The 115,343-nt window shown below is 44.4% G+C and carries 77 protein-coding genes and 4 pseudogenes (2 of these 81 only partly in view); 44 read left to right on the forward strand and 37 right to left on the reverse strand.

Annotation, left to right across the window (positions count from 1 at the left end):
- Both secD and secF read left to right on the forward strand, forming a co-directional pair.
- On the forward strand, positions 1-295 hold the 3' end of the coding sequence (secD, locus tag P4S59_RS18905) for a protein translocase subunit SecD (protein ID WP_006741154.1). Its footprint begins 1,544 nt before the window's first position; only the last 295 of its 1,839 coding nucleotides appear in the window; its start codon lies beyond the left edge, outside the window; its stop codon occupies positions 293-295.
- A gap of 2 nt (positions 296-297) precedes the next feature.
- A complete protein-coding gene (gene secF, locus P4S59_RS18910; protein ID WP_005397711.1) occupies positions 298-1,200 on the forward strand; it encodes a protein translocase subunit SecF in 903 nt (300 codons plus the stop codon).
- 62 nt (positions 1,201-1,262) lie between these two features.
- Here the strand turns inward: secF and P4S59_RS18915 are convergent, their stop codons facing one another.
- Both P4S59_RS18915 and P4S59_RS18920 read right to left on the reverse strand, forming a co-directional pair.
- Positions 1,263-1,529 carry a hypothetical protein gene (locus P4S59_RS18915; protein ID WP_048625155.1) on the reverse strand — a complete coding sequence of 89 codons (267 nt, stop codon included), beginning with the start codon at positions 1,527-1,529 and terminating at the stop codon, positions 1,263-1,265.
- 16 nt (positions 1,530-1,545) lie between these two features.
- A complete protein-coding gene (locus P4S59_RS18920; RefSeq protein ID WP_048624835.1) occupies positions 1,546-2,166 on the reverse strand; it encodes a LysE family translocator in 621 nt (206 codons plus the stop codon).
- A gap of 1,006 nt (positions 2,167-3,172) precedes the next feature.
- On the opposite strand from P4S59_RS18920, the gene P4S59_RS18925 reads away from it, so the two are divergent.
- The 4 genes from P4S59_RS18925 (at position 3,173) to phaC (ending at position 7,382) form a co-directional block, all read left to right on the forward strand.
- A complete protein-coding gene (locus P4S59_RS18925) occupies positions 3,173-3,913 on the forward strand; it encodes an SDR family oxidoreductase (RefSeq protein ID WP_046875888.1) in 741 nt (246 codons plus the stop codon).
- A gap of 12 nt (positions 3,914-3,925) precedes the next feature.
- Positions 3,926-5,134: an acetyl-CoA C-acetyltransferase gene (locus tag P4S59_RS18930; protein ID WP_237284959.1), complete on the forward strand. Its 1,209-nt coding sequence runs from the start codon at positions 3,926-3,928 to the stop codon at positions 5,132-5,134.
- A 44-nt stretch (positions 5,135-5,178) separates the two neighbouring features.
- Complete coding sequence (locus P4S59_RS18935) at positions 5,179-5,526, forward strand: phasin family protein (RefSeq protein WP_005398278.1); 348 nt, start codon at positions 5,179-5,181, stop codon at positions 5,524-5,526.
- 80 nt (positions 5,527-5,606) lie between these two features.
- A complete protein-coding gene (phaC, locus tag P4S59_RS18940; protein WP_005398277.1) occupies positions 5,607-7,382 on the forward strand; it encodes a class I poly(R)-hydroxyalkanoic acid synthase in 1,776 nt (591 codons plus the stop codon).
- Between the two features lie 203 nt (positions 7,383-7,585).
- Here the strand turns inward: phaC and P4S59_RS18945 are convergent, their stop codons facing one another.
- The 6 genes from P4S59_RS18945 to napF all read right to left on the reverse strand — a co-directional run bounded on the left by P4S59_RS18945 (position 7,586) and on the right by napF (position 12,195).
- Positions 7,586-7,720, reverse strand: coding sequence for a TIGR02808 family protein (locus P4S59_RS18945; protein ID WP_005373546.1), 135 nt, complete (start codon positions 7,718-7,720; stop codon positions 7,586-7,588).
- An 11-nt stretch (positions 7,721-7,731) separates the two neighbouring features.
- Positions 7,732-8,310, reverse strand: coding sequence for a NapC/NirT family cytochrome c (locus P4S59_RS18950; protein WP_005398274.1), 579 nt, complete (start codon positions 8,308-8,310; stop codon positions 7,732-7,734).
- A gap of 28 nt (positions 8,311-8,338) precedes the next feature.
- Positions 8,339-8,794, reverse strand: coding sequence for a nitrate reductase cytochrome c-type subunit (locus tag P4S59_RS18955; protein ID WP_031780699.1), 456 nt, complete (start codon positions 8,792-8,794; stop codon positions 8,339-8,341).
- A gap of 78 nt (positions 8,795-8,872) precedes the next feature.
- The gene (napA, locus tag P4S59_RS18960) at positions 8,873-11,362 is read right to left on the reverse strand and encodes a periplasmic nitrate reductase subunit alpha (RefSeq protein WP_006741149.1); all 2,490 of its coding nucleotides are present in this window, start codon (positions 11,360-11,362) and stop codon (positions 8,873-8,875) included.
- Positions 11,359-11,667 carry a chaperone NapD gene (locus P4S59_RS18965; protein WP_005398456.1) on the reverse strand — a complete coding sequence of 103 codons (309 nt, stop codon included), beginning with the start codon at positions 11,665-11,667 and terminating at the stop codon, positions 11,359-11,361. Before P4S59_RS18965 ends, napA begins: the two co-directional genes overlap by 4 nt.
- 42 nt (positions 11,668-11,709) lie before the next feature.
- Complete coding sequence (gene napF, locus P4S59_RS18970; RefSeq protein ID WP_005398455.1) at positions 11,710-12,195, reverse strand: ferredoxin-type protein NapF; 486 nt, start codon at positions 12,193-12,195, stop codon at positions 11,710-11,712.
- A gap of 247 nt (positions 12,196-12,442) precedes the next feature.
- Between napF and narQ the strand changes: the two genes are divergently transcribed.
- Both narQ and P4S59_RS18980 read left to right on the forward strand, forming a co-directional pair.
- Positions 12,443-14,179 carry a nitrate/nitrite two-component system sensor histidine kinase NarQ gene (narQ, locus tag P4S59_RS18975; protein WP_337168857.1) on the forward strand — a complete coding sequence of 579 codons (1,737 nt, stop codon included), beginning with the start codon at positions 12,443-12,445 and terminating at the stop codon, positions 14,177-14,179.
- Positions 14,166-14,798 carry a response regulator gene (locus P4S59_RS18980; RefSeq protein ID WP_005398453.1) on the forward strand — a complete coding sequence of 211 codons (633 nt, stop codon included), beginning with the start codon at positions 14,166-14,168 and terminating at the stop codon, positions 14,796-14,798. Before narQ ends, P4S59_RS18980 begins: the two co-directional genes overlap by 14 nt.
- Before the next feature lie 89 nt (positions 14,799-14,887).
- Here P4S59_RS18980 and P4S59_RS18985 read toward each other — a convergent pair whose 3' ends face one another.
- Entirely contained in the window at positions 14,888-15,061 is a 174-nt protein-coding gene (locus tag P4S59_RS18985; protein ID WP_005373524.1) for a hypothetical protein, read from the reverse strand.
- 262 nt (positions 15,062-15,323) lie between these two features.
- Here P4S59_RS18985 and P4S59_RS18990 point away from each other — a divergent pair, with 262 nt between their 5' ends.
- Together P4S59_RS18990 and pepT are read left to right on the forward strand one after the other, a co-directional pair.
- Complete coding sequence (locus P4S59_RS18990; RefSeq protein WP_337168858.1) at positions 15,324-16,187, forward strand: DUF6279 family lipoprotein; 864 nt, start codon at positions 15,324-15,326, stop codon at positions 16,185-16,187.
- Between the two features lie 170 nt (positions 16,188-16,357).
- Positions 16,358-17,596, forward strand: coding sequence for a peptidase T (gene pepT, locus P4S59_RS18995; protein WP_253651003.1), 1,239 nt, complete (start codon positions 16,358-16,360; stop codon positions 17,594-17,596).
- A 79-nt stretch (positions 17,597-17,675) separates the two neighbouring features.
- Here the strand turns inward: pepT and P4S59_RS19000 are convergent.
- Positions 17,676-18,139 (reverse strand): annotated as a pseudogene (locus tag P4S59_RS19000) (dCMP deaminase family protein).
- Between the two features lie 417 nt (positions 18,140-18,556).
- Here P4S59_RS19000 and vmeY point away from each other — a divergent pair.
- Both vmeY and vmeZ read left to right on the forward strand, forming a co-directional pair.
- Positions 18,557-19,684 carry a multidrug efflux RND transporter periplasmic adaptor subunit VmeY gene (vmeY, locus tag P4S59_RS19005; RefSeq protein ID WP_134645504.1) on the forward strand — a complete coding sequence of 376 codons (1,128 nt, stop codon included), beginning with the start codon at positions 18,557-18,559 and terminating at the stop codon, positions 19,682-19,684.
- A gap of 8 nt (positions 19,685-19,692) precedes the next feature.
- On the forward strand, positions 19,693-22,845 hold the full coding sequence (gene vmeZ / locus P4S59_RS19010) for a multidrug efflux RND transporter permease subunit VmeZ (RefSeq protein ID WP_046875892.1): 3,153 nt from the start codon (positions 19,693-19,695) through the stop codon (positions 22,843-22,845).
- Positions 22,846-22,935: 90 nt separating this feature from the next.
- On the opposite strand, the gene P4S59_RS19015 is transcribed toward vmeZ, so the two are convergent.
- Positions 22,936-24,705, reverse strand: a complete 1,770-nt coding sequence (locus tag P4S59_RS19015) for a methyl-accepting chemotaxis protein (protein ID WP_337168859.1) — start codon at positions 24,703-24,705, stop codon at positions 22,936-22,938.
- 101 nt (positions 24,706-24,806) lie between these two features.
- Complete coding sequence (arfB, locus tag P4S59_RS19020; RefSeq protein WP_005396137.1) at positions 24,807-25,220, reverse strand: alternative ribosome rescue aminoacyl-tRNA hydrolase ArfB; 414 nt, start codon at positions 25,218-25,220, stop codon at positions 24,807-24,809.
- 76 nt (positions 25,221-25,296) lie between these two features.
- Between arfB and P4S59_RS19025 the strand changes: the two genes are divergently transcribed.
- Positions 25,297-25,899 carry a beta-phosphoglucomutase family hydrolase gene (locus P4S59_RS19025; RefSeq protein ID WP_031780520.1) on the forward strand — a complete coding sequence of 201 codons (603 nt, stop codon included), beginning with the start codon at positions 25,297-25,299 and terminating at the stop codon, positions 25,897-25,899.
- Between the two features lie 87 nt (positions 25,900-25,986).
- Here the strand turns inward: P4S59_RS19025 and P4S59_RS19030 are convergent, their stop codons facing one another.
- A complete protein-coding gene (locus P4S59_RS19030) occupies positions 25,987-26,979 on the reverse strand; it encodes an OmpA family protein (protein WP_005396135.1) in 993 nt (330 codons plus the stop codon).
- Between the two features lie 460 nt (positions 26,980-27,439).
- Here P4S59_RS19030 and aroG point away from each other — a divergent pair, with 460 nt between their 5' ends.
- The 3 genes from aroG (at position 27,440) to P4S59_RS19045 (ending at position 31,587) form a co-directional block, all read left to right on the forward strand.
- The gene (aroG, locus tag P4S59_RS19035; protein ID WP_012842357.1) at positions 27,440-28,492 is read left to right on the forward strand and encodes a 3-deoxy-7-phosphoheptulonate synthase AroG; all 1,053 of its coding nucleotides are present in this window, start codon (positions 27,440-27,442) and stop codon (positions 28,490-28,492) included.
- A 142-nt stretch (positions 28,493-28,634) separates the two neighbouring features.
- Positions 28,635-29,807: an MFS transporter gene (locus P4S59_RS19040; RefSeq protein ID WP_046875894.1), complete on the forward strand. Its 1,173-nt coding sequence runs from the start codon at positions 28,635-28,637 to the stop codon at positions 29,805-29,807.
- A 211-nt stretch (positions 29,808-30,018) separates the two neighbouring features.
- Positions 30,019-31,587: a methyl-accepting chemotaxis protein gene (locus P4S59_RS19045; protein ID WP_337168860.1), complete on the forward strand. Its 1,569-nt coding sequence runs from the start codon at positions 30,019-30,021 to the stop codon at positions 31,585-31,587.
- 126 nt (positions 31,588-31,713) lie between these two features.
- Here P4S59_RS19045 and tkt read toward each other — a convergent pair whose 3' ends face one another.
- Together tkt and tal are read right to left on the reverse strand one after the other, a co-directional pair.
- Positions 31,714-33,705: a transketolase gene (gene tkt / locus P4S59_RS19050; protein WP_337168861.1), complete on the reverse strand. Its 1,992-nt coding sequence runs from the start codon at positions 33,703-33,705 to the stop codon at positions 31,714-31,716.
- Positions 33,706-33,828: 123 nt separating this feature from the next.
- Positions 33,829-34,779 (reverse strand): transaldolase, encoded by a 951-nt coding sequence (gene tal, locus P4S59_RS19055; protein ID WP_005396118.1) that lies wholly within the window; start codon positions 34,777-34,779, stop codon positions 33,829-33,831.
- A 465-nt stretch (positions 34,780-35,244) separates the two neighbouring features.
- Here tal and P4S59_RS19060 point away from each other — a divergent pair, with 465 nt between their 5' ends.
- Both P4S59_RS19060 and P4S59_RS19065 read left to right on the forward strand, forming a co-directional pair.
- Positions 35,245-36,246, forward strand: coding sequence for a sugar-binding transcriptional regulator (locus tag P4S59_RS19060; protein ID WP_337168862.1), 1,002 nt, complete (start codon positions 35,245-35,247; stop codon positions 36,244-36,246).
- Between the two features lie 131 nt (positions 36,247-36,377).
- On the forward strand, positions 36,378-37,670 hold the full coding sequence (locus P4S59_RS19065; protein ID WP_337168863.1) for a glycoside hydrolase family 18 protein: 1,293 nt from the start codon (positions 36,378-36,380) through the stop codon (positions 37,668-37,670).
- 25 nt (positions 37,671-37,695) lie between these two features.
- Here the strand turns inward: P4S59_RS19065 and P4S59_RS19070 are convergent, their stop codons facing one another.
- From P4S59_RS19070 to moeA, 7 genes are all read right to left on the reverse strand, one after another.
- Complete coding sequence (locus P4S59_RS19070) at positions 37,696-39,987, reverse strand: bifunctional diguanylate cyclase/phosphodiesterase (RefSeq protein ID WP_258587286.1); 2,292 nt, start codon at positions 39,985-39,987, stop codon at positions 37,696-37,698.
- A 21-nt stretch (positions 39,988-40,008) separates the two neighbouring features.
- Positions 40,009-40,839, reverse strand: a complete 831-nt coding sequence (locus tag P4S59_RS19075; protein ID WP_193448345.1) for a sulfurtransferase — start codon at positions 40,837-40,839, stop codon at positions 40,009-40,011.
- A 39-nt stretch (positions 40,840-40,878) separates the two neighbouring features.
- On the reverse strand, positions 40,879-41,175 hold the full coding sequence (locus P4S59_RS19080) for a hypothetical protein (RefSeq protein WP_005396101.1): 297 nt from the start codon (positions 41,173-41,175) through the stop codon (positions 40,879-40,881).
- A 140-nt stretch (positions 41,176-41,315) separates the two neighbouring features.
- A complete protein-coding gene (locus tag P4S59_RS19085) occupies positions 41,316-41,771 on the reverse strand; it encodes a hypothetical protein (RefSeq protein WP_074190498.1) in 456 nt (151 codons plus the stop codon).
- A gap of 10 nt (positions 41,772-41,781) precedes the next feature.
- Complete coding sequence (locus tag P4S59_RS19090) at positions 41,782-43,893, reverse strand: LruC domain-containing protein (RefSeq protein WP_337168864.1); 2,112 nt, start codon at positions 43,891-43,893, stop codon at positions 41,782-41,784.
- A gap of 185 nt (positions 43,894-44,078) precedes the next feature.
- Positions 44,079-44,828, reverse strand: coding sequence for a molybdopterin-synthase adenylyltransferase MoeB (gene moeB, locus P4S59_RS19095; RefSeq protein WP_006741129.1), 750 nt, complete (start codon positions 44,826-44,828; stop codon positions 44,079-44,081).
- A gap of 9 nt (positions 44,829-44,837) precedes the next feature.
- Complete coding sequence (moeA, locus tag P4S59_RS19100) at positions 44,838-46,073, reverse strand: molybdopterin molybdotransferase MoeA (protein WP_337168865.1); 1,236 nt, start codon at positions 46,071-46,073, stop codon at positions 44,838-44,840.
- A 287-nt stretch (positions 46,074-46,360) separates the two neighbouring features.
- On the opposite strand from moeA, the gene folE reads away from it, so the two are divergent.
- On the forward strand, positions 46,361-47,014 hold the full coding sequence (gene folE, locus P4S59_RS19105) for a GTP cyclohydrolase I FolE (protein WP_006741127.1): 654 nt from the start codon (positions 46,361-46,363) through the stop codon (positions 47,012-47,014).
- A gap of 275 nt (positions 47,015-47,289) precedes the next feature.
- Positions 47,290-48,528, forward strand: coding sequence for an NRAMP family divalent metal transporter (locus P4S59_RS19110; RefSeq protein ID WP_337168866.1), 1,239 nt, complete (start codon positions 47,290-47,292; stop codon positions 48,526-48,528).
- A 47-nt stretch (positions 48,529-48,575) separates the two neighbouring features.
- Here the strand turns inward: P4S59_RS19110 and P4S59_RS19115 are convergent.
- Positions 48,576-49,522 (reverse strand): annotated as a pseudogene (locus P4S59_RS19115) (TDT family transporter).
- 261 nt (positions 49,523-49,783) lie between these two features.
- Positions 49,784-51,187, reverse strand: a complete 1,404-nt coding sequence (gene clcA, locus P4S59_RS19120; protein WP_005396086.1) for a H(+)/Cl(-) exchange transporter ClcA — start codon at positions 51,185-51,187, stop codon at positions 49,784-49,786.
- A 491-nt stretch (positions 51,188-51,678) separates the two neighbouring features.
- Between clcA and P4S59_RS19125 the strand changes: the two genes are divergently transcribed.
- A complete protein-coding gene (locus P4S59_RS19125) occupies positions 51,679-52,257 on the forward strand; it encodes a hypothetical protein (protein WP_337168867.1) in 579 nt (192 codons plus the stop codon).
- On the opposite strand, the gene P4S59_RS19130 is transcribed toward P4S59_RS19125, so the two are convergent.
- Positions 52,238-52,651 (reverse strand): helix-turn-helix domain-containing protein, encoded by a 414-nt coding sequence (locus P4S59_RS19130; RefSeq protein WP_005396084.1) that lies wholly within the window; start codon positions 52,649-52,651, stop codon positions 52,238-52,240. The two genes, P4S59_RS19125 and P4S59_RS19130, sit on opposite strands and share 20 nt — an antisense overlap.
- A gap of 95 nt (positions 52,652-52,746) precedes the next feature.
- Here P4S59_RS19130 and P4S59_RS19135 point away from each other — a divergent pair, with 95 nt between their 5' ends.
- From P4S59_RS19135 to P4S59_RS19155, 5 genes are all read left to right on the forward strand, one after another.
- Positions 52,747-53,655 (forward strand): aldo/keto reductase, encoded by a 909-nt coding sequence (locus P4S59_RS19135; RefSeq protein WP_047008144.1) that lies wholly within the window; start codon positions 52,747-52,749, stop codon positions 53,653-53,655.
- A gap of 367 nt (positions 53,656-54,022) precedes the next feature.
- Positions 54,023-55,027 (forward strand): response regulator, encoded by a 1,005-nt coding sequence (locus tag P4S59_RS19140; protein WP_006741121.1) that lies wholly within the window; start codon positions 54,023-54,025, stop codon positions 55,025-55,027.
- The gene (locus P4S59_RS19145) at positions 55,027-55,464 is read left to right on the forward strand and encodes a PAS domain-containing protein (protein ID WP_005396081.1); all 438 of its coding nucleotides are present in this window, start codon (positions 55,027-55,029) and stop codon (positions 55,462-55,464) included. Before P4S59_RS19140 ends, P4S59_RS19145 begins: the two co-directional genes overlap by 1 nt.
- Before the next feature lie 86 nt (positions 55,465-55,550).
- A complete protein-coding gene (locus P4S59_RS19150; protein ID WP_337168868.1) occupies positions 55,551-57,092 on the forward strand; it encodes an NAD(P)H-hydrate dehydratase in 1,542 nt (513 codons plus the stop codon).
- Between the two features lie 434 nt (positions 57,093-57,526).
- Positions 57,527-58,570 carry a GMP reductase gene (locus P4S59_RS19155; RefSeq protein ID WP_005396079.1) on the forward strand — a complete coding sequence of 348 codons (1,044 nt, stop codon included), beginning with the start codon at positions 57,527-57,529 and terminating at the stop codon, positions 58,568-58,570.
- A 134-nt stretch (positions 58,571-58,704) separates the two neighbouring features.
- On the opposite strand, the gene P4S59_RS19160 is transcribed toward P4S59_RS19155, so the two are convergent.
- The 4 genes from P4S59_RS19160 to P4S59_RS19175 form a co-directional block, all read right to left on the reverse strand.
- The gene (locus P4S59_RS19160; protein ID WP_233059819.1) at positions 58,705-59,118 is read right to left on the reverse strand and encodes a hypothetical protein; all 414 of its coding nucleotides are present in this window, start codon (positions 59,116-59,118) and stop codon (positions 58,705-58,707) included.
- Entirely contained in the window at positions 59,118-59,987 is an 870-nt protein-coding gene (locus P4S59_RS19165; protein WP_337168869.1) for a linear amide C-N hydrolase, read from the reverse strand. Before P4S59_RS19165 ends, P4S59_RS19160 begins: the two co-directional genes overlap by 1 nt.
- Positions 59,988-60,452: 465 nt before the next feature.
- Entirely contained in the window at positions 60,453-60,779 is a 327-nt protein-coding gene (locus P4S59_RS19170) for a hypothetical protein (protein WP_170901855.1), read from the reverse strand.
- 88 nt (positions 60,780-60,867) lie between these two features.
- Entirely contained in the window at positions 60,868-62,559 is a 1,692-nt protein-coding gene (locus P4S59_RS19175) for an FAD-binding oxidoreductase (protein ID WP_258430598.1), read from the reverse strand.
- 283 nt (positions 62,560-62,842) lie between these two features.
- Here P4S59_RS19175 and P4S59_RS19180 point away from each other — a divergent pair, with 283 nt between their 5' ends.
- Positions 62,843-63,316, forward strand: a complete 474-nt coding sequence (locus P4S59_RS19180) for a DUF1842 domain-containing protein (protein WP_337168870.1) — start codon at positions 62,843-62,845, stop codon at positions 63,314-63,316.
- Positions 63,317-63,450: 134 nt separating this feature from the next.
- On the opposite strand, the gene P4S59_RS19185 is transcribed toward P4S59_RS19180, so the two are convergent.
- On the reverse strand, positions 63,451-66,132 hold the full coding sequence (locus P4S59_RS19185) for an ATP-binding protein (RefSeq protein ID WP_337168871.1): 2,682 nt from the start codon (positions 66,130-66,132) through the stop codon (positions 63,451-63,453).
- 1,304 nt (positions 66,133-67,436) lie between these two features.
- Between P4S59_RS19185 and P4S59_RS19190 the strand changes: the two genes are divergently transcribed.
- From P4S59_RS19190 to P4S59_RS19225, 8 genes and pseudogenes are all read left to right on the forward strand, one after another.
- Positions 67,437-68,393, forward strand: a complete 957-nt coding sequence (locus P4S59_RS19190; protein ID WP_033906599.1) for an IS110 family transposase — start codon at positions 67,437-67,439, stop codon at positions 68,391-68,393.
- Positions 68,394-68,678: 285 nt separating this feature from the next.
- Positions 68,679-69,977 (forward strand): hypothetical protein, encoded by a 1,299-nt coding sequence (locus P4S59_RS19195; protein ID WP_337168872.1) that lies wholly within the window; start codon positions 68,679-68,681, stop codon positions 69,975-69,977.
- Between the two features lie 7 nt (positions 69,978-69,984).
- Entirely contained in the window at positions 69,985-70,932 is a 948-nt protein-coding gene (locus P4S59_RS19200) for a formyltransferase family protein (RefSeq protein ID WP_337168873.1), read from the forward strand.
- A 146-nt stretch (positions 70,933-71,078) separates the two neighbouring features.
- Positions 71,079-71,693: a phage tail protein gene (locus P4S59_RS19205; protein ID WP_337168874.1), complete on the forward strand. Its 615-nt coding sequence runs from the start codon at positions 71,079-71,081 to the stop codon at positions 71,691-71,693.
- An 85-nt stretch (positions 71,694-71,778) separates the two neighbouring features.
- Positions 71,779-75,936, forward strand: a complete 4,158-nt coding sequence (locus tag P4S59_RS19210; protein WP_337168875.1) for a beta strand repeat-containing protein — start codon at positions 71,779-71,781, stop codon at positions 75,934-75,936.
- Between the two features lie 20 nt (positions 75,937-75,956).
- A pseudogene (locus P4S59_RS19215) lies at positions 75,957-77,195 on the forward strand (tandem-95 repeat protein); the annotation flags it as partial.
- 30 nt (positions 77,196-77,225) lie between these two features.
- Positions 77,226-80,525, forward strand: coding sequence for an Ig-like domain-containing protein (locus tag P4S59_RS19220; protein WP_337169201.1), 3,300 nt, complete (start codon positions 77,226-77,228; stop codon positions 80,523-80,525).
- Between the two features lie 246 nt (positions 80,526-80,771).
- Positions 80,772-80,933, forward strand: coding sequence for a hypothetical protein (locus P4S59_RS19225; RefSeq protein WP_256965049.1), 162 nt, complete (start codon positions 80,772-80,774; stop codon positions 80,931-80,933).
- 198 nt (positions 80,934-81,131) lie between these two features.
- Here the strand turns inward: P4S59_RS19225 and pdxR are convergent, their stop codons facing one another.
- Complete coding sequence (pdxR, locus tag P4S59_RS19230) at positions 81,132-82,535, reverse strand: MocR-like pyridoxine biosynthesis transcription factor PdxR (RefSeq protein ID WP_337168876.1); 1,404 nt, start codon at positions 82,533-82,535, stop codon at positions 81,132-81,134.
- 359 nt (positions 82,536-82,894) lie between these two features.
- Here pdxR and ampC point away from each other — a divergent pair, with 359 nt between their 5' ends.
- Positions 82,895-84,046: a class C beta-lactamase gene (gene ampC / locus P4S59_RS19235; RefSeq protein WP_337168877.1), complete on the forward strand. Its 1,152-nt coding sequence runs from the start codon at positions 82,895-82,897 to the stop codon at positions 84,044-84,046.
- A 94-nt stretch (positions 84,047-84,140) separates the two neighbouring features.
- Positions 84,141-84,784, forward strand: a pseudogene (locus tag P4S59_RS19240) (CatB-related O-acetyltransferase).
- 183 nt (positions 84,785-84,967) lie between these two features.
- On the opposite strand, the gene P4S59_RS19245 reads toward P4S59_RS19240, so the two are convergent.
- The 3 genes from P4S59_RS19245 to P4S59_RS19255 all read right to left on the reverse strand — a co-directional run bounded on the left by P4S59_RS19245 (position 84,968) and on the right by P4S59_RS19255 (position 87,796).
- A complete protein-coding gene (locus P4S59_RS19245; RefSeq protein ID WP_085343961.1) occupies positions 84,968-85,966 on the reverse strand; it encodes a 2-oxoacid:ferredoxin oxidoreductase subunit beta in 999 nt (332 codons plus the stop codon).
- Complete coding sequence (locus P4S59_RS19250) at positions 85,956-86,267, reverse strand: hypothetical protein (RefSeq protein ID WP_337168878.1); 312 nt, start codon at positions 86,265-86,267, stop codon at positions 85,956-85,958. Before P4S59_RS19250 ends, P4S59_RS19245 begins: the two co-directional genes overlap by 11 nt.
- Positions 86,268-86,329: 62 nt before the next feature.
- A complete protein-coding gene (locus P4S59_RS19255; RefSeq protein ID WP_337168879.1) occupies positions 86,330-87,796 on the reverse strand; it encodes a 2-oxoacid:acceptor oxidoreductase subunit alpha in 1,467 nt (488 codons plus the stop codon).
- Between the two features lie 266 nt (positions 87,797-88,062).
- Between P4S59_RS19255 and P4S59_RS19260 the strand changes: the two genes are divergently transcribed.
- Entirely contained in the window at positions 88,063-88,992 is a 930-nt protein-coding gene (locus tag P4S59_RS19260; protein WP_337168880.1) for a LysR family transcriptional regulator, read from the forward strand.
- Positions 88,993-89,240: 248 nt separating this feature from the next.
- Here the strand turns inward: P4S59_RS19260 and P4S59_RS19265 are convergent, their stop codons facing one another.
- Positions 89,241-90,218: a M23 family metallopeptidase gene (locus P4S59_RS19265; RefSeq protein ID WP_337168881.1), complete on the reverse strand. Its 978-nt coding sequence runs from the start codon at positions 90,216-90,218 to the stop codon at positions 89,241-89,243.
- Positions 90,219-90,599: 381 nt separating this feature from the next.
- On the opposite strand from P4S59_RS19265, the gene P4S59_RS19270 reads away from it, so the two are divergent.
- The 4 genes from P4S59_RS19270 (at position 90,600) to P4S59_RS19285 (ending at position 109,467) form a co-directional block, all read left to right on the forward strand.
- Positions 90,600-101,012 carry a tandem large repeat gene (locus tag P4S59_RS19270; protein WP_337168882.1) on the forward strand — a complete coding sequence of 3,471 codons (10,413 nt, stop codon included), beginning with the start codon at positions 90,600-90,602 and terminating at the stop codon, positions 101,010-101,012.
- A gap of 767 nt (positions 101,013-101,779) precedes the next feature.
- Entirely contained in the window at positions 101,780-103,531 is a 1,752-nt protein-coding gene (locus P4S59_RS19275; protein WP_337168883.1) for a hypothetical protein, read from the forward strand.
- Positions 103,532-103,603: 72 nt separating this feature from the next.
- Complete coding sequence (locus tag P4S59_RS19280; RefSeq protein ID WP_151515697.1) at positions 103,604-104,728, forward strand: Tricorn protease domain-containing protein; 1,125 nt, start codon at positions 103,604-103,606, stop codon at positions 104,726-104,728.
- A complete protein-coding gene (locus P4S59_RS19285) occupies positions 104,725-109,467 on the forward strand; it encodes an OmpA family protein (protein WP_337168884.1) in 4,743 nt (1,580 codons plus the stop codon). The genes P4S59_RS19280 and P4S59_RS19285 overlap by 4 nt, the downstream gene beginning before the upstream one ends.
- An 81-nt stretch (positions 109,468-109,548) precedes the next feature.
- Here P4S59_RS19285 and P4S59_RS19290 read toward each other — a convergent pair whose 3' ends face one another.
- Together P4S59_RS19290 and tssH are read right to left on the reverse strand one after the other, a co-directional pair.
- Entirely contained in the window at positions 109,549-111,180 is a 1,632-nt protein-coding gene (locus P4S59_RS19290; RefSeq protein ID WP_337168885.1) for a sigma-54-dependent Fis family transcriptional regulator, read from the reverse strand.
- Positions 111,167-113,845 (reverse strand): type VI secretion system ATPase TssH, encoded by a 2,679-nt coding sequence (gene tssH, locus P4S59_RS19295; protein WP_337169202.1) that lies wholly within the window; start codon positions 113,843-113,845, stop codon positions 111,167-111,169. Before tssH ends, P4S59_RS19290 begins: the two co-directional genes overlap by 14 nt.
- Positions 113,846-114,301: 456 nt before the next feature.
- Between tssH and P4S59_RS19300 the strand changes: the two genes are divergently transcribed.
- Positions 114,302-114,820 (forward strand): Hcp family type VI secretion system effector, encoded by a 519-nt coding sequence (locus P4S59_RS19300; RefSeq protein ID WP_005373415.1) that lies wholly within the window; start codon positions 114,302-114,304, stop codon positions 114,818-114,820.
- 72 nt (positions 114,821-114,892) lie between these two features.
- Positions 114,893-115,343 carry the 5' portion of a type VI secretion system Vgr family protein gene (tssI, locus tag P4S59_RS19305; RefSeq protein ID WP_337168886.1) on the forward strand. It continues 1,628 nt past the right edge of the window, so the window shows 451 of its 2,079 coding nt (coding positions 1-451); its start codon is at positions 114,893-114,895; its stop codon lies off the right edge, out of view.

Here is a 115,343-nt window from a genome sequence, read left to right on the forward strand (position 1 = left end):
GGACACCAACGTTATTATCTTCGAACGTATTAAGGACAAAATGCGTGAAGGCCGCAGTTTCGCTCAAGCGATTGATCTGGGCTTTGATAGCGCGTTCTCGACCATTCTTGATGCCAACATTACTACCATGATCACCGCCGTGATTTTATACGCCATCGGTAACGGTCCAATCCAAGGCTTTGCTTTAACACTCGGATTAGGTTTGTTAACCAGTATGTTTACAGGCGTATTTGCCTCTCGAGCAATGATCAATTTAATTTGGGGCCGAGATGCCCGTCGTGATGTGAGGGTTTAATCATGGTCGAAATGCTAAAACAAAATATTCGTAAAATTCGCCACTTTACTACGCTAGTTTCTATCGTTTTGACGGTGATCGCACTTGGTGCTCTGGGCTTTAAAGGGTTGAATCTTGGCTTGGATTTCACTGGTGGTATGGTGACAGAAGTGAAAGTCGATAAGTCGTTAACCAACCACGATCTGCTTGATGCACTGCAACCAAAACTTGGTGAATCAACCTCTGTCACCCGCACAGGTGAAGATGGTCGTTGGCTTATTCGCTACTCCGCCCCTGAAGAAGGGCAAACTCTGCCAAGTGTGGAAGAGGTATTAAAGCCAGTTTCACATCAAGTTGATGTCGTCAGCAACAGTATTGTTGGTGCTCAAGTTGGCCAGGATTTGTTTGACCAAGGCGGTTTAGCACTATTGATTTGTGTGCTGAGCATCCTTGGTTACTTGTGTTTCCGTTTTGAATGGCGCTTAGCGAGTGGCTCTGTATTTGCTCTGGCTCATGACGTAATTGTCGTCCTCGGCTTCTTCGCCGTTACCCAAATGGAATTCAACTTAACGGTTTTTGCTGCCGTATTGGCAATTTTAGGCTACTCATTGAATGATTCGATCATCATTTCAGATCGAATTCGTGAGCTACTGATCGCGAAACAAAGTTGGAAAATGGAAGACATCAATGACCAGGCTGTCATCGCGACGTTCTCTAGAACGATGGTGACTTCAGGCACAACACTGATTACTGTTGGTGCACTATGGATTATGGGGGGAGCACCGCTAGCGGGTTTCTCAACAGCGATGTTTATTGGTGTGCTATCAGGTACATGGTCTTCCATTTCCATTGGTACCGTATTACCTGAACTGTTCAAGCTCGAACCGAAGCATTACTTGCCTGTTGAGATTGATACCGCGCCGTAATACGAGGTGCTGAAGGTAAAAAGTGCTCGCGCCACTCTGTTTGAGTGGCGTTTTACTTTGTGCTATTTCACACGCATCAGGCGGTGTTTGACGTGACCTAAGTCGAACTCAATGATTTGAGAGCGCTTCATCGATTCAACCAGGCGCAGCATGGATGTGTGATAACCTTTCTTTTTCATCCATTGCAATGGCTCGGAAAAGCTGTCTTCGTTTACAACGTAAGATTCGCCTTTGTGTTCTCCAGCATAAACGTTTACGACCCAAACCCGGGCCTGAAAATCTAATACTGCACTTATGTTTCGCGTAATTTTTCTTAGGATATTTTTCATCATTTCCAGCGTTGCTTTAGCTCAGTAATAGCCAAACACCAACCCCCATCATTAAAGTGCCCGCGATACGGTTCATCAGGCGCACATTCTTTGATTGACCCAACACGCGTTTCAGTCCTTTACCACCCGTGGCATACAGAGACATACAAATGAACTCAAAAAGAAGGATGATGGAGACAAGCACGATCAGCTGTGGAGCAAGAGCCGCATTTTGATCGATAAAAGGCGGCAGCAGAGAAATCATAAATGCCCAGCCTTTTGGGTTTGCGATAGCGGTAACGAAGCCTTGCATGATGAGCGCGACGTTGCCACTTCTGGGTTTTTCTAAATTATCGACATTTATTGCTAACTTACCTCGAGATCGCCACATTTCTACACCAAGATAGAGTAAGTAGCCGCCACCAATAAACTTGAGTGCGATAAACATCCAAGGATAGTTGAGCATGATCGCTGCGATCCCTAGTACTGCCGAGACTGAAACCAGCGCGACACCGACGAGTTCACCAATCATCATCCATAATGTGCGGCGATAACCGATACTCATTCCTAGCGTTAAGGCGAGCGTCATGCACATTCCTGGTGTAATTGAGACAAAAAAGAAGGTAGGGATGAACATACTGAGTAATGCAAGATTCATGTTTGTTGATAACTAAGTGATTTGATAGAAGCCACAAAGATAGTGCAAATTGATAAAGGATACTATCCCCAAATATCCCCAAATAACCTCAAGGTGCTTAGGTTCAGCGAGAATGACTTGGCTCACAGGCACGGCAACGATTTGAAGATCTAGTGGTTCTAAATCAAAAATCGTTAACAAAGGCTGTGGGATAAGGAAACTCGCCCTGCGGAGCATGTCACTGACACGATTTCTGCATCTTGACGTCATTTGGGTATAACATCAATTTACTGGGTTAAAGAATCTAGATGATTGCTTTAGGAGATGGCACCATCGAATATTGCACCGTACCGGTACTTCAATAGATAAAAAGTGATTCGATACGTTAAATGCTAGTTAATTGATGTTATTTGGATATTTAAAATAAAACTGAAATTATTTTTTAATTGCTGCGTCATAATAGTGCGAACTGCACCAAAATGAGACGTTTTCTTCTATTGTTTACATTCTAAATATACCACTTTTCATAAGCGAAACTATAAATATAAAATTAAGTTTATACTGTCTTAAATATCATTTAAGTTAGTAATTAAATGATATTACTGACAATTGCTTATATTGATATTTGAATTATTATTCTAATCGTATTTATAGAGAACAACTCTGAGCATGAGAGTGGTATCTGAAATCATGAGATGATGTAACGTCCACTGTTCGGTATGTAACTTATTGATAAATAATGATTAAATTTATGTTCTGATAAGCTTGTGTTTAACTTTATTTTATTTAAAACAATGACTTATAAATAGTTAACCATTTTATAACATTTCATGTTTAATGAGATCTAAATCAATCTTATGCAAATGGATTAGTTTTTTATTTGAAATGTAATATTTCTGGTTTAACTTAAAATAAAAGGCATCACAGGATTGATAGCCAAAAGAATAAATAAACACGTCAGTTGGTGATTTATTTTATCAGTGTATTTAGTTTGCTTTTTTAAATGCCGTTAAGAATGGAGTCTTCGATGAAGAAAGTCGCTTTGATCACCGGATCAAAAGGCGGAATTGGTTCTGCTATTTCCTCTCAATTAGTGAATGATGGTTACCGTGTAATCGCTACTTATTTCACAGGAAACTATGAATGTGCGTTGGAGTGGTTCAACAGTAAAGGGTTTACCAAAGATCAGGTTCGCCTTTTTGAGTTGGACGTAACAAACACTGCAGAGTGTGCAGAAAAGTTAGCGCAATTGCTTGAGGAAGAAGGGACCATTGATGTCGTTATCAACAACGCAGGTATCACACGTGATGGCGTGTTTAAAAAGATGACTGCGCAAGCTTGGAATGACGTCATTAATACCAACCTCAATAGTCTATTCAACGTTACGCAACCTCTGTTCGCTGCGATGTGCGAAAAAGGCGGTGGTCGTGTCATTAACATCTCTTCAGTCAATGGCCTAAAAGGGCAGTTTGGTCAAGCAAACTACTCGGCGGCGAAAGCTGGGATGATAGGTTTCTCTAAAGCCTTGGCGTATGAAGGTGCTCGTTCGGGTGTGACAGTAAATGTTATTGCGCCAGGTTACACAGGTACACCAATGGTTGAGCAAATGAAGCCAGAAGTATTGGAATCCATCACGAATCAAATCCCAATGAAACGCCTTGCTACACCAGAAGAAATTGCAGCATCAGTGAGCTTCTTGGTCAGCGATGCAGGGGCCTATATCACCGGTGAGACTTTGTCGGTGAATGGCGGCCTATACATGCACTAAGGAGAGAAGATGATGGAAAAAGTGTTTATCGTAGCAGCGAAGCGCACTCCAATTGGCGCCTTTGGTGGCAGTCTTAAAAATACCTCTGCTGGCAATTTGGCAGCAGTAGCGATTAAGGGCGCATTGGAAGCGGCGAAGTTGAATGGCGACAAGATTGATGAGGTGATTGTTGGCAACGTTGTCGGCGCAGGCCAAGGCATGGGGGTTGGTCGTCAGGCGGCATTGTTCGCTGGGATTCCGGACGCGGTTCCTGCGTATGGCGTAAACATGGTTTGCGGCAGTGGCATGAAAACCGTCATGGATGCGGTTTCACATATCCGTAGTGGCGATACAGAGATTGTTGTTGCAGCAGGTGTTGAGGTCATGTCTCAGATTCCGTTTGCCGCGCCAAGTAGTATTCGTGATGGCAACAAAATGGGCAACCTAGAGCTGAAAGACCTGCTCGTAGCGGACGGTTTAACCGACGTTTACAACCAATATCACATGGGTGTGACGGCAGAAAACGTTGCAAAAGAAATCGGACTAACCCGTCAACAGCAAGACGAGTATGCGCTGTCTAGCCAACAGAAAGCGGTGGCGGCAATCGAAGCGGGCAAATTCAAAGACGAAATTGTGCCTGTAGAAGTAAAGCAACGCCGTGAAACGGTGCTATTCGATACCGACGAATACCCAAAGGCTAATGCGACTATGGAAGCGTTAAGCAAGCTGCGCCCTGCTTTTGACCGTGAAGGCACTGTGACTGCGGGGAATGCATCAGGAATTAACGATGGTGCGAGTGCAATTATCGTCGCGTCTGAGAGCGCAGTTAAAGCACATGGACTCACGCCTATTGCTGAGATCGTAAGCTATGCGCAATCGGGGCTTGATCCGAAAATCATGGGTCTAGGTCCAGTGGAGTCAGTCAATAAAGCATTAGCAAAAGCGGAATTAACGGTAAACGACATTGACGTTTACGAGTTGAACGAAGCATTTGCTGCGCAAGCACTTGGCGTGATTCATCAGTTGGCGGAAACCAACCAAGTTCCCGTTAACGCGATTCAAGATAAAGCGAACTTTAATGGTGGTGCTATCGCGCTAGGTCACCCACTTGGTGCATCGGGCAACCGAATCTTAGTGACGCTTGTTCACGAGCTTCATAAGCAAAATGGTCAATATGGTGTCGCATCACTTTGTGTGGGCGGCGGCATGGGGACGGCTGTGGTTATAAAAGCAGTTAAGTAATTATTTAAACGGACATTTTTAATTCTTTCTCTAGGAGATAAACCATGTACACAGATTTCTTCAAAACCTTTAGCGATCAAACTGAAAAAAATCTAGAACCTTACTTGAAGTTCAACAAGCTAGTGACAAAAAACGTAGAAGTGTTGACTGAGCTTCAACTGAACGCAATTCGTACTTACAGCGAAGTGGGTCTGAACCAAATGAAAGCGGCATCAGAAATCAAAGACGTAACGTCATTGACTGCTTTCAACAGCCAGCAACTAAGCGTTCTTACTAAGCTTTCTCAACAAATGATGGACGACAGCAACAAGCTTCAAGCTATTGCAAAAGAGTTCAAAGAAGACGTTGAGAAAATGACTTCGGAAAATCTAAAGACTGTTACTCCAGCGTAATTTGTCCGATTCTCGCCGCCTTAGGGTCTCTAGACCCTAATTTGGGCGGCGTTGTTTTTTCCGAATATAGGAGTAAGACTATGTTTCAGCACTTCTTTTCGGACTATCTTGTACAGCTTCAACAAACCAATCAACAGTGGTGGCATGATTTCGAAGTGAACAAGGCAGTCGTGAACTCTCCTTTAAATAAGGCCATGCAAGAAGTGAACTTGGAAGACACTGCCAAACTCTTCGAACAAGCTGTAAATCAACCTGCTGCGATCTTAAAACTGCAAGCAGAATGGTGGGAACAGCAGCTACAAATTTGGCAGAATGTCGCGTTGGCGGGTAACCAAAAACAGGTCATTGAAGCAGAAAAAGGGGACAAGCGTTTTTCTAATGAAGCGTGGCAAAATGAGGTGATGTATAGCTTCATTAAGCAATCCTACCTGTTATTCAGCAAGACTTATTTAGATACAATTGAGTCACTCGAAGGTTTGGATGAAAAATCTAAAGAGCGAATACTTTTCTTTTCCCGTCAAGCCATCAATGCACTTTCCCCTTCGAATTTCATCGCGACGAATCCAGAACTCTTGAAACTGACACTTGAGCAAAACGGTCAAAACCTTCTGGCTGGCTTAGAGCAGTTAAAAGAAGACGTTGAGTCCAGCGCGGACATTTTGAAAATTCGTATGACGAATAACAATGCATTCCGCGTGGGTGATGACGTGGCGACCACTCCGGGCGATGTGGTTTTTCAAAACGAATTGTTTGAGTTGATTCAATATCGACCTCTAACAGAGAAAGTGAACGCGACGCCACTGCTCATCGTTCCTCCTTTCATTAATAAATACTACATCCTTGACTTAACAGCGAAGAACTCAATGGTTCGATGGTTGCTAGAGCAGGGACATAGCGTATTTATGATGTCTTGGCGCAACCCAGGCAAGGCGCAAGCGCATGTAGAGTTTGGTGACTATGTGACAGAAGGCGTCGTCAAAGCTGTCGCGGCAATTGAAGATATAACGGGCCAAGAGCAAATCAACGCGGCTGGTTACTGTATCGGTGGTACGGTTCTGGCGAGCACGGTTGCGTACTATGCGGCAAAACGTATGAAGAAGCGTATTAAATCAGCGACTTTCTTCACCACATTGCTCGACTTTTCTCAGCCAGGCGAAGTTGGCGCGTACATCAATGACACCATTGTGAGTGCAATTGAGGCGCAAAACAACGCAAAAGGGTATATGGACGGTCGTTCATTAAGCGTCACATTCAGCTTACTGCGTGAAAACAGCCTGTACTGGAACTACTATGTCGACAACTACTTGAAGGGCAACAGCCCAGTCGATTTTGACTTGTTGTACTGGAATAGTGACAGTACCAACGTGAGTGCTGCCTCCCATAACTTCTTGCTTCGTGAGCTCTATTTAGAGAATAAGCTAGTGCAAGACAAAGGCGTCAAAATTGGTGGGGTATGGATTGACCTAAACAAGATCAAAATTCCTAGCTATTTTGTATCAACGAAAGAAGACCATATAGCGTTATGGCAGGGAACTTATCGTGGTGCCCTGAACACTGGTGGCAACAAAACGTTTGTTCTCGGTGAGTCGGGTCATATTGCGGGTATCGTGAACCCTCCAGCGAAAAATAAGTATGGTTATTGGTTGAACGATACTTTGGATGATTCGGCTGACGAGTGGTTGAATAATGCCGAGCACAAAGAGGGATCGTGGTGGACACATTGGAATGAATGGCTACTTCAATTCAATCCAAAAGAGCAAGTCGAACCATTCCCTATTGGCTCGGAAGACCACCCAGCAATCGATGAAGCTCCAGGGCAATACGTCAAGCAGGTTCTGCCAGTAAAAGAGTCTTAAACAACTCCCTATAGCAGTAAATTTTAGCGACCTTTATGGTCGCTTTTTTTGGTCGTTACTGGCCACCTCATTATACCGATTGAATATATGTATCGGTTGAGGACATTTTGGGCCGAAAGTGACGGTGAATAAAAAAGCGCCGAGTAGATACTCAGCGCTTAGTGTCAACAAATAGGCAAGTTGACGGGTAGAGGTGCGTTACGTTACACCTCTTTATCCTTACCAAATGACAGCAGCCAGAGAGAGATTGCTGCTACTGCCACAAAGCCGGAAAGAATAATCACAGGCATGGCGCTATAGCCAAGGATATGCCAAATTACAGATTCTAAAGTACTCATGGGAAGTCTCCTTAGTGCCAGCCTTCAACGCCGCTCATGTCCGGTAGTTTGTGCGCGATGCCTTTGTGACAATCTACGCAGGTTTTCTCTCCAGAAGCTAGCGCAGTAGAGTGCTGCTCCGCTGCTCGTGAGCCTTGTTGAGAGTAATCCATGTAATCAAACTCGTGACAGTTACGACACTCAAGAGAGTCATTCTTTTTCATTCGCGCCCACTCTCGCTCAGCAAGGTGTCCTCGACGCTCTTGGAACTTCTCTGGTGTATCGATAGTACGCAGAACATAGTGAGCGAATAGCTCTTTGGATGCTTGTACTTTACGAACGATCTTATCTGTCCATTCATGAGGAACGTGACAGTCTGAGCAGATGGCACGAACACCAGAACGGTTAGAGTAGTGAATTGTTTCTTGAATTTCAGCAACGATTGGTGCGTGACAGCCAGAACAGAACTCTTCTGTGTTGGTTGCCTCCATACCTGTGTTGAATGCGCCCCAAAATAAAAGACCGCCTGCAAAACCTAAGAACAAAACCACACCAGCGGCAGCTTTACTTGGGTTCTTCAGTCTTTTCCAAAACGCTTTAAGTATTTTCATAAATAACCTCTTCGTACTCGCGTTTCAATTACTGAAGCGAATCAACTGCCTCGAACTTGTTTTCCACTAGTGGCTTAGCATTAGTTTGTGGCACGTGGCATTGCAAACAGAAGTAACGACGAGGAGACATATCCGCCAATACAGCATCTTCTCGGTTTACATAGTGCGTTACGCTAATTTTAGTCGCGCCTGACTCTTTTGCATTTTTCCAGCTGTGGCACGCAAGACACTTGTTAGCATTTAACGATACTTCGTAGTGACGGATGCTGTGTGGGATCAACGGTGGTTGATAAACAAAGCTATCTTCAACAATCTGGTCTTTAGGGAAGTCCTTGAACTCATCTGCTGGGCGTGTGTCTTCCAATTGAGACATTCCACGTAGAGACTCTAGACCACCAATGCCACCTGGATTATCTAACTCAGCTTGCGCAATGCCTGTCACTAAAGCACCTACAGATAAAAGTGCGACAAGTAATTTTTTCATCATTTCATCTCCGCCTTTATGGCTTAAATTCTTTATTAGGCCGCCATAGTGACGGCCGTAGCATTCGGTATCTGAAGGTTAAGCAATCTTAGTGATTTTGACTGGACACTTCTTAAAGTCTGTCTGTTTAGACAGTGGGTCAGTCGCATCTAGGATGAGCTTGTTAATCAAAATACGTGCATCAAAGAACGGTACGAATACCAAACCTTTTGGCGGACGGTTACGACCGCGAGTTTCAACACGAACGCGTACTTCGCCGCGTTTGTTTGCCATGAGTACTTCTTCACCACGACGAACGTTACGCGCTTTTGCGTCCTCAGGGTGCATGTAACACACTGCGTCTGGTACTGCTTTGTATAGCTCAGGTACACGACGAGTCATGGTGCCTGTGTGCCAATGTTCAAGAACACGGCCAGTACATAGCCACATATCAAACTCATCGTTTGGCACTTCTGGTGGCGCTTCATATGGTGCAGAGATAATCTTCGCCTTGCCGTCAGCATTGCCGTAGAAATCCCAACCAGAACCTTCTTTTGCGTATGGATCAGAACCTTCTTTAAAGCGCCATTGTGTTTCCTTACCATCAACAACTGGCCAACGTAGACCACGCACTTCATGGTAACGGTCGTATGGTGCTAAATCATGCCCGTGACCACGGCCAAACGTTGCGTATTCCTCAAACAGACCTTTTTGAACATAGAAACCGAAGTGGTGGGCATCGTCATTCAATTCGCGAGCTTCTTCGATAGGGAACTTGTCGACATTACCATTGCGGTATAGTACATCGTACATGGTTTTACCACGGTACTGAGGCGCTTTCGCTAGAAGCTCTTCAGGCCACACTTCTTCCATTTTGAAGCGTTTCGAGAACTCCATTAGCTGCCACAGGTCGGATTTTGCCTGACCGACCGTGCCCACTTGTTGGTACCAAGCTTGAGTACGACGCTCTGCGTTACCGTAAGCACCTTCTTTCTCAATCCACATTGCTGTTGGAAGAATAAGGTCTGCTGCTTGCGCTGTTGCCGTCGGGTATGGGTCAGACACAACGATGAAGTTTTCTGGGTTGCGGTAACCTGGAAGACGTTCTGTGTTGATGTTTGGACCTGCTTGCATGTTGTTGTTACATTGAACCCAGTAACAGTTCAGAACGCCGTCATTCAGCATACGGTCTTGCAATACGGCGTGGAAGCCAGGTTTTGGTGGAATCGTCCCTTCTGGCAGTTTCCAGATGTCTTCCGCAATCTTACGGTGTTTCGGGTTAGCTACTACCATGTCTGCAGGTAGACGGTGAGCGAAAGTACCAACCTCACGAGCGGTACCACACGCAGATGGTTGACCCGTTAGTGAGAATGGGCTGTTACCCGGAGTCGAGATCTTACCGGTTAGTAGGTGGATGTTGTAAACCAAGTTATTCATCCACACGCCACGAGTATGTTGGTTCATACCCATCGTCCATAGAGACATCACTTTCGTATTTGGATTGGCGTATTGCTTCGCAAGCTCGATAAGCTTCTCTTTTTCAACACCAGAGATTTCAGAGGCTTTCTCAGCTGTGTAAGGTGCAACAGACTTTTTGTACTCTTCGAAAGAGATAGACGTTAGTTTGCCTGAGTTAGGATTCTTCGCTGCTTTTTGTAGCGGATCATCGTCACGTAGGCCGTAACCGATGTCGGTATCTGCTTGAGTGAAGTTAGTGTGCTTGTTCACGAAGTCCCAGTTTACCGCATCGTTTTCGATGATGTAGTTCGCGATGAAGTTAGCAATCGCTAGGTCAGACTGTGGATTAAAAATGTAGCCGTGATCTGCCAACTCAAATGAACGGTGGTAGTAAGTAGAAAGCACGTTCACTTTAACGTGAGGGTGACTTAGGCGACGGTCAGTAATACGAGTCCATAGAACAGGGTGCATCTCTGCCATGTTCGAGCCCCATAGAACGAATGCGTCTGCGTTCTCAAAGTCATCGTAACAACCCATCGGCTCATCGATACCGAATGCGCGCATAAAGCCAACTACAGCAGAAGCCATACAGTGACGAGCGTTTGGATCAATGTTGTTTGAACGGAAGCCCGCTTTCATTAGCTTTGACGCAGCGTAGCCTTCCATTACTGTCCATTGGCCTGAGCCAAACATACCTACGCTTGTTGGACCTTTTTTCTCGAGGGAAGCTTTCCATTTCTCAGCCATGATGTCGAAAGCGTCATCCCAAGAGATAGGTGTAAATTCACCGTCTTTGTGGAATTTGCCATCTTTCATTCTCAGCATCGGCTGGGTCAGACGGTCTTGACCGTACATGATCTTAGAAAGGAAGTAGCCTTTAATACAGTTTAGGCCTTTGTTTACTGGTGCTTCTGGGTCACCCTGTGTTGCTACCACTTTACCATTTTGAGTACCAACAAGAACAGAGCAGCCTGTACCACAGAAACGACAAGGTGCTTTGTCCCATGTGATTTTGGTTTGATCAGAGCTTGCAATCAGGTTGGCTGCAGATGCTGGTAGTGTCACACCTGCGACAGCAGCAGCTGATGCAGCCGCGTTTGCTTTCACAAACGCACGTCTTGTCATTTTCATACTTCACCCTCGATTTGGGAATGTTGTGTTCCAGTGTCTTCTTCATCCGTTTCTTCAAGCCCAGTTTCGATTTGGTGATAAACCAATACCGTGCTCAAGACATTCGGTAAATTGTTGATGGCATCGATAGTGTCTGTGATAAAACCTTGGTTTTCGGTTTCAAGCACGACGATAATCTTGCCTTCTGGACTGTCACCATAGATTTCCGCATTTTCATGTGCTTCGATCTGTTGTTTGATTTCGTCCAGATGTTCTGGCAGTACGTGTACTACCAAACTTGAAATATGCACTTCATTTAGTGACATATAGCTCTCTCATTTATTGCCTTTTGGCCGACGACATACGGCTTAGGCTGTTATATTGCTCACATTGATGGATGAAGTCGGGCACACTGAAACACAGGCGCCGCAGCCGTTACACTCATCAAGGTCTAAATTGGGTTGTGCTACTTTCCCCAGCTCTAATTTGAACTGAATTGCCATCGGGTCGCACATATCCCCACAGCTTCGGCATTCGACATTTTGTTTTGCTAAGCAGCTATCGTTGATGCTTGCTTTCGCTTGCCAAGGTTGCTCTGTTTTTGGCAAGAAAAGGGGCTCAGGACAGGCGTCTGCACACTGATAACAAAATGTGCATTCATCAATAGAAAAATCGACCGAAGGGAATCCGCCATCACTTTTAGTTATAATCTTTGTTTCGCAGGCCTCAATGCATTTACCGCAGCGAGTGCAATCGTCCGTAAACTGTTCTGGCTTGGTTAACCAAGGCAAACGTACGGCGTTGTCGGGGTGCGCTTTTCTTGCAAAGAGTCTTCTTCTGGAAAGGTCTACCACTTAGTCACCTCGAAACTTGGAACCCAAACTAAGCATAGTCCACAATTTTCATTAATAAACTGTCATTTAAACTAACGAAATTGTAGTTTTTGACATATTTGTATAAATACCTCTTAGGAGGTAAATGGGATGCAATATTGTTTTGGATCAATAAATTCCGTCGCAGGTGATCACATATTGATAAAGTTGAAAGGTAATGGGTTCATTGCACGTACAAATAGGGTTGTTAATGGGCGAGGAACTCAGATTGTTTAAAAATGTGAAAAAGTCAGTGACGCGCACGATTGCGTCCGCGATGCTTCTTATTTTGCTGCTTTCAGTTGCTACGACTGGTTTTGCAATTTTTACGTTAGCGTCAAGCTTGAATGATGCAGAAGCCGTCAATGTTGCTGGCTCAATGCGAATGCAAAGTTATCGTTTGGCACATGATATTCAGATTAAATCTGTTGATTACTCTTCACATATTGACGCATTTGAACATTCGATATACTCACCTTCCATGAAAGCACTCCAGCATTGGTCAGTGCCAGAAGACATTACTCATGATTACTACCGTCTTATTATGAGATGGCATGAGCTCAAGTCGGTGTTGAGAGGAGACAACCCGGCGGAGTACCAACTCCTAGTGGCTGGTTTTGTAAAGCAGATCGATGAGTTTGTATTTAAGCTGCAAAGCTTTTCGGAGCAAAAGCTGATTAACTTAGCTTGGATTGGCGGGTTAGGGTTAGGCGGTATCCTTTGTGTCAGTATGTTTGTTGTCCATTTTGTGCGCCTCGAAGTTGTACGGCCTTTGCGTGCTTTAGTTTTTGCTAGCGAGCAAATTAAGAATCGCTCATTTAATATATCGCTTGATGTATCCAGCGATAATGAAATGGGGATCCTGACTCGAACCTTTAATCGGATGGCGACGGACCTTGGTAAGTTATATCGAGGGCTAGAACAAGCGGTTGATGAAAAAACGCGTAAATTACAGCATGCGAATCAGTCTTTAGAAGTATTGTATGACTCGTCGAAAGAGTTAACGGCTTCGCGTATTAATCAGGATAACTTCCAAGCCATATTGCAACATATTGCAAGTCTTGAAGGCATTAAAGCGGTCAAACTTGAAATAGAGCAATTGGGAGAACCGAGTTGGATATTGATGGAAGGGGAAGAGTGCTGCCACGACTGTGATGAAGATTGCCATAGTAAGGCTCTAACGTTAGACGGTGAGCACTTAGGCTATTTGTATTGGAAGGCCGGGTTACCTTGTCCGAATGAGGCACTGATTGACAACTTTGTGCAGATTTTATCGCGTGCCGTGTATTACAATCGAGCCCAACGCCAAGCAGAACAAATCCTACTGATGGAAGAGCGAGCCACCATTGCTCGGGAACTGCATGATTCATTAGCTCAAGCACTCTCTTATTTAAAAATTCAGGTCGCTTTATTAAAGAGAAGCGTAAAGAATTTGCCTGATGAAAAAGCGATAGCTCAGGCGAATCAAGTCATTGCCGAGTTGGATACGGGCTTATCTGCTGCTTATACTCAACTACGTGAATTACTGACGACGTTTCGTCTTACGATTAAAGAGGGCAGTTTTGGCCAAGCATTGCAAGAGATGGTCGAAACGCTCAACGAACAAACCGTCGCTGACATTACGTTAAAAAATAGACTTTCTTCAACTGAACTGGATGCACACCAGCAGGTTCATTTACTACAGTTGATAAGAGAAGCGGCAATTAATGCCATCAAGCATGCGCAAGCAGATAATATTCACATTCAATGTCTTGATAATGATGGAAAAGTCACAGTAACCGTTACCGATGATGGAATAGGCTTTGAACATCAAGACGAAAAATTAAATCATTACGGTATGAGTATCATGCAAGAGCGAGCCGCTAGGCTGCATGCCGATCTTCACATTGAAGCATCGATCAACAAAGGCTGTACCGTAAAACTAGAATTCCAACATAGTAAGGAAGTAAACAGTGACAGTGTGTAAAGTAATGCTGGTGGATGATCATCCACTCATGCGACGAGGTATTCACCAACTTTTAAGCTTTGAGCCTGAGTTTGAAGTCGTTGCAGAAGCAAGTAATGGCGCAGATGCGGTAGCAAAAGCGCATGAGCTGGAACTGGATCTTGTACTTCTTGATCTCAATATGAAAGGCATGTCAGGCCTCGATACCTTACAAGCGCTACGTGCTGATGGTTGTGAAGCTCGAATTGTTATCTTAACCGTATCGGATAGTCCTGCTGACATAGAAGCAATAGTTCGAAGTGGCGCAGATGGCTATTTATTGAAAGATACTGAGCCTGATGAGCTGGTTGAGTTGCTAAAACAAGCGCATCAAGGCGACAAAGCTTACAGCCAAGAAGTTTCTAAGTATTTGAGTGAGCGTTCAGGACAAGAGGACGTTTTTGATACGCTGACGGATCGCGAAACGCAGATCTTAAGAGAGGTGGCAAGAGGTTTCCGCAACAAGCAGATTGCCGATCGTCTTTTTATTTCTGAATCAACGGTTAAAGTGCATATGAAGAGTTTACTTAAAAAGCTTCAAGTTCCTTCTCGTACCGCGGCAACGGTTCTTTATCTTGAGCGCTTTGGCGACATCAAATAATACAGTTGAAGAACAGTTAAAAACTACTAATAGAATCAATTGTTTAGCGTGATTTTAATAATAAAAAAACCGCCTTTAAGGCGGTTTTTTTATTTGTCTGGGCGAATAGAGTACAAGTCACTATTGTGCTTACCGCACTCTAAATAGTACTGATAAGCCACTTTTTTGCTTTCAGCAATGACTCTCATGCAGTGCATTTTCCCCTGTTCAAAATATCGAATCTCATATTCTACACTGGTATCAAGTTGCTCAGCGGCTGCCATACTTCGCCTCCATAAACCATCCAAAAAACATCCATGCAAATTATATGCCGTTATAGGGAGCGTCGTTCGGTGCATTTTTTTAGCCGATAATTGCGCCCTAACTCACTTTTTTGCGGATAGCTGTGATCAAAAAGTTAATTTCAAACTCTATATATTATTAAGGTGGCAATCAATATTTGTCACACTGGTGTAAGTTTGCCGCAATATTAAGTGATACAAGTTGAGTATAGAACTTAATCAATAGAAAAGGGAATACGAATAAGTGACTAAATTACAGGGTGTATCTAATAAGGTGCTTGGTTATGGCCTTCTATTTTGTTTCGTATTTCTTCTTGCCGGATGTACGAAGAAGTTTCTATACAGCAATATCGATTGGTTCGTTATCGATTACATAGAGGATTATGTTTCTCTGCAAGGTGAACAAGAAGTCCTAGTGGAAGAACGCTTATTATTGTTAGCAGAATGGCATAAGAAAGAAGAATTACCGTTATATATCGATCATTTAAAAGAGCTTGAGAGATTAAAAGTGAGCGATATCACCCTAAATTATTTGCAGGAAAATCGAGATAGAGTGCGAGCGCATTACGATAGAGTAGTAAGCAAAGCGGCACCAGACCTTTTTGCTTTGAGTTTACAGTTAACGAAAGATCAAGAACGGGAATTTCTGAGTAATGTACAAGAGCATTATCAAGAGCGAAACGCAAAATATGCGGATAAAACGGAAGATGAAATACGTGAAATTATTCTAGATAACACAGAAGAATGGATGGAAGAGTGGTTGGGAAGTCTATCAGAAAGTCAGCGCCAATTAGCTCAAACGTTTTCTCAACAAGTCACTCTTAACAGTCCTTTATGGAGAGGTTATCGAGCAACGATATATCAAGAGCTCGAATATCTGTTCGACAACAAGTCCAATGCTGTCACTTATCAGGATATATTTATGCGCCTGTTGTTCGAGCCAGAGAGCTATTACAGTGAGCAGCTTTCTAAAAATATTGATTCTAACTTTGTGCTGGTCGATCAACTGACATTAGATATTTCTCAATCTATGACCGATAAACAATGGCGTCATTTTCGCGGTAAGGTAAAAGAGTGGCGAGTACTAGCTGAGGAATTATTAGATTAGATTCATGCTTCAATTGACGAGGGGATGTGCCGTAGCCTTTCTTATGAAAAAATGATTCAAAGCAAATTCTTATTGAGCTAAGAGCGTAACATAGCTTGAGGTTTGATGAGGTAAGGTCAGCTTATTGATGGTTGATAAAGCCTCATCGTATAAAAACAATGAGAATAAATATGAAACATTTAGTTGAAAGATTTCTTCGCTACGTCACGTTCGATACCCAATCAAATCCACATGTTACGCTTTGCCCAAGCTCGCCTGGTCAGCTTGTGTTTGCTGAGTTGCTTAAGAAAGAGATGATCGAACTTGGCTTAAGTGATGTGACATTAGATAAAAATGGCTACTTGATGGCTAGACTGCCAGCTAACGTTGATTATGAGGTGCCGCCTATAGGCTTTATTGCCCATATGGATACCGCGCCTGACGCCTCAGGAAAAAACGTAAAACCGCAATTTATTGAAGATTACCAAGGCGGCGATATTGCGCTAGGGTTGGGGGATGAAGTGTTATCTCCGGTGCAATATCCAGATTTACATCATCTACATGGCCACAATCTTATCACTACCGATGGCACTACATTACTTGGCGCGGATAACAAAGCTGGTATTGCTGAGATTCTCTCTGCAGTCGCGCTGTTACTAGAAAATCCAGACATTCCACACGGCGACATTTGTATCGGCTTTACACCAGATGAAGAGATTGGCCGGGGCGCAGATTTATTTGATGTTGAAAAGTTTGGCGCGAAATGGGCATACACTATTGATGGTGGCCCGCAAGGTGAACTGGAATACGAAAACTTTAATGCGGCAAACGCCGATGTGATTTTTCATGGTGTTAGCGTTCATCCAGGTACCGCAAAAGGCAAAATGGTCAATGCGATGAACTTGGCTGCGAAATTTCAAGTTCAAATGCCCCAAGATCAAACTCCGGAAACAACCGAAGGCTACGAAGGGTTCTTCCATTTAAAATCGGCAGAAATGGGCGTGGCGCGAAGCGAGCTTGGTTACATTATCCGAGACTTTGATCGTCAGGGCCTTGAAGAGCGAAAAGCCTTTATGCAGAAACTCGTTGATGACATGAACGCGGGCTTACGTCATGGTTCTGTAGAACTGAAAATAACAGACAGCTATTACAATATGAGAGAAATGGTTGAGCCTTACCCGCATATCATTGAGTTAGCGAAGCAAGCGATGGAAGCGTGTGATGTTGAACCGATTATAAAACCTATTCGTGGTGGTACAGATGGCGCACGTTTATCTTTTATGGGGTTGCCGTGCCCGAATATCTTCACTGGTGGTTTTAACTTCCATGGGATTCATGAGTTTATTTCGGTTGAAATGATGGAGAAGTCAGTGCTTGTCATCGTCAAAATTGCTGAACTCACCGCGAAAAAAACACGGTTAACAGACTAGGTCGAGCGGTTCTTGTCGATTGAATGGGGGAAAATAGCCCAGAGTCATCTGGGCTATTTTTAAATTCAAAAACGAAACATTAACGTACGTCTTTGTCTTCAATTTCAATGTCTTCTAGTGGTAGCCAGTCGACTTTCACACCCGCTTGATCGAACATGTCTTGGCTGACTTGGATTTTATCTCCCAGCGAGATAGAAAGTCTTCAGATTGCTCAGGGCAGTGCACGTGTGAGATCCCTGTTTGAATGATCTTTGCCGCGCAGTTAGGACATGGAAAATGCGTCACCCAAATATCACATCCGTCTAAGTCACGTTTTGAGAACAAAATTGCGTTCTCTTCTGCATGTAGTGTTTTTAGATATTTCAACTCGCGTTCATCGGTATCGACACTGTCAGAAACACCGTGCGGGTAGCCATTAAATCCAACAGATACAATGCGATTCTGTTTAGTGATAACTGCACCGACTTGTGTTGATGGGTCCTTACTCCATGACGCCACTAGTTCTGCCATCTGGTAAAAGCGTTTTGCCCATTTAGAAATCATAGTCATCCTCTCTGTCGAAGGCGTTGAATTAATTGAATGATAACCCATTTATATTAAAAAAATAGTCAAAATCGGGGTCTTGAGTATGAAGGCGTCATTTTTTGTCTTTTTAACCATAAAACGTTCTTATCTTGAGCACCGAATCTCACTTTCCGTCTTTATACGATATCTCACTTAGTGTTTCCTGGCGCCTCTAAATGCACGATGCCTGAGAGTGTATATCAAATAGTTATGATTGAGCTGCTTGTGTATTGTTCGTTAAATATCACTGTTAACTAAATTACTTTATTTTCTTTTTGTTTCTCATGTTTACATTTAGAAACATTTTGGGGGCTTTTGAGTGAAGTTTTCAGTTGCAGCAAGGAGTAAGGTTGATGGGAATTCAACAATATCCTGTTCTATAAAGACGGTAAATACATGCAAAAGAAACCACTTGTCGCACTAATGGCGGCTACAGCAATCCTCGCTGGATGCGGGGAAGCTAATAATGCCCAAAGGGAAGGCCAAGCGCCTCTCGTAGTGACTCAGGATGTCACGGTTATCGACTACCAACCGAGCAAGTCTTATATCGGTCGCATTGAAGCAGTAGAAGATACCAATATTACCGCGCAGATTTCTGGCTATTTAAAAGCTCGTCACTTTGAAGAGGGGCAAATGGTAGAAAAAGGACAGCTTCTTTATTCTATCGAGCCATCTTCTTTTGAAGCACAAGTCGCGAGCGCTAAAGCGGCACTTGCACAAGCAAAAGCCGCGCTAAAAAAAGCGGAACTAGACCACACCCGAGGTAAAAACTTGTTGCCTCGCGGTAGTATCTCTCAATCTGAGTTTGACGCCTTAACTGCGGCACTTCTTGGTGCGAAAGCCGAGCTAGAAGCAGCAAACGCTCAGCTTAAGCTTGCTGAAGTTAACCTTTCTTATACTCAAATCCGAGCTCCGTTCAGCGGTCGTATTAGCGATACCAAAGTGAGTACCGGTGATCTTGTCTCCCCTTCATCTGGCGTGCTGACGACATTGGTGAGTTTAGACCCAGTGCATACTTCATTTAGTGTGAGTGAGCGCGAGCGCTTAGCCATGGGTATGGATCAAGTCAAAGGCGACGGCTCAGCAGAATCAAACAGAGTTGAAGTTCAGCTTGAGCTGGAAAATGGTCAGTTTTTTGAGCATCTCGGTAAGCTCGATTTCTTAGGTAATCGTATTGACACCAAAACTGGTACGATTGCAATGCGTGCGCTAGTGCCAAACCCAGAGCAGAAGTTACTTCCGGGTCAGCACATCAAAGTGAACTTGAGAGATAAGAACACGAAAGACGTTATTGTTATCCCACGACGTGCCGTACAGACTGACTTAGAAGGTGACTTTGTGATGGTGATGGCTGAGGGAAGTGTGGCAGAGCGTCGTAACGTCGAGCTTGGACCTCAGGTTGAACAAGGCATTATCATTCGAGAAGGCCTCGATCAGGAAGATACGGTTATTACACAGGGCCTACAGCGTGTGCGTAATGGTGTAGAAGTGCGCATTCAAACACCTGCTGAAGATAAGCAGTAGGGGGCACTATGTTAAGTCGTTTCTTTATTCAGAGACCTAAATTCGCGCTGGTTATTTCGATCATATTAACGCTAGCAGGCGCGATCTCACTAGCGATTTTGCCAGTGGCGGAGTACCCACAGATAAGTCCGCCATCAGTCAGTGTTTCGGCATACTACACCGGTGCGAGTGCGGAAGTTGTCGAGCAGGCCATTGCGGACCCCATAGAGACGTCGGTCAATGGCGTTGAGGACATGATCTACATGTCTTCAAAGAGCGCGAACGATGGCTCATACAGCCTAAATGTCACGTTCGATGTCGGAACCGATCCAGACATGGCGCAAGTAAACGTGCAAAACCGTGTGTCACAGATCGAGTCAAAACTGCCTCAAGAAGTGCGCATGGTTGGTGTGACGGTGAAAAAACGCTCACCTGACTTGCTGATGGTCCTTAACTTCTATTCGCCTGATGGCAAATACGACGATCAGTTCTTGATTAACTACATTAACTTGAATGTAAAAGATCAGCTGGCTCGTGCGAAAGGCATCAGTGAAGTTAACGTGATTGGTGGTGGCGAATACGCAATGCGTGTTTGGTTAGATCCGGAAAAAATGGCCAACCTTAAGCTAACCACGTCAGACGTATACGCCGCTTTGGCTGAACAAAACGTTCAAGTTGCGGCAGGGCGTGTTGGTGCAGCACCATACAACAATCCTCAAGAAGTTCAGTTTAACCTTGTGACCAAAGGTCGCTTGGAAAGCGTGAGCGAGTTTGAGAACGTTGTCCTTCGAGCTAATCCAAATGGTTCCACGGTTTATCTGAAAGATGTCGCTCGTGTCGAACTAGGTAAAAAGTTCTACGATGGTAACGGTAAATTCCGTGGTCAGGACGCGTCAATTGTTGCATTGTCTCTTCAATCGGATGCGAACGCGTTAGAAAGTGGTCAGGCCGTCATGGAGCTGCTTGAGGACTTGAGTAAAAACTTCCCTGAGGGCATGGCGTATGAGACCAGCTACGATACAACCGTGTTCGTATCTGAATCGATCAAAGGGGTAGTCAAAACACTGATTGAAGCGATTCTATTGGTGATTGCTGTAACTTACTTGTTTTTGGGGAGTGCGCGCGCAACTTTGATTCCTGTTGTTGCGATCCCCGTTTCTCTGATTGGTACGTTTGCCATCATGCAGGCGACGGGCTTCACCATCAATACGGTCACTTTGTTTGGCTTGATCCTCGCGATTGGTATCGTGGTGGACGATGCGATTCTGGTTATCGAAAACGTCGATACCACCATGGCGAAAGACCCAACCATTTCACCGCGTAAAGCGACATTGCTAGCGATGAAAGAAGTAACGGGCCCAATCATCACGTCGACCTTGGTTTTACTTGCGGTATTCATACCAGTCGCGATGCTGCCGGGTATCACCGGTATCATGTATCGCCAGTTCGCTTTGACCATCTGTATTTCGGTTGTGATCTCATCCATCAACGCATTGACGCTGTCTCCAGCACTTTGTTCTTTGGTATTGAAGCAGGGTGGGGGCAACACTGCTAACTGGTTCCAGGCTTTCAACCGCGGCTTAGAGCGTATCACAACGCGTTATGGTCAGGTCGCTGGTTTCTTGGTGAAGAAATCTTTGCTACTCGTGACGTTCTTTATAGTCGCTATCGCGGCGGTCACTTTCTTTGCGAAAACCACCTCAACAGCGTTTGTTCCTCAAGAAGATAAAGGCATTTTGCTGGTTAACGTTCAGCTACCAGATTCAGCATCTTTATCTCGTACTGAAGAAGTCACCAATGATTTAATGAACATGATTGGTGAAGAGCCTGGTGTGGATGGCGTGACGGTTGCGAACGGTTACTCGTTTATGACAGGCGCAGCAGCATCAAACGGTGCATCTGTGTTTATCAAACTGCATGACTGGGATACTCGTAACTCGTTGCAAGGGGAACACTCTGCCAATGCCATCGCGGCGCGTATTAATGGCCGAGCGGCGACAGAGTTGCCTCAAGCGGTTGTGTTTGCGATGGGACCTCCGGCGGTTCCTGGTATGGGCGCTGCGTCTGGTTTTGAGTTTGTGCTTGAAGATACGCTAGGGCGAAGCCGTACCGATTTGTCGATGGTCATGGGAGAAATGATCCAAGCGGCCAACCAAGCCCCTGAAATTGCCTACACGTTTAGTACGTTCCGCGCGAATGTCCCGCACTACTACGTTGATATCGACCGTGAGAAAGCACAGCAGTTGGGTATTTCACTGTCGTCTATTTTCCAAACCTTGCAAGGCAACTTAGGTTCGCTTTATGTGAATGACTTCACCATGTTTGGTAAGAACTTCCGCGTAACCATGCAAGCTGATAGCCAGCACCGTAGCAGCATGGAAGATCTAGAGCGTTTCCATGTTCGTTCTTCGAACGGTGATATGGTTCCGCTAAGTACGCTAGTGAGCTACGAGCAAGTGTTTGAGCCTGATGTGGCATGGCGTTACAACATGTACCGCAGTGCTATCATTCAAGGCCAACCAGCTCCGGGCTACTCTAGTGGTGATGCGATTGCCGCAATGGAACGCGTTGCTGCAGAGGTTCTTCCGCAGGGCTACACGTACGAATGGACAGGTATGGCTTACCAGGAAGTACTTGCGGGTAACCAAGCCATTTATGCGTTTGCACTGGCTTTGATCTTCATTTACTTGTTCATGGTGGCACAATATGAGAGCTGGAGTATTCCATTAGCCATCATTTTGGTGGTGCCAGTAGCAACGTTAGGCTCCTTCTTAGCGTTGAACCTGACTGGGACACCACTTAACTTGTATGCGCAAATTGGCCTTGTCTTGCTCATAGCCTTGGCGGCGAAAAACGCAATTTTGATTGTGGAGTTCGCCAAGCAAGAACGTGAAGAAAAAGATGCTGATATCGATAGTGCAGCGGTTAAAGGAGGCACGTTACGTTTCCGCGCTGTGAATATGACATCTTGGTCGTTTATCCTGGGTATCTTCCCGCTGATCTTCGCCGCAGGTGCAGGGCACGTGAGCCAAAACTCGCTCGGCGTGTCGCTGATTGGTGGTCTATTGTGTGTGCTTCTAGCAGGTACATTCTTGATCCCTGGCTTCTACGCTCTGGTGCAAAGACAGCGTGAGAAAGTTCATGGCGGCAACACCAAGCTGGTTCCTCTTGATGATGAGTAATCACACCCGCTGTGTACAGTAGAGCACGAAGTTAAAGTCGAAAAAAGCCCGAAGCAATGATTGCCTCGGGCTTTTTATTTGTAGGGAAGGTTATTTTAGCGCGGTTTTAAATTGTGCAACTGCTTCGTCCATATCATGAGCTTGAGCAGAAACAGAGTTCACTTCGTGCAAGCATTCCTGAGCGGATTGCATGTTGTTTTCAGATATCGCGTTAAGCTCGGTGATTGAGCCACTAACCTGGTTCATCACGATACCTTGCTCTTCAATCGCAGAAGCAATGCGCTCCGAATTGCCCTGAATTGCATGCATGTCAGTGATGATCTGCTGCAGGCTAGAATCAAGTTTTTCAGAGGCATTAAGCGTTTGTTGTCCTTGATCGTTACATTGATCAATATCCGCCACGACCGTCGACATTTGAGCTTGAATATCAACAACAACTCGCGTGATTTCCTCGGTAGATTGATGAGTTCGGCTAGCTAGGGCTCGTACTTCATCGGCAACAACGGCGAAGCCACGACCTTGTTCGCCCGCTCGCGCGGCTTCAATTGCTGCATTGAGAGCCAGTAAGTTAGTTTGTTCCGCAATTTCTTGGATGATGTTCACCGCACCACCAATTTTATCTACATGCTGGTTCAACGAGCCAATCGACTGCTGACTGTTCGATAAAATACTGGTCAATTGACCAATGTTGGTTACAGTAGTTTCAACAACACTTCGGCCTTGTTCGGCATTATTCGCGGCTTGATGTACACCCTCTACCGCAACCGACGTGCTTTCCGATATTTCACCTATCGTTGCCACCATTTGCTGAACCGCAGTAGCCATCGATGCAGTGTGGTCAGTTTGAGTATGGAACTGCTCCATAACCCCTTCTAGCTCACGATGCATATTATCGGTACTGGCCGTTAACTGCGCCGATTTTTCTTGGGTGCCACTAATTAACTGCTCAAGCTTATCCAACAGATCATTGAGGTGGTGGCTGATATCAAATAGCTCATCTTTGCCTTTCAAGTCAGAGCGCAGTCCCATGTTGTTTGTTTCGCTAATGCTTCGAATGGTGCCAAGCAAGCTGTTTACTCGTGTATTGATTGAGCGAGAGATCTGCCAAATCAATGCGAAAATAACACCTAAGATCAGAGCAGTAATGACCTGGTTGATGGTCGACATTTGCTCATTACGCTTTGCAGCAGCAGAGCTAAGGGCTGTCGAAAAGGTTTCAAATTGCTCTTCTACTGCATGAGATAATGCGCGAGTTTCACCAAGTAGGCCTTGGTCGTAAGCTACCCCTACAACTTGTTTTTGTGCCGCTACTAGCTTACCTGTTTTGATGAGCTCCGGAGCATATAGCCCAACAAGCAAATCACTATTGAATTGACCTGATTTGACCGCAGAGTCAAAACGAACCAACGCCAGCAATTGCTGGTGGTCGGAGCGTTGCTTGGCTTCTAACAGTGCTTGCTCGTAACCAGCAAGAAGGCCACTCTTTGCATCAAGTCCGTAGCGTTGGTAAGCACTGACCAGATTCTGAAAGCCCTTTTGGTATGCAAGGAGGTCTTGCTTGAATCGCTGACTAGAAGGTAATTCATTGCTCGTGAGTATGCTCGCAAGCTCTTTTTCGGTATTTAGAAACTTATCAACATTCGCATCAAATTTGTTTAAGTATTTGTCATTACTACGCAGTAAGAAATCTTTCTCGTTTCTGCGTAAGTTGAGTAAACGTATTTCTAGATCGCCAACGAGTTTGATGGCGTGGTTAAGTTCATTGCTCTTATTGGCGAAATGGGATGACGTACCCAAAAGGGCCACGATGCCTAAAATGGCGATAACTCCGAGGAAGTAGAGTTTTTGCCTAATAGTCATATTGTTGTTTCCTGAATAAGTAACTAAAAAGAGAAATCCAATGAGATTTCCCAAGGGCTAGCAAACGTTGTTCAACTAACATGTCGAGAAAACGACATGCATTAATACAGCACTTTCTTACGTTGCTGCTTTTTCGCTCCATGCTTGTTCTTGGTATCAAGTCTTCGGCGTTGAGAAGCGCGGGTTGGTTTCGTTTTAATACGCTTCTTCTCCTGTAAGGCGGCAGCTTTAATTAAAGCTTGAAGCCGATTCAGGGCGTCTTCCTTATTTTGTTCTTGCGTGCGAAATTGTTGCGCTTTGATGATGATCACGCCATCTTTAGTTATACGACTGTCAGAAAGAGCAAGTAATCGTTCTTTGTAGAAGTCAGGTAAGCTGGAATGTCGGATATCAAAGCGTAAATGTATAGCGGACGCTACCTTGTTAACGTTCTGGCCACCATTTCCTTGAGCTCTAATTGGGGATAATTGAATTTCCCACTCTTGAATTGTGACGGAGTTCGAAATTTTGAGCATGATAAGTAAATGCCGGTAAGGACGATTGAAAGAGCTGATAAATTAACATCACAGATGTACAAATAGAAGAAAAGACATGAGCACGATTGATTTTAGGCCCTATGAGGGATTCATATTTGATATGGATGGTACTTTAATAGATACCATGCCAGCCCATTTGGCTGCTTGGCAAGCAACCGCAGATCGCTTTGATTTTCCGTTTTGTCAGGAGTGGTTTCACAGTTTAGGGGGCATGCCGAGCTTTAAAATTGTTGAGGAGCTAAACCGTGTGCATGAGCTTTCATTAGACCCTAAAACCGTCGCTACATTTAAAATGGAAACGTTCGCTGCTATGGAGCTGCACGGGGACGTTATTCCGTGCACTAATATCGTGTTAGAAGAATATTTGGGCCACAAGAAAATAGCGGTCGGAACTGGCAGTCAACGAGAAAGTGCCATGCGCTTGTTGAGCCACTCCGGTTTATTGGACAAGTTGGATGTTGTGGTAACAGCAAGTGATGTAGAGAACCATAAGCCTTTTCCGGATACTTTTTTGGTGGCGGCCGAGCATCTTGGGTTGGAAGCGTCACAATGTCTTGTATTCGAGGATACCGAGCTAGGTAAACGAGCGGCGCATGCAGCGGGTATGGATTGCGTTATGGTGCAAGATAACGAGTTAATCTTTTTTCCAAAACCATAGTAAAAAGAGCGATAAAGCGAGATCAAAATGGGGTGCAAACGCACCCCATTAACTTTTACAACATCATAGATAAAGTATCATAAATGTTTATTCAGGTTGAACTAGCTCTTGGTATTCAAACGAAGGAACCACAACCTCTACGCGACGGTTTTTCTCACGACCTTCACGAGTGCTGTTGTCAGCAACTGGGTTTTCTTCACCCATGCCTTTCACAGTTAAACGATCTGAGTCAATGCCTGCAGCAGTTAGGTAATCCGCAACAGATTGAGCACGACGCTCAGACAGTTTTTGGTTGTAAGTCGCAGGACCAGAGCTATCCGTGTAGCCAGTGATCTCTACTTGAGCTTGAGGGTATTCGTTCAAGAATGATACGAAGTTGTCTAGACGCTCCGAAACAGAGTCTGTTAGCTTAGCACTGTCGAATTCAAACGTACCTGTACCGTACTCTTCTTTGTGCACTTTGCTCATCATCACTGGTTCTGGATCTGGCTCAACCACTTCTTCTGTTACAACTGCCGCAACCACTGGCGCAGCCGCAAATTTGTAGTTAAAGCCGATACCGAAGAAGTTAGCGTCCATGTCGTCCCATACGTCATCAGACAGGTCTTGATAGCGTTGATATTCTGCGCGTACGCTCCAGTTTCTGTCGATAGTGTATTCAGCACCTAGCGAGCCAGTTGGAACGAAATCTTTTTCGTCATCAGACATCATGTAAGCACCACCGATCTTAGCGAATAAGTTCCAAGATTCGTTCAAGTGCCAGTTAAATTTAGGTGCGAGAGTTAAAGCCGTTAAATTGCCGTCGATCGTATTAACTGTATTAGCCCCTGACTTAAAGTTAGCTTTGTAATCGCCTAAGAAGTCGACACCATACTCTAGCCCGATGATATCGGTGAAGTCATAACCGATATGTAGTCCAGCACCAAAAGCTTCATCATCACAAGGGCTATTTAGATAGCAAGCATCGTCAAGTGTAGTCATGCCTACTTTGCCCCCGATATACATTTCAGCCTGAGCAGAGTTTAAAAGCGCGCTACTACCAGCTACCACTGCTGCTACTGCAATTGCTACTTTGTTCATAATGTTTCCTTGTATTGATTGCATATTAACTTCTACTTCGTTTTATCAAAAAATTAGAAAAAACCAGCGTTTATAAGAAATTAGTTTAATATTCTAATCATTTCATATCAAGCAACAATATCTTTGAACTTGATCAACATTTAATAACCAATAACACCTCACAAACTTCTGATATTTCTTACATTGTAGTAAAGATTTTTGGGGTCATAAGAAAATTGATGATTATTTTGAACTTTTTTCGTAAAGTTTATTTTACATTGTGCGCGGTAGTTAACAGGTGGTTTTTATTTGCATTTATTTGCAAAAACTGATTGCAAGTCTACGCCTAAGCCGATAAGTTACTTAAACGCTAGACAGAAAATGACCAGAGCCCTTGATGCTGCTCGCTTTGTGAACAATGTTGCAATGAGTTCAGTTGGCAAAAAATTGGGTCGGAAATAAAAACCAGGAAGTAGAAGTAATGTTTCAAACTGATGATGTAAGAATAAATAGAGTAAAAGAGTTATTGCCACCTGTAGCAGTATTAGAGAAGTTCCCAGCGACTGAAACCGCTTCTTCGACCACTTTTGATTGCCGTAATGCCATTCACAATATTCTTGAAGGAAAAGATGACCGATTACTTGTAATTGTTGGCCCGTGTTCCATTCACGATCCTGCTGCTGCGGTTGAATATGGTAAAAAGCTAAAAGTATTACGTGATGAACTTGGTGAACAACTAGAAGTTGTGATGCGAGTTTATTTTGAGAAACCGCGTACAACGGTAGGATGGAAAGGTCTGATCAACGATCCTTACCTGAATGATACCTACAAGCTGAATGATGGTCTGCGTATTGGACGTAAGCTTCTTCTTGATCTTACCGATATGGGCTTGCCAACCGCGAGTGAATTCCTAGATATGATTACGCCTCAGTACGTGGCGGATCTGATCAGTTGGGGTGCTATCGGTGCTCGTACGACAGAATCTCAGGTTCACCGTGAGCTTGCTTCTGGTCTTTCTTGTCCTGTTGGGTTTAAAAATGGTACAGACGGGAACATTAAGATCGCGAGCGATGCGATTCGTTCTGCAAGTGCTTCTCACCACTTCTTATCAGTAACAAAATACGGTCATTCTGCGATCGTAGAAACCGCTGGCAATCCTGATTGCCATATCATTCTCCGTGGTGGTAAAGAGCCAAACTACAGTGCAGCGCATGTTGCTCAAATTAAAAACGAGTTAGACGGCGCAGGGCTACCGAAAAAAGTGATGATTGATTTTAGCCACGCTAACAGCTCGAAGCAGTTCAAACGTCAAATGTTGGTATCTGATGACGTATCAGAGCAAATCGCTGGTGGCGAAGAAGCAATTTTTGGTGTGATGATTGAGTCTCATTTAGTTGAAGGTCGCCAAGACCTAGTAGATGGCAAAGCGGCCACTTATGGTCAGTCGATTACCGATGCATGTATCGGTTGGGAAGATACGGAAACCGTACTTCGTCAGCTTTCAGATGCAGTAAAAGCGCGCCGTAACAAATAAGCTCAACAGAAAGAACTTTTTTAAAGAGCCAGAGGCATTGTGCTTCTGGCTCTTTTTTATTGAGAATTACTCGCATCTCTTTCTATTGTTTCTGCTTTCCTATATGTTATCTGTATGCGCTGTAACCAAAAGGAATTTGGAATTGAATCGTAATGTATGGCTATTATCCCTTTGCCAAGCCCTATTAATGACAGGGAATATTTTACTCATATCTGTTATTGCCCTTATTGGCAAAACACTTGCGCCGTCATCAAGTTTTATTACGTTGCCCGTTGCGCTGCAATTTTTAGGACTGATGGCTGCGACGATCCCAGCATCACTAATTATGGGCAAGTTGGGACGTCGACTTGGGTTTAGTCTCGGTAATGTTATTGGCATTTTGGGTGCCAGCCTAGCGACGTATGCGTTAAGTCAACAGAACTTCTATCTATTCTGTGTTTCTACCTTTTTGCTCGGTGTTGGTATTGGCTTCGGTACGCTATACAGATTTGCTGCTATTGAAGTGTGTGAAGAGTCGGCAAGACACAGGGCGATTTCGATATCTATGGCGGGAGGGGTACTCGCGGCGATACTTGGCCCTAATTTGGCGGTGTATTCACAGCAATGGTCAGATGATGGTTTGTACATTAGTGCTTTTGCCGTGCTTATTGGACTTTATATAACTGCGTTGATCGTGCTGCAAACGATTCGTTTTCCACCAGCACACACGCAAGTTCTACATACTAAAGCGGATAAAGTGGGGCATATTATCCGTCGACCTAATTTCATGCTAGCGGTTATCGCCGCAATGGTCGCGTATGCGGTGATGAACATTTTAATGACAGCAACGCCTCTGGCGATGATTGGTTGTGGCTTTGATTTTGACAAAGCGGCAGGAGTGATCGAATGGCATGTGCTGGGCATGTTTGCACCGGCGTTTGTCACGGGACGCTTGATAGAGCGGTTTGGTGCGAAGAATATGATTTTAGCCGGTGGATTGCTATTTGTTGCTTGTATTGGAATTAACATACACGGAGTGTCCATTTGGCACTTTAGTCTTGCTCTAGTTCTGTTAGGCGTTGGTTGGAACTTTATGTTTATCGCGGCAACTGGGTTATTTAGTCAAAGCTATGAAGCGAAAAACAGGAGCAAGGCTCAAGCGTTTAATGAATTCTTCGTGTTCAGTTGTGTCACTATCACTGCATTACTATCTGGCTGGCTTGAATCCACCGTAGGTTGGCAAAACCTTAATTTGTACGTTCTTCCTTTTGTGTTACTCGTCATCGTGATGTTTGCTTTGAAAACGAACAAAGAAACGGAATCCCAAACTGCTTGATTAGATCTTCTATACATAGCCCGGCATAACGTGTCGGGTTTTGTTTATTAGCTCAACTCCACAACTTCTTCTTTATATTTTTATTGATAATGTGAATTCCCACACTAAAAATGTCGATTTGATAAGACTTTTTATCTAACTTTTTGTAATAAAAATAAAAATCCTGTATATATCTTGCCGAAAATCAATAAAAACTACAGAAGTTTCGTCTATGTTAGCCAATATTTCTCATAAAGCTCAAGAAACTCTCGTGAGGGAGTCTGAGGAACTCGTCTCAACAACGAACCTACAAGGTGTTATTACGTATTGTAACGAAGCCTTTTGCCGTGTTGCTGAGTACACTCACGAAGAACTCGTCGGTCAGAACCACAATATCGTTCGCCACAATGACATGCCTAAAGCCGCTTTCGGCGATATGTGGGCACGTCTTAAGCAAGGCAAAGCCTGGCGCGGCATGGTTAAGAATGCCACTAAGTCGGGTGGTTACTATTGGGTTGATGCCTATGTCACCCCTATTTATGAAAATAACCACGTTGTTGGTTATCAATCTGTGCGCGTGAAGCCAAAGCGAGAGTGGGTTGATATAGCCACGAAAGCCTACAAGAGTATGCGCGCCGCCGAGAAGTCAGGTCGTACTTGGTCGTTGAAACTCAATGAAACCATTCGCTATGCGATTCTACTTGGCGCATTGACCGCACCTGCAGCCGCATATGCATTGTCTATTGAAGGTCCATTGGCTTGGCTTGCAAGTGCACTACCTGCGAGTGTTCTAGCGTTGTTATTCCGCCAAGAATTAATTGATACGCCTCAACAACTGAAAAAGTTACAAAAGCAATACGACAGCGTAAGTCGCTTGATCTATTCCGGTAATACGGCATTTTCGATTGCCGATTTCCATATCAAAATGCTGTCCGCAAGAATTCGAACCGTGTTGGGAAGAATGACAGACTCCGCACTGCCGTTGCAGCATTGCGCCGAAGAACTCAGTCAAACCACAGCAGAAGTTTCGGCTGCATTAAATCAGCAAAACACCGATATTCATCGCGTACGTGATGCGACTCAAGAGGTGGAGTCTTCGGCGAATTCAGTCTCTTCTAGCACCAATGATGCCCATATGCTAATTGATGACACATTGAAGTCATGCTTGATGGCGAAGGAAACCATCGATCAAACGCACACCAATCTAACGCAGTTGAGCCTTCAAGCTGAAAAAGCGACGGAAACGACGTATCAACTGAGTGATCAGGCGCAGAAAGTGAATCATTTGATGGAAGAGATTGGTGGGATCGCAGAACAAACCAATTTACTGGCACTTAACGCGGCAATTGAAGCGGCGAGGGCGGGTGAGCAAGGTCGTGGTTTTGCTGTTGTTGCCGATGAGGTGCGCGCGCTCTCTGGTCGCACATCCAATGCAACTGAACAAATCCAAGCGTCTATCTCTGCTATGTTGGCGACGATACAAAGTTGGCAAAAAGACATTCTGGCAAACAAAGAGCAAACGGATACATGTTCTCAGGTTGCAGAGCAAAGCGCGCTTCGCTTATCTGAGGTTGAACAGATGATGCAAAGCATGAGTGGGTTGATGGTCGATGTGGCGGAAGCGGCGAATAACCAGCTGAAGCTATCCAGCGATGTAAATCAGCATATTCACTCTATTGCTTCTACGGCAGAGCAAAACTTAGCAGCTACGCATTCTGTTGAGCAAAACAGCCGTCAGTTGAAAGAACAAGTACAGGATTTCTATCAGCTTGCGATTCGATTTGAAGATAAGCAGTCGTAAAGCTGCCTTTTAGCGACGCTAAACATCTCAAACAAACTAGAGATAAAATAAAGCCCCGCCATTTCTGGCGGGGCTTTTCAGTTTTCAAATTCGCAATAGAGAAAACTGATTATCTTTTTACTGCAATTACGCTAGTAGTTCTTTTGCTGTATTTACTACGTTTTCCGTAGTGAAACCGAACATTTTGAACAGTTCACCAGCAGGTGCAGATTCACCGAATGAAGTCATACCGATGTTGCGACCGTCGAAGCCTACGTACTTGTACCAGAAGTCAGCAATACCTGCTTCGATAGCGATACGAGCTGTTACGTCTGATGGTAGAACGGCTTCACGGTAAGCGGCGTCTTGTTTGTCGAATGCATCTGTTGATGGCATTGAAACAACGCGTACTTTCTTACCTTCAGCAGTTAGCTGTGCTGCTGCTTCTACTGCTAGCTCAACTTCTGAACCTGTTGCGATAAGGATTAGCTCTGGCTTGCCTTCGCAATCTTTCAGGATGTAACCACCTTTCGCGATGTCCGCAACTTGCTCAGCATCACGCTCTTGTTGCGCTAGGTTCTGACGAGAGAAGATAAGCGCAGTTGGTGCATCTTTACGTTCAATCGCTAGTTTCCAAGCCACTGCTGATTCAACTTGGTCACATGGACGCCATGTGCTCATGTTTGGCGTTAGACGTAGCGATGCCATTTGCTCAACCGGTTGGTGAGTTGGGCCATCTTCGCCAAGACCGATAGAATCGTGCGTGTATACTTGGATGTTCTGAATCTTCATCAGAGCCGCCATACGCATAGCGTTACGAGCGTATTCCATGAACATTAGGAATGTTGCGCCGTAAGGAACGAAACCACCGTGTAGCGCGATACCGTTCATGATCGCTGTCATACCGAATTCACGTACGCCGTAGTGGATGTAGTTACCAGAGAAGTCGCTTGCCTCTAGAGACTTAGAACCAGACCACATGGTTAGGTTAGAAGGTGCTAGGTCAGCAGAGCCACCCATGAACTCTGGTAGTAGAGCACCAAATGCTTCTAGAGCATTTTGAGACGCTTTACGTGATGCAATGTTTGCTGGGTTAGCTTGAAGATCAGCAATGATTTGGCTTGCTTTCTCTTCCCACTGTGCAGGAAGCTCACCGTTTACGCGGCGTTTAAATTCAGCTGCCAGCTCAGGGTACGCTGCTTCATAAGCTGCAAATTTCTCGTTCCACGCTGCTTCCTTAGCTGCGCCTGTTTCTTTCGCTGACCATTCTGCGTAGACTTCTTGCGGAATTTCAAAAGGACCGTGCTCCCAACCTAGTTCTTTGCGTGTTGCTGCGATTTCTTCTGCACCTAGTGGTGCACCGTGACAATCGTGTGAACCAGACTTGTTTGGTGAACCAAAACCGATGATTGTCTTAGTACAGATAAGTGTAGGGCGAGGATCCGCTTTCGCCGCTTCGATTGCTGCGTTGATCGCTTCAGAATCGTGACCGTCTACTGCTGGGATTACGTGCCAGCCGTAAGCTTCAAAACGCTTAGGCGTGTCGTCAGAGAACCAACCTTCAACGTGACCATCGATAGAGATGCCGTTGTCATCCCAGAATGCGATCAGTTTGCCTAGACCTAGTGTACCAGCTAGAGAACATGCCTCGTGCGAGATACCTTCCATTAGACAGCCGTCGCCCATGAACACGTAAGTGAAGTGGTCAACGATGTCGTGGCCTTCTTTGTTGAACTGTGCTGCTAGCGCTTTCTCAGCTAGAGCCATACCAACCGCGTTAGTGATGCCTTGACCTAGAGGACCCGTTGTTGTCTCGATACCAGGCGCGTAGCCGTACTCTGGGTGACCTGGAGTCTTAGAGTGAAGCTGACGGAAGTTTTTCAGATCATCGATAGATAGCTCGTAACCGCTCAAGTGCAGTAGAGAGTAAATTAGCATTGAGCCGTGGCCGTTAGACAGTACGAAACGGTCGCGGTCTGCCCACTCAGGGTTTGATGGGTTGTGGTTTAGGTGAGAGCGCCAAAGAACTTCAGCGATATCAGCCATGCCCATAGGTGCACCTGGGTGACCAGAGTTAGCTTGTTGAACACCATCCATGCTTAGTGCACGGATTGCATTTGCTAGGTATTTACGATCCATAGTGATTACTTCTCGATAAGGGTTTAAATAGAGGGAACTCGTCGAAACAAGTTCAAATAGAAAATCTTGAATAAGCGCTGATGGTAAAAGCGAGTAGACGGGCTACTCGCTTTTGGTAAGCAATTAAAGCTTAGCTTCGATCATCGCTTCTAGTTTACCTTGGTCAACGGCGAAGTTGCGGATGCCTTCAGCCAGTTTCTCAACCGCCATTGGGTCTTGATTGTGTTCCCATAGGAACTCAGAGTGAGTCATTGGTGCAGGACGCTCAGCTGCGCCTTTAGAATCAACTAGCTTCTCAACCACTTCACCTTCTGCAGCTTCTAGCTCAGCAAGTAGAGCAGGAGCGATAGTTAGACGGTCACAGCCAGCCAGTTCTAGGATCTCACCGATGTTACGGAAGCTTGCGCCCATTACGACAGTTTTGTAGCCGTACTCTTTGTAGTAGTTGTAGATCTTAGTTACAGACAGTACGCCTGGATCTTCTGAAGCTTCGAAGTCACGGCCTTCTTTCGCTTTGTACCAGTCCATAATACGGCCAACGAATGGAGAGATTAGGAATACGCCAGCTTCTGCACAAGCACGCGCTTGAGCGAATGAGAATAGAAGCGTTAGGTTACAGTTGATGCCTTCTTTCTCTAGGATTTCTGCTGCGCGGATACCTTCCCAAGTAGAGGCTAGTTTGATAAGGATGCGGTCGTTAGTGATGCCTGCATCGTTGTACATTTTTACTAGTTGACGTGCTTTCGCTACGCTTCCTTCCATATCGTAAGATAGGCGTGCGTCAACTTCTGTAGAGATACGACCTGGAATAGTTTTTAGGATTTCTTTACCGATGTTTACTGCAAGCATGTCACAAGTGTCTTGAACTTGTTGAGCTTTGTCGTTGCTCTGTGCTTTAGCATATTCGATTGAAGCATCGATTAGAGGTGCGTACTCTGCGATTTGAGCGGCTTTCAGGATAAGAGAAGGGTTAGTTGTTGCGTCTTCTGGTTGATACTTTTTGATTGCATCAATTTCGCCAGTGTCTGCTACTACAGTCGTTAGTTTACGAAGTTGCTCTAACTTGTTGCTCATAATCGATCATCCTATTTAAATGGGCTTAAGCGTGATTTTTTTATCACAGCTTGTGCATTTGCAAGCGAGTTAGCTAATCGTCTCATCGCATTTAATGAGACACCTGCTCAGCCAACTACGGAAAATTTCGTTACCGAACAAATGCAATGAACATTTGATCGATAGCTGAGTAAATGATGTGTCCATATTTATCCTATCTATGCTGAAAGTCAATCGCTGAAATCGACTTATAGTGAACTTTATCAACGTTTTTTTACTGTGTGTTTAGTGGTTAACCCAAATAAACGTTTGCCCTTATTGTTCAAAGCTTGAGCGTTGTACGCTAGGGTAAAAAATTGTAGTGAGAAAATGTTATTGCGATGAGCAAATGTAGCGTTTAAATTGATAAAGAACATATGCTAAGTCAATGAGCATATGCTCACTTATTGCATACAATATCGATCCTCTTAAAGGGCGAGAGAAACCATGAGCAGTTCTAATCAAGATATTTCCATTGAAAACACGGATTTGTTGACAGAGATTTCCGTCGCGTATTATCAAGACGGTGCGACTCAGGAAGAGATATCGAGAAAATTTGCCATATCACGCGCAAAGGTCGGGCGAATGCTCAAGCAGGCGCGTGATGAAGGCATCGTTGAAATCACCGTTAAATACCACCCGGTGTTTAGCGCTAAGATTGAGCAACGTTTGATCGAGCGATTCGGCGTTAAGCGTGCGCTTGTCGCTCTTGATCAGCCAAATGAAGAGGCACAGCGACTACAGGTGTCGGGATTGGTGTCCAATTATCTCACCAGCACGCTTAAAAACGGCATGGTGGTGACCGTTGGACAAGGGCGTAACGTATCTTCCGTCGCTCACCATATTGGTGTTATTACGCCGCGTGACTGTAAATTTGTATGTGGTATCGGCGGTATTCACCCACGTGGTGGTATGTATAACGCCGATCACATTTGTCGTCAGTTAGCGAAAAAGTACGGTGGAACGTCCGAAACTCTCTATGCGCCGGCTTATGCAGAGAACAGAGAACAGAAGTTGGCTTTCATGCAAAATGCAACCGTGAAACAAACGCTCGACCTAGCACGTAAAGCTGATGTCGCTTTGGTCGGTATTGGTGACATGAGCGAAAACAGCTACATGGTGGACTTAGGTTGGTTTACGCCTGATGAAGTGGTTCAGTCGAGACTTCAACAAGGCGTGGTCGGGGACTTTGCAGGTTATGATTTCTTTGATATTCACGGTAATGTTGCCAACACCGTAATGAGTGACCGAGTGATTGGCCTTGGTATTGAAGAGTTTCGCCCAATATCGGAAGTCATCGCGATTGCAGCGGAGAACAGCAAGCCGCTCGCCTTACTTGGAGCATTAAGAACCGGAGCGATAGACGTGATCGCCACGAGCGTCAGCAACGCATTAACGGTACTCAACTTAGATGAGCAAATGCACGGCAACTCGGCATCTGAGAGTTAGCACAAATAATATGCAACTTATGTAATCAGGCTGCGAGGAGTTATAAATGACTCGCAGCCTGATTTCGTTTTCAAGTTAAAAATATTCTCTAGGAGTAGCTTTAAATTTGTACATCTACTCTGGAGAACACAATGAAAAAGACACTTCTTGCTGCACTGATTATGGGGCTAACTGGTGCGGCGCATGCCGAGCAAAAAGTCGTAGCGGGTTACTTTGCGGATTGGCAGTACGCAAATGCAGAAAACCCATACATGGTGAACGATATTCCCGCCGATAAGCTGACGCATGTGATTTACGCGTTTCTTAGTATGTGCGGTCCTCATACCGGTGCCTCTGAAACGGTACAAAAACTGGTTGCCGAACAATGTGAAGGAAAAGATCCGTATACGGCGATCATTGTCGATACCGAAGCAGCATTAGAAAAGGACTTTGGCGATGTCTCCGTTAACGTGCCATACAAAGGCCACTTCGCTCAACTTACTGAAATGAAGAAACAACATCCTGATCTCAAAATTCTCCCTTCTTTTGGTGGTTGGACAATGTCCGAACCGTTCCATGCTATGGCGAAAAGCAAACAAGCGATGGATCAATTCTCAAAAACTGCCGTTAAGTTGATTGCTCAATATGATTTCTTTGATGGTATTGATCTGGATTGGGAATACCCAGGTGGTGGCGGTTTAACAACGTCGCCTTGGAACCCTGACACCAAGCTTTCTGATGAACAAAAAGCATCTGAGCGTGAGGCCTTTACCTATTTGGTAAAAACCATGCGTGCAGAGTTAGATGAACTCACAAATCAAACCAAACGTGAATACGAGCTCTCTACAGCGGTAGGCGTTGGCCCAAAAGCAGCAGGTATCGATTGGAAAGCCGCGGAGCCGTACCTAACTAACATGTTTGCAATGACGTATGACTTCCTTGGTGGTTGGGGGCAGCAAACCGGGCATACTACCAACTTGCATGCGACTGAGCGAAGCTGGTGGGGCATGGGCGCAGACGTGTTCATCAACCAGATGATCGAGCTCGGTATTCCAAGTGAGAAACTGGTGATTGGCGCTGCGTTTTACGGGCGTGGCTGGCAAGGCACCAAAGACTTCTCGGGTGGCTTACCAACGCAAGATCTTGTATCCGAGCAAGGAGCGCAGTTTGGTACGGGTGAGAACGGCTATTTCATGTTTTGGGATTTGGTGAAGAACTATGGAGCGGAGCAGGGCTACGAGTACAAGTATGATGAGCAATCTCAAGCGCCTTACTTGTGGCATCCTGTAAAGAAAGTCTTTATCTCTTACGAAGATCAACGCTCGATCAAAGCCAAAGCAAATTGGGCTAAACAGGCGAACTTAGGTGGCATTTTTACCTGGGAATTATCAGGCGACCCGAAAGGCGAGTTGGTGGAGGTGATGTACCAAGAAATGAATAAATAAAACCTTCTAAGCAAAGCGATCGTAATTATTCAACTACGGTTTCTTTGCTTTGGTTCTGCTTCGTAAAAGCGATCAAGTTTTCAAGCGATAAAGGTTTAGAGTAGAAGTAGCCCTGAATCAAATCACAACCGCAAGCTTTTAACTCATTCAGTTGTTGCAGCGTCTCTACTCCTTCAGCTAGTACTTTCATTTCAAAGTTTTTGCCGATAGAAATGATATTCTTAACCATATTCAGCGCTTTTTTGTCATGCTCAATGTGATCGACAAAGCTCTTGTCAATCTTCACCTCGTCAATAGGTAGCGTACGCAACATGCTTAATGAAGAGTAGCCAGTCCCGAAATCATCGAGCGAGATTTTAAAGCCAAGAGCATGCAAGCGCTCGCAAATTGGTGCGAACTTTTCAAGATCTTCAATAAACAGGTTTTCGGTGATCTCTAGGGTAATCTTTGAACATTCGATGCCGCGTTTCTCAATAGCATTCATAAGATTAGTAATGAATTTGGCGTGAACAAACTGTTTGACCGAGATGTTAATAGACATCTGGATAGATGTATCAATATTACCAGTCAGTTTAGCCATATCTGTCAGGCTATTTTCAATGATTTGTTCACCAATACGAACCATCAACCCAGTGCTTTCTGCGACGGGAATAAATTCACTTGGTGGGACTAAGCCGAGCTCATCATCACTCCAACGAATAAGCGCTTCGACACCATAAATATCGCCTTCTAGGTTTAACTGAGGTTGATAAACCATATGAAGCGCTTGCTTATCTATCGCGAGCCTCAGGCGTTGCTCAATTTTCATTTTACGCAGGTGTGTAGCTTGCATCTGCTGATTGAACAGGCTGTATACGTTGCGTTGTTTTTTCGCTTGATACATCGCAATATCGGCTGAAAGGAGCAGTTCATCTAATGTTTCACCATGGTGTGGATAGCAGGCAATACCAATACTGCAACTGAGCAGGAACTGACTGTCATTGACTTCGTAGGGTTCTGATAGCGCCGTTATTAAGTCACTCGCTAGTCTTTTAACGCTTACTTCATCAATTCGATTTGTTAGAAAAATAAACTCGTCACTGGCTTCACGGATGATTAATCGGCCATCGTTAACAAAGGTGTTTAAGCGGATAGATATTTGTTTTAGAACTTCGTCGCCAAAGTCATGACCATGTGTGTCGTTGACTGATTTGAAATTATCAATATCGATAAACATCAAAGAAAAAGGATTCCCTTTCCCTGAAAGCCAATGTCGAATGTTTGCGCGTAGGTACTCTCGGTTTGGTAATCCAGTGAGATGATCGTGGTTCGCTTGATAGAGCAAACGCAGTTTTGTTTTATGTTCATTGTTCGCAATGGAGCGGAATAAAGCGTAAAAAGCACCTTGGACGATAAGAAAAACAATCGAGTACAGTGCAAACTGTTCGTAAAATCCGCGCTTAATAAAATTCAAATCTGTCGAGGAAGAGGCCCAAAGATGATAATCAGGAAGGTATCTCAATGTGATTAACTCACTCAGGCGAGAATTGTCGACAACAATATTTAGCGCTCGTGTGAGCTCTTTTAGTTGCGCCATATCCCAGCCTGAATCTTTTGTGATTTGAGCCATAACGGCTTTTATATCTAAATCATTGGCAGGTTTTAGGTAATCTTCTAGGGTTGTATCTTCTGACGAGCTAAAAGTAAGGTAGCCATCACTGCGGATCAATGTGACCCGGTTGTGCTCATTGGCATGGATGTCGTTACGAAAAACCGAAGATGAATTCATATTAAAGCCAGCCGTCATCACTGCTTGTACAACACCATCTTTATTTGGAATTGCTTTTCGGATCGGAATCACAAGTGAATCTTGAGCTGGCATAAAATACGTTCGACCTATAATCATTCGGTCGGAGTTGAGCGCTGCCAAAAAGGTATCACGAGTCAGTGGATCTTGTTTTAGATTATGCAGCTTTGCCAAGATCAAATTGGAGCTTACGGCGATGTAGTCTCCATCGGGGTTAGTTAGGCCGAACCCAATAATCGCCGGATGGATACTGAGCAGTTTGTCCAGCATTGGGCGAGTTTGAACTGCTGCTGTACGAGTAAAGTCATTTCTCTCGACCAACTGATGACCAATGACTTCAAGTAACGATTCTTGTCCTTTCAGAAGTGATTCGACAGAAGAGGCAAACAGCTCCAATTGTAGGAGCTGCTTATCTTTGTACTTATTCAGGGTTGACTCATAATGGTAGCGGCCAAACAACACGAACAACACGGCGCTTATTGTAAGTAGCGCCATGTATAGTGTCCAAATGTTCTTCTTTAACCTGACCATGCCGCTTCGATAGCTCCTAGATTAGCGAGTAATGGGTAATGAGTGGTCTGCGCCCCATTCTGTCCATGACCCGTCATAGACCGATAAATCACGCCAACCTAACTGGTATGCTGCTAGCAGCAAAATACAGGCCGTTACACCTGAGCCACAACTGAAAATGATTGATTTATCATTATATAACGTTAGTGCACTAAATGCTTGTTTCAATTCCGAGTCTGCCTTTATAAAGCCATTACTCAACAATGTTTGGAAAGGGAGGCAAACAGAATTAGGAATATGACCAGAACGCAGTCCCTCCCTTGGCTCTGGTACCTCGCCTAAAAAACGTGCACGTGAGCGAGCATCAACAATGTTTGCACTGCAATTGTTTGAGTACTCTAATATTGCATTTGCGTCCAAAAAAGCATGTTTATTTAATTTCCCGGTAAAGTTTCCAAGCTGCTTAGCTTCTGACAATGCATCCGTGACAGGCAGTCCAGCCTCAATCCAAGCCGGGAGGCCACCATTAAGCACTTTGACATTATTGTGTCCCATTGCCTTAAACATCCACCATGCGCGCGGAGAGGCGAGTGTTCCTGAGTTGTCATAAACAACAATAAGGTCTTCGTTGTTCAGGCCAAGTTTCTGAGCGCTGTGATTAAACCCTTCTTCTGTTGGCATCATATGAGGGAGATTGGTATCTGGCAGACAAAAGTCATTGTCGTAGTCGAAACGCAATGAGCCTGGAATCCACTTATTGGTGATCTTTTTCCCTTCGGAAGGAATTTGAAAACGAATACTCGCGTCTAGAAGTTTTACATTTGGTTGGTCTAATAAAGCATGAAGTTCTTTGGCATCGATCAATGCTTGCATGGTTAAATCCTTCTGATTTGGGAAGTCCGCACAGTATCTTTACTCACAGCGAATGAATGAAAGGGATGAGTCAAAACTTGAGCGGGATGCTTGGTGGAACAACGCAATAGAGCCCACTGGACAAGATGCGGACACTGGAACCGTCACTCGTTGTTGCTCTATCTCAGGTGAATTAATAGTGAGGTACCGACGTTGACCATCAAGGGACTGAGTTAAAGTGTTGCTAATGACGGTGGCTGAAACCGTGTTCTCATCCGTCTGCTTAATGAGCAACAAGAGCACAAGTAGGGCAATGAAACCGCTGAAGACCAACATATAGGTTTTGGGATTATCCAATTTGCGCTCCATTGCTATTGTTTCAAGTAATCATTTTGTTTTACAACAAAAAAATCGCATGTTCAAAGAACGATGCGATTTTGTCTTAAAACCTGTGGCTGGCGCCAGTCCCGAGTATCAATGCTCACCAATAGAGCATCTTACATGCGCCATGTCGTATTTCCGGTTGAGACGACTTTTTGCAGAGGTTCTGAGCCATCGTAGAACCAAATTTCGATTAACAGGTTACCTTGGCTATCCGAGGTGGAGAAGTCTAAGTTAGCTTTCCCACTCGTCAGCGCAGCAGAAGCAACATTGCTCGAATATTTCGCTTGGTAGGTTCCAGACGCATCTTCACGGTACTCCTTATAAATGCTCAGATGTGCGCGCTGTAAAGAGTAACCACTAATATCTACCGCAAGTGAGCTTTCTAACCTTGGGTCATAATCGAACCCATCTGGTACGTCTAAATTTTGCATGCTTGGCTCTTCAACAATAACGGTAGTTTGAGCTGGAGGTGGAGTAGCGTTATCGTTGCTTTTGTCGCCACCGCCGCCACCGCCACCACCGCAGGCTGTTAACGCTAATCCCATGATGATTGTGATTAAGTTTTTCATGATGCTTCTCCTATGGAATGTAACGTTTGTTTGCTTTAGGTTGGGTATGCCAGTTTGCTCCTTCTCGCCCACCAGACTCGGCGTAGGTGGCAAACTCTGGGTAAGCGTCAACTAAGTCAACTTTCTCTAGCGGCCAATTCCACTCTTCGACGATAAGCAATGCCCAAGGGAGATTGTTCGCTGTTTTGAAGTACACGCCTCGAGCCGGGTCACTTGCGTCTACGCCCACGCCATATAGGTTTGCGTCATCAAACTGCTCAGTTGGTGCTTGGTCTGGCAAATGTACTTCCCATTTTCTACCTGGTTGAAAGGTGATGCCATCGCCGTGATATGTATTGGGTGTGGCAAAGATAAATGGGTCATAAGGCATGGCCTGTAGCGCTGAGCGGTCGGCTCCTTCCTTAAAGTAGATGGTCAGTGTGAAAGACAACGCGACGTTATCATTGCAACCCGTTTGGGTTCGAAAATACGCACATTGACTTTGCGCATACTGACTGAGGTCGTCACTGATAATGAAGATGGCTTCTTCTGATATCGCTTCTAGACCGTTGGTCGGTTGTTCTTTGCCATTAAACGTTAGCTTTGTTAAGCCGTTTTCAATGCTCGCTTTCGAAACGCCAGGTAGACGAATAGCAAAGCCATTTTTATAGCCAGCCCCATAGGCGGCCAGATCTCCGCTAATTTGGATATTTTCCACCGTGCCGTCCATACGTGTTTCAGTCATACGGAACTTAATGACTACGTCATTCATGTCGTAGTCAGCGGTGTAAGGCCAGTTGTCTTCATACGCGACCGTTGCGTAGGAATCGGCACTTGGGAAGTGCTGTACGGATACGCCGTTTTCAGTGATTGTGATTGGGTAATCTTCTACTTCACCTGATGTTGATCCGCCATCAAAGTTCAGACCAGTTTGTTGGCTAAAGCGGAATCGGCTCCAGCTAGGACCTGCGGTTGCCAGTTCAGAGACGACAAATGGAAGCGTATTGCTGCCTGCAGAGAGTAACTCATCGGTGAATACTTGCTCACCTTCGTCAGCAAAGTCACCATCTCGGTTCCAGTCAAACCAAGCTGACAAGTAGCCGGATGTTGATGCAGTTACGCTCACTAGTGAACTTAACCCTGGGTCGAGTGCGGCAACAAAGCCGACGCCATCTTCATCTGCTGTACCAACTTTGTTATCTCCAGACGGAGCCACTTGTCCATCGGCATCACCATCTGGCGCAATTGTGCCAAGCCAAGTTACACCATCAACAGCGTGGCGTGGTCCGTTAGAAGAGAGCAAGGTAGCGTAAGTGTCAGGTGCATCACCAAAGTCAATTGGCTCGTCTTCGTCAATAACAGGAGCGTTCGCGCATCGGGCACCGTCATTTTGGCTGGAACTTGGACCGTTAGACACAAACTCTACAGCAGGAACAATGCCCGCAGCGATATTGGCGGCATTATTTTCTGATAAGTCGACGCGATAAATTTTACCGTCCTGGTTACGCGATACGTAGTAGTTTCCGTTTACATCAAAGTAGCCTGCACCAAAGGTACCCGTTTCCCCTGTATTGCCGATCGCGGTTGCTTGGCCTGTTTTTGTATCGAATTTATACAATATGCCAGACCCATTATCGATACCATAGAGCGCACCGTCGCCAGGGTGGAACGCAAAATCGGTTAAACTCACGCTTGCATTTGATGTGATTTTATTCAGGATTAAGGTAGCATTTGGGTCCGTATCTAACGGCGACAGATCAATGGAAAATAGTCCTTTACCTTTGCGATACAAGTAGTATACGTGGTTGTATACGTCGCCGACAAAAAACGTATGGCTAGGAAGCCCTTGTACGTTGAGAGTTTCTGCTTGAAAGTCCTGGCCTAAACGTACGATTTTCAAGTTGGTTGTATCGTAACCATAGATGTATCGATCAGTGAAGTTGAAACCGACGCCGTTAATACCAGATGCTAAGCCCACATCGTCGGTCAGTAACTTGGTTGATCCGGTAACCAGATTAACGCCGTAAACTTGCACTGGGGTCGATTGGAATAAATATGCTTTGCTCGGACAAGTGTCGAATGGCGCTGCGCTTACGTATGCGCTTGCGAACAGAGATCCAAGTAATAGTGATGTCCTTTTCATGATTCGCCCTCTCATTGGTTTGTATGATATGTAATGAAAGGAATGTGCCAGTTTTTAACTTACTGTTTATAATGAATTTTATGTCGGTAAGTTATTTGGTTCGAAATATGAATCTCAGAATAAGAAAAAGCTCAACGTTACGTTGAGCTTTTTGAGAATCTTCATTGATAAGCTGACAGCGTTACTTAGCCACAAACAGGGCAGGTCGGCATTTTCATCAAATTCATTTCCCGCCAGGACATGCTAAACGCATCGAGAATGAGGATCTTCCCTTTTTTGGGTTGGCCGTAATTTGCAATCACCTTGATGGTTTCCATCGCTTGTACAGCGCCAACAATACCCACAACAGGCGCCATTACGCCAGCTTCAACGCAACTTAATGCACTGCTGCCGAATAGCGCGCTCAAACACTGATAGCACGGTTGAGTTGGGTCGTCGTACGTAAACACACTCACTTGGCCTTCCATACGAATGGCTGCACCAGAAATAAGCGGTGTTTTTGTTGCAAAGCAGAGTCGGTTGAGTTGATTGCGAGTGTCGACGTTATCTGAAGCATCGACCACCACAGTGTGTTGTTCAATCAAAGCCTGAAGCTGAATGTCGTCAAGGCGTTTAGCAACGGTATTTACTTCGATATGAGGATTAAGTTCCCGCAACGCATCCGCCGCGGAGTCAACCTTTTTACGGCCAATATCGGCGTCGTGGTGCAATACTTGGCGTTGTAAATTGGAGAGTTCAACAATATCGTCATCGATAAACGTAATATTGCCAACACCAGCCGTGGCAAGGTATTGGCTAGAAGCGCAACCCAAACCGCCAGCACCCAAAATAAGCACCGAGCTTTGTTTGAGTGCTTCTTGCCCTTCGAAATCGAACTGACGAAGAATGATCTGGCGGTTATAGCGCAGCATCTCCTGATCGGAAAGGATATCCACGGTACGTTCCTAGTATAACGTTGAGTTAAACAGTTGGATTTGAACCGTTTCGCCAACTTCCACACGGCCACGCTCACGTTCCAACACAACAAAGCAGTTTGCCAAACTCATTGAGCGAAAGGCTCCTGAACTTTGGTTGCCAGTGGTTTCAACGACAAATTTACCGTTTTCTAGAGTATAGATACCGCGTTGGTAGTCTGTACGTCCCGGCGCTTTCTTAAATGCGGTTTTAGTCGTAGCAGGGATAGACTCAGGCGCTTTCCATTCAGTGTGGCCTGCCAATTTAGCCAACATTGGTTGAACAAGTACGTACATGGTTAGCACCGCAGATACAGGGTTACCTGGTAGCCCACAGAACCAAGCAGTACTTAACTTGCCAAATGCGAAAGGTTTACCCGGCTTGATTGCCAGTTTCCAGAAACCGATTTCGCCAAGTTCTTCAAGAATGTCTTTGGTGTAATCTGCTTCACCAACGCTGACACCGCCAGACGTTACAACTACATCCGCGAGCGTTTGTGCTTTTTCGAATGTTGCTTTTAGTGTTTCTGGGCAGTCAGGGATAATGCCAAGATCAATCGCTTCACAACCAAAGTTTTCAATCAGCGGCTTAATACCGTAACGATTACTGTCGTAGATTTGACCCGCCTTGAGTGGCTCACCCAATGGTTTAAGTTCATCACCTGTGGAGAAAAATGCCACCTTTGGCTTACGCACGACGGTGACATGGCTGACACCAAGAGAGGCAATCATTGGAATATCGCGCGGTGTCAGGCGCGTGCCTTTTGCCAATACAATATCGCCTTGCTTGATGTCGTCACCCGTAGGGCGGATGTTATTTTGCGGCTTCACATCCGTTTGGTTGAACTGAATACCAGCGTCGGTCACTTCCGTATTTTCTTGCATGATAACGGCATCACAGCCTTCCGGAATTTTCGCACCAGTCATGATTCGAACACAAGTGCCTGCCGGCCATTCACCCTCAAAAGGCTGACCTGCGAAGGATTTACCTGCCAGAGGCAACACTGTAGACACTTCTAGGTCTTGAATACGAATGGCATAACCGTCCATCGCTGAATTGTCGAAAGGGGGCACGTGAATTGGCGATAAAATGTCTTCAGCCAGCACAAAACCCAGAGCGTCAGCAAGAGGAAGAGAAAGTGTCGTTTGGATAGGTTTGATTCGCGATAGCATCTTATCCATCGCTTCTTCAATTGGCATCAAGCCAGGTGCGTCGCAGCAGCCCATTGAGATAATCCTATGTTCTTTTGTTTTGTGGCAACTCTACCATAAAAGGGGACCGAGTAAGAATGTCCACCTATAAAATATGGGTGTAATTATTCAAAAATCCGAGTATCCTTGTCACCCATCCGAAAGGGGTAAAGTTCCTACGGAGCATGAGAAAATAGCTCAGTGTATTCTTGTTATGTGCCTTGGCGTTATAAACATCGGACTGAGCGACTTTAACGCTACGGGATGAAAACACGGCAATTGTATTTCACACCGAGAGTGGTAGTTACAAAAGAGGAAGTGGAATGTCAGGTCTTAGCGAGTCAGCAAAGTTAGTGAAAGAAGCGCTAGAGCAACGCGGGTTAGAAACACCAATGCGCCCTAATGCCGTTAGCCGTGAAGAGAAGAAGGAAAAGATTGAATACCACATGCGTGAGATTCTTGGTCTGCTTCAGCTCGACCTTACGGATGATAGCTTAGAGGAAACGCCACACCGCATTGCAAAAATGTACGTGGACGAGATTTTCTCTGGTTTGGATTACTCCAACTTCCCCAAGATCACAGTTATCGAAAACAAGATGAACGTGAGCGAAATGGTTCGCGTGAAAGACATTACTGTGACCAGTACGTGCGAACACCATCTTGTGACAATCGACGGAAAAGCCGCTGTTGCTTATATTCCTCGCGGTAAGATCATTGGCTTGTCTAAGATCAACCGTATTGTTCGTTTCTTTGCGCAACGCCCTCAAGTTCAAGAGCGTATGACCCAGCAAATCCTTGTTGCTTTGCAAACATTGCTTGAGTCTGACGATGTAGCGGTGACTATCGACGCGACGCATTACTGTGTGAAGTCACGCGGCGTGATGGATGCCACCAGTGAAACCACGACTACAGCGTTAGGTGGTATTTTTAAGAGCAACCCAGCGACCCGTGCTGAATTTCTGCATGGCCTGCGTTAATCAAATCGACAAATAAAATTGAGAGAGGATGGCGAGTTGCCATCCTTTTTTATATCTTTTATATCCAAATCATCGTCAAGTGAGTCGCAATAAATAGTAATTATGCAATTGTGTATTGACAGTCACATTCGTTGCTCTTAATATATGCGCCCAATGAACGGCTACAACTTGTAATCGTTTGTTTTAAAAAGAGATATTTCTCTAAGTTCAGCTGATCTCGGTCAGTTGTCTTTCTATTTTCTAATAATAGAAAGACAACAAATTTGGGACTCGGCATGACTACACAAAGCACTATCAGCACCTCCTCTATTTCAGCTCCAGTTACAGAAAGCAGTTGGCAAAAGAAAGCCATGCTTAGTGTCGCTTTTTTGATGGCGACAACCTCTGTGGGTCCCGGCTTTTTGACTCAAACCGCAGTCTTCACAAATATCTACAAAGTCGACATGGCATTTCCAGTTTTGGCTTCCATTTTTATCACGTTTGGTATCGTGATGAACTTGTGGCGTATTGTCGGCGTTTCTGGCATGCGAATCCAAGACATTGCGAACAAAGTGGCACCCGGCATGGGTTATGGTGTTGGTATTCTCCTTGCGCTTGGTGCAGTGGCGTTTAACTTTGGCAACGTGAGTGGCGCAGCGTTAGGCATCAATGTGCTAACGGGCGTGGACACAACATGGGGCGCACTGTTTACCGGTGTCGTTGGCTGTTTGTTGTTTGTGGTTCATAACGCCTCCAAACGAATGGACCAAATGGCCCGCTACCTTGGCTTGTTCATGATTGTTCTGATCGCATACGTGGCTATGACGAGTTTACCTCCGATGGGAGAGACACTAAGTGCAGCGGTGATGCCTATGGATGTTGGTAGTTTGCTTCTGCCTACGTTGACTATCGTTGGCGGCGCAGTTGGCGGTTACTACACGGGTGCACAACGCTTAGTAGACATCGGCTTGAAAGGCAAAAAGAACGTGCCTTCCATCACCTCAACAGCGTGGGCTGGTATTTCTATTGCGGTGGTTATTCGAATCCTACTGTTTTTGGCAGTGTTTGGCGTTATCGCGACAGGCGCAACGCTGGATACGGCTAACCCTGCGGCGGATGCTTTCCGTCAGGGTGCTGGCCAGCTTGGTTACTTCATCTTTGGCTTAGTACTGTTCGTAGCTTCCATCACGTCTGTGGTTGGCAACTCTTACATGGCTATATCATTAATTAAGACGCTTTTCCCAGTTGTGGCGCGAAACGAGAAAGCTTGGTGTGTTGGTTTCATTATCCTAACCTCGCTAGGCACGGTAACCATGGACATGCCAATTCTTCTTTTGATGCTAGCGGGCCTAGTGAACAGCATTATTCTTCCTATCGTTTTGGGCACTGTATTGGTTGCGACAAAACGCAAAGATATTGTCGGTGACTACCAACACCCAATGTACTTAACGCTAACTGGAGCAGCGATTGTTATCGTAATGGCAGCATCGAGTTTGACTAACATTGGGAACTTCATGGCGAAGTTTGCGGGTTGATGTCTTATTGATAGAGATAAACAGCGGCCTCAGATGAGGCCGTTTTTTTATGCTTGTTTAGAGGGCGACTTAACTATTTCTGGCCAATACATTTTGATGTAACCTGCCGATACCCAAACCACCAACACAGTCGCAATGCTGAGCTCTAAAAAGCCAAAATCGTGTAGCCAGTGCCAATGTGGGTGCGATTCGGCAAAAAAGGAGGTTAAGCGGTGCATCGCAATGGCACTGATCACGGAAGGAAAGGTTACCGCCGCGATAGAAGGTTGAAACTTCAATCGAAGTAAGCGGAAGTAACACAGGTAGATCAATAACGTCATTGTGATAGCAATCCCTGCTAATGCGCCCGTCAGTATCGGATCGGGAAGGGAAAGTTCACCAAGTATGCCGCCAATGACAAGTTTACCGGTGCGGCCATAATTGCGAGGGTCGGCCTGGCTCGTCTCGGTAGAGATCCGAAAAACACCAAACGATAGAGCACCAGCGGTAACATAAAGAAATAAATGCCAATGCACATCATCGCTAAGGTTTCAGAGAATAGGTTGTGACCCAATTGGGAGCCTGCTAATGAGCTGCTGATCAGTCCCACTGGATAGAGAAACCAACTAGGTACGATATTCGACATTTTGAAGTTCATTAGCTGAAAGCTAAAAAACAGTACCATCATAGTAAAATGCAGCAAAAGTGCCATAAACCAGAGTGGATAAGCAATGATTGGCGCTACAGAAGCAAGATAATCTGCAAGGATCAGTAACGCCATACTCATGGGGGCCATTAAGCTACCGCTCAATGGGTGACGAATGTCGACCATAAATAATCGTGGATTCGTGGCATATTTTATCAGCACAGGGGCGAGTAAAAGCGCGCCGAGTGACGCTAAAAATGGGCGTATTGGTTCACCAATTTCAGGGACATAGAGTGCCCAAGCTTGTCCTAAACCTATCATACCTAGCGCTAACGCGGCTTGAGACGGCGGAACGCTATAAAACTGCACAAGTCTTCTCCAGTTCAAATCTACTCCATTTGATTTTTGCCTGAATGAAACGAAACGTGATGATTTGGATGAAATGCTCTATTTGAGTAGCGAATACTAGCAAGTTTAGAGAGTGCTTACTCATGAAAGGTGGTGAGGAAATATCAGAGAATGGTATTTTTGTGAGTTTGGTATCGAATATTTGGGAAAGGATGTAAAAATGTAGAGTTTATCGCTCCAAACCTTTCGATAGTCTGGAGCGAAATAATAACAAAGCGAGAATTATGTCGATTGGTTTTCAGGAAGATCCTGCTGACGTAACTTATCGTTTTTGATTGTACGATGTAGCAACTGGCTGTAAATCGGTTGTCCGCCAAACAACTGAGCAATAATCACGGCACCTAAACAAGTAATGATAAGTGGTAGAATTAAGTAGTAGTTATTGGTCATTTCAATCACCAACAAAATGCCCGTGATCGGTGCGCGTACCGTTGCAGCAAACAGGGCCCCCATGCCCGCAATAGCAAATACGCCAGGTTCGATATCAAGCGTAGGAAGCAACACATCAGCACTCGCTCCGAATGCATAGCCAAACAAGGTCCCCAGAGCAAGCATCGGTGCAAAGATACCACCCGGCGCACCAGAGCCAAAGCATAGCAACGTCGTGATGACGCGACCAAAGAAAAGCAGAACTAAAACGGATACCGAGTAGTTGCCATTGGTAATATCAGGAATAAGGCCGATGCCACCGCCAGTTAGCTGCGGCACGTATAAGAGAAGCAGACCAAAAATGCCACCAAGTAGTGACCCCACAATTAAATAGCGTTTACGATCGTTTTTGTGAATTGCGACAAAACTGTCTTGTGCCACGGTAATCAATTTATTGAAGATCACTCCGAATACGCCAAACAATGCGCCAAGCAATAAAAACAACCAAAGTGACTGAAGCTCTGGAGAGTGATATTGCGGCATTGTGATGACAGCGTCTTGCCCGTTGATGGCGCGAAACACAATGTTGGCCATAATAGCAGAGATGATCACCGCGCGAATTGAGATCAGAGAATAGCGAAATTGAGGTCGCATTTCCTCCACAACGAACATAATGCCAGCTAGTGGGGCATTAAAGGCGGCAGCCAAACCACCAGCGGCACCTGAAGCGAGTAGGGAATGACGAGTATCGTCATCTTTCACACGGAAAATATCGGTCACCATTCGACCAACTGCGCCGCCCATTTGAACTGTCGGACCTTCGCGACCAAGTACCATACCGGAGCCAAGTGCGCCCATGCCGCCGAAGAATTTAACAGGTAGAACTCGCCACCAGCGCACTGGACGAATGTTGTCCATCGCGCCTTCTATTTCTGGGATACCTGAGCCCGCCGCCTCTGGAGCAAAGCGGTGAACAAGAAAGTAACCAACAAAAGCAAGCAGAGCACTGATCAGTACAGCAGCAAGCCAAAGAGGAAGTACGCTACCGATTTCGCTTCTTAGCCATTCGGTACGGGTTTCAGAAACAAAATGAACCGCAAGTTCGAAGTAAGTGCCGACAAAACCAGCTAGTGTGCCAACGATTGCGGCCATAATCAGGACAGAAAATGGTGTGGACCCTCGAGAGACAAACTGGTTAATCGCATCTTTCGGTACGTGCGCTAACACAGATTTCACAATTCTCTCTCGTTTGGTCATTAACAAGTTCTCCTGTTGCTGGTGGAAGGGACGCGAGAAAGTATACGCTTCGCAGAGTCTAGACCTAATCAATAAAGATGCAATTTAGCTTTTCACTATTGAGTGTTCGAAGTGTCGCGATATCATTCATTCACCAAAACTGTGCTATTGCTCTCATAATTTGGGATAAAAAACTTGTTTTTTGAGCAAAATGAACCATGCTTTAGGTGTAAAGCAACATGACTGCTTCAGAAGGAGGGATGTGAGGTTTTACACACAATTTGGATGGATTCAAACCCTACGGTAAGTCCTCGTTTTATGTTCGGGATGCATCAATAGACATCTTCGATTCGCACACTCACGATTGAGTAACGAGGTAGAGGCGCACGCAAATGTGCGCCTTCTTAATTTCTGCTCTACAACTTTCCGCACTACCTGCCACTATTTTTATCTTGAACAATTTCTACTAGTCGGTAATGTCTGGGTTCGATGTTAATCAACCAGAGTAATTCATGCGCTTTTATCCTCGAGTCCTGTTTTCTTTATGTTGTTTTTCGGTAACGTTTCCAGCATTTTCGACGCCGAGTTGGTGGCAGGACACGTTGTCTTCAATGCCGTACTCCAATTTAAAAGAGCGTATAGAGACAAGGGGAAGCTGGTATCGCTGTGACGTGCAGCAGCAAGATGTTTCAACGTATATCAGCACATTTTGTTTGGACGATTTTTCGTACTATCAGCAGCATCTGTATGGTGAAGTTGTTTTGGGAAAGGACAGTGCTCAGTTCTCTTTTTTGACCGAATATCAATGGCAAAGTCTCAATGACTTAATCCTCAATTTAAGAAAAGACGGATTAGTTTTACGCAACATAACTATCGGACAAGAACACTATGACGTCGTTGAAGCGCTGGAAAAGAAATCTTCTGAGCTTGTCGATAAAGAAGTTGTCTTGTTGATAAACCGCTATCCGCAAGAAACGATTCGAAGCTTATTTTGGGTAAAACCGGACGAGTTTTCGTCGCCATCACCGTCTTTAAATGTGGAATTGCACAGCGATGGCGAAATTATCGATGTTAAAGTGACTCGTTTTTAGATTCTTTATGGAGAGATAGGAAGGTCGCCATCGCAGACTCGTCTAAAAATCCATCCGATTTTTTGTGCGCACGCAGGTATTGATAGCCAGCGATGAGCTTACGGTGCTGTTCTTCTGCCTCATCTGGCAACGGCTGATTCATAACGTGTTGAAATGCAAGTTTGTACGCATCCATATCTACGACTTCAGCGCGGCGATATAAATAACCACATCCGGTCGCTAACCATTCAAGAGAGCAGTTGGCTCGCATCGCAATTTGATTTGCTTTCGTTAGGCTCGGTTCACTGCCTTTTAAATATTTGCGTATTAAAGCTTCAGACACATCAACGCGTCGTGCAAATCCGCTGATGCTTTCTTCTCCGATCAAGGTGGCTAGGCGTTGGGCAAAAGACATATTTCGTACTCCAGTTCGAATTGCCAAAGTTTACCCGTTGAGCCGATGTGAAAACAAGACTACGATGAATGCAGATCAATTGAAGGAGAAAAACCATGGTTGCAAAAGTTGTGACTGCACCAAAAGGCCCTGAGTTCTCAGAGCTGGTCCAAGGATATTGGCGTGCAGTTGATTGGGGTATGACTGCTCAAGAGCGTTTGTCATTCCTCAAGCAACATATTGAGTTAGGCATTACCACGGTCGATCACGCAGACATATACGGTAATTACGAGTGTGAGAAGTTGTTTGGTGAAGCACTTGCTCTCGATAAGAGCGTGCGAGAGCAGATTCAGATCGTCACAAAGTGTGATATCAATCTGTGCGGAGATAAAACACCAGAGCGTAAGATTAATCACTATGATACGAGTTCCGCTCACATCTACCAATCGGTGAATAACTCGCTTGAGCGTTTGAATGTGGACGAAATCGATGTGCTTTTAATCCATCGCCCTGACGTGTTAATGGATGCCGATGAAGTGGCTGAAGCATTCTCAGAGCTACACAAAGTGGGTAAAGTGAAGCACTTTGGTGTATCTAACTTTACTCCACGTCAGTTTGAGCTGTTGCAATCTCGTTTAGGTAAGCCTCTTGTGACTAACCAAGTGGAAATCAACCCGCTTAATTTTGAAGTTGCACATGATGGAACGCTTGATCAAATGCAAATGCTGCGTACGCGCCCAATGGCTTGGTCTTGCCTCGGTGGTGGCTCAATCTTCAGTGGTGACAGTGAGCAAGCCGTTCGTGTTCGCAACGAATTAGAAGCGATTCGCGAAGAAGTGGGCGCGACTAGCATTGACCAAGTGATTTACGCTTGGGTACGCCGTTTGCCATCTAACCCAATTCCAATCATTGGCTCTGGTAAGATTGAGCGTGTGCAAACGGCAGTAAATGCGCTGAATATCGAATTGACTCGTGAGCAATGGTATCGCGTATGGGTGGCTTCTAAAGGTCACGGTGTGCCATAGAAGTGACACTTTATTGATGAATACATTATTCAAGGCACCCTATGAAAGGGTGCTTTTTTATTGCTACGTGATACCGATTTCCCCAGTACTCATACTGAGCGGATAGAGTGGGAGTAAAAACGAATTTTTAATTTAAAATGCAACTTTGTGCTTATTTTTAATGGAGGCGTTTTATCCATGTTTGTTTCATGTCACTAAACAGCGAATGGGATGTTTGCTTTTTCGCCATTTTGTTCACTCATCCATTCATATTGCGTATGCTTATTGAATAAAAAAAGAAATAAAAACTCGTCAGTTTTCTCGTATTACATGCTGTAACAATCTGTTAGACTCCGGCGCAGATTGTGGAATATAAAAAGGTGATTGAATGTCTTTTCCCGTACTCATCTGTGATGATTCAGCGTTAGCACGCAAACAGATGGCGAGATCACTACCAGCCACATTGAATGCCGATATTACGTTTGCTATCCACGGAAAAAATGCGCTAGAAGAACTCGAAAAGAACGAGTTTAAATTGATGTTTCTTGATTTGACCATGCCAGAAATGGATGGCTTTGAAACACTAGAAAACATGCAGCGGTTAGGGAATACAACTCCGGTGGTTGTGGTGTCGGGGGATATCCAACCTAAAGCGAAAGAGCGCGTGTTCGCACTGGGTGCAAAAGCGTTTATTCAAAAACCGATCGCCAAAGATGAACTCAAGAATGCGCTTAAAGAGTTGGTGGAGCCAGAGCCTCGTCCTCAAATTATCACGCCTGTTTCTATTGAGTTACCGATTTTACGTCGTCGCGATATTTACATGGAAGTGGCGAACGTCTCTATTGGTCGAGCCGCAGATGCATTGGCGCGTCACTTTGATGTGTTTGTGCAGTTACCGCTTCCGAACGTTAATATCTTCGAAGTGAGTGAACTACACATGGCTCTCCGTGACTTAGCGTCGCATGACAACGTATCGGGCGTTTGCCAGGGCTTTTGTGGCGAAGGTATTGCGGGTGAAGCGCTGGTGATTTTGAGCGATTCGAGCGTATCGGATCTCAAGAAGTTGATGAAAGTGCCGGCTGACAGCGACGAACTGGAAGAGCTTGAGCTGCTCATGGATATTTCCAATATCTTGGTGGGGTCATTCTTAAATGGCTTGGGCGAACAATCTGAAGTGCGATTCTTCCAAAGCCCTCCAGTGCTTCTTGGTCAGCATATATCAATTGATTCGATCATTGAGTCTACGACGGGCGCATTCAGCCGCACCATGACATTCGAGGTGAGCTACAACATTGAGGGAACGTCAATCCGTTGTGATTTATTGTTTATGTTCGTCGATGAATCTTTGCCGCTGCTCGATAACAAACTGTCATATCTAATGGAGGAGTTCTAATGTTGAATATGCCAGCAGAGTTTGAACAATTCCATTGGATGGTCGACATGGTACAAAACGTCGACATGGGGCTCGTCGTCATTGACCGAGATTATAATGTGCAAGTGTGGAATGGGTTTATGACTCATCACAGTGGTTTGCAATCTCATGATGCAATTGGTCGTTCTATCTTTGATATCTTCCCTGAAATCCCTCAGGAATGGTTTAAGTTAAAAACAAAGCCCGTGTATGATTTAGGTTGCCGCAGCTTTATTACGTGGCGCCAGCGTCCTTACTTGTTTCGCTGCCGTAACGTACGTCCTGTCACTCAGCAAGCGGAGTTTATGTACCAGAACGTTACGCTGAACCCCATGCGTACCCCGACTGGAAAAATCAATTCGTTGTTTTTATCTATACAAGACGCGACGGCTGAAGCATTGATGTCTCAGAGTCAGTAGCGATAAAAAACTTTCTCAAAAGCCAAGGTTCGCCTTGGCTTTTTTGTATACTTATAATTGTGTTTCCTAATGCGCAGAACGTGAAGATGGACTTTAATCTCGCCCTAAAACTCTACACCGCAGAACAAGTAAAAAACGGTGAAACGCTGGCAGCGCAAATGGCTGGTGTTTCTATGTATAGCCTAATGCAACGCGCAGGTATGGCTGTGTATGAGCGTTTTTTACACTTGTATCCCAAATCAAAAAATATCTTAGTCATTTGTGGCAAAGGGAATAATGGTGGTGACGGATACGTATTTGCCTCGCTTGCTAAACAAGCGCAACTCAATGTACAGGTTTTCCAACTTGGTGATGTGACTGCGCTCAAAGGTGATGCTTTACGCGCATATCAAGATTGGCAGTCCATCGATGGCGTTAACAATGATTGGGATGAGTGGAATACCGCATTGCTAGAAGCCGATGTGATCATTGATGCCATGTTAGGCACTGGTTTAAGTGGTGAGGTTCGTTCGGAGTACCGTCGCTACATTGAGCAAATCAATCAAATTCACACCCCAGTGATTGCAGTCGATATTCCTTCCGGGTTGTGTGCAAATACAGGTGCTATTTTAGGCGATGCCATTCATGCTAAGCATACTGTAACCTTCATTGGTGTTAAGCAAGGCTTGTGCACCGGACAAGCGAGAGATCGAGTTGGTGAACTCCACTTTTGTGGGTTGGGTGTAAATGTTGAGTTTGATTCTATCGAAGTAGAAAGTGCACTAGGTATTGATCATCAGGTTGTTTCAAGGTTAATGCCCAAGCCAAACCCGACAGCACACAAAGGTGACAATGGCAAACTACTTTGTGTCGGTGGTAACCAAGGTATGTCAGGAGCGATTCGTTTATGTTCCTCCGCAGCGGTTAGATCCGGAGCGGGTTTAACTGCCGCAATTACTCACCCGAGTAGCCTTATTCCGCTACAGATTGGCTGCCCAGAAGTAATGAGCCAAAGCATCACCGCCGACTTACTCAGGGATACTGAGAACGACTTAACCAAACGCATTCGCTGGGCTGAAGTATTGGTGTTTGGTCCAGGTTTTGGTGATGATGAGTGGGCTTATCAAGCCTATCAATATCTGGCTCAAGAACAGAAACCTAAAGTTGTTGATGCTGATGGGCTCAATATTCTAGCGATGCTAAGCCAACGATGTGATGGCACTTTGGTGTGCGACAACCAGCGAGTGATCACGCCGCATCCTGGAGAGGCAGCTCGACTATTAAATGTGACCACTCAACAAATAGAAAATGACCGATATTCTGCTGCAAGACAACTGCAAGAGCGTTATGGCGGTGTGGTGGTTTTAAAAGGTGCGGGAACGCTTATTTACGATGGAACGAGAATGTACGTCTGCCTAGCGGGTAACGCCGGAATGGCGACGGGCGGAATGGGAGATGTGCTATCTGGTGTTATTGGTGCGTTGCTAGCTAAAGGGTTACCCATTTCCGTTGCGGCACGTTTAGGTGTGGTACTCCACAGTCATGCTGCGGATATAAACGTGAGTCAGCATGGTCAAGTTGGTCTTTTGGCAAGTGATGTTATAGGCACACTTCGTACCGCTATTACTCAACAAATCGATAGGACGTAGTTAGATCTCGCCCATTACTATGAAAAAGTGGGCGATTTTTTGAGTACTTTTTCCGAATTAGCAGCACATCTTAGTATTAGGTGATTGAGTTTTAGGCAGATTTGAGAGGTTGTGCGTTTTCATTTTAAAGGTATGACGCAAAGGTTTGCGCAATAGGTTAACTTAAACGTTTTCTTAAGTTGTTGATAATTATAAATAATGAGAAAAAATAACGACTTGAGGAGTGTTTTTGATATGCGATTATCAAGATGGTATCACAAAAAAATTCAAATATCAGACTTGTAGGAAATAAATCACAGCCTATAATGCTGAAAACCGGAGCGTCTGCCAACGCTCCGGTTTTTTTGTGTCCGAAGAACAGTGAACTCGTCTGCCAACGAAATCACTACGCACTCTGAGATGACACATATACATATGAATCAAGGAATTACACAATGCGTATCGAACAAGAACTTAAGTTAGGTTTTAAAGATGTACTGTTTCGCCCGAAACGTTCTACCCTTAAGAGCCGTTCTCAAGTAAATTTAACCCGCGATTTTACATTCAAGCATAGTGGTCGTCAATGGTCTGGTGTGCCTGTAATCGCAGCAAACATGGATTCGGTTGGTAGCTTTGCAATGGCTAAAGCGCTAGCTGAGCATGGTGTAATGACTGCTGTTCACAAACATTACACGGTAGAAGATTGGGCTGAGTTTGCTAAATCAGCTGATAAAGCAACCCTGAATAACGTAATGGTGTCTACGGGAACATCTGACGCAGACTTCCAAAAAACCAAAGATATTATGGCGCTTTCAGATGAATTTATTTTCATCTGTATCGATATTGCAAATGGTTACTCAGAGCATTTAGTCGAGTATGTTGAACGTGTGCGAGCAGAGTTCCCAGACAAGGTGATTTCTGCGGGTAACGTGGTTACTGGTGATATGTGTGAAGAGTTGATCCTCGCTGGTGCAGACATCGTGAAAGTAGGCATTGGCCCTGGCTCAGTTTGTACAACTCGTGTAAAAACGGGTGTTGGTTACCCGCAGCTTTCTGCAATCATCGAGTGTGGCGATGCAGCGCACGGCCTTGGTGGCATGATCATCGGTGACGGTGGTTGCTCATGCGCAGGTGATGTATCCAAAGCATTCGGCGGCGGTGCGGACTTTGTTATGCTAGGCGGCATGTTAGCGGGCCACGAAGAGTCAGGCGGCGAAGTGATCGAGAAAGACGGCGAGAAGTTCATGAAATTCTACGGCATGTCTTCTAAGAGCGCGATGGAGAAGCACTCAGGTGGTGTTGCTGGCTACCGTGCGGCCGAAGGTAAAACCGTATTATTGCCATACCGTGGTAGCGTGCACGGCACTATTCAAGACATCCTTGGCGGCGTTCGCTCAACTTGTACATACGTGGGTGCAGCAAAGCTTAAAGAGCTAACCAAGCGTACTACATTCATCCGTGTTCAAGAACAAGAGAACAACGTGTTCGGTAAAGAGTAAATCGACTGAATGGCGATTATCTTGTTTAGTTCCAGATAAATTAAGAATAGTGAATTTAGCAGTTTGTCTTTTAAAAGCCCCGCTTAGAAAGCGGGGCTTTTTGCTTCTCATTTGTTTGCGCTTCAAAATTAACTCTAAGCGATTTTAATAGTTGGTCGAGATTCGACTTGTTCAAACGGTAATGATGTTGTAACTGGCATGAGCTGTAAAACGCTTGAAATCTGACAGTCTCTATTTAATCCAATATAGTCTTTGACATTGGCTACTCGCCAAGTCATGTCTCCGTAAGTACGCAGATAGAACGCGGGTGACTGATGACTGTTATGTCTAATAACGCTCCATTGGGTGATATCACTAAAAAAGACTTCAGGGTTATCGGATGTCTCAAACTCATTCGCCATGATGCCCAAAGGTATATCAACGCGATTAAGTAGCTTTTGTCCGAGTGAGAAGGCTTCGTCGAAGTTAGTTGGTTGTTCGCTTAACTGCTTAATTGCATAGGTTTGTACAAATCGAGACGGCGGTGTTGGGTCGGCGGGTAGGCCCATCAAGCCAGCGCCATTGATTGAAGTGGGCCAGGCACTTGGACATGACGTTGCATGGTTACTTCATTGTTCGGTTCTGGGTTGTAGTTGCGCAAATTGGAAAAATATGAGAGGTGATTGACATGCCAATGGTAATTTGGGCAGTTAGTCATTACTCCTACGTAGGAGTGGTCCACAACCACTTTATAATCATCAAAGTCATATTCGGTACATTGATAGCGTGCTTGCTGATTTTCCTCTTTGCTGAACATATTGCTTTCTTTAAATGCTCGATAGATATGCATATTACCGTTAAAAAACTCAATGACTGCACTGTCATTATTTGCATCGTGAATCACGAAATGCTGATCCAACGTCATATTGTCACTCTCTGTTTCACCAGTTGAAATAGTCGAATTAAACACGTAAACGGGGTGAGTAGTGAAGTACGTCACCATCTCGTCCACAGTATTAAACGTAGACAAGATAAAAGTACCAAACAGGCCGCTGCCTAATGCAAAGGCATCATCAGGGATGTGAGAGGTCGATACATTTTGATTGAGAATGGGCAAGTACAGTGACCCAACAGAAAGGCCAGATTCATTAATGCCATCAGCTGTTAAAAGAGGGTGGGTAATGGCGTTGCAGTGTATGAAGCTCAACTCTCCCTGCCAATTTGCTCGAAACTCACATTCTTTACTGTGACGTTTTGGCGGCTGACCATTGAAAACACGGTCGGCTTTTCCGTCGGAAGTAACGGTCGTAATTTGGTAAGTTTGTTGGGCTCTAAACCAAATCTCGGTCTGAAGGTTAACTGCAAACTCCATGGTTCTAGCGGATAAGGTTTGGTTGTTGCAACCATAATTGATATTCACATCTGTACACATAGCCATGCTTTCCGTTGTTTATTTTGAATGATGCATATCCAAGAAACTCTCTGAATCAAATGCTTAGAGATTACGTGGATATAGAAGAATTGCGCTTTAATAATGGTTTTAGCCATTGAGATAAGCGCATGCTATTAATTTAAGCATTCAATCAAAAAACGTCAGTAGCAGTTTAGTATCAGTTGATAGAGTTAAAATAAAAAGTGATGTATTAAGTAAAAATCTTTGATCTTAGAACTCAATAATATATTTATTTTTTCAATCTTGGTTACTCTAGATTTAAAGTTGATTTTAAAAGTGATTTGTATTGATTCGATTATCTTGCAGTGGTGATATAAAGTGAGAACATAAAGTTAACAATTTCAGATTGTGATTGAAAATGGGGAGGGTTTTCAATCCAAATACCGAGAAATGAAACTGCCCGAGAAGTTGTGCAACTGTCTCGGGCGAAGTGATGAATCGGGTAAGCGGCTATAAAGTTTTCTCACAAGAACCGCTAAGTGGTGGAGATATTTTTAAATTATCATTAAAGATTTCCACAGCGACGGGGCCTTTATTTTCGTCTTTTGCATAGAATGCACAGGACTTGTTCCCAGTATAGGTTTCACCTGCCTTTTTGAAACTGTAGTACCAGGAGTCATGGGTAGCGGCACCGGATTCAAAACTAGCAGATTCAGATTGTTCGCCAGTATTCAAGTCGAAACGGACCTCCATTTCCGGAGAGTCTTTAAATCTCACATATCCGGTGATTTTATCGCTGGAGTTATTTTTAACGTAAAATGAACCCTTAGTTGTCATAATTTTTCCTCTTTTTTTAATTTCTATACGTAATAGAACGGCCAAATGACGGTCTGTTAATATATGCTTCTTAAGATGCATATTGATGTTAAATGATGGTCTTATTAGTTCTAAGATGATTAAACTTATCCTTAGCGTATTTCTCTTTTATACCGATTAAGTCGCGGTAGCTTCGATCAAAATAAACGCTTGTGGGAATTGCCGGATCTTTAAAGCTGATGAAGGCACCATAGGTTCCCGGTATATCAGCTTCTCTGGCTTTATCAATCCAGTCCATGGCTCTGTTTACATCAACAAGTACTGGGTTATTTTGTAGTTCTAGTTTTTGCTTTATCTCTTCATTCCACCAGGTTTGGTATTGGACTGTATATTGACACTGGCGGTAGGGGAAAGATATGTCTTCAAGGTCGTCTGAGTGATGATAAAAGCCACCAGTGATCGCACCTAAGGTTACGTAACTAAATAGCCCTTGATCGCGGTTTTCTGGCTTTATCAAAGGTGAAGTTAAGCTTTGCAAAAGTGCAGTATAGCCTTCTGCTTTAAGACCTCGCTCTGACACCAATCGCGAAGTGATTTTGTGAGGTGCTGGGGCGTCATAATCTGGAGGGAAAGGAGAACCGCTTTGACACAAAGAATCGCGCCCCCATGTGCTCATCAGGGAGTGATCGTATTTCTTCCCGTCAAAATCAGTGCCATGTGCTTCATAGACTTGAACTAAATCAGGGGAGCAAGCGCCAAATTGAACGGCTATAAATTGGTCAAGATCTTGCACTGTTCCTTCCCAGTAACCGTACATAGTGCAGTGATGGCTTATTGTGTCGATATCGCAATGGTTAGGTAATTCAGGCAGAGCATCAATTTGCAAGTTGGTGCCGAGAAGTTTAGCCGTATCGAGACTTTTTATAGCCTGTTCCCAATTTTTTAGCACATCTATGGTAGGGTGCGATGGTATTGGCTGAAGCATACCGTTGATTTTTTTGTAAAGGTTCCACTCAAGTTCGAAGCGGTGGATCTCTTTGGGTAAAGGGAATGTTTTTACGCGTAGCTCGGTAACAATGCCATAACTCATGCCTCCGCCGCCTCTTAGTGCCCAAAATAGGTGGGGATTGGACTCTGCTGAGACTTCTGTGATCGTACCATCACCCAATACCACGGTTGCACTCACTAGGTGCTCACAACACATGCCGTATTTTCGCGTCCAAGGGCCCCATCCTCCGCCTTGAATATAGCCAGTCAACCCAACTGTGGCACAGGTTCCATGTGCAATCATTCGATCATGCTCTGCAAGTTTTGGTGTCAGTTGATAGAAGCGATAGCCAGCACCAATGGTGGCAATATTTTCACACAATTGAAAGGTCTTAATTCTGCTCACGTCAATCAAAATGACGTTGTCACCACTGCATTCACCTGCGTGATCATGCCCTCCTGAGCGAACACGAATCGGGAGACTGAATCGAGTTGCTGTTAGATAGGCTTGTTGAACTTCTTGCGTACTTTCGCACATGACAATGACAAAGGGTTGGTGTTGATAGCGAGTATTGAAGATGAGTGACTCGACTTGATATTGGTTCAAACCGGGAACCGGTGAAATCGTGTTTTCAAGAGGTGTCAGTAGTCGCTCTTTAGGAAAACCGCATTTATCCATTTTCTGAATAAACAGTTTGGCATTATTGATTGAGATTGAGTACGCGTTAAGTACAGCGAGGCGTTGTATTTGAGGGTTAGGGTGCTGTTCTACCACTTGGTTTTCTTTAGTTCCCTGCATCCATTCTTGTTCCATTATTTTTTCCATTTGGCTTATGTATTGAATAGTTGTTTAAATATTAACTCGCACGCATATGTTCGCCATATCAGTTTGGTATCAGTTGTTCTGTACAAATCGCCAAAAGCATCAGCGAGAGAGCAATAATATCTGGTTGATGAAAAGAACGAGCGGCATCTGCGTGACCTTAGATAATTTATGTAGTCAAGTAGATCTGATCCTAAAGTGATACTGAACTTGAATGACGTGTTATCTACATTGAATGGGTCACTAACGACAATAAATTCAGTTGGAGAACACAATGAAAATGGAATCAAAAGAATCACAAGCAATTTTTACTGCTCATTATCAAATTGGTAACGGCTTACCTGGAGGAGTGAACTTCGATGTTAATCTACTCGTGGCCAGCGAAGACAAATCAATAGTGGGTAAAGGACATATCTTTCAGGCCATTAACCCACCGTTAAATGTGGTGTCTGATCTCAATGGCAGTTTCAACTATCAATGCACGATGCGTGATTGTCATATCATGGTGACGTTGCAGGGCTACCAGCCTTACCTAGGCATTGCTCCTCTAGGAGCAGATCTTCACAACGTAACGCTCAACATCCTACTTAATGATGATTGGAAGTCAGGCGTGGCATTCTATCGATATAAAAATAGTGCAGGTAAATGGGTTGAAGTAGCAAATCAACGCGTTACTCTACTTTTACCTGAGCATGTTCCTAGCATCGAAAACTTTAAGGTGGAGCAAAGTGAGCATGCGCCAGCATAAATCTAATCAGCGATGACACTGTGCCAAAACACAGATATTCGATGGTTTCGAATATCTGTGTTTGACGAGGTAAATCGAGCAAACAAGATGATTTGACAGTGCAATTAGTCGACTTTCTTCGTTTATTGAATATTTCATGGTTGAGTAGATGTGAAGCGCCAATGGTCGAGCTCATCAACACTTATTTGAGCCTGGTTCAGTTGATGCTTACGCGCGGCCTGATTGAAGTTTAACAACTCAGAGACGGAGCTGGACTGGTCGAGTAAGGCAAGCATCAGATTCGCTTGTTCAATATAAAAATCACCCCATGGATGCGGATCTTCTCGGGTGAAGTTAGCAAGCTTATCGCGATATTTTCGAAGTAGCGTAGGCTGCTTATACTGCCACGCTACTTGGATTCCTTGTTGGTAAAAGCGTAAATAGTTATGACCAACACAGGTAGATTCTAGCCAAGCCTCACCAGTGCGCAAAGCGGAGAGGGCCGTTGATTCATCGCCACAAACAAGTGCCTTGGTAGATACGAGCCAAGGACCAATAAAATTGTGTAGCTTATTGATATGAACAAGATCTAGAGCCGTGTCGATGTCCGAAAGGGCTTTCTCCTCTTTTCCCTGATACCAGTGCAATCTTGCACTGGACTCCAAAAGAAAAGCGACAAATCGATGAGCATTAAGCTGTTTTGAAAGTTGCAGAGCGGTCGAGATTTCGTTTTCAGCTTGCACCAATACATTACGGTCGAGAAAGATCCATGCTGCCGTAAGCCTGGAAACAATTTCTGCTCGGCGGTTTGCAGTGAGGTAGGCAAGATTCGAGGCATGCTGAGCCTGTTTTAGTGCTTCGTCAGATTGCAGTTGATAGATCATCACTGTTGCCAGCATGTAGCGATTGGCAGTTTCAATCGAAAGCAACTGATGCTCTTCACACAGTTGCAAACACTCGGTTAAGTGCTCGTATGAGCGAGCCATTTTTCCTTGTGCGTAGGCACAATCACCGAGGCCGCCAAGCGATTTTGCTTTCGCGCGAAAACAGTTTGCTCGCTGACTGTAATCTAATGCAAGTAAATGTTCTTTCTCACATTCGTCTAGCTGCCCAGTAGGGAACAGCATATTACCTCTCATCGAGTGGATTTCACACAAAGATTTATTTAACGTCAGCTTTTCGCACAGGGCTTGGGCTTGGTCTAAAATCGACATCGCTTGTACAAAGTTGTCGGTTAAGCGGTAGGGGTTAATGAGGTCTAAATAGTATTGAACACGTTCAGGATCATTTTCTGTGTGATGAACCGCTTGCTCAAGAACCTCAATACTCTCTTTGATGCGTCCCATCGAATACAGGCAGTTTCCTTTCATATTTAGTGCATACGCCATCTGTTCTTTAGGTGACTCTTTAATAGCGTACTCAATAAGAGTCAGTGCTTTTTCAAACTGATAATTACTCAGGTAATGTTTGGCGGTCTGTTCAAGAACAGTAAATACACCTTCGCCCTTGGCATGATTGATATGGACGGCATATAAGAATCGATCTCGGTTCTCATACCATTTTGCACAGGCCATGTGTATTTTTGAACACTGTGACTTGTCTATTTGACGGAAAACAGCATTGCAAATCAAATCATGATGGAAAAGGTATTGATCGCCATTGAGTTTTACTAAGCCAGCGTCGACTAACTTATCTGGTACGTAACCGGGAATTCGAGTGATTTCACGCAGTTGCTCCAGTTGAAAGCACTGCCCCAACACAGAGGCAGTACAGAGTGCTTGGCGATCTTGGGCTGGAAGTTGAGCTAATTGTATCGAAACTAAATGTTCCAATGACTCCGGAACGTCTTTATCAAACTGAGAGCAAAGCAGTGTTTGGCGCAAGTATAGAGGATGGCCTTTCGCAAGCTTTATACAGTCATTGATATGTTTATTCTGTTGGCATGTGATTGAGCAAGCTAACTCGTAAGACTCTTCAGATGATAATTCCCTAAGTTCGATTAGATTCACGTTGGTAAACCAAGATTGTTTGGAACTAAGTCGTTTTTGCTGCCTAAACGTCAGAAAGAGTAAAATATTGGTGTTTGTAATATGAGGTAGCAGTGTCTCAAGAAATGCCAACATTACCTCGTCGGCCCAATGGACATCTTCAACAATAATCAAATGCGGTTTGCTGGTCTGCCGTTGTTGAATTAAGAAAGGGATAGATTGCTCTATCGTTTGTTTCAGCGTTTGGAACTCCATTAAGTTCAGCAACTGCTTTTCTGATTCGTTGAGTGCTACCCCCATTAACCAATAAAGGCAGAGGTGGAAAGATGAGGGAATTGATGACTCGACAGTTTGCTGACGAATAGAATCATCGGTATCTTCACGAGTAAATGAACAAATTGCCCGAGTGAATATATTTTGAGGGGACAAGAGATCAGCACTACCATGATTCAGGATTTGAATCTCTGTGGTTAAACACGAAGATCGATTCAAAGACGCAATGACCTGGTTGAGTAGGCTGGTCTTTCCTATCCCTGCGGTACCAGTAATACAATACGTTTGGCCTGCTTCTTGTTTTTGCCATCGCTTGATTCCGCTATTCAATGTTTCTAGTTCAAGTTTACGCCCTACAAAACAGTCAGTATGGTTTTGGTGTAAGGATACGAGATGCCAGTTGTTGAAGTCTGGCTCTCCTGTCAGAAACGGTTTTATTGGTCTGGCACAATTGGACGAGATAAAGCAAGGACAAGCAGCTATTTCTCCCCAAGGGATATTAACTAGGATTTCATTGATTGGGGTTATCGCATTCGGATGTTCCGATAGCTCAGTGACTCGATGCTTGTATTTCACATTGATAAAAGACCGAATCGAAGCCGAAAGAGCAACCTGTAATTGAAGGGCTAGTTGTCGAATTCGTTCAAAAACATATTCGTCCGATTCCTGTATAGACCAAGTAAGAACAAACGTCCGGTTTTGTATTATGGGTGTAGTGTTTTGGCTGAAAAGTAATGTTTGCAGAGTCTTTACGGTCAAATCACACTTTGCTTCGATTGCAAAAATAAAAAAATATGGTGGTGATGAAGACACATTTGTAAGTAATGGTTCTGAGGCGCGATCTATTAAGAGGTCCTCTACGGGGACAGAAAAGTATTCCGCGAGATTGGATGCGGTACGATACAGCACATTCGCCCCAGACTCTGCTCGCTTTATGGAAGCAATAGATACGACAAAACCCTGTTGAAAGCATTCTTCCGCCAGTCTTTCTTGGCTCAGTCCTAATTTCTTTCTCAGTTCTTTGAGTCGTAATACGTTGAGTGGAATTCTTCCATCCCTATTTGCCATATTTCACTCCGTTGTAACGTATAGCTTTTCCCAGTAAACCTGAATCGATTGGATATGTTGAGTTAATAAATTTATCTTATTTCACCACATATAATACTAGTAGTTAAAATGTTATATACGAAAATGAAATGGGCATTTTAATCTTCAAACTACCTTAATTTATTGTTGTATTAGTGGTGTTTTCGTTATTAATAATTTTGATAATTATTGTTGTGAATTCATGTTTTTATTAATAAATTTTTTGAAATGTCTTTAAATGTATGTCTTTTAAAAGATTGCACACCTTCAACTTATATTGGACTGCATTGAACTTTAACAATTAAATTCTTTAATTTTAGAGGTATAAATTGATAATCTTATTTTTAGTGTTTTTTTTATTCCTATTCTGGCGAGTTAAGTTTTTCTAGTCTATAAATTAAACATCGGCACTTTCTAAATAACTGCCGATAAAAATAATTTTAATTTCAATATTATAAATAGTTGGCTTTATACAATGGATATTGGCTTTTTATGCCTGTTAAAAGGATTTCATATTACACCACACTTGAATGCCGCGCTTACCTCTATCAAGGAGACTGCGTGGCTGCCACATGTAAAACGATCTTGTATGGATAATAAGTACTCCAATCGGGTAAGGTGAGACCCAGACTTTAGCTGCAACTAAAGTTCTTCTATCTGGTAGTTCGATTGAACGATGGCTCCTCAATTGAGAGACCGGTAACAAGTACGAACGCCAGATAGAACTCCAAGCACCACACTCGAATAGTCTTCTGGGTCTCGAGCCCGCATTTGCAAGCAAGAGTTAGCTTATTATGAATACAAACACACTTCAAAACATTAATGTCGGCGTTGATACTGGTAAGTCACAATTAGACATCTACATCCGACCACTCGATATTTACTTCACTGTCCCGAACACCGAAAAAGGCATCAGCGATGCCATAAAAACCATTAAGAAACACAAACCTCAACGTGTCGTCATCGAAGCTACAGGTCGATTAGAAATGCCTTTTATACTCGCCTGTGACAAAGCCAAATTACCTTATGTTATTGCCAACCCACTACGTATTAAAAGGTTTGCTGGTGCCATTGGTCAACGAGCTAAGAACGACCGTTTAGATGCCGCTCTCATCGCACATTATGCCGAACGTGTTCAGCCAGAACTGACCAAACTAAAAAGCGAAAACATACGCCTTATGAGTGACTTAGTCACAAGGCGTAACCAGCTACTCACCATGCAAACCATGGAAAGAAACCGACTACAAATATTACCTAAGAATATCTCGTCTACGATTACCCCTATCCTTACCGCCCTGAAAAATCAGATTGAAAAAGTAGAAGCAAAGATAGCGAAACTGATTGAGAGTTGTCCTGAGTATCAAGCCAAAAATACTATTCTCCAAAGCATGCCTGGTGTTGGTAAAGTCCTTGCTGCCTCCCTAATTAGTAATGTACCCGAGCTGGGCTTTATCACTAACAAACAAGCTTCTTCTCTCATTGGTGTCGCACCAATAACAAGAGAAAGTGGCCGCTTTAAAGGTAAGCGGCTGATACAAGGAGGGCGGTCTCAAGTTAGGACCGTTATGTATATGGCGATGATGTCGGCTATCCAATGCAACCCTGTTTTCAAAGCAACTTATGAACGACTACTTACGGCAGGAAAACCGAAAAAAGTTGCCATTGTTGCCTGCATGAGAAAGATGGTTGTTATCTTAAATTCAATGCTAAGAGATGGTGTTATGTGGGATACAGATAGCCTCAAAAATTAACTATTGACGCCATAGTCTCTTGTTATCGAGGGGATTGGCAAGCGCTTGCTTTAGAAGAATCCTATCGAAAGGCCTATTACCCTAACTATTTACTACTCTCTGAATTTCCAGAATTGGAACTGTTTTTATCTCAATTTTTCTGCCCAATTTTGTCAGTACGGTTTATGAAATTAGATCCGTGAGCTCAGATATTATAACGCCGAGCTTATGGCGTATGTTTTTCTCAAGTACAGGCTTGTTTACATCATTAACTACTGCTATAGCGGCAATTGAGGTTCATGAATTATGCAAAAGGGCTCACCTATAGAATTCTACCAGCAACGTCCTCAATCTCGTGAGACGGTCGGTGTTGAAGAAGTGCAGCAACAAACTCAACAGTTTGGTTTTGCTGAACCTGAAATGGATGAGCTGCTTAAGTACTCATTACGGACTCAACTTGAGGCTATGCTCCAAAACCAACTCAGCACGGCTGAACGCCAACGGCAACTGAAAGAGAGTTTCGCTGCGGCAGTTGAGCTCGTATTGAAGGAGACGAAAGTTGAGCACCGAACACTGGTGCAAGCCTTTCAGAGCATGTATGGCAACGCTTGCCAATCTCTTTCTCTGGCTAAACTCACTCAAGAGGAACTGACCCGACAGTACATTTCCACATCTGGGCTGGTGATGTCTCCACTTAACTGTAAACACACCATCAAAGATGTGTACCGAATTAAAGGCTTTGCGTGTGGTACAAACAGAGCTATCCAACAAATGCTTGCCAACAAGTCACAGGTTAAAGTGCTTTATCCAGCTTGCGGCCCCTTTGCACCGTTGCTGCTGCCTTTACTTGCTCACTACAAACAAAGTGATCGGATTAGCGCAGAGCAGCTTCAGGTGACACTAGTAGATATTCACCCCGGAGCGATTAAAGCACTCAATCAATTGATCGCGGATCTCGATATCGCAGACTACATTGAAGCCTTAGTGGAAGAAGATGCTACCCAATTTTCGCCAACTCAAACGTTTGATCTCCTGATACTTGAAGCGATGCAGCATGGCTTTAGTCGGGAAGGGTTCCTCAGCATCGCGAAACATTTGGTTCAATATTTACATATTCAAGGCGAAATGATCCCCAATCAGGTATCTGTGCGCGCCATGATGGTCATCGGGGAGACGGAATTTAATCAACAATGGGAAAAAGCAGAGTATGCACATTCCAACCATTGCCAACCGGAAGCGATAGATGATCGAATTGATCTGGGAGAAATTCTTAACGTCAATAAAGCCATGTTGCTCAAAAGCGAGATTTTTGAGCTAGATGGTGGAATAAAAATGCTGCAAGGCAACACCATTGAGCTGCCGAAAGATGTGCCAGATATGGCAAAACGTATCCTCGCCATTTACAGCCATATCGATACTTACGGAGATGCGATGGTCGGACAATACGACTCTGGTATTACCCATCCTAAACCCGACATGACTTTTTATGTGGATGCCAAGCCCACAGCTGTTGAACACCATTACTTTGAAGCGAAGGGAGGGGATAAGGTCAGTTTCTATTATCAGTTAACCGGATTGCCAGGTTTTGTCGCCACCCATGGATGATTTCGATATGCAGCAAAAATACGTCGTTTTTACAGGAAGTTGTTACGCCTTGCCCATCATTCAGTTGTTGGCACAACAGCATAAATTGGCGGGCGTGGTAGTACCGGAAGGAGAACTAAATCCTGACTTACAGCAGCTACAGAGCTATCTGAGCGCTCAATCTATTCATATTGCTCAGTATACCGCCAATGACAGCAGTGCTTTGATAGCGCAACTCGATGCTTGGCGAGTCACGGATGGCGTCATCTATTTGTTCAGGCACATAGTTCATTCCTCGCTGTGTCAGTTTTTCAACGGAAACTTGTACAACATTCATCCGGGAAAGCTGCCCGAGTATCGAGGCCCGATGCCTCTCTATTGGCAATTAAGAGACGGTTTAGACACCTTTAGCCTCACCCTGCATCGTCTTGAGGCATCGGCTGATTCCGGCGCTATAGGAATGGAGTTAGAGGTACCATTTCACCCGTTTGAGACCTTAACCAGTGCTCAGCAAAAAGCGTCACAAATGACGGCTAAGCTGATGTATGACTTCCTCATCGCGCAACAAAAGCAAGGGCTGGTTTGGCGTGAGCAAGTATCAACCCCCAACGAGGTGGCACGAGCAGTAAACCAACATGATCTGCACATTCGTTGGAACGTGCAAACGAGTCGCGAAATCGTCAATTTAGTGCGAGCAGGCAATCATGACTTAGGAGGTGCGATGTTGAGCTTGCCAAATGGTGTCGCCAATGTTTTGCAAGCAAGCGCAATGGAGACTTCTTTAGTCGGTGTTGAGGCGGGGAGCATTCTCGAGATCAGCCCACAACATGGGTTGCAAGTGAAAACGTTAGATAGCGCAATATCAATAGATGTTATTGCTACACAGCAAGGCGTGTTTTCGGGTTATCGCTACGCGCAAATGGCTGGGCTGGACGCTGGGATGTCATTGCTTCAGCACGCTTCAGCCTGCGAGTAAAGAAATATCTCAATACGGCTCTTTGCGGCATTAATGAAGCCCGTAACGGTATTTAGTAATGCGAGATTGGAAAGTTTTAACCAACCACACCAATTACGTTATGGGTTGGTTTTAACTTAAGTGTATACGTTAAAAGGAAGAACAGTATGGCTACAGAACCGTATCTTGGGACACTAACCGCATTTGGCGGCAATTTTGCAATTAGAAATTGGGCAATGTGCTCGGGGCAAATGCAGGCAATTGAAGATAATCCAGCACTCTTCTCTCTAGTTAGCACTCTATACGGAGGTGACGCCCGAACTACCTTTGGTTTACCTGATTTGCGTGGCCGCAGTCCAGTTGGTGTAGGCACACGACCTGGGGGGATGGATTATCATCAGGGAGAAAGATTGGGTACTGAACTGGTAACTATTGATATAACCCAAATGCCAGCACACTTACATACGGCAATTTTTACCCCTCTTGGCACTGCTGCACCTGTAACAGGCAGGATGCAGGTTGCTACCAATGCTGCAAATACACAGGTCCCCGATAGTAATTCGTATATAGCGCAAAACTCTACCCCCGGGTTCTATAAACCGACGTTTCAGCAACCAGATTTGACTGAGATCGAAGGCTTAAGTATGTCTGGTGGTGGCTCGGAAGGAGGTACTGTAACTGTGACTGAAACAGGCGGTTCAGCGCCACTTAATATTTTGAGCCCGGTATTGCCGATTAATTGGTTAATTGCCACTGCGGGAGTATACCCACCGCGCAGCTAATCAACCAAGAAAGAATTGGCTGAAACTTTCGCTAATCCTTTCCTATAAAAAATTAAATATTTAAGTTGATTATGATAACCCGGCTATGTTGATAAGGCCGTCATATTCAGGAGAGGAAAATGAGATTACGTCGTCAGGTAGCGATCGCAATTACAACAGCATGGGTGTCCTCAGCGTTTTTTCCGGTGAAGTCTGGGCCGCACAGCAAACGATTAACTACTCTAATGGTTCAGGTTCCAATTTTAGTGAGGTGGAGACAGGCGTCACTGGGGGTATGCCCTCGGTCACTCTTACCAGTGCAGGTGCTGTGTCTATGGTATTAGATGCCGGCAATAGCACTGATAGCACTCCGTTTACTGGCCTAAATGACCTCGGGTTTGTAGCTGGTGTTTTTTTCTCAAATACCATGATTAATGAGTTCAACAATCGTGGCTTCCGCTTTTTTGAGCGATCAAGTACTAACTTCAGTTTCGACGAAATTACCTTTATGCAGGGGTCGGCCCGAGACTCAGATAAAACGTATCAACTTGTGTTAACTGGCTTCTCTAATGATACTCAAACAGTGACCGAAACTGTCACCTTGCCAAAAGGTGGTGAAGCAAACTCAGGGTTACAGGATTTGTTTACCCTGACCCGTGGTACAGACTTTACTGATTCTGCATGGCAGGACGTTGATACAGTGACTATGGCGTTTACCCGAAGTCCGGGTGCTGACTCTCGTTATCTTATCAAAAGTATCAAGATTGATGACGCTGCGGTTTCAGACTCAACCGCGCCTACTTTTGTCAGTGCGAGCTCAACCCCCACTGATGATGCAACCAATGTTTCTGTTAGCAACAACATCGAGATTGCCTTTGATGAGAATATTGAGCTGAAGAGCGGCAATATTACCATTCGTAATGTTACAGACAGTCGCGATTTTGAAGTATTTAATGTTGCCACCGAAAACGATGGCACAACAACTTCACCAGGCGCTGGCCGCATCAGTGTTACCAACGATAAAGTTTACTTAAACCCAACCAGTGATCTGATAGGAAACCGGACTTACGCCATTCATATTGAATCTAGTGCCGTGGCTGACACCGCAAATAATAGCTTTGCTGGGATCAGCGATGATGCCACATTTAACTTTACTACGGTCGATACCACGCCAAATGCGCCATCTACACCCGATTTAGATGCTAGTTCGGATACCGGATCATTAAATACTGATAATATTACCAGTGACACTACTCCAACGTTTAGTGGGATTTCCGAGAGTGGATCGATCGTTACTTTATACAGTGATCAAGTCGGTGGAGGTGCAACGGTTATTGGCACAGGCACTGCTACTGGAGGAAACTGGCAGATAACAACCAATGAGTTGGCGTCTGGTATTACACATGCAATAAGTGCTAAAGCGTCTGATAGCGATGATAATGTTAGCTCGGCATCCAACGCGTTAAGTGTCACCATTGATACAATAGCACCATCCGCAGTGAGCATTACCACGCCGATTGAGACTGACAGTATCGTCAACGCTGCAGAAGACAACGATGTGCTGATCGCTGGCTCCGGCGCGGAAGCAGGTAACAGTGTGACCGTGACTATCACAGACAATAACAGCTCTGTCAGTCGTGCGGTGACGGCCGACAACTCAGGCAACTGGACTCTGAGCGGCAGCGAGCTTGATGTCAGTGGCCTGAACAATGGCACACTGACGGTGTCTGCAACCCAAGCAGATATAGCAGGTAATACTTCCACCGCAGCCACACAGAGCATTGCCCTGGACAATGCAGCCCCATCAGCTGTGACCATCACCACGCCGATTGAAATCGACGGTATCGTCAATGCGACAGAAGACAATGATGTGCTGATTGCCGGTTCCGGCGCGGAAGCTGGCAACAGCGTGACCGTGACTATCACGGACAATAACAGCTCTGTCAGTCGTACAGTGGCGGCCGACAACTCAGGCAACTGGACGTTGAGCGGCAGTGAGCTTGATGTAAGTGCGTTTAACAACGGCACCCTGACGGTGTCTGCAACCCAAGCGGATACCGCAGGTAATACTTCCACCGCCGCCACCCAGAGCATTACCCTGGACAATGCAGCCCCATCTGTTGTGATCATCACTACGCCGATTGAAACTGATGGCATCGTCAATGCGGCAGAAGACAACGACGTACTGATTGCTGGCTCCGGCGCGGAAGCTGGCAACAGCGTGACCGTGACCATCACGGACAATAACAGCTCTGTCAGTCGCACGGTGACGGCCGACAACACCGGGGCTTGGACGACTATTGGCAGTGAGTTTGATGTAAGTGCGTTTAACAACGGCACCCTGACGGTCGCGGCTAGCCAGAGCGATGCTGCGGGCAACACCTCCAGTGCAGCTAGCAAAACATTTACGTTAGATAACGTGCAGCCAACTGTTTCTTTGAGCAGCTCAGACCTCGATTTGATCTCTGGCGAAACGGCGACCATTACCTTTACCTTAAGTGAGTCATCAAGTGACTTTGCCCAGTCTGATGTCACCGTCACTGGCGGCAGTTTGTCCAACTTTGCGGGCAGCGGTAGCAGTTACACGGCGACCTTTACACCAACGGAAGAGAGTGTGGCGAGCGGCACCATTGATGTTGCCACCGACACATTTACCGATGCCTCTGGTAACAGCAATAGTGCAGCAACACCACTTTCCATCAGCGTCGATACTATGCTTCCAACCGTCAGTATCACTAGCTCCAGCGCTGCGCTGAAAGCGGATGAAACGGCAACACTCACGTTTACCTTGAGTGAAGCTTCCACTGATTTTGCCGAAGCCGATGTGACCGTTGCTGGCGGAACTCTTTCTAACTTTGCGGGCAGTGGCGCCAGTTACACGGCTACCTTTACACCTGCAGAAGAAAGCACTGAGGATGCAACTATTGATGTTGCAGCAGAGCAATTTAGCGATGCAGCTGGCAACCTCAATACTGCAGCGACTCAGTTGTTGATCTCAGTGGATACGGGGATCCCGACTGGACATAGCATCAGCATTGATCAGGAGAGCATTAACAAAACCAACGAACAGGCGATGAGCTTTACCTTCGCAGCAGCTGAAGTGAATGCGATGTTCACTTATCGCGTGACCGACGGTACCACGACCATTGACGGCGCTAGTCAAACAATCTCCTCGGAGACCATGCAAGTAACGGGCATTGACGTCACTGGTTTGCAAGAGGGGACGCTGACAGTAAGCGTGGTGGTAACCGATGCCGCAGGCAATGCATCTGATGCAGTGACGGATACGGTGACTAAACGCTATGATGTCGCGCCAACGGCAGTTGATGATAGCTTCTCGACTGAGGAAGATACGGCGAAACAATTTGATCTGTTAGCCAACGATTCCGATATTAATGATGACATGGTCGCTTCTTCTGCAACGATTAAAACGCAACCAATTAAAGGTCAGGTGTCGATCAGCAACGGCGTTGTTACCTATACGCCAAATAGTAATGAGACAGGCACGGATAGCTTTACCTATACCGTGAAAGATGCCCTGTTACAGGAGTCACAAGACGCGACAGTAACCGTCACTATCAAGGCTATAAATGATGCGCCAGTCGCGAAAGCGCTGACCATTAACACTGACGAAGATACCGCAAGCGCAGCAGTCACCGCGCGCAGTCAAGCGAAGGATGTTGAAGATGGCATCCCAACGGGTGATTTAGCGTTAGTTAGTTTGCCTCAAAAAGGACAAGTCGCCATTGATCAAGCTGTAGGCACTTTTGTATATACGCCGAATGCGAATGAAAATGGTAGCGACAGTTTTACTTACACGATCGCAGACAGTGAAGGCGGCGTTTCTCTCGCGGCCACGGTCAACGTCAATATCGGTTCCGTCAATGACTCACCAGTGGCGGAGGCAGACAGTTTTACCTTTGATGAAGATGTCATATCGACACTCGATGTTTTAAGTAACGACAGTGATATCGAAGATGGGTCATTCACCGCGAGTAGTATTACCCTACAAGATCTTGGTCAAGGAGAGGGGGGATACAGTTTTGCCACGGTCAGTGTCAATACCGATGGGACCTTAAAGATTGTGCCAACAGCGAACGTTAATGGTCAACATAGCTTTACCTACACGTTAACCGATAGTGGTCAAGCAGTCTCCGTGCCAGCAACCGTCACGCTCAATATTACGCCAGTGAATGATGCCCCCGTTGCTGTTGATAACAGTGCACAACTACTAGAGGAGGCTCCTTCGAGGTCAACGTATTAGGCAATGATAGTGATGCCGATGTTGGAGACAGTTTTGAACTCACTAGTGTCACAGTCGTTGATACGCCAGCATATGGCAGTGTGAACGTGACGGCGTCAGGAGCGATTGTTTACAACCCCAATGAGAACTACTTCGGTGAAGACAGCTTCACCTATACGGTGGCAGACTTAGCAGGTGCTGTATCTAACGTCGCAACAGTGACCATGACGGTAACACCAGTCAACGACGCACCAATGGCGCAAGCACAGTCACAAACGCTTGATGAAGACAATAGTTTGGTGATCACGCTGGTTGGTTCAGATATTGATAACGATGATGACACTCTGCAGTATCTTATCACTGAGCAAGTCAGTCATGGCGTGCTAGAGCAGTTGACCAATAATGGTTGGCGCTATACACCAGAAGCGAACTTCAATGGCTCCGACTTCTTCTTGTTCAAGGTCAACGACGGTGATCTAGACTCGACAGAGGTTCGTGTCGATTTGACGGTTAATCCAGTCAACGATACACCAACCGCGACCGATATCAGTGCTACTGGAGAGGAAGAGATACCGCTGATCATTACTTTAAATGGTAACGATGCAGAAGGCTCATCTTTGAGCTATCAAATTGTAACATCGCCAGTCAACGGTAATGTTACCGTCACAGGCAATCACGCGGTTTATACGGGTAACAGTAACTTCTTTGGTCAGGACAGTTTCACTTACAGCGTAAGTGACGGAGAACTTACCTCTGGAGTGGCATTAGTGACCATCACGGTGAATAACGTTAATGACTCGCCAGTGATTACGGGTACCCCATCGGCGCAAGTTGATGAAGATAGTGTGTATCAGTTTGTGCCCGCGGCATTGGACGATGACCCAGCGGATACTCTGACCTACTTGATAGCTAACAAGCCACCTTGGGCTACATTTGACAAGACAACAGGAGCACTTTCTGGCACGCCAAGTAACAGTGATGTGGGTACTTATCCAGATATCGTGATTAGCGTATCCGATGGTACTATTTCTTCCTCATTGTCAGCGTTTTCGATTACTGTGAATAACGTGAATGATGCACCTGTTATCTCTGGCTCACCAGCAACACAAGTGAATGAAGACAGCGCCTATCTGTTCACGCCACAAGTGTCAGATGTTGACAGCCAAGCCTTTACTTTCAGTATCGTGAACAAGCCATCTTGGGCTAGCTTTGATGCATCAACAGGCACGCTCAGTGGTACACCGGATAATGGTGATGTTGGCAAATATCAAGGCATTGTTATCTCGGTTTCTGATGGTCTCACGACCACAATGCTCAATAGATTCAGTATTGTTGTTAACAATATCAATGACGCGCCAGTGATCAGTGGCACTCCTGCTCTTACTGTCAACGAAGGCAGTACGTATCGCTTTGCGCTGCAGGCATCGGATGTTGATAGTAGTAGCTTGAGCTTTTCAATCCGCAATAAACCATCATGGGCAACCTTTGATAGAGCTACTGGGTTGCTAAGTGGTACGCCGGAAAATGAGCATGTTGGCAGCACCAATAATATTGTTATTAGTGTCTCTGACGGTGAGTTAAGCGCTTCTCTAGCAGCGTTTAGCATCACGGTAATCAACGTCAATGATGAACCAATGGCAGTTAATGATACCTATGTCTTTACCGAGAGTAACGATGGTAGCTACTTATTGGATGTACTCAGCAACGACAGCGATATTGATCTAGACACATTACAACTGGAATGGGTTAAACCTACATCTGGAACGGCAACGATTGTGGGCAGTCAAATCCAATTGGCAACGACCTCAATTGGTACAGTGACAGTGCAATACAGTGTGAAAGATGGTAATGGAGGAAAGGCCACCGCGAAAGCAATCGTGACAATTAAAAGTGCGAAATTGGACGCACCAACAATAACCGCACCTTCAGATATCGAAGTGAACGCAAGTTCGCTCTTTACTAAAGTTGCATTAGGCTCTGCCGTGGCCCGAGATAGTACAGGCAAGCTATTACCTGTTTCATTGGTCGACAGCACGACCTTCTTCCGACCTGGAACTAATACGGTCTATTGGCGTACTCAAGACTCTGATGGAAACGTCGCTGAGGCTAGTCAAACGGTAACAGTGTATCCACTGATAAGTATCTCCAAAGATGCGCAAACCACGGAAGGCACCAACCATAGCGTAACGATACACCTTAACGGCCCTTCGCCGAGTTACCCAGTAGTCGTACCTTACACGGTTTCAGGAAGCACAGACAGTGATGACCACACACTCACCTCTGGCGAAGTGGTGATAACTAGTGGTACCGAAGGCAAACTTTCGTTCGAACTACTTAATGATGGACAAAGTGAAGGCGTTGAAACCTTAGTGATTGATTTGGACAGCACCCTTAATCTAGGTAGTAAGAGTCGTTACACCTTGACAATCTTTGAAGAGAATGTGGCTCCGAAGGTCTCGGTAAGTGTATCTCAGGCGGGGGAGCAGCGGAGCCAAATTGAAAATGGTGTTGAACCGGTCACAATCACAAGCAGTGTTAATGATGCAAATATGTCAGATATACACAGTTTCAGATGGAGTAGTGATAGCGATGTACTTAACCAAGCGATTGCGGGGCAGATGTACAGCGAAACATTGACTTTCTCTCCGCAATTACTGAGTTCAGCGATTTACAATTTGCAATTGACAGTGACTGACAATGGCACTCCACCATTATCAGTGACACGGAATGTCTATTTAGAAGTGGTACAAACATTGGCGGAGCTCGGAAGTGAAGATAGTGATGGCGACTTAATCCCGGATGATCAAGAAGGTCATAATGATAGTGATGGTGATGGCATTCCTGACTATCTTGACGCAATTTCTGACTGTAACGTAATTCAACAGGTTGTGTCAGAAAAAGATCGCTTCCTCATTGAGGGGCAGCCAGGTGTCTGTTTACGCAAAGGAATAACCATTCTGACTAACACAACAGGAGGAGCTTTATTGCTAGATGAGGAGCTTCCTAAAGATATCAACATGAAGAGCATCGGGGGAATCTTTGATTTTGTAGTAACTAATTTGCCGCTGCCTGGCCAAAGCTATCAATTAGTTTTGCCTCAGCGTTTACCTGTTCCAGCAAATGCAGTGTACCGAAAGTATAACGCTGAACAGGGGTGGATAGACTTTATTGAGGATGCTCAAAACACAGTTTCTTCTAGTGCTGGCGAGGCTGGTTATTGTCCGCCACCAGGGCACAGTTCATGGTCACAGGGTCTGACTGAAGGTGACTGGTGTGTACAACTTACCATTGAAGACGGTGGTCCGAACGATGATGACGGATTGGCTAATGGCAGTGTCGTTGACCCTGGCGTCGTTGCCGCTCGTGTAAACAATAATGCACTCCCTCAAGCGATTGACGACAATGCGTTTGTTAGTCTCAATGGTACGGTGACGCTCGATGTATTGAGCAATGATACCGATGCTGATGGTGATGGGCTGAAGGTAAGTCGCGCTTCTGTAGATATTGGTAGTGTTAGTGTGGTTGATAATAAACTAAGTTATGTCACTCAACCACAGTACTACGGGGAGGCTTTGATCACTTATAGCGTAACGGATGGTAATGGTGGCACGGGATCGGCGAAGGTGACGGTGAATGTGGTAAACAGTCAGAATCCGAATGCGGTGGACGATAATATTACCACCGATGATCGTATCCCTGTCACGGTTTATGTCCTTGCTAACGATACCGATCCGGATAACGACACATTGAAGTTGGTTTCAGTCCAAGCGCAGTATGGGCAGGTGGTCATGAATGCAGATCAGAGCGTGACCTATACCCCTACCTCAGGGTTTGAAGGCAATGATGTGTTGACATATATCATTCAAGATAGTCAAGGCCTGCAAGACACAGGGAAAGTTATAGTGACAGTTAAGTTGGTAAGAGATGTAAAGGTTGAAAATACTTCAGCAGGATCATTGGGTGGCATGATGTTGATGCTTTTGATTTTGTTAGGAGCCATGAAACGTTATGGAAGAAACAGTGCTCTAGCACTAATTACTGTGTTTAGTTTTAGTAGTCAAGCTGGTTGGTATGTTGATGTTCAAATGGGATCAAGCCATGCAGATGAGCGTGATGCTGTTAAAGGTGATAACGTAATCTCTACTGACAACACCGGGCTCTACCGTTCTATTGGGTTTGGATATGCTTTTTCTGAGCAATGGTCAGGAACTATCCGTTATATTGATATGGGTGAAGGTAGTGCAACATTGCGTAGTGCTACTACTTCACCAGAATACTATCACGTTAGTGTCGCATCTATAGCACCACTCCTTGTTAAGGGCATAGGCTTCGACATCGGTTATAAGTTCTGGCAATACAATTCATGGTCCGCAAAACTGAGTTTGGGGGGCTTGTTTTGGGATACCGATATTGAAAGTACGTATCAAGGCAGCAAGATAACGACGGAAGTGGATGGTTTTGATGGATATATTGGTGCAGAAGTTGGCTACAACCTCTCAGATAATTGGGAGATCGGTGTCCAAGGCGCTCGTTATTTTTTACATGAAAATGATGTAGATATAATTGCGCTACAACTTCGTTATTTTTTTGATCCGTTAGCAGCGTATTAACTTATGGTTTGGTATTTTTCGATAATTTGTATCCTAAGCGGTCATGAAGCGGTATGGTAAATTACTGGAGATTAATGCGGTGATTGTGATCTTTATTATGTAGATCAATAGTCCATAATAAATCCTTAATTATCCTGAAGTCTTTTCTTCTTTAACATCTAGGGCAAGATAGTCTTTTGATGAAGTGTTAAGCAGAACTTACTATCTGTTGTATATTAGAAAAATAAGGTTCATTGGAAGCGCGATGTGAACTTAAAAGAAGATGATTTACGTAATAGGGTTGCTGGTGGCGCTGAAAATGTCAGCGTGATACGTCGCTTTACTTTGAACCTAGTACGTTTACAGTCGAAGAAATATAGTGTTTGGGCTGAAGCCAAACCAAGCGGGTTAGAGAGCCACAATTCGTAGTGAACCCTTATTGGGTTGAAAAGCGTTCCAAGCTTGCAGTTGCCCTGACTCTGCTGGTGATAACAAGACGATAAATTGATACCTAAACGATAATTTGATATTGCCTCTTCATAAGTCTATGACTCTTTAAGTTTATGACATTTTTGAAGGGGCAATTTTATATCTGCTTTAGGATGAGATACTTGCTACTATCTCGGTTTAATCTAATACTGATTGAATAATATCAAACGCTTCTTCTATTTTTGGGGTAGGGATAATGCCAAATCCAAATAAGATGGCATTAGAATGATTGTTGATAGAAAAATGCGATGATGGGTAAACCGCTACTTTTGATGAAGCAAGCTTATTCACCATTTGTGTCGCGCATCCCGATACTTCAGATGCTATATGCAATCCACCTTGGCTTGGAATACGTTGTAAGCAATCTATGTTGTCAATTAATTGAGTGAGTTTATGATACTTTTTGCTATAGATTTTATTCATATTGAGTAAATGGTGAGAGAAATGACCGTCACGCATGAATTCGTCAAGTAGGATTTGAGACACCACAGATGTACTTCTTCCCAAGTGCCATAACATATTTGAAATTGGCTCTATTAAAGACTTTGGCGGAATCATATAGCCAATGCGTATGCCGGGAAATAGTATTTTAGAGAAACTGCCTATCATAACGACGCAGTCATTTTTGTCTTGTGACTTGAGAGCTTGCTTACTGGTATTGAGATAGTGATATTCCGCATCATAATCATCTTCGATAATGATTGCGTTATTAACTTCTGCCCATCTCAGCAGTTCTAACTTCCTTTCAACTGAGTAGCTAAAGCCTAAAGGGAACTGATGACTAGGCGTTGTATAAATAATTTTGGTATTAGAAGGGATTGATTCAACGACAACACCTTGGTCGTCCATCGGCACGGAGCCTATTTGCGCGCCAAGCAATCGAGCTTGATTTCGAAAAACAGGATATCCTGGATCTTCCGTCGACACGAGATCCCCCGGAGAGAGTAATGTAAGGAGAGTCGTCATTATTGCCTGCTGGCACCCTTGCGTAATGATGATGTCTTCAGGATCACAGATTACGCCTCTCGAATGTCTTACATACTCGCAGATAGACTCTCGTAAACAAGATAGTCCTTGCAAATCACCACCATGTGCAAACTCTGGAGTTAATGCATTGAGCCTACTCAGTCTTGAGTGTCGCCAAATATGCTTTGCTATTCTCTGATGATCAGGAACGCCTAAAGTGAAGTCATAGTCTAGATTCTTTGGTGCGATGATCTCTGGCTTCTTCGCGGCGTTAGTGCCAAACACCCCTAGTTGGTAGTGTTTTATTGGTCTCTTATCTTTATTCACCTTTGGTTCTAGAGCATTACTTACGTACGTGCCAGACCCTGCCTTTTTTACTATCCACCCCTCGAACTGAAGTCGCTCATACACCGAAATGACAGTGTTTCTTGCTATGCCTAACTTTTTTGACAACATGCGAGTCGACGGTAATCTCTCATTTGATCGTAATCTGCCTTCTAATATCCCTTGGTATATCTCGGAATAAAGCTGTTGGCTGGTGACTTTTCCAGTTTCGAAGTGTAGTGAAAATGGCATCGTTTTCTCTGTAGACGTTGAAAAGTGGTTCTAAAGCGTTGTGAGGATGTGGATCTGTATATACCAAGTATATCTACCTAGTATACCGTTATCGTGATATGGAGAAAGCGTAATTGAGTACACTATTTCCCCATCTTGCAAACGGATGTCACTTACATTCGTATCTAATCGGCCTACCTATCAACGGTGATCAGGTTTAAACCTGTTTATATCGCACTAAAAATTTGAAGACACAGTGTTATTCATCGGGGGTTAACGATTGGAGTTCTTCAAGTCAGGATTACTTTTATATAAAAAGCTAAAAGCCTTGGAACAAACTAGAAATTAATTATAAGTGAAAATTAAAAATTGAGGGTTCAATGAAATTAAACAATGCCTTGGTGGCAATTTTATCGCTCACTTCTTTCGTCACGTTTGCGAAAACGGAGTTAACGGTTAGCAGTCAATTAAAGAGCGTAGTTGATGAATGTGCTAAAGGATTAATGAACGAATACGACATTCCGGGGTTGGCTGTTGCAGTAACGATTGATGGTATGCGTTATTTTTACAATTACGGTTTCGCTGACGAAAGTAAGGGGAGTTTAGTCACTAACGACACTATTTTTGAACTCGGCTCTATCAGTAAAACTTTTGCCGCTACTTTGACTGGGTACGCCCAAGAAAAAGGTAAGTTGAATATGGATGACAAGGTCAAAGATTATATTCCAGAATTAGAAAATAGTGTTCTGGGTAATACCAAGCTAGTTCATGTCGCAACCTACACTGCAGGTGGTCTACCATTACAATTCCCTAGCGAAGTAACGAACGACGCTGAAATGATGCAGTACTACAAAACGTGGAAGCCGGAGTACGAAGCCGGTACTAAGAGGAAGTACTCAAACCCTAGTATTGGTCTATTTGGCTACATCGGTGCTTTGAGTATGAAGTCAGACTATACGGAAATGATGGAAACCGTCATCCTACCTGAGCTCGGTATGACCAATACGTTTGTCGATGTACCAAAGGATCAGCTTAACAACTATGCTTTTGGTTATAGTTCTGAGGGAAAACCCGTTAGAGTTAATCCAGGTATTCTTGATGCACAAGCCTATGGTATTAAATCAACAAGCTTAGATATGCTTCAATATATCGAAGCAAATATGGGTCAAGCGCAACTTAATTCTGATATAGAAAATGCGCTAGAGCGAACTCATACTAAGTATTTTGATACCGACACGTTTACACAAGCCGTAGGATGGGAAGGTTATGATTACCCCGTTTCACTTTCGCAATTATTGAAGGGTAACTCCAGCGATGTAATTCTCAACGCTAAACCGGTTCAAGCAAGTGTATCCGGTACTCTCGGTCGTGACGTTTGGTATAACAAAACGGGTTCAACAGGTGGCTTTGGGGCATATGTTGCATATGTACCCTCTGAAAAAATAGGCATAGTGATTCTAGCGAATAAAAACTACCCTAATGCAGAAAGAGTAGAGGCTGCTTACAATATTATTAGCTCGGTGGTGAAGTAAATTTTAGTGGTAATAGGAACTACGTAATTATTAGAGCTTATTTAGATACATACTATCTGCAGTGTTTTATTCGATAGTATTTATAGGAGTATTCATGAAAACTAAGCATTGGTCTAAGGTGACTTTGCTACATGAAGTTGTTACGAACCCAAATATAACGATTAAAGGTAAACATAGTTATTACAGTGATTGTTGGGACGTCGGTTTTGAGGAGTCCGTTGTAAGATATCTACAAGGCGATGAGTTCAGCCGAGATTGGGAACCAAAATGGAAGATTGATAAGTTACATATAGGTGACTTTGTCTGCATTGCAGCGGAAGTTGTGATTGTTATGGGGGAAATAGTACACATAGAGCTGATTGGTTCTCCTTGTACCCATTTATGGACTTTATTGAAGAAGCGTACGTCGGGAAAGGAGATACTCACATTGGCGATGGTGCCTGGCTCGGTATGCGATCCATGATAATGCCGGGTGTGACTATCGGAGAAGGAGCAATCGTTGCGGCAAACAGCGTGGTGACGAAAGATGTTGAGCCTTACAGCATGGTTGCAGGCTCACCAGCTAAGCATATCAAATATCGCTTTTCTCGCGAGACGATAGACGAACTGCTCGCCCTTAGGATATATGATTGGCCTGATAAGAAAATCGACAGTCTGAAGAGGTTGTTATGTTCAGACGATTTAGAAGGGCTGAAAAAGGCAAGCGCTGAATACGATAGAAACCATTCAGAAGAGTGACGATGTCACTATTTTAAAAAACAGAAGAGGCTCATTATAGAGCCTCTTTTTAGTGTGATGGATCTCTGCAACCACCACACTTCCTTATCAACTCATCATTCAGCAAGTCGCCAACTAGAATCGGAAACCTTTTAGTTTCATCTTTGCAGGGAAGGTTACCTCAATAGCTGGCACTTTCAATTGTTAGCAGAGACGCTCATAACTGTTTTGTTTGAGCAATTCGGTTAAGTCGCCTTGACCATATTTTAGAGTTGCTTGGTGTTTTTGATGTCGAATGACCTGATCAAAAGTAGGTCGAGTCACTGAACGAAAAACGCCCACGGGTACGGGAAAGTCTGGATAGCTCAAGTTAGCAAGCGCATAAGCATAGTATGACTCCTCGCATTGACTGGAGTGGAGCAAAAGGTTCGGGGCCTCTGATTCGACAATCTCGAAACCAAACCCTCTATTGATCAACGCTTTTGAGTGTGTTTTACCAAACAATAACGGTTCATTATCTGAGAGATAAAGTAGATGTTCGCTTCTATTAGCTGGGCCGTTGTAAGGTTCGTGCACTTTATCGTTAAAAATGACGCAGTTTTGTAGGATTTCAACCACAGCAGTGCCGGAATGCGCGGCGGCTGCCTCTAACACCATCGTCATGTGTGTAGGATCATTGTCTGATGTTCGTGCTATGAACGTAGCACCTGCGGATGCTGCTAATGCCAGAGGTTTAAGCGCTTGATCGGGAGAGCCTTCAGGACTCGACTTAGAAATGAAGCCCTGTTCGCTTGTCGGGGAAAATTGGCCTTTGGTCAGTCCATAGACAGCATTATTAAAAAGCAAAATTTTAATGTCTTGGTTGCGTCGAATCGCGTGAATAAAGTGATTTCCGCCAATACTCAGTGCGTCACCATCGCCGGTTACGACCCAAACATCTAACTCTGGATTGCTCGCTTTTACACCAGTAGCGATGGCAGGGGCACGGCCGTGAATCGTATGAAATCCATAAGTATCGAGATAATAAGGAAAACGAGATGAGCAGCCAATCCCTGAGATGAATACGGTGTTCTCTTTAGTTCGACCTAATCGTGCTAGAACGGATTGCATCGTTTTTAATACGTTAAAATCACCACAGCCTCGACACCATTTGACTTCAACATCAGAAGCGAAATCTTTGCGGTTGAGTACCTTAGTCGTCATTTTTAATTTCCTTCAGGTGGTGGTTAATAGACTCAATGACCTCGTGAACTTTGAATGGTAACCCCTTAACTTGGGTTACGGAGCGTGCCGAAATGGCATATTGTGAGCGAATCACTTTGACGAGTTGTTGGTTATTCAACTCAAAAACAAGCACATGCTTGAATTGGCTAATGATCTCTTCCAAATTGATTGGAAACGGGTTTAGATACTTAATATGGGCGTGGGCAACCGATGCGCCTTGCTTTCTCAGATGCTCAATTGCGGTCGACACAGAACCTTGCGTGCCTCCCCAACTTAGCACTAGCAGTGAGTCTTGAGTACTGCCTGTTAGCGTTTGTTTAGGGATGAAATGGCAGATGTTATTTATTTTTTTGCTCTTTCATCAGTCATGCGCTGGTGGTTTTCAGGATCATGAGAAGGGTTGCCTGTAATCGCTTGCTTTTCCAACCCTCCAATGCGGTGCATTTTCTCTTTTGTTCCAGGCGTGACCCACTCTCTGCTGTAATACACGTCATCACGGGCATAGGGATAAAACGGGCTTATGTTTGCTTTTGTTGCCTCGGCAGTGAGCTTAATCTCATCAGGGTTGGGCACGAGCCAAGATTCGGAGCCGTTTGCTAAGTAGCCGTCACTCAATAAGATCACTGGCGTCATAAATGTAGTAGCAATTCGACAGGCCTCGATTGCCATGTCAAAGCAGTCTGCAGGAGAGGCAGGAGCCAACACTGGGAGTGGTGAATCCCCATTTCTACCATACAAAGACAAAAGCAAGTCTGATTGCTCTGTTTTAGTCGGTAGACCAGTTGAGGGGCCTCCACGTTGTACGTTGATAACAACCATTGGCAACTCCGCCATTACGGCAAGGTTAATGGTCTCTGCTTTCAAACATAATCCAGGGCCAGACGTTGATGTGACTCCTAAACCGCCAGCATAAGATGCGCCTAAAGCTGAACAAGCAGCTGCAATCTCATCTTCTGCTTGGAATGTCGTAACCCCAAAGTGTTGATAGGTTGATAGCGTGTGTAGAATATCTGAGGCGGGTGTTATGGGGTACGAGCCCAAAAATAGCTGGCGTTGGAGTTTTTCTGCTGCGCATATTAACCCAAGCGATAATGCTTCGTTCCCTGAAACAGTGCGATACAAGCCTGCTTTATCTGCTACGGGAGCAACCTGAAAACAGTCGCTGAATATTTCGGTTGTTTCGGCATAATTAAATCCTGACTTTATGGCTAAAGTATTTGCCTCTCTCGCTTGCGGATTGTCAGCGAATTTATTATTTAGCCATTCAATGGTCGGTTCTAGCGGACGACTGTAAATCCATAAAACAATACCAAGCATAAAAAAGTTTTTGCTTCGTTTCACTACTTTAGGCGCTATGTTTAACTCAGAAAGAGATTGAACGGTTAAACGCGTAAAACTGTCACTAATCACGCGATAATCTGCGAGGCTACCATCGCTCAATGGGTTCGATTCATAGCCAGCAAGCTCAAGGTTTTTTTTATTAAAACCATCGAGATCAATAAGCACCAAACCGCCTTCAACGAGTTGTGAGATTTTGGTTTTTAATGCAGCGGCATTCAGAGCGATTAAGACTGAAAAATCGTCGCCAGGAGTATAAATCTCTGTTGAGGCAAATTGCATCTGAAAAGCCGATACTCCAGATGTGGTTCCTGCCGGAGCCCGTATCTCAGCTGGATAATCAGGTAACGTCATGACATCGTTTCCTTGTTTCGACGAGTTGTCTGAAAAGCGTTCTCCAAGTAATTGGATACCATCTCCAGAATCGCCAGCAAAACAGATCACTTCGCGTTTAAGTTGAATTCTTGTCATTAAAACCTCTTACCGTGTTAGAGCAGGTTCAGTATGTTTCATTGCATTTAATGAGATGCAATGGAATTAAAGGTTGGAGAAAATGCCGTAAGCCTGAGCATTTTGAGTGTAGAGTTAATGGTGTTGGCTTTATTTGTCGTCTCTGAGGTCAGTAGAAATATCCATAGCTAGGTATGCTTTTCCGAAATACTAGAAAAGTTTGCATGACACAAAAATACTTTTTCTGTCATATTAGATGTGATTATTTTTCATTAATTGTGAGCGTTATGGATAAGCTGTCATTAATAAAGTTGTTTGTATCTGTTGTGGACTTAGGGAACTTTACAGCAGTCGCGAATCAATTAGGGCAGTCGCCTTCTACTGTTAGTAAAGCGATTGCTCGCCTAGAACAGGATTTGGGTGTTCGTTTAGTGCACCGTACAACACGTCAACTCCAGCTCACTGAAGCGGGGTTTAACTACCTTGAGACGGCAAGAGAAGTGATCAACTTGCTCAAAAGTAGTGAAGAGCAGCTTCATCAAAGTATTGCATCTCCGTTTGGTACACTTCGTGTCAGCCTTCCTTTATCGTTCGGGCAAAACTATATAACTCCGCTGATTCCAGAGTTTTGCGAACGTTACCCTGAAGTGAAGCTGGATCTTAGCTTTTCCGATGAATACACCAGTATATTGGAGAGTGGGATGGACGTTGCTATTCGAAGCGGGAGACTAAATGACAGCAACCTGATTGCGAGGCGATTATGTCCTATTGATATGGGTATGTTTGCCAGTCCGGAGTACATAAAGAAGTTTGGTCGGCCTCAGAGTGTTGAAGCGCTTAACCAGCACAAATGGATAATGTACCGCTATAAACAATCGGGGCGCTTGCTTACCTTGACGATGCCTTTAGATGGGCAATTAGTAGAATTTAGTCCTACACATCAAGTGACAGTAGACAATGGTTATGCGATGGCCTCTTTAGCGAGTTTAGGAGCAGGGGTTGCACTGATGCCCCAATATCTTGCTCGAGACTTAGTACAGCAAGGTAAACTGATGTTGGTTTCTGAACCTCAAAGAACCGATGGTCAAGGTGTCTATATATACTATCCAAGTCGTAAGTTTGTGCCCGCGAAAGTAAAAGTGTTTATCGACTATATTATTCATAAACTTGATGAGCAGGGAGAGGCGATCAACAGCAGTTGGATGCTGAACCATTAAAGCTCTTGCTGGAGGACGATAGCTTTTTCTGAAGTCTAAGCGTGTTACGTGCCAGCAAGTTTGCTACATTCAGTTGTGCCCACAAAAATATTAACTCATGGGCTGCAAACAAAGATTCGCATCATTAAGAGCCGCATATAGCGGCTCTTTTTTGTCCTGAACTTGGAAAGTGGCGACAGGTCTTGAAGCGCTCAGAGGGTTACGAGGACTCGCTTCAGATAAATGAAGAAAGATCGAACCGAAGTATTTTATTGCCGGTTTGACTGTCTATACCGTTGCCATTCCGCTGTTAATTCTGCTTTTTCTTTTCTCGCTGCAATCAGCATTTCTATATTAACGTCAGTGTTTGGGTGCTTTTGAATGTATCGCTCGTAATCAACCGGAATACCATTGATGTGCAGTTCAAGGTGTAAATGCGGCCCTGTTGTTCTTCCTGTGTTACCCGTTTTTCCTATCACTTGTCCTCGGCTGATCTTCTCGCCAACGTGGACGTTGCGTTGAGATAAGTGTAGGTAGCGTGATACAGAGCCATTTGTGTGGCGGATATTAATGTAGTTGCCCGCAAAACGGTTGTAACGAGACTTTAAAACGATACCATCAGCAATACTACGAACCGGTGTACCTACTGGTGTTGCATAGTCAGTGCCTAAGTGCGGAGTCGTTATATTAGTTACTGGGTGTGTTCGTTTTAAGTCATAGCCAGAGCTTACTCTGTAGCTTTTATCAAAGGGATCTGAAAATCGGAGTTTATTTTTTATTGACACGCCATGTTCATCAAATATGTTACCTTGCCCATCATTGATAATAAATAAATCGGTTTTACTACCTAAATAGTAAAAAGAACTAATATAGGTTTCATTTCTACTATTTAACTTAGTTCTTAAGATAAAATGGTCATCTCTCTTAACTGAATCAATAATATTAAAGTTACTTTTAATAAGGGCCAATAGCAAATTAATCTCTTTTTGACTTATCCCTGATTTTAACAATGAAGCGACAAACGAGTACTCAACCACACCTATGGTGATTTTTTGTCTAAGAGTACCCATCTCAAAAGGCGCTTGAACTTCCTCATTCTTAAACTCCAAAGGCTTAACGGTAGGCAGTCTATCCAAGGGAGTGAGGATGTGGTGAGAAAGCGACACGCTAATAAAAATGAGTAAGGCAATGGTGAGAAGGGTTGCGGTAGGAGTTCGCACACTCCTTTTTATTATCAAAATAGTCATTAGTTCTGGTGGTTTATCAAGGCTGACAGTTGTGCGTAGAGTATAATATTTTAAATAAAACCTAGCATTAAAGTATGGCTAATTCCTCTGTTTTAACTAAGTGAATAATTATAGGTGATGATTTTAATTTAATAATTTAGTAAAAGTGACGGTTGGTCTGGTGTTTTTGGCTTTTTAAATGGTGTTATTGTCACGTTGAGAAAATATTTTACAATAATATAATCTCGGCAAAATATATTTTGCCAAATTACTATGTTCGCTAAAAATACGCTGAAATTAACATTAGGTCTTACGCTTACATCTCTTTTATTGAGTGCATGTGGTGGTGGTGATGGAGGAGACAACACACCTCCAGCTAGAAGCAAAGGAAGCATTTCCGGTATGGTTTTTGACGCCCCTGTAAATGGCGCAAAGATTGAGGTTTTCGAGTTCAAAAATGGAAACTTAGGCCGGAAGTTGGCTAACACGACGTCTGATGCGTTCGGAAACTATCTGCTAGAGTTTGAATCGTCTTCAATGCCTCTTTTTGTTGTTGCAAAAGAGGGGAGTTATACCGACCCGTTTACGAATGAAACGGTATCAGTGAGCAATGCGAAGACACTTAAATTTGAAGGTGTTGTGAACTTTAAAGAGGGGAGTGAGCAAAAGTTAATGCTTACTCCGCTGTCGAACTTGGCAGCAGGCTTGGCAAAGTACAAAATTTCTCAAGGATCCACAGATGAGAGTGCCTTTTCAACCGCTTTGGATAGTATCAATAGCATGTATGGGTTTGACGTAAATGAGACCAAACCTATTGATATAACCAAAGGTGGGCAAAGTAGTTTTGCTAGTGCTGGGCATCAATACGGCGCTTTATTAACTGCATACTCGTCTTACTCTTACGATCTTATAAAAAAATACGGCAACAGCGATAACGTCTACACTTCAATGCATTTCGCTGACATCCAATATCGGGATGTTATTGCCGATGGTGTTCTTGATGGTCTTGAAGTGAGCCAGACTTCAGGAGCAGTGACTCCCCTCAGCTTTGGACAGAAAAAGATAAATAGCGACATTTATACACGTGATTTATCTCAGCATGTTCTGATCGTGGTAAACGATCCAAGTGTCAATATCTCTGGTACTGATGCCGCAGACTATGTCGACTTTAGTAAGAAGCTTAATGACTTAGGTACATATGGCAGTACTGATGGCGTCATTCCACCGCGAGATGGTACGGATATCGATACAGATGCGCCAATAGTTACTCGTACGGACAGTGATGTGCTCGCTGGCACCGATAAAGTTGATCTAAAGATTGTAGATGATATCGGTGTAGAAGACGTATCCGCCTTTATTCAGTATCAGATTAATGGCTCTTGGTCTGGTGAATTTCAATGTAACGACATACAAGATTTTGGAAGCACATTCTGTTCGGTTGAATTTGATGATTTTGAAGTTGGCCTTCGAGAGACCAACGTTAAAGTTAACATTAATACCAAAGAGATCGATAGTGTGGATATGAACCCTGCCACAGGGCTCTCAAACGTAACAGCAGCACGGTTAGTCTTATATACAGCGGATGTATTGGGTAATGAGTTAATTCCAGGCAGCCATTCGGGTCTTCATATCAACTTTGAATGGGATAACGATGCGCCTGTTATTGATATTACATCGGCGAGTGCAATTAATAATCAACTTAAAGAGTATGTTCTGAAAGGGGTTGTAAAAGAAAGCTCGCAAGAGATTAGTTCGGTCAGTATTTCATTTAAAGATGGCTTACATGAGGACGTCACATGTTCTCCTGTAACTGTAGAGTCTGGAAATGCTTGTGAGTTTAGTAAGGCTTACCCAACTGATGAATTCCTATCTACGACGGTCTTTGAGGTTCGAGCGAAGGATAGCAAAGGTAATACGGGCACCGCTCAGCATGCAGTAAGTCGTGACGATCAAGCGCCAGCACAGACGATAACCTATCCTGAAGGTACGTCAATGACGTACGTAAATGTGGGTTTAGATGGTGAACGAACCACTTACGATGGTATCTACTCTCAAGATACGTATACCCCAGACAATGTTCAAGCGAGCCGCGACTTCTTGAAGATTGACTATGCGTACGCAAGTATAGGGATTCAGAATTCATTAAAAGGGGTAGATTTTAGTAACTTCAACGCTAACTTGTTGAAAGAGAATAAAATCCCTTATGTTCGTGTGAAAGTCTCAGACGTAAATACCGATACGGTTTTAGGCTCCAACGCCAATAAACTGAAGCTCGTCGTCAAGTATTATGTCAGCCAAAATAACGATAATAATTACTCACTTCAGCAGGTTATTGATACAACCGCATCGGATGATGACTACATCGCAAAAATACCGCACGAAACGCTGTTAGATAGCAATGGGCGAGTAGAGGATGTCATCTATTACATTCCATTTGTAAGAGATATTTTGGGTGACAGCTTTAAATCGGTATCAGAAAACAGTAGTCAAAAGTTAGTCATTCAAACCGTCGATGAGTCTGATAACGAAAGCACTCCAAGAGAAGTATATTTTAGAAGTAGCTTTGATCTGCCAACTATAAAAGTGGTGACACCATTTATTGGTGCGCGAGCGCAACTTGAAGGGTTGAGTCCAAATGGTGAATTCACTTCACTTGCGAGTTGTACCACTATCCAACAATTGGAAAGTGATCAATCAATGGCTCTTGACGTCGCGAGTTGTGAAACCACAACTGATGTTGTGAATTATGACTTCATGCGCGTTCGTTTAATTGGTATCGAGGGCAGCGAGCCATACTACTATCAATGGAAAAGAGATCCAGGAACCAAAAAAGTAACGGTTGATTTAAACAAGGCCAATATTGGTGTGTACTTTAAGCTCAATGGCTCTCAGACTTACTATATTACTGAACTATCGACATATCAGACTAGCTTGTTTGATTTCCAGTGGGATCAAGTCACTGCCGGAGAGAAAACTTCTGAGCGTGCGATTCAAATTTTTGATGAGGTGCGCTACGCGTTATCAGGTACGAACAACAATTCATTCTTTGGGTTTGATCCAACGGTTGTGCCTTATGCAACGAACGAAATGCTTGCTACCAAAGCGATTCCAGAAAAGCCATCAAACGATTATCTACACCGATTTCTTGTCGAAGCTATCGATAGTATTGCTCAAGGAATGCCGAGAAATAACTCATTAGATTTTGCCTCCGCTATTTACGATGATTTGAGCTTTGATGGAAAAGCGAATGGTATTGGTGTTGGTGGACGTCAGGTTATGCTCAATTCTTATCAATTCGGTTCCGATACTTATCGAAAGGATTTAGCGCAATCGTATTACGAAATCATGGCGAGCAAATACGGTATTGAGACCAATATCGCGCAGCTCTATGCTGATGATATTTCGATGGCTAATCCTAACTTAAATGGTAAGAACATTTTTGATACAGAGGGTAGCAGTATCGATATCTTGCCTCCACAGCCAAAATTAACGATTGAAAGCGGTCGAGAGACGATGGTTGGCAATAGGCTTTATATTGCTGGTGAAGTTGTTTCTAAAATTATCCTAGACGATCCTTCTGGTATTGTAGAAACCGACGCTTATGGTCCGAAGTTTAGCACGATGTGGTATCAAGCCAGTGAGCCAAACATTGAAATACCGCTGGACATCAACATTGTAGAGAACCCTGGCAACAGCAATGCTTATCGAAAAGAGTACCTCTTTACCCTTAACTCTCAGTCTAGTGAACTAAAAGATATTGTAGAGTTTGCTGTGGAAACCAGTGCCATGGACCCACATGGTAATGCGTATGGTTACGATGGCAAAGCTCCGTTCATAGAAACGGTATTTATTGATAATGATTTCCCTAAAACGAGTTACCTCCCACCTAATGATGTCGATGGTAAACCTGTAGAAGACGGTATTTATTTAAATGCCCAAAATACCCATGAATTGACCTTCAAGGTTGAAGACGTTGTGGGTGACAAGCTTTCTTCAAGAGGTCTTGTTTTCTACCAGCAAACGGGTGAAAAAGTCACATACACACCAGAGGACTTTGCGAATAACTCGAAAGACGCCTTTAAAGTCAAATTATGTACTGGGGAGCTTTGTTCAAATCAAGGCGCGACGATTTACCCGGGTGATGGTGATTGGTTAGTCGTTGCAGCGGCAGAGGATAATTTAGGTAACTCCGTTTCAGAGTTAACTAGCACGGCTCCGAGATTCAATATTCGTATCGACTCTGAAGCTCCTATTGTAAAAAGTGAGCAGGTTCAAAGTCGTTTAGGCGGTAACAACCAATGGACACCTGTTATTGATTGGGGGACGTTAAGCCCCGGCAATAATGTAAAAATAGATCTTCGCCGAGGGTCTGGTCAGGCACTGACATTAGAAAGCTGTGACCCTCTAACAGAGACGTGTGACGTACCATACCTAGTTGGTGAACAACCTGACGTCAAAGTCCAACTGGTTTCAAAAGCATTTGATTACGATGAATGGAATGAATTTTATGTCACTGCGACGGACAACGCTTATCCTGCCAATGTTAGTACAACAGGGAAATTCACATTCCAAGTCGATAACAAAGGCCCAGAAATCATCCTAAATACGCCTTGGGTTGAAGACACATTGTCCAAAGAGAACTACGTTGTCGGGCGTGAGTTCAACGTGCGATTTAAATCTGTAATAGACGATTCAGACATTGAGCAAGTCTCTCTATATCAGAATGGTAAAGATTCGCCAATTAAGACAATTGTGCCAACGGATTCATCTAAAGAGTTTGTAATGTCTCTCATTAAGAGTGACACAGATAAAATAGACATTTCTGAAGATGAAAAAACGACGTCACTGTATGTAAAAGCAACCGATATTTACGGTTTTGAATCTAGTTCTAACACGAGCAAGGTTATTCTTGATCGTGATGGGCCAACATTAGGGTTAAGTGGTTTCAATGCGAATGACTACTACTTAGGAAACTATGTCTTTGACCTAACGGCGTTAGACCTAAATGCCAACGGTGATATTTCAATTAATGGTGTAAACCGAGAAAGCTTAGAGTATTGGACGTTTAGCGATCTGGAGCCATTACCTGGCTCTCCAGGTAAAAAAATCAATGAAGATCTCAAAGTGAGCCTTGGTGATTTAGGCACAGGTACACACAAGATTCGTTTAAAAGGGGCTGATGTTCGTGGCAACACAACCTTAACCAATGGTGAGCAAGATTTTACCGTTAAAGTGTACAATTCCATCCCGCAGGTAACGCTAGCGATGAGTTACACGGATGGAACGCCAATTACAAACAACACCATTTATCAAGATGGAAATATCGTACTTACGCTTGATATTGTTGATGATAGTGGCGTTGATCGAATTGACTCAACGTATAGATTTTCTGGAGAGCAAAACGGGACTAACTTTACGTTCTCAGAAACCGCAGATGGCACTTGGACGGCAACGCTGCTTTCTACACAAATTGCCAAAGATGGTAATTATGAACTTGATATCAAAGTTTACAACAAAGTTCGTTACCTTGCCGAAAAAGACAGAAAGGTTGGAAAAGTAAACCAAACCTTTAGCGTACAGCGTGAAGGCGTGGTTCTCTCGGTTGCAAGTCCGCTGGACTTCCAGAACTACTTATCTGATGGTGTTCTTGATGTCACCTTTACTACATTGAGTGCGGTCAAAGCCAAAACGTTAGAGTGCTGGGTTCGTGAAGAGTACAACTCTCTAGATGCGCCACCAACTAATGAGCAACCAACTTCTGGTGTTATCAACGTATCGCAAGAACCTTACAGTTGTAGTGTCAATGTTGGGCAAAACATGACCAAAGCACCTGTCACTTTGATCACTAAAACCTTGGGTACAAATGGGCGTGAAACGATCAACAAGTTCAATTTCTCGATGGTGGATATTGATGCACCGACAGTCGTAGATGGTAACTCATACAGTTTTAAAGGAAGTGATGTTTGGTTTGATGAAGCTTTGAAGAAGAAGATGCTCACATTTGAGCTCTCTTTCAATGATGCTTTGTCAGGCGTGAATACTGAAAGTTCAGATAAATATCCAAAGCTGGTTCGTAATCTTGGCAACAAAGCTTATACACCAACGACCTGTGCCAAAGGTGTTGGAAATATCAAGTGTACGTACTCTGAATCCTACGCCGATATTATTGATGGTCTGAGTACAACTCAAGAATACAAAATCAAGAACGTATCTGATTTAGCAGGAAACTTGACGCCAGAGCATGAGCTACTGCTTGAATTACCTAAAGGTTCGGTAGTCGTTGAAATTACTGATCCGGTTGGAAACACAACCATTAATGGCCAGCAGCTTGTCGCTAAATTCAGAATTAAGTTGTATGAAAACTCTAGGCTAGACAATGTGATGGCCAGATTTGGAACGGAGTCCTACAACTATAAAGATAATCCGGAGAAGTTTGCGCAATTGGAAGTGTGTGCAGATGACCCAACCTACAAGTGTTCAACATTTACAAGTGAGCTTCCTAGCGATGCTGATGGAAAAACGATCAGGACAATTATTACCGCAACGGATGTGTGGTCGAGAGTCGGTGAAGCGACCGTTGATATTAAAGTTGACAACACACCTCCAAGTGTTGGCGATGAGATTATCGTAACCGAATCGCCAACAAATCCTGATAATGTTCGTTTTCGTTTTGATATAACGGACACTGGTAGCAGCCTCGCAAAAGTAAACTACTCGGTTTTAAACCCGAGTTATCAAGAAGAAAGAGTAGAGGATGGGAATGGTTCATCTACGTACTTTGAACTACCGAAATCTCAGTTAGAGGGGCGTGGTTCAATCACAGTAGACATCAAAGCGACAGATAGCGTCGGACTGTATTCTGATATCAGAAAAGTCATTGATATTAGTGTTCCTAAAGTCACAGTTGATTTCGATGGAATTACGAGTTTGCAGGGTGGGAAACTGTTTTTAACCAAGGCGAGCCAGCCGTTTACGCTATCTACGGTGGAAGGAGAAAGAGTGAAAGCTTCACAATATTCTGTGGAGCTTATTCCAAGCCTCGGCGATTCCTTGCGTTACTCAGGTGATGTTATCTCATCTAGTGGTAATGGAATGATGAACTTTGCCGTCGATAACCAAGGGTCATATACCCTTAAGGTGACGGTGACGGACTCAGTTGGAAGAGAGAATACAAGCTTTGAATTACTAGGCAAAAGTTATGATGGACAAGTTATCGAGTCTATTGTTGATTATGACGTTCCAAGTATTTCTGGCTTAAGTGCTAATCAAATTTCTAAGGTACCGACAAATGATAAGTATCAGCTAGAAATTAGCGCATACATTACAGATAAAAATTTAAACCTCGTCACGTCAAAAGCGGTGAGTGGTGGCAGCACTGTGGCTCCTCAAGCGATTACTGAGCCGACAACTGAAGCGGGGCCTTATGTCATAAGCTATTTGTTACCTAAAGGCGATCATACGATCACGGTGGCAGCAACAGACAAGGTGGATAACAAGAGCGAAAGTTCTATTGACGCGCATGTGGAAGCGGCAACCGTTCCCGGGCTAAGTATCTCTACCGCCTCAAGCGCCCCTCTTTTTGGAGGCGAAGAGATTACGCTTGCGTTTAACTTTACAGAAGAAGTTACGAACTTTGATATCTCAGATGTCCATCTTGTCGCTAGTGATAGCGGTGCAACAGGAACGTTAAAACAAGATACTTGGTCGACTTCAGACAATATTACGTGGACGGTTAACTATGTCAGCCCAGAAAAACAAGATAAAAATATCACTATTCAGGTAGAAGACAATAGCTATCAAAGTACCAACACAATTCCTGGAAAAGGAAGCAGCTTAAGTATCGCGGTTGAAGGAACCTTACCAAAACTAACCAATGTGACATTTAACCCCGAGCATCAGAGTGTGGGTCAAAGCGTGAGTGTCTCGCTTGAGTTTGATAAAGAGATCCAAGAGGCGACCGCCAAGCTTGGCGGCAATCGCATCAGTTCTCTGTCCGCAACGGCAGATAAAAAGGTCTGGGTTGGTGATGTACAAGTTCCGAGCACCACGCTGTTAAGTGTCGACTTGGTTGTTAGTCAGTTTAAAGATTTGACTGGTAACATAGGGGAGGATAACACCGTTCACGAATTACCTATCACGCCGACCTTAGCTATCACTCCAGTGGGCAGTGTGGATGAAACGCATGCCGCCACGTTACAATTCGAAGGTACGTCGACACGCTTTGACGGCCAGTCCCTGCGTCTTGAAGTGAAAGCCCAAGGCGGCGCGACGGTATTGAAAAGCAGCAGCGCAACGATACGAGCCGGTGGCACTTGGACCAGTGACGCGATTGATATGAGTCAACAAACCAATGGCACTTATACCGTGATGGTGACGGGGACGAACTCAGCGGGCATTGAAGTGAGTGAAAGCCAGAGCTTTACACTCGCGCAGTCTCTGCCAACGCTGACTAACGTCACGTTCACGCCTGAGCACCAAGCCATCGGCCAAAGCGTGATGGTAACATTGGAATTCGATAAAGCATTGCAAGCTGCCACTGCGGAGTTAGGCGGTACGACGATCACTTCATTAGTCGCAACATCGGATCCGAGTGTTTGGACTGGTGATGTGGTGGTACCAAGTGCGTCAGAGCTCAATGTGGCGTTGCTGGTTCGTGACTACCAAGACTTATCAGGGAATACAGGTAGCCAGAACACGGCTTACTCCATGCCGATCACACCGACCTTAGCTATTACGCCAGTGGGCAGTGTGGATGAAACGCATGCTGCCACGCTACAATTCGAAGGTACGTCGACACGTTTTGACGGTCAGTCCCTGCGTCTTGAAGTGAAAGCCCAAGGCGGCGCGACGGTATTGAAAAGCAGCAGCGCAACGGTACAAGCCGGTGGTACTTGGACCAGTGACGCAATGGATATGAGTCACCAAACCAATGGCACTTATACCGTGATGGTGACGGGGACGAACTCAGCGGGTATTGAAGTGAGTGAAAGCCAGAGCTTTACACTGGCGCAGTCTCTGCCAACGCTGACTAACGTCACGTTCACGCCTGAGCATCAAGCCATCGGCCAAAGCGTGACGGTGACGCTGGAATTTGATAAAGCATTGCAAGCTGCCACTGCGGAGTTAGGTGGTACAACGATCACTTCATTAGTGGCAACCGCGGACCCAAGCGTTTGGACTGGTGATGTGGTGGTACCAAGCACGTCAGAGCTCAATGTGGCGTTGCTGGTTCGTGACTACCAAGACTTATCAGGGAATACAGGTAGCCAGAATACGGCTTACTCCATGCCGATCACGCCGACCTTAGCCATCACTCCAGTGGGCAGTGTGAATGAAACGCATGCCGCCACGCTACAATTCGAAGGTACGTCGACACGTTTTGACGGTCAGCCCCTGCGTCTTGAAGTGAAAGCACAAGGCAGCGCTGCCGTATTGAAAAGCAGCAGTGCAACGGTACAAGCCGGTGGCACTTGGACCAGTGACGCGATTGATATGAGTCATCAAACCAACGGCACTTATACTGTGATGGTGACGGGGACGAACTCTGCGGGCATTGAAGTGAGTGAAAGCCAGAGCTTTACACTCGCGCAGTCTCTGCCAACGCTGACTAACGTCACGTTCACGCCTGAGCACCAAGCCATCGGCCAAAGCGTGACGGTAACGCTGGAATTCGATAAAGCATTGCAAGGTGCTGTGGCGGAGTTAGGTGGTACGACGATCACCTCATTAGTGGCAACCGGGGATCCAAGCGTTTGGACTGGTGATGTGGTGGTACCAAGTACGTCAGAGCTCAATGTGGCGTTGCTTGTTCGTGACTACCAAGACTTATCAGGAAATACCGGTAGCCAGAATACGGCTTACTCCATGCCGATCACGCCGACCTTAGCTATTACGCCGGTGGGCAGTGTGAATGAAATGCAAGCCGCCACGTTACAATTCGAAGGCACGTCAACACGTTTTGACGGACAGTCCCTGCGTCTTGAAGTGAAGGCCCAAGGCAGCGCGACGGTATTGAAAAGCAGCAGTGCGACAGTACAAGCTGGTGGCACTTGGACCAGTGACGCAATGGACATGAGTCACCAAACCAACGGCACTTACACCGTGATTGTGACAGGGACGAACTCAGCTGGTATTGAAGTGAGTGAAAGCCAGAGCTTTACTCTCGCGCAATCCTTGCCAACACTGACTAACGTGACGTTTACTCCTGAGCATCAAGCCATCGGCCAAAGCGTGACGGTAACGCTGGAATTCGATAAAGATCTGCAATCCGCCGCAGCGGAGTTAGGTGGCACAACGATCACTTCATTAATGGCAACCGCGGACCCAAGTGTTTGGACTGGTGATGTGGTGGTACCAAGTACGTCAGAGCTCAATGTGGCGTTGCTTGTTCGTGACTACCAAGACTTATCAGGGAATACCGGTAGCCAGAATACGGCTTACTCCATGCCAATCACACCAACAATACACCTAGACGTTATCAACGATGTTGCTGGAGTGGAAAGCGTGACAGTAAGTGGTAGCAGTGAACGATTTGAAGATGGTGAGTTCATAGATATCAAAGTAGTCGACGCTGATGGTACAGAAGCCACAGGCATGGCAACCGTGCTTTCAGACTCATGGACAATTGATTTAGATCTTTCAGGACTGAAGGACGGAGCGGTAACGATTTATGTAAATGGTACCAACAAGCTGTCTGCCTCTGCCGAAGAGGTCCAAGCAACATTTAACTATGATCGTTTCGCAAGTACGGCCTCTTTAGGAGCTGTCTACAACCGATATTTTAGTGATAACAAAACTTTAAAAAATGCGGCATAAATAAAGCGAGCGTTTAGCTCGCTTTATTTATTTGGGACTTTTTGTGATATTTATCAAAATAACTGCCTTTATTGATAAGTTACTCGAATTAATGAATCGTCTTAATACAAGGCTGAATAACTATAATAACTAGGCCAATGTTGCTTTTAGGTGTGTATGACGTGATTGTGATGGTCGCTCGGTAGGTGCTGTGGTGAATGTGTCGCGTTGGAAATCTTTTTAAATATTATATATTTACGCTCGTTTCTATACTCTGAGTATAGTGTTCTGCATGAGGTCGATGGGTAATACCTCGCCTCTTTAACTCGCGATGAAGCAAATTTAATCCTAGCAAGCTTCAGAGCAGTTACTTTTGTGAGTGCGTAATGCGCTCACCTTTTTATTTAAACTTCCTCAGTAACAGTCAATTTGTTGTTTGTTGCTGAGGAGGGCACCTTATAAACTTCTGAATTTCCTCGAGCTTACCTGAAGCGCACGTTACTACGATTTTTGTTAACTTCAGTCCATAAATTAAATTTTTTTAGATAGTAAGATTTTACCATTTTGACAGAGTGGGTGATGTTACTGGCTTTTATTGTGGTCAAATCGCATGTTTTGATAGTAAAAATTACCATTTTTTTGGTGTTTTTGATTTCGGGCGATTTTTCTATCTCGTTGAAAATAAATGGCTAAGTAAGTAGGATACGCAGACCAAATCGTACTTGTAAGCCTTATCAGCTTAATTGTCACCGCAGCCATATTTACGATGTTGGTTGTGGAGAATTCAAATGCATTTAGTTTGCAAATTTATACCTAGCTCGAAGCTATCCTCCAACGAGCTATCTTATGTTCTTACACCGAACGAGTGTATAGGACAGCTTTCGCGTTTGCGAAATTCAGATGACATCCTTAGAAACCTCCCTAAAGAATTGGCGCAAAAGATTTCCATCTCTGCCAAAAAAACGACCAGCGCATTGCTAGCTGCTATAAGAATCGAATTGGGAAAAGGCAATTGGGTGTCATTATCTACCGTTGCTCGTCGGTCGCCATTGACGGACTCTCAGCTGCAAAGCTTCCCTAGACTTAAAACACTCGTTGACTCTGTATCTGCTTCGAATGAAAGCAAAGTTTTTAAAGCGGGTTACAAGCAGGTTACTGACGATGTTGCTCTAGTTCGCAGTTACACGCATGTACCTTCTGAGCCAAGCCCAGACCAAAAAATTGTTGTCGAGTTTGCAGGGCAGTGGTCTAGCAACGCGGCATGTTTGATGTTGGGAAAAACGGAAACTCAAAAAGAAAAAGTGACTGTAGGCAAGGCTGATACAGAAAACAAACACCGCAGCCTCGCGACATTTAAAGATCTCGAAGCTGAGGGCAAAACGCTCTATATCAAAATCCCATGTGTCGACCAACCACAGCCAATCCTGCTTAAACTCGCCGAAGACCTGCAACCCGTTGATAAAGACACTCAGATGGATGAGTGGGATAACGTGTTGGTGCCTGTGGTTCCGCTGCACTTCCCTAGTAGCGATAAATCAGATGAAGCTGCAGAAGTGTTTACATCAGGCTACGTGTATGTTGTTTGGAACAATAAAATTTGGCGCGAAGTGGCAATTACGGAAAATGGTTACTTTTCAGATACGGACATTAATAGTGTTCGTGAAGGCTCTAGACGCAAAAGGCACGCCGATATCTATATGACCAATCCTGAAACAGGCGGTGTTTTCGCTTATGAGCCTTTCCAAATCGTGCAGAACGGCAAGGTGGTAAGTGAAGGCTCTTTGAATGGTTCTGGAGAGGCTCGAGTGTTCAACTTAGTTGAGGAAGAAGTTGAGATAGTCATGACCGGCTATGAGCCACAAATCAAAGAAAAGATTGAAACAAATTTGAGCCCTATTAATGCTTCTAGCCCAGTGAAGCGGAGCGCGCAAGGTTACCCTCTCCCGCATATATGGCTTCCTTACAAGATTAAAGGTGAGCCTCAAGAAGTATATTTGGCTTATAACAGTAAACGATTGAGCGAGAGTGAACTATCTGAACTAGAAAGTGATCCCGGAACCAAGGCCATAAAAGTCACTGATCTTAACCATTACAGCAGTGAGAAAAGCTTTAAAATTGGAGACGGTTCTGTTCGCCTGCTCTCAGTATTACCAAGTGCTGCGACCTCAAAACCTGAAAAATACGCAATGTTACGAAGCCAGGTAAATAAAAATGTAGCGGTCGTGTATTTACTTAAATCTGTCGAGATAGTTTTCGAATATCCGGGCTATACGACGCTGGACGAGTCAGATGATTACTTTGAGTTAAGGCAAAGCGATGGTGATTGGTCGCAGCGAGTGTGCTTGCGCCAATGTATAAAAAAAGAGAATGGTTCTAGGTTGATTCGTTTTACTGGTTGGCCTGCAGAGGTTAAAGAAGTGGATCTTCTCCGTGGTTATCAGGGCAATAGTCATCACGGAAGAGATAATAAAACGGTCATTTTTGCTCAAACACCCATTGCGGATTTACTGGCTTATAAGAAAAAAGATCAGACAAGTTAACAAAACAACTTATTCGGGTTGCGTTGTCACACCATTAAACGCGATCGAGAAAGATAACGAAGAGAATATAAGATGAATCTACGTCATACATTATGCTTGATTACTTTAGCGGTCTTATCTGGCTGTAATCAAGAATCGGCCAAGGAACCTGAACAACACGCGCCAAAACCTCAGACGGTTCAAGACCGAATCGCAGAAAAAAATGCTCAACAGTGGGAAGATGGTCGTGTTTATATCACAGAAAACAATTACGTTATTTATGACAAAGAGACGGGTAAACCTAAACACTTTATTTTTAAAGCTAAAGAATGGCCACGTGAAGATCTCACCAATGAAGGCTCTTATGATTTACCACGTGTAGTGTTTCGTTGGGATAACGCCCGAAATGAAGCGAAAGACCACTATGATCAAAGGGATAAAGTGTGGAGTATCAAAACGGATGGGACAGACTTACGTCTGGTCGCAGATGAGTTTGTTGGCAAAGTTCGTCTAATGCGTGTCTCTCCAAATAATCGCTACTTGGCTTTGGCCTATTCGGCCTCAGAAGGGATGTTTAAAGTAATTAAAGATCTTAAGACGGGTGAGTATATTGAACTAGGTCGTTCACGTGGCTACCCAGAGTTTCTATGGGCAGAAGACAGCAGCTATCTTTACTACGTAGACAAGTTTAAAGACTGGAAGTACACCTTAGCGACAGGCGACAAACAGCAAGTAGACACAGAGTTTAATGAGTACTCCGTGATTTATGATGGCAAGCGTTATATGGTCGATGAATATGGGGTTGGTGTCTTTGATGAGCGCACGGGAAAGGAGCTTTACTCGATAGTGCCGGATAGTTCACGTTCTGCAGATGAAGCCCGTTTTCGTAAGAAATCAATTAGCCCAACGGGGCGCTATTCTTGGGCCGAAACTAGAACGCACCGTTATCTTATTGATACCCAAAGTAGAACCTTCCAATCAGAAGAAATCGTACCGCGAGCGGTAGGTAAACTGCGCTATTTTGAGATTTTGAGTAAAGATGCGAATTATGCTCGGGATGGAGCGGCACGGGCCATCCTCAGTAAACTAAAAGAAAATAAAGAATTTGGTTCTTATTTAAAATGGGAGCAAATAGGGACGGGCCACAGTGCCAGTAATTCTTCTCTTTACAATGCCTTTGCCAACAATGGTGATTTTGTTAAAGGGGATGAACTGTGAGCACTCATGATACCTGTAACGCGATACCTTTGCGTGCCAATTACTATTTGTTTGGTGCTTATTTTCCTGCTACTCAGGAGGGTAGAAAAAACGTCTATCCAACTTGGCACGAAGAGCCTAGCTTGCTTAAAAATAAAGACGTGACTAATCTTCGCCCTTTAGCGAAAGTGCCGATGCTTAACGTCACCGATAGCGATAGGCCTAAGCTTTGGGCTACCGACCATAAATTTAAGTTATGTTCACTGGGTAATGGAAAGCCCGATCAATATGGGACTTTTGAGGTCCTGACACCAGAGCACACAATTCATGCGTTAGGTAGGGATCTACCCAAAGAGGGTGAGCAGACCTTCACTTTCCGCTTTCCGCCCTTGCCTTTAATAGCTTCACTTTCCGAGTTAAACCCCAAAGAGTTAGCTACAAAAGTTGCAGAGTTGAGTAGCCAGTTGGAAAACAGCGAAGCAAAACTCACCTTGACAGAGGTCAGCATTGAACAATTGGCTAAGCCTTACGAACCAGCTGCGAACGGGGGGCTCAGCGAAGAACAGGCAGAATATAACAAGTGGTATGAAGATGTAAGTGAATCGGGAGAGACACTAAAAGGCTTCGTTTTACCTGTTGTGGCGAGTTGCGCTGTAGTTTTTTCTGATCAAGGTTATGAAAGTGCGACGGTTACTTTGCAAAAATTTGACTCAACCAAAGAAGGTGGGGAATACAAAACAATAGGTTCTTCAGTACAAGCAGCATTACCTGAAGATGAGCATTCAGAAGAAAATGCTAAGCAATACCCATGCGCGATGTTTCACGTTGATCCTGCTGATTTTAAAGAAGGCTTATACAGTATCCGTGTCGAATTTATTCCAAGCCAGATGAAAAATGGCGTTCCACAGTTCATTAAAGACGCTCATATTCAGCAATTTTCTGAAGGCTTAGATACAGTCTACACTTACGAGCTACGTGAACAGATTACCTTTTCTTCAAGCACTCCGTTAGGGAAATTTGCTATTGTCAGTGGCGATATGATCTCCCTTGAGGAATCCTTGATTTATCAATACCCTCAGTACTTTGGAAATATGAAACATTACCTTCACGGTAATGTACAAGGTGCAACTGCCAATACGCCAGCTTCAAGAAGTATTGCGTTACTCAAGAATATCCGAGATGTGTCTGCTCAGCTAGGAGCAGGGCTGCTGAGCGGTAGCTTGCAAGACACTTTAGACCGTGATGGCCGCCAAGCGGTGTTTAATAACGTCTCGAAACTGTATTGGGATGCAGTTAAGTCCGAGATGCCGCCTGCGATGAAAGCGGCGGGCGAATTGTATTACGGTATTTACAGTACGAAAGAAGCGCTTGATAAGTTGCAGGAACTCCACAATCCAGCTATCGCGGGTATTGGTTGGAAGGCGCTATTTCACGATAAGGTTTTTAACACCAATGAAGCTCGGGCAAGCGCACTAGCACTTTCTTTAGAATCACGGCTGGGTAACCGACGTGTGGTTGCCGGGCGAGTTGCGGAAGCTTGGCTTTCTGGTGGTAAAACCGTTGGTTTTAATGGCTTCGGAACGGGATTGACAGCACTTAGTTTGTATAAAAAAGCTAAACAGCTGGTTAATCAAAATAAAAAGGTTGATAAAGCAGAGCAAGGAACAGAAGAAGTTACAAAAGACTACCTTGCTCAAATTCCAGTTTGGAAGACAGCTAACCATATCCAGGAAGAAAAACTAGAACAGGCTTTAAAAGATGCGCGTGATCAATCTGGCAATCAGATTGACGCCATTCTCGTAAATAGCTCTAGAGGCGCAGGAATAAAAATAGAATTTGCCTTTAACTCGCGTGAAAAAGAGTTAAAGGATCATGCATCTATATTTAAACAGCTTGCTGCTTCTCTTGCCAACGTTTTAGAGAATGAGCCAAACCTTAGAGTCGAGATAGAAGGGCATGCTTGCCAAGTTGGTACCGAGAAAGCAAATATGCAGGTCTCGGCAGAGCGCGCAGAATATGCGAAAAAACTGCTCATGAAGGAGTTCCCTGTTTTTGAAGGTCGTGTTTCGGTAGCCGCTTTTGGTGAAAGTAAACCTGTCTATGTTCCCAAACAAGGTGAAAAAGTCGACCGCAACAACCCTAATCTAAGACAAAACCGTCGGGTTGTAATCCGTATTTACCTGCAATCCCTGAACATATTCTTTCATCCCAGTCGCTATGGCTCGCATGCAATGGAACGCTCTAGGCTTGCTCTAGAAGCTGAGATGGTTGCGCAAGATAAAGCAGAAGTCGCACTGCGAATGGCGATTTTTGACAGTGTCGTTGACGTCGCTTCCTATATTCCTGCTATAGCTCCTGCGGCAAGAGGGTTTATGCTTGCCATAGAGGGGTCAAAGACAGCAATATCTGCGGTGAAAGTGATTGATAGTTTAATGTTGGACTCCTTCCTAGAAGAGTTAAAGCAAAGCCATGAGGTTGTCAGTGAGCTTGAAAGGCTAGCAAAAATACATATCGAGTTACTTAACGATTTGCGACGCAGTAAGGTAGATGTAGGTATTGAATGTAGGTCTTATCAGGAGCTCATTACTCACCTTGAGAGCGAAGAAGCTCGTAAGGAGGTGTTAAAACGCTACCAACTACGAGCGCTTGCTATTAATGGCTTAGTGTTATTACTTGCTGACCTAGGATCTCAAACCAAACGGAATTCTAATATCTCGTTTAGGTTTTTGGTTGAGCGTTACAAGGTGAAGGAATACATTGAGAATTACATTTTGAGCGATGATTGGTCTGTACATACGATCAAAGGAAACACCTTAGCGGCTAACTGGAAGAACCGTTGTGATAACGAGTACTACATCGAATTATCGACAAAGATGCCACAAGGTGCGCAGCATTGGCCTGCTCCAATAATAACTAATAGCAACGTTTCTCATCTCTCTATAACCGAAAACAGGGATAGCTTTAAAGCGTCAGGTGCATTTAATCAAATCTTCCCGATACAAACTATGTTGTTTGAACATCCAAATGAAACGATGTTTGATAACTTTACCGAGTCATTTAACCCGCAAGGAAGTGAGTTAAAGAAAGATGAAATCGGCTATTGTCGAATACTAGTTCAGTCAGCTCGCTATGCTGAAAGTGATGAACCGGAATGGATGTCATATGATAGTTGGATTCAGCAATCTAGCAACAGTCGCCTAGGTCCATACGAGAAAGTGAAAGTGCAGTTGATACTTAAAAAAGAACACAAGTATGCGAAGCCAGTTACTATTGGCTACGATCGCGTTGACGGGCTCGAAAATATTAAAGGCCCAGCTTTCAGTGACTGGATGCTGCCAATGAAGGTTAGTGACTTCAAAACTGATCCTGATGGGCGAATAAGTGCTTTTTACAAGCAACAGGGGATTGATGACGGCGCTACGTTGATTGCTATTGAGCATATTCCCTCATTCCGCTTCGGTGATGTGATGATCGACGGTATGAAACCAATGACCTCTAAAGCAAAGCTAATGTTCTCTGATGCAATGTTCAGTATGGCAGTTTCCGGAGCTGCGATATCGGGTCAGCCAAGCGACTATTTTGCAGAAGCGGATTCCTTTAAGCGCTATGTAAAAGGCGGAGGCTTCCAAAATATGCGTTACTGCTTGGGAATTAGAACAAATCAAGGGCAACATAGTTTTTATTTACCACAAGAGTACAGTCTGGGGCAGAAGTTTGATGATGCTGAAGATGAGTTGCAAATTGGCGCTTTAAGTACAGAAACTAGACTGGTTTTGCTTGATACCTACTTGGGAGAGCAGCAACTGCGTCTACGTGAACAGGACCTTATGGTAGAGAGCTTTACCTTAATGGCAGGTGAGGGAGACAAAAATACCATCCCTATACTTCATGGCATTAAACAGCAATTGGTGGCTATAGACACCAAAGCGTCTGGTTTGAACTTTTTCAGTGAAAGAAAGTGGTACCAATCGGCTGATAATATCTGGCGTGATGGTTTCTCATGGGGAAACAAAAAGAAAGACGATCCTGCCAGTATTTATGTACTGATTTTGGGTGAGAGTCATGAAAAAGCACTTTATGAACGTTTGGGTATGCCGTGGGAAGCGGTGAATATGTGTATTCAACTGGCGCTCGACGGAAATGATGGCAAGCCAGTTAAAGGTCCTCTTTACTTCACCGATATGTATCATATTGGTGAGTTTGCCTATAAAAACGAAGAATGGATGTTTACTGAATCTATTTCAGAAAACCATCGAGAACAAGTTGATGCCATGAGTGAGTTTATAGGTGAAGCTGTAGGTAGTCTCACTAAAGAGAATGAACTATCTAAGAGCAAAAACTATACGATGTACTGCATGAGGTTTAACTTGGAATATGTTGCACCAACGGGAGTTAGGTTAAAAGGCCTAAGACCGTTTGGTGGTGTAATTGGTGGTAAAGCGAACTTGGAGCTTTCGGTTGCTCATCTAAAACAAGTCGGATTAAATGGAGTTGATGACTATGATATTGGTCGTGATGCTGTAATTTCTATTCCTTCTTTAAATGCGGATAGTGCTTTGGCTGGTAATTTCTTTAGTGATATGCCTTGGTTAATTGAGAAAGAGTCGACAGAGGAAGGCGTAGACAAGTCTGCGGCTGAAACTTGGAAGCAGTATAACGAATCTCAACGCAAGAAATGGCTGAAAGATTGGATTGAGAAACAACCTGCGGTAACTCAAGCACCCAAGCCCTTGGAAAAGTCACTTGATAACCCTTCCTAGATGCAAAAAAAAACCGCCTTCGGGCGGTTTTTCTTTTCTTATGACTTCATACTGAATTTAAAATTTTCTTTTTAAGCCCCATCAACTAGCTGCAGAAATATCGTATTTCTTCATCTTATGGTTTAGAGTGCTCATTGGCAGCGCCAATTGCTCAGCGGCCTTCTTGGTGTGCCAATTGCAGGTATTTAAGCAGTCGATGATCACAGTACGCTCGTATTGGCTAACGACGTCCTTAAGGCTCTTTGAAGCGTCTTCTAAATCCGCTTGTGCCTGCCGCTCGTAAGCAGGTTGGTCTGGGGTAGGTGAGGCTGCTTTCATGTCGATACTTGGTACATCTTCTGGGATTTGTTCGCCAAACTCTATGTGAGTAATGGTTTCAAAATCGGACAGTAGCACCGAGCGCTCGATGATGTTCTTAAGCTCACGCACGTTCCCTGGGTATTGGTAGGCAAGGAGCTGTTTACGTACGTTGGCACTTAACCCTGGCGCTTGCGGCAAACCTAGCGTGTTGGTGGTGTGTTGCACGAAATGCTCAGCAAGGGGAATAATATCCGACTTGCGTGCTCGCAGTGGTGGTAATGTAATAGGGAACACATTCAAGCGATAGAACAAGTCGGCACGGAATCCGCCATCTTTAATCTGCTGCATAAGGTTACAGTGTGTTGCCGCGATAACGCGAACGTCCACTTCAATCTCTTTGCTGGTACCGATAGGGCGAACTTTACGCTCTTGCAGTACACGCAGTAACTTCGCTTGTAGTAGCATTGGCATATCGCCAATTTCATCTAGGAAAAGCGTGCCGCCGTTGGCGGCTTCAAACAAACCGACTTTGTCTTTGTCCGCGCCAGTGAATGAGCCTTTCTTATGGCCAAAGAGTTCTGACTCTAATAACTGCTCTGGGATTGCGGCACAGTTCTGTACGATCAAAGGTTGTTCTGAACGATTAGAGTTTTCGTGAATGTATTTTGCGATCACCTCTTTACCAGCGCCCGTTTCACCACGCAACAGAACGTCGACAGGAAGAGATAGCACCTTATCAAGACGATTCAAGACATTGAGCATTTCTTCGCTCTCTGCAATAGGACCTTGATAGGCTTTCTGAGTACGTTTTTTGAGCTGAGTGTTCTCGCGTACTAGGGCTTGATTGTCGGCATTGAGATTTTTTATTACTTGCCCGTATTGCTCTAACCACACAGCTTGGCGAATATTACTCGCGGCCATTCGACAAAACTCCGTCAAGGCTGCCTCGTTGTCGATGACGTTCAAATCGAGTAAGACTAACAGCCCAATGGTTTTGCTTTCGCTATCAATCAAAGGCCAAGCCAGTAAGTTCTCGCTTTTTAATCCCAGTGTCTGCTCAGTTTGATAGATGCTTTCGCAGTCATAGCCGTTGTACTTATACAACTCGTTAATCAACACCACTTCACCATTACGAATGGCAAAGTTAAATGGGTCGTTTTCACTGGCTGAGTCTAACTGCAATGCTTCCCAAGGGTGGGAAACGATTGTTTTATCGTTATGGTGAGCGGTACTTGGAATCAACGCCTGCCCAGTCTGGTCCAAAACATAAATGATGCCGTGCTTTGCGAGGGTCATTTGTCTCGCAGCGGTCAACACAGCATCCAACGTTTGGGTAAGCTGGCTGCGATCAGCCAAAGACTGACTGATCGCAAGTAGGGCGTTACTAAGTTCGCTATGGTTAGCTGAACGCATAGGTTAGTGTTCCTTGCTCATCGACAGACACTTCGATTTGCGTATGTGAATCATCCTTGTCATGCACTAATAGCTGAGTCGATAGTTGCGGCAGCAACTGACGGTTGATGACCGCGTCGATATTACGCGCGCCTGTTTCAGCAAGGCGACAGTTACCTAGTACGAACTCAACCAAGCTTTCTTCGTAGCTTAGCGACAACTTGTGATGGCTCTGTAGACGCTGAGAAACTTTGTTCAGCTTGTGGTGAATAATTTCTGTCATTGCTTCATCAGACAGCGGAACAAACGGAAGCACAGACATACGTGCCAATAGCGCCGGTTTGAAGTGTTGGTTCAAAGTAGGGCGGATAGCTTCTGCGATGATGTTCGCATCGATGTCTTTTGATTGATGAACTAAAGATTCAATCTCGTGCGTTGCAAGGTTACTGGTCATGATGATCAGCGTGTTCTTGAAGTCGATGGTGCGACCTTCGCCGTCGTTCAGCGTGCCTTTGTCGAACACTTGGTAGAACAGGTTCAACACTTCAGGGTCGGCTTTTTCCACTTCATCAAGAAGAACAACAGAATATGGACGTTGACGAATCGCTTCTGTCAGCATGCCGCCTTCACCGTAACCTACGTAACCCGGAGGTGAACCGATTAGGCGAGATACGGTGTGCTTCTCTTGGAACTCAGACATGTTGATGGTCGTCATAAAGCGCTCGCCACCAAACATTTGATCAGCAATCGCACGAGCTGTCTCGGTTTTACCCACACCACTTGGGCCAACCAGAAGGAATACGCCTGTCGGTGCGTCTGGATTACCTAGGCCAGCTTTTGCAGTTTGAATGCCTTCAGACAGTGCATCGATAGCGTATTCTTGGCCTTTGATGCTTTGTGTTAGGCTTCCTTTCAGTTTTAGCGTGGTTTCTGCTTCGTCTTGAAGCATCTTACCCATAGGAATACCAGTCCAATCCGAGATCACGTGGCTAACTTCATCTGGGCCCACTTCAAAGTGAACCAGTGGGTTGCCATTGCGGATTGCGTCTAGCTGTTTTTGGCAGGCCGAAATTGCAATGCGAACGGCTTCTTCATCCATTTCTGCATATGGAGAAACGTCTTGCTCTTGTTCTGAATCTTCGTCTGCAACAAGCTCTTCTTCATTTGTTTCGCCAAAGACCAGTTCATGTAAGCGAGAGCGTAGAGCAATCATCTCTTGGATCTGCTCTTTTTCTTTGTACCATTGGGCTTCTTGTTCAGCTAGCTCTTCTTTCGTTGTTTCCATTGCCAGTTTTAGGTCTGGAATGTTAGCAAGGCTGTGCTTGTCGCCAGTTTGCTGCAGAGCATCACGCTCAAGTGCTTCAAGCTCGCGCTGTTGAGCTGCAAGTTCTTGTTGCAGGGTCTCTACAGAAGCAGGAATAGCATTAAGGCTGATGTTCACTCGTGCACACGCCGTATCTAGTACATCGATCGCTTTGTCTGGCAGTTGACGACCAGAGATGTAACGAGCAGAAAGTGCTGCCGCAGCAGTGATAGCATCGTCACGCACGTAAACGTTATGTGATTTTTCATAAGCAGGGCGCAGACCACGAATGATCAATGCTGCTTGTTCCGGAGATGGTTCGTCAAGTTTCACCAATTGGAAACGACGTGCAAGAGCAGGATCTTTCTCGAAGTACTTCTTGTATTCCGACCATGTTGTCGCAGCGATGGTTTTCACTTCACCACGTGCTAGGGCAGGTTTTAACAAGTTTGCAGCGTCGCTGCCGCCTGCTTGGTTACCACCACCAACAAGAGTGTGTGCTTCATCGATGAAAAGAATGATAGGGGTTGGCGAGTTTTTCACTTCATCCAATACTGCGTTTAGGCGTTTTTCGAATTCACCTTTTACGCTTGCACCAGCTTGCAGAAGACCCATATCTAGCCCGTAAAGCTCAACACCTTTAAGGCTGTCTGGTACGTCACCTTGTACAATCTTGAGTGCTAAGCCTTCTACTACTGCGGTTTTACCAACGCCCGGTTCACCAACAGCAATAGGGTTGTTTTTACGGCGACGAGCAAGAATGTCCACGATTTGGCGGATTTCTTGGTCACGGCAGAAAACAGGATCGATTTCGCCTTTGCGTGCTTTACCAGTGAAGTCGGTTGTGAACTTGCTCAGTGCTGAACCATCTTCACGAGCTTGTGTTTTCTCTGAAGTAGCAACTTGCGCCTCAATAGAGTGGCTTGTTAGCTCTGCAAAGTTACGCTTAAGGCTGTCAGGGTTTACCGCTTCAAGGATAGAGGCGTAACCATGTTGGCCGTAACGGAGAGGGTTGCTAACAAGAGTAAGGAGTAGGGCACCAGAGCGGATTTGTGTTTCGGATAGATCTAAAGAAGAAACCAGCCAGCTTTCTTGTAACCATTCGATTAATAACGCAGAAAAAACAGGTTTGCTGCCATTTCCTTTGGCGTTGGTGTCGAGTGTGGATCGAACCGATTGTCTTAATAAGTTCTCAGAACAATCAAAATGACTTAATAAGACGTCAAAATCACTATTTGGCCTTTCTAATAGACTCAGTAAATAATGCTCAATTTGAACTTCGTTTGCTTTTTCAGAGACTGCAAGTGCAGCGGCGTCTTCTAATGCTACTTTTGCAATCGGGTGTAGACGCTGAATTAATGAAGAAAGGTTTATATTTATCATAGCCATTTTATTCTTTAGAGGAAAAGAGGTAGCGGCTATTATACTAAAAGTGATTGCGTTCTTTTTTTATCAAGATATTTTGACTATCGTTTGTTGGTTATTTTTAATGATTATTGTGACATTAATGTTTGTGGTTATTTGAATGGCGTTGTTATTCTAAATTAATTGATAGTAAAAGTGTCGGATTTATTAGTTTTAATGACTTTATTTACACAGTTTTATATGGTTATTTTCACTTTTTAAAATTAGAACAATTTATTATTATCTTAATCCAACTTTTTGGTTTTTTATCCAATAAATTGTACTCAAGATATTAGTGAATAATGTCTGAATTTGTTTAAGTTGTTGTTTTTGTTTGATTTTTAAAGTTGGCACAGACTTTGATTATACTAAGTAGTCGCGGTGATAAGCGATTTGGTGATTTAAACAAAACAGATTTTAGAAAAGGAAATAGCGATGCCAACTCCAGCATATATGTCTATCCAAGGTGAGACTCAAGGCCATATTACTAAAGATACTTACTCTGCAGATTCAGTAGGTAACACATGGCAAGAAGCTCACGTTGATGAGTTCCTAGTACAAGAACTTGATCACGTGCTAACAGTTCCACGTGATCCACAAAGTGGTCAGCCAACTGGTCAACGTGTACACCGTCCACTTGTTGTAACTAAAGTTCAAGATCGCTCATCTCCACTACTATTCAACGCACTAGTATCTGGCGAAAAACTTCCTGAGTGTGTGATCCGCTTCTACCGTACTTCAGTTCAAGGTAAACAAGAGCACTACTACTCAATCAAATTGATTGATGCGCTACTTGTCGATATCCAAACTCGTATGAACCACTGTCAAGACGCAGCAACAGCTGACCGCGTGACAGAAGAAGTGCTTAAGTTCACTTACCGTGCGATCGAAGTAACTCACGAAAACTGTGGTACTGCGGGTAACGACGACTGGCGTGCTCCACGCGAAGCTTAATTGCTCGTCGCGTAAAGATTCAGGGCCAACGATTGTTGGCCCTAATTCGATTATTGGTATCAGGTAAAAGATATGGTGAATGACGTAGAATTTAAATTTGAAGTGCCTGGATGTGGGCATGAATTTCGGGTTGAGAGCTTTCATGTTCATGAAGAGTTATCTAAGCCTTTCCACATCAATCTCTCATTACTTTCACTTGATCCAGATATCTCGTTCGATGAGTTAATACGTAAAGCTGGAACATTGACACTTTACGGACAAGGTGTTGGGGCTGCGCGTGTGTTCAACGGCGTGGTGAATGAAGTTCGTTACTTAGGGACTGGACGTCGTTTTTCTCGTTATCAATTAGTCTTGGTTCCTCAAGCTTGGTTCTTATCTCAGCGCCAAGATTGTCGTATTTTCCAGCAAAAGTCAGCGCAAGACATCATCACAGAAGTACTCGATGATGGGGCAGTCACCGATTACCGATTTGAAGTGTCGGGTACTTATCCTCCAAAAGAATACGTTCTGCAATATCGTGAGT

Source organism: Vibrio sp. M60_M70, from assembly GCF_037162085.1.
GTDB lineage: Bacteria > Pseudomonadota > Gammaproteobacteria > Enterobacterales > Vibrionaceae > Vibrio > Vibrio diabolicus.

Bases quoted from the DNA above. Each gene is read 5' to 3' on its own strand.
- secF (WP_005397711.1), top strand. From the start codon at position 298: ATGGTCGAAATGCTAAAACAAAATATTCGTAAAATTCGCCACTTTACT.
- P4S59_RS18915 (WP_048625155.1), bottom strand. From the start codon at position 1,529: ATGAAAAATATCCTAAGAAAAATTACGCGAAACATAAGTGCAGTATTA.
- P4S59_RS18920 (WP_048624835.1), bottom strand. From the start codon at position 2,166: ATGAATCTTGCATTACTCAGTATGTTCATCCCTACCTTCTTTTTTGTC.
- P4S59_RS18925 (WP_046875888.1), top strand. From the start codon at position 3,173: ATGAAGAAAGTCGCTTTGATCACCGGATCAAAAGGCGGAATTGGTTCT.
- P4S59_RS18930 (WP_237284959.1), top strand. From the start codon at position 3,926: ATGGAAAAAGTGTTTATCGTAGCAGCGAAGCGCACTCCAATTGGCGCC.
- P4S59_RS18935 (WP_005398278.1), top strand. From the start codon at position 5,179: ATGTACACAGATTTCTTCAAAACCTTTAGCGATCAAACTGAAAAAAAT.
- phaC (WP_005398277.1), top strand. From the start codon at position 5,607: ATGTTTCAGCACTTCTTTTCGGACTATCTTGTACAGCTTCAACAAACC.
- P4S59_RS18945 (WP_005373546.1), bottom strand. From the start codon at position 7,720: ATGAGTACTTTAGAATCTGTAATTTGGCATATCCTTGGCTATAGCGCC.
- P4S59_RS18950 (WP_005398274.1), bottom strand. From the start codon at position 8,310: ATGAAAATACTTAAAGCGTTTTGGAAAAGACTGAAGAACCCAAGTAAA.
- P4S59_RS18955 (WP_031780699.1), bottom strand. From the start codon at position 8,794: ATGAAAAAATTACTTGTCGCACTTTTATCTGTAGGTGCTTTAGTGACA.
- napA (WP_006741149.1), bottom strand. From the start codon at position 11,362: ATGAAAATGACAAGACGTGCGTTTGTGAAAGCAAACGCGGCTGCATCA.
- P4S59_RS18965 (WP_005398456.1), bottom strand. From the start codon at position 11,667: ATGTCACTAAATGAAGTGCATATTTCAAGTTTGGTAGTACACGTACTG.
- P4S59_RS18985 (WP_005373524.1), bottom strand. From the start codon at position 15,061: ATGGCAGCCGCTGAGCAACTTGATACCAGTGTAGAATATGAGATTCGA.
- pepT (WP_253651003.1), top strand. From the start codon at position 16,358: ATGAAACATTTAGTTGAAAGATTTCTTCGCTACGTCACGTTCGATACC.
- vmeY (WP_134645504.1), top strand. From the start codon at position 18,557: ATGCAAAAGAAACCACTTGTCGCACTAATGGCGGCTACAGCAATCCTC.
- vmeZ (WP_046875892.1), top strand. From the start codon at position 19,693: ATGTTAAGTCGTTTCTTTATTCAGAGACCTAAATTCGCGCTGGTTATT.
- P4S59_RS19015 (WP_337168859.1), bottom strand. From the start codon at position 24,705: ATGACTATTAGGCAAAAACTCTACTTCCTCGGAGTTATCGCCATTTTA.
- arfB (WP_005396137.1), bottom strand. From the start codon at position 25,220: ATGCTCAAAATTTCGAACTCCGTCACAATTCAAGAGTGGGAAATTCAA.
- P4S59_RS19025 (WP_031780520.1), top strand. From the start codon at position 25,297: ATGAGCACGATTGATTTTAGGCCCTATGAGGGATTCATATTTGATATG.
- P4S59_RS19030 (WP_005396135.1), bottom strand. From the start codon at position 26,979: ATGAACAAAGTAGCAATTGCAGTAGCAGCAGTGGTAGCTGGTAGTAGC.
- aroG (WP_012842357.1), top strand. From the start codon at position 27,440: ATGTTTCAAACTGATGATGTAAGAATAAATAGAGTAAAAGAGTTATTG.
- P4S59_RS19045 (WP_337168860.1), top strand. From the start codon at position 30,019: ATGTTAGCCAATATTTCTCATAAAGCTCAAGAAACTCTCGTGAGGGAG.
- tkt (WP_337168861.1), bottom strand. From the start codon at position 33,705: ATGGATCGTAAATACCTAGCAAATGCAATCCGTGCACTAAGCATGGAT.
- tal (WP_005396118.1), bottom strand. From the start codon at position 34,779: ATGAGCAACAAGTTAGAGCAACTTCGTAAACTAACGACTGTAGTAGCA.
- P4S59_RS19060 (WP_337168862.1), top strand. From the start codon at position 35,245: ATGAGCAGTTCTAATCAAGATATTTCCATTGAAAACACGGATTTGTTG.
- P4S59_RS19065 (WP_337168863.1), top strand. From the start codon at position 36,378: ATGAAAAAGACACTTCTTGCTGCACTGATTATGGGGCTAACTGGTGCG.
- P4S59_RS19070 (WP_258587286.1), bottom strand. From the start codon at position 39,987: ATGGTCAGGTTAAAGAAGAACATTTGGACACTATACATGGCGCTACTT.
- P4S59_RS19075 (WP_193448345.1), bottom strand. From the start codon at position 40,839: ATGCAAGCATTGATCGATGCCAAAGAACTTCATGCTTTATTAGACCAA.
- P4S59_RS19085 (WP_074190498.1), bottom strand. From the start codon at position 41,771: ATGAAAAACTTAATCACAATCATCATGGGATTAGCGTTAACAGCCTGC.
- P4S59_RS19090 (WP_337168864.1), bottom strand. From the start codon at position 43,893: ATGAAAAGGACATCACTATTACTTGGATCTCTGTTCGCAAGCGCATAC.
- moeA (WP_337168865.1), bottom strand. From the start codon at position 46,073: ATGGGCTGCTGCGACGCACCTGGCTTGATGCCAATTGAAGAAGCGATG.
- folE (WP_006741127.1), top strand. From the start codon at position 46,361: ATGTCAGGTCTTAGCGAGTCAGCAAAGTTAGTGAAAGAAGCGCTAGAG.
- P4S59_RS19110 (WP_337168866.1), top strand. From the start codon at position 47,290: ATGACTACACAAAGCACTATCAGCACCTCCTCTATTTCAGCTCCAGTT.
- clcA (WP_005396086.1), bottom strand. From the start codon at position 51,187: ATGACCAAACGAGAGAGAATTGTGAAATCTGTGTTAGCGCACGTACCG.
- P4S59_RS19125 (WP_337168867.1), top strand. From the start codon at position 51,679: ATGCGCTTTTATCCTCGAGTCCTGTTTTCTTTATGTTGTTTTTCGGTA.
- P4S59_RS19130 (WP_005396084.1), bottom strand. From the start codon at position 52,651: ATGTCTTTTGCCCAACGCCTAGCCACCTTGATCGGAGAAGAAAGCATC.
- P4S59_RS19135 (WP_047008144.1), top strand. From the start codon at position 52,747: ATGGTTGCAAAAGTTGTGACTGCACCAAAAGGCCCTGAGTTCTCAGAG.
- P4S59_RS19140 (WP_006741121.1), top strand. From the start codon at position 54,023: ATGTCTTTTCCCGTACTCATCTGTGATGATTCAGCGTTAGCACGCAAA.
- P4S59_RS19145 (WP_005396081.1), top strand. From the start codon at position 55,027: ATGTTGAATATGCCAGCAGAGTTTGAACAATTCCATTGGATGGTCGAC.
- P4S59_RS19150 (WP_337168868.1), top strand. From the start codon at position 55,551: ATGGACTTTAATCTCGCCCTAAAACTCTACACCGCAGAACAAGTAAAA.
- P4S59_RS19155 (WP_005396079.1), top strand. From the start codon at position 57,527: ATGCGTATCGAACAAGAACTTAAGTTAGGTTTTAAAGATGTACTGTTT.
- P4S59_RS19160 (WP_233059819.1), bottom strand. From the start codon at position 59,118: ATGGGCCTACCCGCCGACCCAACACCGCCGTCTCGATTTGTACAAACC.
- P4S59_RS19165 (WP_337168869.1), bottom strand. From the start codon at position 59,987: ATGGCTATGTGTACAGATGTGAATATCAATTATGGTTGCAACAACCAA.
- P4S59_RS19170 (WP_170901855.1), bottom strand. From the start codon at position 60,779: ATGACAACTAAGGGTTCATTTTACGTTAAAAATAACTCCAGCGATAAA.
- P4S59_RS19175 (WP_258430598.1), bottom strand. From the start codon at position 62,559: ATGGAACAAGAATGGATGCAGGGAACTAAAGAAAACCAAGTGGTAGAA.
- P4S59_RS19180 (WP_337168870.1), top strand. From the start codon at position 62,843: ATGAAAATGGAATCAAAAGAATCACAAGCAATTTTTACTGCTCATTAT.
- P4S59_RS19190 (WP_033906599.1), top strand. From the start codon at position 67,437: ATGAATACAAACACACTTCAAAACATTAATGTCGGCGTTGATACTGGT.
- P4S59_RS19195 (WP_337168872.1), top strand. From the start codon at position 68,679: ATGCAAAAGGGCTCACCTATAGAATTCTACCAGCAACGTCCTCAATCT.
- P4S59_RS19200 (WP_337168873.1), top strand. From the start codon at position 69,985: ATGCAGCAAAAATACGTCGTTTTTACAGGAAGTTGTTACGCCTTGCCC.
- P4S59_RS19205 (WP_337168874.1), top strand. From the start codon at position 71,079: ATGGCTACAGAACCGTATCTTGGGACACTAACCGCATTTGGCGGCAAT.
- P4S59_RS19210 (WP_337168875.1), top strand. From the start codon at position 71,779: ATGTTGATAAGGCCGTCATATTCAGGAGAGGAAAATGAGATTACGTCG.
- P4S59_RS19220 (WP_337169201.1), top strand. From the start codon at position 77,226: ATGCTCAATAGATTCAGTATTGTTGTTAACAATATCAATGACGCGCCA.
- pdxR (WP_337168876.1), bottom strand. From the start codon at position 82,535: ATGCCATTTTCACTACACTTCGAAACTGGAAAAGTCACCAGCCAACAG.
- ampC (WP_337168877.1), top strand. From the start codon at position 82,895: ATGAAATTAAACAATGCCTTGGTGGCAATTTTATCGCTCACTTCTTTC.
- P4S59_RS19245 (WP_085343961.1), bottom strand. From the start codon at position 85,966: ATGACGACTAAGGTACTCAACCGCAAAGATTTCGCTTCTGATGTTGAA.
- P4S59_RS19255 (WP_337168879.1), bottom strand. From the start codon at position 87,796: ATGACAAGAATTCAACTTAAACGCGAAGTGATCTGTTTTGCTGGCGAT.
- P4S59_RS19260 (WP_337168880.1), top strand. From the start codon at position 88,063: ATGGATAAGCTGTCATTAATAAAGTTGTTTGTATCTGTTGTGGACTTA.
- P4S59_RS19265 (WP_337168881.1), bottom strand. From the start codon at position 90,218: ATGACTATTTTGATAATAAAAAGGAGTGTGCGAACTCCTACCGCAACC.
- P4S59_RS19270 (WP_337168882.1), top strand. From the start codon at position 90,600: ATGGTTTTTGACGCCCCTGTAAATGGCGCAAAGATTGAGGTTTTCGAG.
- P4S59_RS19275 (WP_337168883.1), top strand. From the start codon at position 101,780: ATGCATTTAGTTTGCAAATTTATACCTAGCTCGAAGCTATCCTCCAAC.
- P4S59_RS19280 (WP_151515697.1), top strand. From the start codon at position 103,604: ATGAATCTACGTCATACATTATGCTTGATTACTTTAGCGGTCTTATCT.
- P4S59_RS19290 (WP_337168885.1), bottom strand. From the start codon at position 111,180: ATGCGTTCAGCTAACCATAGCGAACTTAGTAACGCCCTACTTGCGATC.
- tssH (WP_337169202.1), bottom strand. From the start codon at position 113,845: ATGATAAATATAAACCTTTCTTCATTAATTCAGCGTCTACACCCGATT.
- P4S59_RS19300 (WP_005373415.1), top strand. From the start codon at position 114,302: ATGCCAACTCCAGCATATATGTCTATCCAAGGTGAGACTCAAGGCCAT.